The sequence below is a fragment of the Reticulibacter mediterranei genome, assembly GCF_016587455.1.
Map to the genome: position 1 here is coordinate 7,779,819 of NZ_BNJK01000001.1, position 115,343 is coordinate 7,895,161.

The following is a 115,343-nucleotide window of genomic DNA, read 5'->3' on the forward strand; positions in this document are numbered from 1 at the left end:
CAGGAAGTGCCTGTTGGTCCGTTGGGTTTGCGTAAAGGGTATCCGAGGATTCCCCGTTCATTCGTACTGTCCCCTGTTCATCAGGAACTGCATACGTAATGTCGTCCTGGTTAGAATCCTTTTTCCGTGCTGACAAAATATGTTGTACAAATTTCATAAATTTCTCCACTGCTCATTTTGTCTTTTTCTAACCATCATTGTTCTAAAGATGATCAATATATATCTATCCATGCCAAGTATACAATGAAAAAGAAGTATAGAGGTGAGCACAGGTGGGCGAGCTTTATCGGCAAAAAGCTGCAATGTGGGCAAGTAGTGGGCGAGCTTTATCGGCAAAAAGCTGCAATGTGGGCAAGTAGTGGGCGAGCTTATAGGTGAGTAGCAAAAAAGTGATTGCTATGTTATCTACTATGGAAAAATTTAAACATACAGAGTATACTTATTTCAGTTCACCGTGTATTTAGCAATGATAGTTGCTAAATGTATTTTGTTATATAAATGTGATTCAATCTGGTTATTTGAAAAAACGTTATAGCTAAATGTCAGACACTATTTCAAAGCTCTACAATTGTGGAATAAATGATTCACTATATTTTTAATTACATCTAACCATGTGTGATATATAGAGCATGTCTGGAGGTTATTCATCGATGAATAAAAAAGATGTCCCTACCAAAAAGGTTATGCCTAACACCAAACTAAGGAAAGCTCGGGAATCTCATGGATGGACACAGAAGGATGTTGCGACACGTATTGACCTTGCCGACATACGTACGGTGAGTCGTTGGGAGCGTGGAGTCTCTTTCCCCTCTGCATTTTATCGCCAAAAATTATCTACTGTCTTTAAATTGAGTCTAGAAGAGTTGGGGCTCGCTTCCTCTGCACAAGATCAGATTGAATTGCCTGTTGTTGCGGTGGAGGATAATCAGCGTAGCGAAATGCTTTCCAGAATTCCTCATTTTCTTACTTCATTTATTGGGCGTGAGCAAGAAGTTGAAAGGCTCTGCGGCTTATTAAAACAATCCAATAAACATATTATTACGCTTTTTGGTGCTGGTGGGGTAGGCAAGACACGTCTAGGTTTACAGGTTGTTACGCAAGTAAGCGATGATTTTTCTGATGGAGTGGGTTTTATTTCGCTTGAATCGATTAGCGACCCTAACCTGGTACTTTCAACCATTGCGCAGGAACTTGGCATTCGTGAACATGAATCAATACCACTTATTAAGCGAGTACAATACTTTTTGCATGATAAAGAGTTTCTCTTGTTCCTCGACAATTTTGAGCATGTGTTAGAAGCTGCACCTCTTATAGAGGATCTCATTGACCCTTGTCCGCGCTTAAAGGTCCTGATCACCAGTCGTGTTGCACTTCATTTATATGATGAAGATACTTTTATGGTCTCTCCTTTGCCATTACCAAAAAGCACCCAGTCACTAAATCCAGAAGATTTTATGCGTTATGACTCTATTGCTCTTTTTGTACAACGTGCAAAGGCTGTCCAGCCAACCTTTGCCATGACACGAGAGAATGTCGATACGATTGTGGAGCTATGCGCACATTTAGATGGGCTTCCACTCGCTATTGAACTGGCAGCATCTCGTATTAAGTGGCTTGCTCCTGAAGCGCTCTTAGCACGTATCCGCATCCCAGAACGCTTGCGTATCTTAAGGAATGATGTCACAACGGTTCCTGAGCGCCAACGAACATTGTATAACACAGTAAAGTGGAGTTACGATTTACTGGATCAACAGGATAAATGGCTCTTCCGCCATCTTTCTGTTTTTACTGGCAGCGTTTCATTGGATACCATAGAAGCCTTCTTTGATACTGGAGAACACTCAGAATTAGATATTGTGAATAGAGTTATTGTCCTTCTAGAGAATAGTTTGTTGCAATGTACGGATTGGGGAAGTGTGAATCCACGTTTTGCGATGCTGGAAACCATACGTAAATACGGGCTGGAATGTCTGCGGAAAGATGGAGAGCTAGAGGAAAGCCAGAGGTCGCATGCTATTTTTTACCTGCATATTGCAGAAAAAGCAGCTTCTTATCTTACAGGACCACAGCAAGACATTTGGCTGCAACAATTGGAGCAGGATCAAACAAATCTACGGGCCGCGTTAGAATGGTTGGTCACGCATAAAGAAACTGGACTTGCGTTGCGTTTCTGCGAAGCCTTCGGTAAATTTTGTGGCTTACGCGGCTACTGGACCGAAGAACAACAATGGCTCAGAGCCACACTAGCTCTGCCACAAACTTCAGAGAGCAAAGCGATACGCGCTAAGGTATTGCGCCGTGCAGGACATCTTGCTTACCGCTTTAGAGACCTTACCACAGCACGCACATTGCAAGAAGAAAGTGTAGCTATTTCTCGTGACCTGGCTGATAAGCAAAACTTAGCCGGGGCATTAAGTGGCCTGGGGTGGGTCTTATACCGGCAAAACGAAATAACCGCAGCGGGACACTTACTTAAAGAGAGTGTGGAAGTTGCCCGTGAAACAGGCGATGCTTGGACGCTGGCTAACGCATTAGAAAGTTTTGGACGTTACATGCATTATCAGGGAGATACGAAAAAAGCATATGCATCTCTGAAAGAAAGTCTGGCCCTTTCACAGAAATTATTAGATAAAGAAACCACAGCACGTATTCTAACAACACTTGTGACAATAGAATTAAGCCAGGGGAATATTATTCAAGCACGTGGGTTTGCCGAAGAAAGTTTTAAACTTGCCCAAGAGTTGGGTACTAAACCTCTAATTGCATTAACACTAAGTTATTTAGGAGATGTAGCGCTATCACAAAAAGCCTATGACCAGGCGAAGCAACTCTTTACAGAAAGCATTGTCATAGCCCGTGATTTAGGTGATGAGCCGGCTATGGTTAAACGACAACTCAAATTGGTAGATGTTGCACTCTCACAAGACAATCTTGAGACGGTTGACGCAATCATTCGAGAGATCTTAACACATTTTCATGATTGGCAGAATATGCCTGAGGTAGCTGCTATATTGCAACGTTACCAACATTATGCAGGAGAAAAGAAAAAATGGCCTTGATAAACTCAAGTTTTCAGATTTATCACTTAGAAAATTAAACAACTGAGACCAAGAACCCTTTTTCTTTATACCATGATGGCTTTGGGGAGCCTTCTACCTGTCTTTATTGGGAAACCCGGGCAGCAACCGGGGCAGCAACGCCCATAGACATCAGCAGATTTTCTTGCTCTTCCATAGGCGTTGCCTTGGTATTTTATGCTCGAAATGGACTTCGGTAGACTGGAATAGATGAGAGAAAACGTTTTAGTAAAACGCTTTACAAGGATTTTACCCAATCTCTTCTTCTTTGAGCGGTTTTCGCCCCGTTGGCAGCAACCAGCTCGCACACATTTAGCCGCGATTCGCCAGCAGATCGTCCAGGCGGTTGATTGCCTCCTCATGGAGCGTCGGGAGCAGGTGGGCGTAGGTATCGTGCGAAGGGCCATACGGTGAGGCGTTCATCGCCTGCCCATTGAGTGACCCCTCCTGGGTCTTCGGCCAACAATGCCGTTAGCTCTCCTTGCTGCTTTGTCAGCGAGGGACACAGCACATGGTGCCGAAGGCGATCAGGATCAGGAATGCTGCCAGGAGAAACTGTCATGGAGTGCCAAAAGTTCACTTTGCCGCAGCAGGACCACTTTTGAGAGACCCTGCTCGGAGAGCGTTTGCTGAAACTGTTGGCTTCGTATCTGGACAAAACTGGCAATGATAGCTACACCCAGGGGGCCGCAGCAGCGCGCAACACAGAAAGCAGCGTCGAAGCATTCGCAATCGCCTGTTCTTCTTCCCTCTTCATCTGTGATAAGGCGGACACTCCGACTTGATTGGTCATGGCGTTGGCAGCACCTAAGAAGAGAAACAGGCAGACCAGCATCCAGATCGGAGTATCTAACGCCAGCATCATCAGCGCCGCAAGAGCGCATGCCAGCAGGAGCAAGCCTGGAATGACAGCGGTGCGTGGACCGAGACGATCAGCAACCCATCCTCCAAAGGGCAAAACTATCAGTGTCGCCAGCGAAATGGCTCCCTGGATGATTCCTGCCTGCTGGGGCGTTTGCTGATGCAGGGTTTGGAGGTAAATAGGAAGGAGAAAGAGCACTCCAAACCAGACAAAAAAGACCAGAATCTGAGTGAGGACGCTAAACGTAAAGGTACGATCGGAGAAACGACGAAGATCCAGTAAGGGCATCTGGCCCTGTCGGATACGTCGTCGTTCAAGAGCTACAAAAAGCGTCAGGAAGATGAAACTGCCCACAAGCAAGAACGTATTGCTGGTGGTGAGTCCGTTGGCGAGCATGTCTGGAGCTGCATACAGAAGCAGTGCCGTCCCACAAGCAGAGGTGAGAAAACCGCTTCTATCAAAGCGTATTCCAGCTTGCCCTTGCATGGGCTTCAAGATTCGTTGAGCTAAGGCAACCGCAACCGCTCCGAGGGGAACATTGATAAAAAAGGCCCATTGCCAGCCAAAGGAACCAACCAGATAGCCGCCCAGAAACGGGCCAAGCGTAGGGGCGACCATCAAGGCCAGGCCCATGACGCTCCCTGCTCGTCCGCGCTCGTCGTAGGGGAACGCTTGCATTTGCAGAATCATCACCATCGGCAACAAGACACCGCCTCCAATTCCCTGCAAGCAACGAAAAACGATGAGGGAAGGAAGATTCCAGGCACATCCACAGAGCACAGATCCCAGTAAGAAGGCACATAATGCCCACACATACGCTCGTTTTCCTCCCAGAAGTGCGGTGAGGGAGGGAGCCAGGGGAATAACCATCGCCTGTGTGATCATGTAGATGGTGATAATCCATTGGATATCATGAAGATTGGCCGCGAAAGCTCGTTGCATCTGAGGAATGGCAATGTTGACGATGGTTGAATCCATCAGACTCATGAGCATGCCCAGGGCAACAGTCAGCGCAACCTGCCACTTGTAAGCGAGCCGGAAACGAGAGAGCGCGTGCATGGAAAACTCCTCTTTTGTACTTACACGTATAAGTGAAAGGAGCCTGAAATAGAAGCCTTGACTTATACGTGTAAGCTCATTATAATCGAGAGCAAAGAAACGGGTCAAGGAACAGGGCGATTCTCATGGAAAAGGCATCGAGGCCGCACCGGATTACCAGTGCTGATGTTGCGCGAGCCTGTGGCGTTTCGCGAGCGACGGTCAGTTATGTGTTAAATAATGATCCACGCCAGACGATTCCGCTAGAGACGCGAGAGCGTGTTCTCCAGGCTGCCCGGGAGCTTGGCTATAGTCCTTTTGCTCCAGCACGTCTCCTGCGCTCGGGTCGGAGCCAGTTGGTGTTGGCGGTCTTGCCCTTTGAACAGGTTGATCCGGCACTCTCCCGCTCTCTGAAGGAGCTTGAGCAGAGGCTGGCACTGCATGATTTAACACTGCTTTCCTATGTGGGGGTCCATCCCCAAATGGGAACGATGCACCCATCAGCCCATATCACCCCCAGCGTTCTGCTTTCTTACGCCGACCAGACCGATCCGCTGGTTGCTGATTTTCTCCAGCCATTTCATGCACCGATTCTTCATCTCTTAGGAGATGCTCGGATAGAAGAACAGGTCGGGAACATGCAGGCGCAATATCTGATCCAGTCTGGCAAACGTTCCTTGCTCTTTCTTGCCTCTGAGCGCAAGGATGTGCAAAGACTTTCTCACTATCGTTTTCTCGGGGTACAGCAAGCCTGCCTGCAAGGGGAATGTGTGGAACCAGTGCTTTGTGTGCTCCCTTCTTCACGTGAGGAAGCACGAGCGGTGTTACAGGACACGCTCACTAAAAGCCCCTCACCGTGGGGTATTTGTTGTTATAATGATGAGGTTGCCTTTGCTGCTCTTGCGGCGTTGGCCGATGAGAACATCGCTGTCCCTCTCACGGCTGCAGTGGTGGGATGTGATAATATTCCGCTTGCCCAATGGAGCCTTCCCGCCTTGACGACCATTGCATTCCACAATGAACCCGGGCTTGATTCACTCATCGAAGCCATTGTTGCTCTGAGTCGTGGAGAATCCGTTTCCTGGAAGGCACAAAAGACGCTGACGCTTATCACACGTGCGTCTGCATAACATTCTCACCGTACTGGAAATCAGCCGTTTTTGTGAGGTCGGACTCAGGCAGGGTGGCTCAAGATGTTCGAAGCAGCTTAACGGCGACGAATATCTTCTTGCGGCTGTGTCGAGGAAGAAAGCAAATGTCCGTCTGTTACGTGCAAGATAACAACCCTCTCTCCTAGTGGAACCAACAATAGTTCATCTTGCACGACTGGAGTCTCCAGCTTTTCCCACTGAGCTGGCACGACGAAATGTTGTTGCCAGAGCAATTCACGCTTGCCTGCACTTATAGCCGTCACTTCATAGAAAGACGACCCGATCTGCTGGCGCGTGAGCACGTAGACCACATCCCCTCTGGAAGAGAAGGCTGGAGGCGAGATCTCTGCTTCTTCTTTGGCATATTCCCATAGGATGGTTCCAGTTTGTGGATCAAGTCGCACCAGACGCTGCGCGTCCGTCTCGACATAGAGGCGGCCTTCCTTCCAAAAAAGCATGAACGGCAATCATGTCTGGAGCAAGCGAGCTTCGATGGCAGTCAAGAAACCGTAAAAAGGATATGAAGATAGGGAAATGTATGATATGGTAGAATAGAAATGGATGTGAAAAGCAAAAGACCCGTTTCTTTCCCAAGCCTGAGAGGAGATGCAGGATGGCTCGCTCACAACGCTCTATGAAAGGCTTCTCCGAGGTGCTCTTAACTCCGCTGACCTCTCTGTGTCCGGCTTGCGGGACCACAGCCCACGTCGCCTACCATACCCATCGTGCGATCACGAAGTTGGACGGTGGATATTGTTTGCACCTGGTTGTGCGGCGTTGTCAGAGACGCACCTGCCCCCGGTATCATCAGCCCTATCGCCCGGAAATGGAGGGAAGCTGGGCCTTGCCACATGGTGAGTTTGGTCTGGACGTGATTGCATTGATAGGGGCATTGCGTTTTCGTGATCACCGCAGCGTCCCGGAAATCCACCAGCACCTGCTGAGTCGGGGCCTGCGGATCGCCGAACGAACTGTTCTGAATTTGCTGCAACGCTATGAGGAACTAGTCGCCGTTCGTCTAGCGGACGCGAAGCGACTTACCCAGTTGCTTGAGCAACAAGGAAGTGTCATTCTTGCCATTGACGGGTTACAACCCGATGTCGGTCATGAAGTCTTGTGGATCATTCGCGATTGTTTGTCAGAAGAAATTCTGTTGGCTCGCCCGCTTCTCAGTAGTACAGGCGGCGATATCGTTATGTTGCTGCGAGAGGTAGAGAACCAGCTCCCGGTGCCGGTGCGTGCAATCATCTCCGATGGGCAGGAAACCATTCGTGAGGCGGTGGCATTCGTCTTTCCCGACATTGCCCATCAACTCTGTCAGTTCCACTACTTGCGCGATGCAGCCATGCCGATCTTTGAGGCGGACCGTCACGCCAAAACCGTCTTGAAGAAACACGTGCGCGGCATTCGTCCCATTGAACGGGCACTGGAAGCACGCACTGACGGTGAAGCTGAAGCGATTCGCGATTACTGTCTGGCGGTGCGTAGTGCCCTCACCGATGATGGACATCCTCCCTTGTGTGCTGATGGCCTTCGATTACACGACCGATTGCAACAGATCCACGACTCCATCCAACGGGTCGAGGAAAAAAAGGGGCTTTACCACCTTCACTTCATGAACTGTATCGACTGCTGAAGCGAGGGTTGCAGAAAACGGAGGTTCTGTGGGCACCTATTGAACAAGCCTACCACTGGGTCCATCGGGCCGTTCATATCTTGAACAACCATGAGAACGGGTCTGCTACGCAGGTACGTGTTCAATATGATGCACTCCTGCAAGAGATGGCTGATCACAAAGCGACCGTGGGGTCTCTAGCCTCCGCTATCGAGCAATTCCTCAAAGTGACGGCGAGCTTCGCACCTGGCCTCTTTCACTGTTACGATCTAGCAGATCTGCCACGCACCAATAACGACTTAGAGCAATGTTTCGGGGCTGTGCGGCATCACGAGCGACGGGCAACAGGACGGCGCGGAGCCATCCCGGGCCTGGTGGTACGCGGCTCCGTTCGCGTTGTTGCTGCTCTTGCCACACGTCTGCATCACTACACCGCTGAAGAGTTATGTCTGTGGGACTATCATCTGTGGCGTCAGGTCCGCGAGCGCTTGACCTATCGGGAAGAGGCGCGGCGGCGACAATTCCGCTTCCGCAAAGACCCGCTCGTTTACCTGGCTCAGATCGAAGCTCGCTTGCTCCAGACATGATTGCCGTTCATGAAAAAAGCGAGGTGGCAATCTGCTCTTGAGTAAAAAATGCGGCGACGAGGGGGATGTGACGTTGCCAGAGGATCTTGCCCGTCTCTTTATCAAGCGCATAAACGGGGCCAGCGGCGATATAGAGGCGGTCTTCAATCAGGAGCGTCGAGGGGAAAGAGGAATTGAAGCCTGGCAGGGTGCGCTGCCAGAGCTTGCGCCCTCCCTCAAAGGCAAAAACTGTCTTGCCTGACAACAGATAGTGTTTTATCGCATGTGTTTGTAGTGGGTGCAAGATGAGGAGGGTGCCACTCCCTATGGCTAACAGAAGCACAAAGAGCGTCAATCGTAGCCAGGGGATCTTTTTCCTGTCATGAGGATTATTTTGTAGAAGCATAGTGCTTATTCTGGTGAGTCTCGTCTCTATAGAACGAGGCCCGATTCCTTTCTTTATATTCTGATCAGTAACTCGATTCGATTTTGATGACGGATCGATGAAGGAGGCATTTGGACAAAGAGCCTTCCTTTAGAGATCGAGTAGGCTTACCCGTCGAGTGGCCTCTCTCTTTGGTAAGAGAGGCAACCAGATCGGAGCCAGCACTCCCGCGTCCTGTATACGTTCAATCGTCGTCACTCTCAGATGGTAGCCAGCCAGTGCTGCCTGCCCTTTGTCAACGACGCGTGCCAGGCGGTGTTCCTGGGCTGGACCAGACACCAGATAACACAACGCTGGCAAAGGGCGTTGCTCCGACATCCAGACCTTTGAGCGCAGATAGGCGGCATAGGAGGAGAGCGTCCGTGTGAAATCCCTCACTGATGGATCGCCTCCGGCATATTCTAGCCAGAAGCGCTGGACCTGTCCTTCTCTTCCCACTTCAGCAGTTGCATCAGGATGGAAGAGATAGGTGGCTCCGTTCCATTGATAGCGACGTATTCCCTGCTCCAGGCTCCACCAGTGCAAACGGAGATCGGATTGAGCACTGGCTGCACATGCGAGCTGGGCAAAAAAGGTGTAGAGACCGATCTGATGATGCCAGCGTTGCCCCCGAACGAGTGCTGCAACCCGACGTGGAACCCATTCCTCCCGGCCTGCTGACAGTGAGAGCATGACCGTCTGGGGTTTGACGGGGAGATGGAAGATTCGTGCCAGCGCATAGATACCTTGCTTCGAGAGGATATACCGCTGTTTCCGCCGTTCAACTGAAGCAGGAAGGAGATCATTTGCTGAACGGACCCACCCTTTCTGGGCCATTTGGGAAAGTGTCCGTGCCACAGACGAAGGAAGCAGTTCTTCCCAGGCTGCTAGCTCTTCTGGACTCGCCGCAGGGGCGCGTTCAAGCTGAAGAAGCAGGCTCACTTCTCGGTTTGTGAGGCTCAAGCAAGCGAGTGAGAGAGGAAGGGCATGCACCTGTTGTGTATGGATTGCCTTTGCTACACGTTGCATAAATTGTCCGCGCACAACTGGCACCAGCCGTCCCCGCATTGGAGTGCGAGAGACAGGCTGCCGGGACGGAAGGGCTTGCGTGCGGGTCTGTTCTTGCCTGCTTTCTAACGCAGCGAGGGCGTCAGGAGGGAGACGCTCGGCGGCACTGGGTATCAGGAGATCTTGAAGATGACAGGGTGCTTGCGTTCCCAGTCGTTGCCAGGGCCAGCGCCAGACATCTTTCTGCACAGAAGACAGAGGTATGTCATGTGCCACGACAGCCAGCGCTGCCTGTAATTGTGGGAATGCTTCGGTCTCCAGTAGCCGTCTCATTCCTGCATGCCAGAGCGTGAGACGTTCAGGAGCAGCGACCAGGATGAGGATTGGAGGAAACGTGAAGGAGAGCGCTGCTGCACGAGCCAGACACAGTGCTTTGAGCTTGCTCTGAATCGCACGTGTATCGAGGAGTGGCGCGTCAAGCAGGATGTGCAGACTATACCAGATCTCCTTGCTTCTTGCTTGCGGCCCAGCCGCTTCTTCGCGGAAGGCATCAGGATAGTGGGGAACCATCGGACGCATACGCAAGACCAACAGCAGAGAAATGGTGCAAGGAAAAGAGTGCTCCTGATGGTGGATGTGATAGGTATAGTCACGTGTCCAATGCCAGGCAATAGCGCTCCGTTGACCCTGGTAGGTGAGGTGGTCAGGGGCCGAGAAACAGAGATCCCAGAGAAAGGTCTGAAGCAGCATCAAAGAGCGAAGGCGCGGCAGGAGACGTAAGAGTCCTCGTTCGTCGGCTCCTGACTTTCCTGCTACTTGAGCGGGATCAACTCCCAGCTTGTCTGCAACGAGATGGAGTCCTTGATTACTCAGGTAGTAGAAGGCGCATGATTGCTGTCCCAGTGCCACTGGTGTCACTGCTTCTATCCATCCTCGTTGTTTCAGATGGGCAAGACTTCGATACAGGCTGGCCCGGCTCCTCTTGTTGCAGAGAAATACAAGATCAGCGAGCCGTAAAAATGGATAATGGAGGAGCCACCGCAGAAGCTCATACTCCTGCTGAGTGAGCTGTTCTTCCTGTCTCTTTTCCCTCTGCACCATTTCCAGATGTGTTTCACTTTGGAGTGCAGGCATCGTGTTCCCTTTCGTTCTGAGCTATCACGGTCCGTTCGACTGTCTGGCGTAGTTGAAGGGAGGCCTGTTGGAGCCGCTCCATCTGCTCTTCGATCTGGGCGAGCTTGCTCCAATCCCCTTCTTCAAAGTGATAGGCATCCAGTGGAGTGGGCCACTGGATAAGCAGGCGTGAGATGGCCTGCAACGCTTCTTCGGCGTTTGTGCGCCACTGCAAACGCATATGCCTTCCCCGGGTTGCTTCTTCATCCTGATGGATGGCTGCTTCCCTCGCCTGTGCTCCTAGCACCTCTGCTTGTTTGGAGAGCGCGTCACGTTGTTGGGTCAGGGTTGTCACCTTCTGTTGCAGCGCCTCTACTTGGGCCTGGATAGCTGGTGGCACGACCTCTTTGGTTTGTATCTGTGCTTCTACACGTTGCTTCATTGCCGTGTGCAAGGTATCTATCTGCTTCTGGAGATCGGTTTGTTCCTGTTGAGCGCGAGCGCGCATCGCTTCCAGTTCCTCTTGCCACAATGAGGCCGTGCGCCGCTCTTGCTCTGCCTCCGCTTTTGCCAGCCGTTCTGCTTCACGCGCTGCCCGAATTGCTTCCAGATTGGGGGGAAGGACGCCATTCTCTACCTGTTGGATGATCGTTTCTGAGGTTGAGGGTTGAGCCAGGAGATATAGAACCTTGCTCGGCAAAGTTAGAACGGTTCTAACTTTGCCGCCGAATCGTTCAGCTACCCGAATACAGTTGAGCGCAGTATGATAGCTCATCCCAAACTCGGCCTGAAGCCAGGCCATAAAATGGCCGTGACCTAGACGTTGTTTGACCGCTAGTAAATTCTGCCCGACCTGAACAATGTCTTCAGCAGTACGTTTCAGGTAGGTATGTGTTTCTTCAGCTTTTTGTTGGACAAATGCACGTGTCTCGCCATCAAGAGTTGCGTAATCAAAGGTGGCCTGGGGCTGGTCTTGTGCCTGCCAGAGGTCCAGGGTCTCCTCCTGCATCATTGCGCTGTCTCCTCTGGTAATCCCATTTGTTCTTGCTCGCCTTTCGGCAACAATGCCAGAGGTGGATGCATACCCTCTGGGAGCGCAGGGAGGGGTTGGGGAGCCAGATGCGGACGTGTCATTTCAGCCGCGTGAACGAGATAGAGATGTTCAAGCAGACGTGGAGCCTCTTCTTTTGGCTCTTTCACAATATGATGAATAGCTTTTGCAACCTCGGTAGCGAGTGTCCCCAATGCTTCGAGCGCTTCCATCTCCTGGGCCACCCAGGGATCGACAAATGCAGAATGCTGTGCTTTGGCCTCCATGATGTGCCAGATAACGGCAAGGCGTGTCACGTGATGAAACCAGGTAAGGTGCGCTGGCTGAACCAGATTCTTGTAGCGCTGAGTATAGGAGGTGAGGAGCCAGGATCGGTAGCGGCGAGTAATGGTCTCGGTCCCCTCTACCAGCGAACAGAGTTGCGGCGTTGCGAGTGTGGCAGCGGTTAAAAATTTGCGCCAGGTTCCCTCGTTACAGATATCTTTGCCATGTAATATCAGAGGTTGTCCGCGTCGGTTCAAGAGCGTGATATCAGGCGCGAGGTGTTGTTGCAGCAAGCTCTGGGTAAAATTCGTGGCCCGTCGCACTGAGAGAGCAATCCGTTCAGCATAGCATTCGAGGAGTTTCTGCTCAAATGGAGCTATGTGTGATACTGCTGGGATACTCTCTGTGAGATGGGTGAGCGGCTGGTTAGATGTGTTCTGTTGCTCTAAACATAGTTCTTGCATACTGATCTCCTTTGTGTACTATGGCAGCAATGGCGATGGTGTTTCGTTCTGCCGCGCCTGGTCTTCCTCATGAGCCTGGAGTAAGGATTGGCTGCTTCCTGTCTGGATCTGGTTTGTTCCTGGCTCTGGCTTCTTGCGTGTGCGAACTTTCTTACCAGGCATCATGCTGGCTGCTGATTGAGATGGTGAAGGAGGGGATGCCGATTGGTTGCTAGGCATCCCTTTGTGTAGAGTGTTTCCGTGTTGTTGCCTGGAGGTGTTGGGATAGTGTTGTTGATACGCTCGCTGGATCGCTGCATCAATGTGGGCTTCCGGGCGACCGTAGCGTTGTTGGCTGCGCGAACGGATCAAGGTAGCGGTTCTTTCATCTCCAGGAAAAGGGCGAGCCAGTTGAAAGGAGAAAATCGGCAGACGCTTGCCGTAGCGTGACCATTTCGCGTAACACGTGTAGTCAGGTAACGCAACTACGTCTTCCGGGCGTACTGCTATCTCGTGACGCAGCAGAAAAGCATCCTCCCCGGAGAGCGTGAAGTAGAAGTGATGGTCGGCATTGCCCATCACCAGAGGACGCAGTGTGGGATCGAAGGCATCCAATTGTGCGAGCGATTGGGCCGCCAGGACCAGGGAGAGGCCAGCTTTGCGCAGTTCCGTGAGACCGTATCCGTAGTCTACAGGATAATTGCGAAACTCATCGACAAAGACAAGGAAACGGCGGCGATCTGCCTCTGCAATACCTAACTGCTCGGCCAGCGCCATATGAAAGAGGCTGAGGACGGTCGCTCCGAGTAAGCTGGAGATCTCGCGGCCTACCACCCCTGATGCTGTATTCATGAGCAGGGTCTCTCCATGAGCGACCAGCCCCGCCAGATCCAGCGTCGAACATGGTTGCCCAATGATACGGCGAACCAGTGGCGAACTGGCGTAGGCTGAGATCTTGGTGACAACAGGCGTGATCAAATCCTGTTGATGCAGGGTATCGAGGCGTTCATAATACGTACGCCACCATTCCAGGACATAGGGATCAGAGACCAGCGAAAGAACCTGTCGTCGAAACGCTTGCAGGTTTAAGAGCGGCACGATATCAAGCAGTGTATATTGCTGCTCAGCTCCTGTTCCCTGGTTTTGCTGAATCTGGGTCATATTGGCTTCCAGAAGGGCTTTGAGACTATAGCGCAGGACATTTTCAATGCGTGATCCCCAACTGTTCGCCCAAATCCCTCGTAACGTGGTCAGGATGGCACTGACCAGCGCTTCCATACGTACATCGTCGCTACTGGTCTTGTGTGTGAATGCACGAGCATCTAGCATATTAAGACCAATAGGGGCCGTTTGTTGAGAGAGGTCAATGAGTGTCACCTCGTCGCAGCGGTCTGCTGGAATAGCTTGTAAGATTGCGTTGGTAAGATCACCATGCGGCTCAATCACACAGAGTCCTGGTTGGGGGCGAGAGGGATGGTGGAGTTGAGCGAGGGCCAGATGCTCAAAAAGCGTGCTTTTGCCCTTGCCAGTTCGTCCGGCGATAAAGATATGACGGCTCAACTCTTCAAAGGGGAAAAACACGTCGGCCTGCTTCCCTGCATGCTCAGAGACACCCAACTTCCAACCATCCCCAGCGGCGACGATGCCAGGGGCCAGAATGGTGCGCTCCTGTCGTTGTTCGAGACCGACCGTCTCGACAAGGGCTGTTCCGCTCATGGGATGCCACAAAAGCGCGGCTTCTTCGCCTGTGAGGTACAGGGATGCCTGTCGCATGCCTCTTGTCCATCCAGAAGCTTCTTGTAGCCATCGATGGGCTTGCCATCCATAGGGGCGACACGTGCGGAAATAGGCCGTAGCAGTTTGATATTGCTGATAAGCCGCCACCAGTTCAGCCTGTAAGGTGTGGTGTAGTTGTCTTCGCTGTAGGGCAGCCCGGAGGCGTTGAACCAGTGCAAGAGTCTCCAAGAAGGAAGTGGAAACTAGACCACGCGGGTTGAGATGACGTAACACAAGAGCGCAGCATCGGAAGAGCCGCTGAACCCATCTCGTCTTTTGTCCACCTGCCCATCGGTTGATCCAGGACATGAATTGTTGATTGACGTGCGCAAGTGGCGAGATTGTTTGCATGTTCGGAGAAAGAGTAGGTCTGGTTTCGATGACATAGAGGCGCAAGCGAGCGCGGTAGGCGCTTTTGCTCAATTTCTCGGCAACCTTGCGCTGATCGTAGAGTCGGGGCGATCCATGCAGCAGACGAGAGCTGAGATGGCTCATTCCTATAACGCTGATAAGCACGCCCAGAAGTAGAAGCCCCGCTAACTCCGCCTCGGAGCGTTGTTGGTTCGTGAGCAGAGGGAGTCGCCCATGCACTACCTCTCCTAACGCACCAGGTATCCAGGCAGGCAGCATGTGGGCAAGTGGGCCATACCTCCATGCCGTCAGGAGGATCACGAGCAAGCCGAGAGCGATGATGGCTCCCCAGCCCGGATCGCGGCGACGACGATCCTGGGCAAGCGCTTCACGCCGCCGGATGCGTTCCTGCTCTAGCGGGTGTTCAAGTGCCAGTCGTGTATACTTGTGGGTCCATCCGGCGGACACAGGTTGGAGCGCCAACTGTGCTACCAGGCGAAAATGAGGAGGTAGGGATGCTCCTACTGCTAACAGCGAGAGCATCGGATCAGAGCCTGGGGACTGGAGATCTCGACTGCTCCAGGAACGCAAGCTCTCATAGGCAGCCCCACCTGAGCAAAGTTCTACAGCGCTCACCTCCTCGTTCTCACCAAGTCGCAACGGATCGTCTTCGGAAGCAAGAGGGCGTAGTGTTGCCTGGGGAAAACGAGCCTGCAAGTGCCGCATCACTTGCTGCAACGTGGCCGCACTGGTCGTACGCACCAGAAAGTGCGGCCCCTGGGAGGTATGAGCGATTTCCAGGCCAATGACTCCCCCAGTGACAGCTATGGTCTGGATGAGGGTTTCCAATGTATGCAGTCCTTGAACCTCTCCTCCTGGGTGCGGAATAATGTGTACTGCGAGCGGAGGCGCAGGGAGTGGTGAAGGCTGTTTCATACGTTCTTATCTCCCGTTCGTTCTGCTGTGCTATCCGCATCTGTTGCTGGAGAACTACTGCTGTCCGGGTCTTGTGGTGCAGCGACAGAACGGGTGGCGTTGCGCTTTCCTCTCGTGCGGGGAGTGCGTGTCGATATAGCCTGGGATGTTGCTGGTTCAGCCTGGACGCTAAGTGATGGTGGTTGTGTTCCAGGGTCAGTATGTGCCAGGATATATTCTTCCGGGCTGGCAGTGATTTCAACGATCAGCCGCTTGGACCCGATCAAGAAGAGAGCTTTCTTCTGGTCGAGGGTGGTGAGGCGCTGCTCCTCCGTCTGGGATAGGCCAAAGGCAGTGCGTGCTGCTCGTGAGCCAATGGTATCGAGCCGTTTTAAGACTTTGGTATACGCATTTTGCGCAATCACGCTGCCATGCGGATCAGTCACAAATTGTTCGGGATTCTGGGTAATGGTCACAACGCTTACCGCGTGCTTGCGAAATTCGCGGGCCATGCGCTCTAAAAACACGCCTCCTTCCTGATGGCGAATCAAGGACCAGGCTTCATCGATATAACAGCGGCGTGGCTTGGGGTGATAGAGAGCCTGTGTCCAGAGGAATTCTGAGATCAGGAAGATCCCCGCTGGCTTGATTTCGCTGCCTCCACGCATCTCGCGTAAATCAAAGGTGAGCAGAGGGACATCGAGTGCAACGTTGGTTGGACGGCTAAAGAGACCGGCCATACTCCCGGTGATAAAACGCTGTAACCGATCTGCCAGGCGGAGGGCATCCTTGTTCTTCTTGTCTTGGCGTAGAACCAGAGCAACATCTTGCAAGAGTGGTGCAGGCCGCCCGTGTGTCCAGGGATCGGCGGTAATACCTGCACGTGCGTAGACCTCGTAGAGGACTTTGTCGAGCAGCGATTTTTCCTCAGATTTGAGCGTTCCAGGTGTTGGCGTATAGTCGGCGAGCAGGATATCCAGGAAACTATGGAGATTCTGGATTTTCTCAGCCAGGCGATCTCCCTGTTGCAGTTGAACATAGCGCGAGAGATCCAGACCTGGCGGAACCAGATCGAAGGGATTAATGCTCTGAGCTGAGCCGGGAGCGATGCGAATACTGTGCCCTCCCATTGCCTCCGTCATGTTCTGGTATTCACCAGCTGGATCGATCACCACGACTTGTAAATCTGGGTGAACGAGTAATTCATGCATGATGCGTAACTTAATTGCAAAAGATTTTCCGGCTCCTGAGATGCCTCCCCAGAATTCATGAGGATTGTCCATGCCTGGCCCCCAGGGATCAAGGAGGATTGGCTCCCCTCCTGGCGTGACTCCCAGGAAGACACCCGATGGCATGGAAACGGCTTCGCTCAAGAAGGGCATAAGCGCGGCGAGCGCAGTGCTCGTCGTGGTGATCGTGCGTCCGAGTGGGTCTTGTCCTGTAGGCTGCAAGGCCTGAAAGGTTTCCAGATGTTCAAGCGTGGTGGGATGGGCCGACAGTAAGCTGTTGTGCAGGGTTGAGAGGATTCGCTGACTGTGAGCCTGTACTTCCTCGGCTGAACGAGCGCGTGCAGCAACATAGAAACCAACATCGATGAGTCGTTCCTGTCCGCTAGCAAGCGCTGGAAGCAGGCGCTCAGCATCAGCCTGGGCCACTGTCAAATCAGGGTCCTGGTTGCTTCCCCGGCGCTCATTGATCCGTTGGGTGCTGCGATACTGTGCTTGTTCGCGCAGCAAGCGCCGCAAGAGAGCTGGGGTTGGTTGTGGGTGAAGATGCCAGGTGATCTCCATAATTTCATCCAGATGGAGTAAATTGGAGAGCGCTCCATCAACAATCTCTCGTGGTAATCCGACCACGGCGATGCCGCGCACATACTCCTCGCCAACCCGTACGTGATCTGGAACCACCATCAAGCATGAAGGGGCCAGCAGATCATGTAGGGAAAGGTTCTTGATGCGATCTTCACCATGCGCTTCCTCCTCCATTTCATCCATCTCCTCCCACTCATCATCATCGTCCAGGTCATCAGAGCGTCCTGAAGCAGGATTCTCTTGCGAGAGGGCCGGCTGCCTGGTGTTTCCCTTGTCTTCTTCATTGCCATTGATTGCTGACAAGGCGGGTTCAGTGGCTTGCTCGAAAAGAGATTCGGAGAGGGGGAAGCGTAAAGCTGCTTCTCCCCTCATGCTTTGATCAAGGAGATCAGCAAGCGCCTTGCCTGAGAGACGCCGGGATGCCAGTCCTATCCCGCTGAGATGCTCGGTAAGTGCCATGACTCGTTGGTCTAACTCACGCTGAGCCTGGGAAAGTTGCTCTTGTCTGTGTGTTTTGGTAAGGACGGAGCCAATGAGAGGGAGCATCCCATACCAGGGGAGATGCAGCTCTTCGCTTGCCCGCACAACGAGGTAGAAGCGACGGTCCAGCAACGTGCGCTGTTGTTGTAAGGTGACGATGGCGTGGCGATGTGCTGCGGCTAAGGTCGTTCGGTCAGGAAAATGTCCTTGTTGTTTTGGGAGAACCTGTTTGTCTTCTGAAGCTGATGGAGGAGATCCCTGCTGTTCAATAGCTGAAGCTGGCTGGTTGACAGCATCGGTGAGACGTTGCACATATGGTGTGAGATCCATCCTTTGTGAACGTACCAGAATTTGTATTGGAAAGCGCAATGCAAGCAGGAAGGAGCGATAGCCATCAATAAGCCGTTGTTGCTCTTCGGGAGAAAGCAAGACATAATTGGTGGATTGTACTTCTAGCACGGCGGTATAGAGACGTGTGCTGGGCTGGGAATCCAGTGTAGAGGGGGCCAGGCATGCAACATCATGGAAAATATCACGCAGTGGGACGAGGCGTTGCACACTGGCATGTTTAGATGATTTCCCTGACTGGGAAGAGGAGGCGAGACGACGCCACACGGCGGTTTTAGGGAGCAAGAGATAGCAAAGCCCAACCAGCGCCCAGAGTTCCAGAGGGCGATTATGCAGAGTGACGAATGCCACCAGGAAACTGAGAAGAACAGGAGGCAGCGCACTGATCAGACGCACCAGGAGCCAGGAAGGGGGCAAGAACACCCCTAACCGTAGCCAGAATGAATAGCTCAGGGAGCCACCCAGTAAGAGCAAGAGCAGTTGGCGGGCGGTGAGGCCAAAGAGCAACTTATCAGGGAGACCAAGATGTGTTGGTGTTGTATGCCGACGCGGAAAAATGGATGAATCGTCCATGATACGTTCCTTCTTCTTTTCTATACATCGCGGTGAGCAGAGATTTCATTCTCGTTCCAACGCAAGGACGAGATGAAGCTCCCGATCATGTGTGACTACCGAGTGGTAGGTGAGATGGTTGGTGTGCCTCCAGCAGCCGTCTGAAGGATGCTGATAATCGTTGTCGTGAGCAGCGCTAGTGCCACCGAACCTAAAATCATATAGAGGTTGGCTTTCGCATTTTGTTGCTGTCGTTCGCCAGGCAACATCAGGCCGATACAGCCCAACGCAAAAAAGAAGGCAGCAATGGCATAAAGAGCGGGAGCAAGGCCGTCGTTGAACAGGTTGATAAAGAACTGGGCTATGGAAACGGTTGCTCCTAGTACATATCTCATTTTTTCTCCGTTCCTTTTTCTTATATCCATAAGATTTTCTGTAGATAGAGCCGGGTCTCCATAGGCAGGCATTGATACCAGGGACGCTGCTGTGTGCAACAGATGGCAATGGCTTGCGAGACTCCACCAGACCCGGCGTTATAAGCAGCTAACGCTTTGGCGTAGTCTCCCTGGTAACTTTTTACATAGCTTGCCATGAGCCGTGCCGCGCCTGTGAGGGCGTCCTGTGGGTTCCAGGGGTTGATACCGATTCCGGCGGCAGTAGTAGGTAAAAACTGGGCGATACCTACAGCCCCAGCAGGAGAGACGGCTGTTGGATTGAAGCCGCTCTCGACCTGAATCTGTCTTACAAAGAGGTCCGGGGGAAGTCCTGCTTTGCTGGCAGCCAGGCGTGCTATTGGAACGTAAGGGCTTTCCTGCTCTGATATCGGTTGACTGGCACCAGAAGGCTGTTCTCCTATTGGCTGCCCTTCCATGCTCAATGCACGGTTTCCACTGACCGTGACGAGCACACAAAAACTCATCAGGAGAATGGCCGCAAGAGGCAGCCCTCCGATGGCAATCCATTTACCCATGTGTTCAGGTCTCCTTTCCTGGGGTATTAGAGTGTGCGGGCAAAACGACCGCCGATAGCACTGATAGCATGGGCAGTGGTTTCTCCAGCGGCAACAGTTGGCGAGAGGATGTATTCATGAAGAGTATGTGGAATGCGCAAGACGAGAAAAAAGAGTGCATTACTCACGAACAGTGAGATCACAAGCTGATCGGAGAAGCCAGCAAAGACTTTCCCTGCAAAAAAGCCTGCGAGCATCCCTCCGAGCGCGAGGGCCGAGACCTGTAAGAACTGGACAAGGACCGCTGCGACAAACGCACTGGCCCAGCGACGTAACCATGCCTCGCTCAAGAATGCCAGCGGGGAGAGACTGGTCAGTAAGACAACGGTTGCCAATCGTACCAACATCTGCCAGGCGAGAAAGAGCACTTGCCCTGCCAGAAAAAGGGAGAGAGCAAAGAGCAGCAGGAGATTGATTGTGCCTTCAGGTGAGCCACGCAGTAGCGCCTGGATAGCCAGTTGCAACAGAGAGAGTTGGAAAAGGCCATCAACTGCCGAACAGAGCGCATTATTGAAGTCGATGAGCCACTGGCAAATCAGTAAACTGTTATGAGCAACAATGACCAGCAGTGCCAGCCGGGGCAAGGCTTCCATAACTGAGAGCGCTGGGAGGCCAATGGAACGACCTACCATAATCCGATACGCAATCAGCAGCACGCGTACAGCAAGCGCCGCATCAACGACTGTGATACCGAACGAGACAAAGCGTTGCACCACCTCATTCTTGTAGGTGGCAGCTTCGGGTGTGCGTGTCACAAAATTAAGCGGGTTTTGATTGAGCCAGATGAGAAAGGGCCTGATCGCCTCAAAGACGCGAGTGGTAATGGTGGTACCCACTTGACCGAGCAGACAATCAATATATCCGCTATCCCACAAAGAGCAGGCAATTGGAGGTGGAGCTACTACGGTCGAGATGACGTCAGCACGAGCAGCGGCACGAACGTCTACATTTTGAGGTGAACGCATGAGAGCATAGCTAGGAGTTGTTTGCCCTTGTGACAAGAACTCCTTCTGCATAGGTGCAGGATGTAGGATGCATAGCCCCACAGGTGTTAAGAGCAATAATCGTAGGAGAGCATAGCCTCTCCACTGTTTCCGGATAGGTGTGTGCCATAGGGATACTAGAAGGGTGAAAAAGCGTTTACTGTTCTTCATCGCTATCTTCTTTCTAGCAAGCAATATCTCTGAGAAGAGCGCTCAATTGCTGGCTCTGATAATGGCTCAGATCTGCCTTTAGTGTAGAGCAAACAGTGCTGTTATGAGAATGGGCAAACCGACCAAAACTTGAGGAGGATGGCTGACCGGAGAAAAATGTTTTTCACTCTTCACGCTGTTGGAGAGTTCGAACTGTAAATTTTTGAAATAGCTGGTGATTTCTTTATAATTACCCTGATGGAGTCTCTTGAATGTAGCGCTACAATGTTGGGCGAGAGATTCCCAAGGCAGTGCAGATTTCGTAAATGGAATGGCTCTGAGCATCGAACATTCGTCGGGCCAGAGCCACTTTCCCGTTTATTTTGAGCTTTCGTGATCGCCCAAGTGCGTCAATCTGTAATGCCTCGTTTTGTCCCTGTTTGGAAACACGAACATGGCCAATTTTCATAACACTCTCCCTTGTGTCTCAGGTTTCCCATCAGCACGCCGAGGTTATGAGACTTTGATTATGAGATAAGTTTTGAGATTTGCAAGAGGAGATTCCGCGGTTGCAGTGCCAATGCTACCGGAGGCAGAAAAGGAAGAGCTAATCGTCGCAAGAAACGGACGGTTTTGAAACCCATTTAACGACCGATTTCGGGGCAGCACAGGAGAACTATGACGAGGAAACTATTCCTGTAAAATCGCCACGATTAGAAGTCTATGAACCACGAACTTAGTTCTTGTATTTGCTCCCAAAGAAATGAATGAGTCCATTCATGCTCTTCACAGTAAGTATTTAGCATTTTTATCATCGAATGCGATTTGTCTTGAGGAAGCTCCAGAAGAACGTCGGTCAATCTGTGAATGGCTATTAGGTGTTTATCATAGTTATGATGTAGCATATATTCGCATTCATGCAGATAATGATGTAACGCTTCCTCATAGCACCCAGCCTCATAGTCCATATCTCCCCTGAGTTGGGCAGCACGTCCTAAAAGATAAAAATACTTCCCCTCAGAAATTTGCTCTACCTCTTGTAAGATTTGCTGTGTCCGTTGCTGTAGCCCTCTCTTCTTGAAGGTCACAGCAAGATATATCAGACTTTCTGCGCGTCGGTCATTATAATGAGATTGAGTAGCAATCTCCATTGTTTCTTCAAAGATGGCGGCAGCTTCAGCCCAACGTTCTTGTAATGTAAGTAGATGCCCTTGGTTATTGAGGCTATCTATATATAGCCCTCTATTAACATTCAATGAATCCTTCTGTGCGTCCTCAAACCAGTTTTTAGCTTCTTGCAATTGATCTCTCGCCATAGCGATTTTACCAAAGCAATTCTTTATGTTGGCGATAGCCTTTCTGTGTCCAGGTCTAACACGCTTGTAAATCTCGTAGGCTCTTTTAAAGTATTCATCAGCTTCATACAAGATCCCTTGATCAAGATACATCAGACCTATTGCATTCAGCGTCAAGCCAATAGCAATTTCACTAATTTTACCTGTCTCAAATAAGTTCTGACGAATGGATAGTGCTGTTCTCAAATACCACTGGGCCTCTTCAAAGCGGCCCCAAAGTATGTAGATAATGCCGTGGCTGTGAAGCGCATTCGCATACATTGATAGATTACCTGACAGCCGGGCTAGATTGAGTCTTTCCTCATAGAACTTTACTACATGACTCAAGTTTCCCGCTTGACTCAAGTTTCCCAACTGTAGACTCGCAGACGCCAGCCGATCTGCATAGTGCGCCAGCCGATTTATATCGTACTGATTCTGACGGACAATTTCTATACATTGTAAAAAACTATCTATAGCTTCAGAGATATGGCCCTGTTCCAAATAACAATGTCCTTTTCCTTCAAAAATTTCTAAAAGATGCATAGTTTTCTGTCGTTGCGAGATGTGGGCCGATCTCAACCGTTGGTCACATTGCTCATAGATGGGAAGCGCTCGATCAGGCATATCCATAGAGCGAACGAAATGAGCTCCTGTAAGTATTGGCAACTTCTCTTGCTCCATCAGCTCGGCACAAGTCCGTGCATGTGGTAGATATTGCTCATATACATTATCTGGTAGATATTGCTCATATTCTTCTTCCATTTCCTCGTCCTCAAGGGGGAAACGATTCCAATGAAACGTCCAGCTAACGGCTAATATAGCTCTTTTAGCCCATAACCGGTATATTCGCTTATCCATCGCATCTTTGAGTACTGCCTGTACTAGTCGATGGATCGAGAGTATCTTGTCAAAGGGCCTGCGATGAATGAGTGAGTAAGCCTGTAGAGCACTGAATGCCTCATCCAAAGCCAGCGAATCACGAGCAACTCTTTGTAAGAGTGATCCAAGATGTTCTGCTCCAATAGTCAAGAATTCTTCAGGAATGGCGTCAGGATGTAGAAATGCACAGAAATACAGCAATTCAGAGGCGGCAGGACTCCGCTGTTTCACCTTCTCGAAGGAGAGTGACCACGTCGTAGCAACTGATTCTGGGTAATCATTTACCAGACCACCACGCCTCTTTAGTAACTCTGCTCTCCGAGTATGATAGAGATTCTGATAATCGGCGAGGCTGCATCCCGTTTCTTCAATGTAGGCTCCAGCTTGGTCAAGAGCCAAAGGCAATCCACCAAGTTCTTCCGTGATCTCTCCAGCCACCGAGATGTCAGTGGGTGAGGCAACCCTCAATAGCGCATCATGAGCCAATAGTCCCGCACGTCGCAGAAGAAACAGTCTTCCTATATCCTGGTCCATCGTACTTACGTCGATACGTATTGCCAAACGGCCCATCGCCTGTGCACGCGTGGTCAATAGAATGTGTCCACTTGGGGCGGGGGGAAGAAACTCGCGTACAATCGCCAACTCATCGGCATTATCAAGGATGAGTAGCCAATCGGCGTGAGTTGTAAACCACTGCTGGACAGCAGAGACAATGAGGGTTCTATCCTGCTCATCTTTCTCTTGCAGGTTTAACAGACTCGCGATGGCGATATACCCTGAGAGAAGAGACTCACTGGTATCAGCCAGCACCCAGAAGACCGCCCGGTAATTCTGGCGGTGCCTGTAAGCATATTCTACGGCAACCTGTGTTTTCCCTATGCCACCTAGTCCACTGATGGCTAGCGGTTGCGGCGGCACTGCTGCTTGACCTACCTTGAGTGCGTTTGCTAGATCTGTTAGAATCTCCTCGCGCCCAGTGAATACGGGATTGGGGGAATATGGGATATTCCAGATATGTGGGAGTGGGGCAGCAGGGGCACTCACCTTCAGATAGTGGATATTTTGTAAAGCAGTTCTGATTTCTTGGGCAACATTAGCAAAGGCGGCATCCCGGTTCCTCCATATTGTGATAGATACTCCATTGCTTGGGAGCGGGCGAAGTTTCCTAAATGGAGCACTTGCCCAGTCTACAGGCCGCAGCAAAATAGGGAATATGAGGGTCTCCCCTAAGTCATATCGCTCCATCGCTCTCTGCATTTCTGTGCCATAGCAATAGTCCGAGTTAACAAAATCGGAACTAACGAGCAACAGAATGATCGAAGCGGTATTAAGGTGTTGATCAAGAGTCTTTGCCCAGTCTGTGCCAGCAATACTCTTCCCCCTGTACCAAGTGGTGATAAGGCCATCACGCTGCAACTGGCGTAGATGCCTGTCCAGTTCGTGGCATAGGGCTTCATCGACATCGGCATAGGAGTAGAACACCTCAATTGGTATAGACTGGGTGCCCATATTTCTCATTCCTCCCTCAATCTATTGCAGGCTACTGAGGTCAACTACTTTCTACATTCTTAGCACTTTATCTCAAGAAACGAACGGTTTTGCGACGAACCAGGGGTGCGAGTGGAAATGCGCCATGTGTATTCATTCGCCCCTCGCTACTTACTCGCCAGATGAGTGTTCTAGACAGAACCGCTCGCTTTGAACTGTTCATACGCAACAACAATACTCCGAAGCGTGTCAGAATCAGTGGGGATGGTGACAGACATCTTCTCTCCCTGGCTGGTTCGTGGAGTGATCCAAAGTGCATTGTGGGAAGGTATCACATCTATCGCTGCAACATGGCGGAAATTGACCGCAGAAATCCATCCCGGCCCTGTGTTCCCGTGCACAAATCCATCTGGGAGGAGAGCCAGAAACTTCTCCTCGCGCCTGACCCATCCCACTATGCTTCCAAACGCAACCCCAATAGCCCCTAGATGTATCCATATCCATACGGGCCAGTCAGGGAGAGTATATCTGGCAATGCCTATCTTCACGAAAAAACCATCATGGATGGAGGGAATAACATCAGCAATATCAACAACGTTTATGGACAGACATGAGAGAAGAACGGACCCGACAAGACCTACCAGACCCCAACCACAGCCATACCCGATGAGAGGCCATGCGAAATCGGAGAGAGAGGAGAGAGAAATGACTCGCCAGTGAGATGGGGCAGTGTTCCAACGCACTCTTTTCTGGACATCTTTCCCGTCCAGCCCCTGCGACACTGCCCGCCAGAGACGGGGTTGCAACGCTGCCTGCCAGAGAGAGGTGTGCGCCTGGTATCCTGTCTGCAACGTTGTCTCTTTCTTGAGAGGAGCAGACGAGACAGATGGGTGAGCCTGTACATCTCTCGTTCTGGGTTTCTGTGTGGGGAAAGCAGATGGGCTTTCCTCTGCGGATCGCTTCTCCTGCGACAAAAGGATGAGAACTAAACCACCAACCAAAATGGCGAGGACGATCCAAGCAGGACCGAATGGAGTAAGGGTTCCACCAGCTACGATGCTTGTTAGAAGAGGAATGATGGCTATTTCTAGTATAGTCGTCAGAACAAATTTTGTTCGCCGTCTGAACAAGGTTCCTTCTCCATGAGACTCGTCATCCCTGATGGCTCTCCTCCACTCTTCATGTACGAGGGAGAACGCGAGAGCGCTTGCGCTCGTTGCTCCTCTGAAGGCGCTGTGAGTGGGATCGCGGATTCGGCCATGATACCTCTCTTCCATGAGTTGAGGCAACAACACCATCTTCCCTAAGTATATCTGATTACCAAAGAAATTGTAAAGAGATCGCTGCCTTCATTCCAACGTTGATACAAACTTGTGCGATCTATCAGAAACGTGGAATAGAATAAGCATGGGAGGGCGAAAAGGACGCCTGTAATCGTAGAATGACTCTACAGTCAACGTAGAAAAAGGACGCCAGAAATGAGTTAGCGTGGAAAAAGTATGCTGCACGTCCTGGCGTCTTATAAAAGTTGTTTGCCAGGTCTGCTTGTTGATTTGAGATTGGCTTCAATCACTTCAGATGATTGCTCCCAAAAAGCTTATGCATAATATATTTATGTGTGGTTCATGGAGAAAATAACTTGCTTTTGCCAAGTGCTGTTTGTGAATGGAACCTATCCTTTCTCAGGGGATTGATCCTGTAGTTGCTCGATAGGATCAGGTAAATACTGAGCGGCAGCTTGCCGTTTGAAGGCTTGCATAATCAGGTTGGGGGTAAGCCCAAAGACCGCTGCAATAAACCAGTTGAGGGGCTGAAGCTGGAAGATATTCGCCAAGGTTGTAGGCACAGGAGCCATCTTCCCTGAAAGGACGGGAAGCATGGCAGTGAGCAGAATTCCCGCCACACCAGCTAATCCGGAGAAGAAAGGGGTGGCAACGAGGCGGGTGAGGGAGAGGCCATAATCGCTGCTCTCCTCTTTGCCATGCACCGAGATATGATCAGCCTCGCCGTAAAAGCGACCAAACAGGCCAGCAAGAGCGCCAACCAAGTAGAAAGCGATGATGCTTCCCAGGTCTTCTGGACGGCTGTTACCGATAATGGCCAGGCAGAGCAGCAGATAGGTGGCATTGTTCGCAAGAATAGTTGCAATCAACAGTTTATTGCGTAAAGCCAGCAGGGCTCCCTGGCTGCTATCTTTCAATTCATTATAGGCGTGCTTAACCTCTCGGAGCACAATACAAGCTTGTCTATAGTCTGGTGAATCTATGGAGGGACTGTTTTGGGAGGGAGGGTCAGGCAATTGGTTCTCTTTGTTAGATTGGTTGTCTTTCCCCAAGTAGGAACGGGCTGCTGGGGCAATCTTGTTCACCACCTGAAAGAGTCTGCCAAGCAGTTCTTCGCGATTGGATATTAGTAGCTGCTGAATGTGCAAGTAATCGTGTAGTGTCTCTCGGAACAGAGCATCGGACGCTTCCGTTTCAAGGAGCACTTCTTCGGCGTGATGAAAGTCTCTCCACAGGCTGAGATATCCTGTCCCCCAGAGCCATTGCAGACCGGGATGACGCTCGTTAATAAGTGTGTTCGAGATATGTTTTCGACAGAAAAGTGCATCCTGTAATGCTTCTTGTGCTTCATCAACACGAGACAATTTTATCTTGCCCTGTACTTTGTAATCCAAATGAGCGTTCAAGGTTTCCAACCGACCGATGAGCTGATCGTATTGGCAAGTATCGGCATGGTCAACCGTTGTGTAGGAAGACGCGAAAAACGCCAGGATGAGCCAAATCACGAATGTGCTGATCCCTCCCCCAGCGATAGCATACCATGCAAGTGGGATATCAGAGGTAAAAGGGAGGCGGGGTAAGAAGTACAACCCTCCTGTCATCACCGCCGCAAATATTGGTACGGCTGCTAATGTGGCTTCAAGTGCCACCAAGTATTTGCTGTAAAAAGAGGGAGGTTTTACAGAGTCTTTCTCTAGTAGCGCATCAGTTGACAGTGGTGTTTGCATAACGGCTGCTTCTTTCTGTATATAATCCATACATGATTACTTAATTCATCGATATAGAGAAAGATTAGTGTGGATATATCACAAAACGCACACATAGAGAATATAGGCTAACACATTTTTATCACAGAACGTACAATATCAGAACCAATTCTTCCCGCCACTTAGCTGAAAAAGAGAACAGGACACACACGTAGCCTTCTATGATTACTGGAGACAAACCTCTTCTCATATACGTACTTTTTCCATGCTTACAAGGTATCTCCTTTGTTCTTCCTATAAATAGATGGCACAAAACTGGCAAGGTACTTGCGCTTCTCGCCACTGTTTTCTACGCTGATAAGTAAAGAGACCCTCCGCTTTCAAACGAGACCCTCCGTCAATCGCACGATGGCGAAACCTATCAAGTGGACGCACATGGGCATCGTTTGATCGTTGAAAGATCTCTGTACAGTGGGACAGAGGTTCCTGGGTAAGCCGCTCCCCCATCGAGTATACTGTTTCTACAGCGTTGTAAATTGTGTCCTTCGTTGAGGGGTGGATTGACTAGTGAAACGCTCCATATGCCGCTGATGCCGGGAGAAATTTGCTGATTGCGCCTGTTGTTGATTGCTCTCATAACGGTGCGTCGAGAAAAGGCTCTCAGGCACATTCCGTTGAGTAATCCAGGAGGTCGCATGATGAATGAAGCCATGTCACTGAGGCCCTCTACTGTCGAGGATGCTAGCGCAATCCGTTCTCTGATACGGGAAGCCTATTCCAAATGGGTCCCAGTTATTGGACGTGAACCCTTGCCAATGACAGCTGACTATGAGGAAGCTGTGAAGAAGCATCGCATCGACCTCTTGTATCTTGATGGGAAGCTCGTGGCCCTCATCGAGATGCTTCCGAAGGCCGACCATCTTCTCATCGAGAACGTCGCCGTGTCTCCGGTTTTTCAGGGGAGAGGCCTGGGCCGAAAGCTTCTGACCCATGCCGAGCAGGTAGCCGCGTCACTGGGACTCTCTGTCATTAAGCTCTACACCAACAAGCTCTTCACTGAGAATCTGAGGCTCTATCAGAAGCTTGGGTATGCGGTTGACCAAGAGGAGGAGTTCAGAGGTGGGTTTGTCGTCCACATGAGCAAGCCTGTTAAGGTATGAGGCCAAAACTCTCGGTCCGCTCCCTCCCCTTTGGCAACCTTTGTCTGTAAGAATACGGCCAATCGGAAGTCGAACATGTCGTCGTTCACTTTTTGATTCTGCGGTTTTGCCTGATCGTGGAGTAACTTCCGCCTCCATGTACTAGAAGAAAGACCCTCTTGTATCGTGTATCTCGCCTATAACACATGGCCCCTGACTGCATAATCAGCATGGAAATACTGGGCGCACTGGCGTAAAGCAACCTGGACCTTGCCTGAAAATTTAGGCCGCTCACAGACAGCAGCCTGAGTTTTTGGGAAGCAAGAAGGAAAGCGAAGAAACATCACAAAGGATTTACTTTCACTCTTCGGTGATTGAAATGCAGAATGCTTTCCGCTACGATGCCCTTTCCCACAAGTAATAGCCAAACCATGTTTCACAAGAAATGATCCAATGAGACGGTAACTTCTTTTTGAGGCGACTGATATGCCTTTGCAATGGGGCAGGAGAACCACCTGCTTGCTCAGATGCGAATGGAAATAATTCCTGAAATGGTATTACTTCTCTAGGCGGGGCATGTAAAAGGCGCGTCAAAATAAGAAATTCATTGGGGGTCGTGTTGATGTGAAAGAGAGTCTCATGGGCTGGATCGTAGATGAAGAGCGTATGTGCTGCTTCAAGCAAGAACACCTCGTAGCTCTTCCAGGAAGTCCGTTGCAGCGTTTCTTGAAGAGTAGCATTCTCTAGAAACATTTGGAGACCGTTCCTCATAGGAATATCCTTTCATGAACACGTGAGGGACATCTTTAGCCTGCTTGCAGTGATGAGGGCGATGCAATGGTTTTTTGTGGCTCTTTAAGTGGGGCTACCATTTGCAATCGATATCCGGCACCAGGTTTGCAAACAAGCCTCCAGACAGGGGGCAACTTTTTTCTCAAACGGTTCATATGGCGCTGAAGCCCTGGATAAGGTGCTACGAGAGATACCTTTTTGCGGGAACTGGCAGGTAAGAGCGCCTCAAATGGGACGATCTCACCTGCTGGTTCTTGTACCAGGCGCAAGAGGATTGTATATTCTGATGGAGTCAAGGCGAGATAATAAATCATGGTGGTCGTATGGTCATAGACAAAGGCCAGATGGATCGATTCGAGAGCAAGAATTTCGTAGCGACCATAGAAAATCTGCGTGAAAGAAGAGGAGAAAGATGGATCTGTTGATTGGAGCTTCATAAGCGCTTGAGTCAATCCTTTCTTCTTACTAGCATTATAGGATGTCTTCTCGTCCTGTAATGCTACTTACAGAGAAGCATTCATAAACTGATTTCAAATAGAAGCAGAAGTTCAGAAAAGGACATTGTTGCTACTAATAGCGTTCTTACTGCTTTTTATTGTTGAAGAGTGTATCCATGTGTTTCCTAAGACTCATGCCTGTTCCACATGAGAATTCTACCAGAAGAGTAGTTGGCTAGAAAAGTAGTTGTTCCTGAATTTTGCTTCCAACAAGTTGTGCAATTTTTTCCAGAATTGGGAGAGACAAGATGCTCGATAGAAATTGCAGGAATGTATCTTTACTTTTGCTGGCGAGGAAAAAAGTGCATGAAGAGGCGGAATGCAAGATAACTTGTTTCCGCCTCTTCATGAGCCACAAGGTAGACAGAGAATGTACTATGACAGCGCAAACATTCATTCTTAAGGGAAGCACTCAAGAACAGGAAGTATTATTGCTCAGGCAGAGATCCGTCTGGGTCATAGAAGGAGTGGGCCTGTTGTGTCCTCTGTGACGGGGAACCGTGCTAGCTAGTGGTCCCAGAAGATAGCCCTGAGTTCGTACGGAATTAATATCCAGGTGGAACGGCTTGAGCTTCTGGCGAATACTTCTGATTCCATCATAGAGGGGAGCAAGCTCGTCTTTGAGGGATTTCCCTTGCCGTTTGATTTCTTGTAGGTGCTTTGCGCATTCCTGGATTGACCAGCTAGACACGCTGGCATACAGTTCTTCAAAAGAAGCGCTGTAGGGGTAGGCCGAGAGTAAGGTAGAAAATAATTGCCATTCTTTGTAGCTGAATTTGCACATTTTTGGCTTTTGTGCTGGAAGGACAATAAAGAAAGCCGTTTCATCAGGGTCGAGAAAAAAGGTTCCGTGAGGAAATTGGCTGTGGAGTAACTCGCATAAGCTCTTTGTGAGTTCGTTGGTATTCTTCAACATGCTGCATTCCTTCTTGATTTTTAGCGGTTCATAAAGCGCTGCATTAGGTCTCTTTCTTCTGTTGAGCAAGAGAAGTGATGGGCGTGCTGCTCTGGCTCCATTTATTATTTTTGGGACAAATGGAAGAATATACATCTCTTTTGCATTGTCAGATCTCTGAGCCATTTAAACATACTATGCCTTGCCCAATGCTATGACGCTCCTTTTCAGTATGTCCGTTTTCCCTCCTTTTGAGAAGATACAGAACCTACACAGTACACCTATACAATAGCGATACGGGCCAATATTCGGACAATAAAGTGATAATATACAAAAATTAATGAGCATTTATTTGCGATATTTGTATTGTATAATATGAAAGATATCAAACACGATTACGGTAAAGAAGTATGATGCGGCGTGAGCTGTATCATTGACAGTGGTGGTGATCCAAGTACAGAGAGCTTTCCAGAACTTTTTGCAATTCAGATCTTGATAAAGCTGTTATTTGGAACGTGTCATATTTGCGATGTGTACATTCCCCGAGCAAATACAGTTAGAGCTAGGAGAGATGCAAGGATGTGTAGGCCGTATGTTATAGTCTACACATCCTGGTGCTACGTGTTACTTTATAGGCAATGGGGAGCAATGATGGAGATAGTTTCTCATAGAAATATTACTATTTTTGACAAATCATCCTTTTCTAGAACGTGAAAAAAGTACTTTTAAGAGTATCATTGGATGAAGGAGAGCGGCAGGCCCTTTTACTAAATGCATAACTTCCAGAAAAGCAAGCAAGACATGTGCATCATAGGGAAGCAAAGCAATCACACCCTCAATGTACCAGTGCGCAAACCCCTTCTTGCTGGTATTTTCTTCGGACAAAAAACGCGCGTCTGCTGAAGTAGCGAGTCGCCACGGAAAAGCAATTGTGCTTGCCACTTTTTTCTGAACCATCTGAGCAAGTCTCCTCTGCCTCTGCCTCCTGTGGTGTAGGCATTGTTCCAGCGCCAATGCTTGCAGAACCGCAACAGTCATGCCTTGTCCATAGATAGGATTGAAGGTACAAACAGCGTCTCCGAGAATCAGAAAATTCTCTGGCTGGTCTTCAAGCTGTTCAAAATGTCGCCAGCGATTCTCTGTCCTTCGATAGCCGTGAATGGGAGAAATGGGTTGAGCCTCTTTAATCGCCTCATAGAGTTCCTGATCTGGCAAGCTACGAGCAAATTCCAGAAATTTTGTTTCATCAGTGGGAGGATAATCTTTCACCATTCCTGAGAGTACCGCCATCCAGCGTTTTCCTTCAATTTCCATAAGGACACCACCACGTTGCTGCTGTGATGTTGCTTGAATTGCAATTCCTTTCCATTTTGCCTGAAAGGTGGCCGGGATCTTGTAGGTTCTAGTGGCATATCCCATGAATGCGTTGACCACCGTTTCCTGTGGAGAAGAGGTTCCTCTTGTTTCGAGCCATTGTGGGGCGTGAGAGAATGCCCCGCTGGTATCAACAATAAAATCTCCTTTTATCTCCTGAAATTCGTTCCTAAGAGGATCACGTGTTCGCATCTGGACGCCCCTGACAGTTGGTTCATATTGCTCGCAAAGTAGATTCGTGACTTCATATCCCTCATAAATATTGAGGTGAGAAAAACGTTGTATTTCCTGATAGAGCGTCCACTCAAGTAGCAGGCGCGAACAATTCCATCCATGAAGGACGGGAGGAATTTTTGGACAAAGAGCGCCGTAGTAGAAATGAGTCTCATTGCCATAATCGCGCTCCACTGCCCCATGTGCCAGAAGCTTCTTTTTCAGACCAGGGAACAATCTTTCCAACTCTTGTTGCCCACGCAATTGCATGGTATGTACCTGGCGTCCCTCAAGGACGCCAGGACGAAAGACCGGCTCTGTTGGATAGTGGTCTCGCTCAATGAGTGACACCTTTTCAAAATATTTGACGAGAACTCGTGCCACAACGAGACCGGCGATACCTCCGCCGATGACGATGGCGTGGGTTCTCTTCTGCGGTTCATACGATTTGTTCATATACGACTTTCATATTGATGCTATTTTATATTACGATGTAGAGAGGTCAGCAAAATACTCAAGAAGCGTCCGGTGAGAAAAATGTATCCCCCCCCGACCCTTCTGAGCAGTATACGTTCGACGGCATGGTCAAGGAATTTGATGTAGTTCCAGGGAAGATGACCAGCACGCCAGAGGTAATACCGAAGGAGATAATGTTTGGCAAATGCTATTCCTCCATGAAATGTCAGGAACTGGACAAAAAAGATGACCCCAAAAACGAAGGCTAACCCAATTCCCAACGTCATCCAGCCGGTAATGCCTGCCAGAGCGAAAGCAAAACCACTCATAAGCCCACTAGCAAGGCCTCCAATGAGGCCAAAGAGACCACCGGCAATCAGCCCATTGCGAAAAGACCGGCGTACCCCTTCATTGGGCCGGAGAAAGTGGCGTTCAGCGAGCGAGGTGCTGGACCATCCGCTGGTTAAGGTGGCGGTCAGCATCCCAGCCATCATGGTCACAAAGCCAACAATGGCTCCATAGACTATTCCAAATGGCAGACCATACCCTATTCCTTGATAGATACTGGTGAGGCTGGCAAGCATGAGTGCCATACTTATCATGACATAACTCCCTAAAAGTGCGCTCTTTCTTAGGTTGTCCGCTAGATGTTGTCCCACCGTACTCCAGGACCAGAGGATGATTTCCGCCGGTCTGATTTCTTCTCCTAAACCAGGAATGAGATTAGTTCCATTTGCCAGGCCAAAGACGAGGCCATAAAAAAGCCCAACAATCGAGGCATAACTGATCACGAATTGATTCAGTGTGCCATACTGCCAGAGATAGATACATCCAGAGCCTATAGCCCCGCAAGCGCTGAAGAGTAGAAAGTTTAGAAGTCGGAGAGAAAGATTTTTAGGAAGATATGGCCGTTTGAGTAGTGATTGCAATGGTTCTTTGGGAGTAGCTGAGGCGGGTAGTGGATGGAGTAGGAAAATGAGAGTGCTGATAAATGTCATGAAGAAACCGCTATAGAGTCCCGTTCCTATCGCACGGTAAACCGCATTGCCAATGTTCCCAGTGAGCGGAAAGAAAAGGAAACCAGCAATGATGCTGACGGCCACTCCGAGGGTGAGGCCTAGACGCAGACCTGCGCCTAATCTCTGCAACAAAGAGGAAAAAGAGAATGTAGGAATGTGCCCTTTTCCTGCTATGAGTACTGTTACGAGCATGACGAGAGCTACAATGATTTCGAGGCTCGAAAACCCCCGAAAGCCTCCTCCAAGTCCTGGTGTCATCCATCCAAGTATATTACTTCCCAGCCCTATGTCTCCCCAAGAAAATAAACCTGGTTGTGTTGGCGTTGCATCACTACGAAATAAGCCAAGTATTGCGGCAAAGATAAGAATTTCCCCACCAAAAAGCATGCGAACAACAGTACGATGAAATCGATGCATGGAAGTTTCAGGCAACCAGTTGGGTTGTAGGCGTTCGACAAAAAATTCTGTCTGCCCATGACGAAGCAGTTGTTGTCCTAACCATGTCAGGTAGTGAGTAGTTTGCTGCGGTGTATAGGTTGTTGTGGGACCGCGACGTTGCAACACTCGTTCGACATAGTTTTTGAGGATGGTATGACGGCGCTCAGTAACGGAAGCCTGCGAAAGGATCTCGGTAATTGACATTCCATGATAGGTGAATGCAAGTGTACTGAGCATCAATGGCGTAGAAGCCATTTCTTGGAGGACAGGATCATCCTGGAGAGCAGCTCGCACTGCCGCTAGTCCTTTCCCCGCTTTAAAAAGATAGGCGTCGATTTGTTCGGAGGTAAGCGGTTGGACTTCAATAGCTGTATTCAATAAGATACGAGTAGGTTGAGCAAAATAATCCTCTTTGCGACTGCACACTATAATGGGGATCATACCATGTTCCTGGCGATAGTTATTGATGATTTCGATACAAGCTGTCTGCTGCGTTTCTTCCACCTCGTCTAATCCATCAAGCAAGGGCAAGATTTGGTGGTTTGCCACCCACTCATTCCCAAGTGAACGAGGAACTTGATATTTGCTCTGCAATTCCTCTACAAACCATTCAGTCAGGGAGAGGCGTTTCTCTGTCCATGAGGAAAGATTGAAGACAGTTGGGATCAAGTGCGTTTCATCAAATGAGGCACGTTCCAGGAGATCCTTCGCGAGATCAAGCAATAAGGTTGTTTTTCCTGCTCCAGGCTCGCCCAGAATGAGCAAAGCTCCACCATAAGTGTCGTAGACCTCGGTGAGCCGGGTGCCCACTGGCAAAAGGCGCGAGGGGAGATGCGACTCCTGAACCGTCAGCCTCCAAGGATTTTCCACTGCATCGGGTTGTTCTCGCAATCCCAGCGTGATCAGCGTGGCAAGGTAGAGGGAGTTGTTGAGTACTCCCTCAATCCACCGAGATCGTATTCTACTAAGCATGCGATGACGATTGTCCTCTATTGTTGGAGATGGATGAAGAGGCGGCGCATGATTATGTGGAGGGACAATGACCCCCTGACCGGGTAGGGGAGATTTAGGCTGGAACCCCAGTTGTTCAGAAGTCAAATCAAAGAAGCGGCTAAGCTTCTTTTGGGTTTCAACTCCAGGTGTACGGATACCACGCTCCCAGCTTCGTACCGTTTGCTCTTCTACACCGAGAAGCTGTGCAAGAGCAGCTTGGGTCAGACCTCTAGCTTGTCGAGCACTTTTGAGTTGTTTATTGGTACTTATGATTTTTCCCCTTCTATTGAAGAATGAAATACATGATGAACGTATACCTTTTTCGTCTAACTAAATTTAGGGTCAAGCGGAGCGATTTCAGCCCATAGAAACAAAAAATACAAAACATGTATAATGTATATTTTTTATGCTAAGAATGAAATCATGTGGTAAAAGCAGAACAATAGAGGAATAAAAAATAGGAGAGTGACTTGCAGTGGTTTTTATATAGATTCGGCACGCTGTTGTGATCCTTCCTGTGATGATGGCAGATGTTTGGAATGCTAGTTCGTGGTTAGCCATGCGAATTAGGAAGACGCATCTTCTTTCGTTGCTAGACGAACCTGAAGTTATGCTTGATAACAGAAATATTATGATAAAGCACTTCAAAAAACTCTCTACAGGAATTCGCCTGTCAGATAACACATAGAGATGACAATATCTATTGTGCTTTTTCACTCTCAAACATATGTCTGTTCGAGAAAAGCATACCCTTTTCCAAAGCAGGAATTAGTGCTTTCTTGTACTATAACATGAGGAAGGAATATTGTCTACAATTATGATGATATCTGTCTTCTCTAAATAAGAATATCTAGTACAAAACAATATAATAAATACAGAAAAAATGTTGTATAACATTGTTATGACTTTCTACAACAATGTCTGACTGATTGTATGCAAGAAATGAGAGGTATCATGTTGTTAGGGTAATTGAGAAAGTTTCTTCTGATCTCCTCATTCGAGAGACTTTCCAAGACATACGCAGGTGTGTGCCGTGGTTTCACAAGCATTCACGTCCTGTCCCGTCTCAGAGGAACGTATAAGAGGGATAGTCAACAAATTGCTTGGTGGCGTTTCCTCCGAGCATCTCGATATCATCGATGATCTGGCTCTTCCGCTGCCCGTCTGAGTGATTACTGACATGCTGGGGATACCAGAAGCAGATCGTCTCCAGTGGTGAAGCGGTCCAAAGCGTTTGTCAGCGCAACAGGCAAAGAGGTGCAGATGGAAACTGGCTGCTATTTTCTGGAGCTGATCTCTCAACAACGGTAAGCAACCAGGGATCATCGGCACGTTGCTCTCGACGAAGCTCGATGGTGAAGCTTTATCGATGAGAGAGGTCGTGACTAATAGCATCTCCTGCTGGTTGCAGGCAATGAAACCACGACGAATTTAATTGGCAACGCGATGCTTTGCTTTGAAGAGTATCCAGACGCGCTCCAGACGTTGCGGGATGATCCAATGCTGATCCCAAACGCATTATTAAAGAGTGCTTCACAATTACCAAAACTAAGCTTAACAGCTTGCTCAGCAGCTTCCAATGCTTCTTGGTATTTTTGCAAACCACTAAGAGCAATGCTTTGCTATGTGAATGCAAAGCTATCATTAGGATCAAGCTAGAAATTTACTTAAAATGCAGGAGAGTCGTAAGCTTGGTGTGAGTTGTAGGTAACTCCGTTAGCGGTGCTAACCCTCATAATAGGGCAACTGTAGTCATTACTTCTCATAATTGCCCTACGAACATCAAAATTCTCTGAGCAGAATATAAGTGAAATACGCTATAATTGAGGGGCGCTATATATCTTTGTATTGTGTGTTGTAGATAGTGTGAGTAGTTAATATAAAAAGAAATTTTAGCGCTATAAATCTTTGACCATATTCAGCAAATCTAGGCTATATCATAACTGCTTTGAAGAAAGTACCATATGAAAACCAGAATGAAGACCCAATAGCACTGAATGAAATAGAATGGCGTATCCTTAAATTGTATGTACTCGCAGTTATTTATTTAAGACTATGATCATAAATTAGTGCAATGGTAAAGAATTGCTTTTTCTGGATAGTCATCTTTCCAGCTAATAACAATGGTAATCTTTTAATACATTGTGTATGATTTTTGATATATTTAGCTGTATTGAAACTTAGCTGGTGATTGAAATTGGCAATCAATTACAAAAACTAATGTGAAAGCTCAATAAAAATTACTATTAGTTAGATCGAGATGGTATCAATCCCGATTAAGAGCGTGATCAAAAAGGTTTCAGAGGTATATTAGTAACCGTAAATGAGAGGGAGGAAGCTACAACACCGATGAAAATGCGATCGACAAAGAGGCTATAATTGAACACGTAGTGAGGTTCCTCAACCATGTCCAACTCAATGAATGCTACAGCTTTGCCAGGGACGGGGAAGCGAATCGCTTTAGTAGTCGGCGTTAACAACGTGCCTAATTCCATTTTGCCTTCGTTAAGTTATGCTATAGCTGATGCTGAGTCAATGGCAGACGTTCTCAAACATCACTGCGATTTTGAGCTGTTAGTTCCTCCCTTGCTTGGGGAGCATGCTACGAGTGCTAATGTCAAGAGGGCTGTACTCAATCTAGCCCGAGATCGCATTGATGGAGATTTTCTCTTACTCTACTTTAGCGGCCATGGACAGCAGATGATAGTTGAATCGAACTCGAATATCCCCTCAGCATACCTTGGTACCGCCGACTTCGATGATAGAGATGTAGATGATGATCACTCGCTTCATGTTTCTATGCATTGGTTACGAGATAAACTCTTCAAAGGCACACAGGCTGGTTGTGTGCTAATCATTCTCGATTGCTGCTACGCAGAAGATATTAGAACAGGATCTGACCACTCTCTCGATACATTACGGCGGCAAATCGCTTACTACTTTGAGATCCCAGGTGCAGAGGTCGATATGCGACGAAGTGGATTGAAGGTGGCCCTCGCCGCCTCGGGGTATGATAAGGCTGCGGGAGAGGTGGACGGGCATGGGAAAATGACAAAGCTTTTATTGCAGGCATTACGGGGAGAGGTGGATGGGCTCTTGGGAAACGAAGGTCATATCATGTTAGACGATCTGCTAGCATATATAAAAACCGAGATACCACTTGAGCAAAAGCCAGTTATATCAATTGCTGATTCAACAGGGAAAGAATGTATTCTCGCAAGCTATCCTAAAAGCGCGGCATTGCTACATGATAAAAAAGCTCGAGTTTCAAGAAAGGCTCCTAGGAACTATATTCCTTTTCCAAGAAACCCCTTATTTCAAGCTCGCCCTGGCGAGTTTGAGCGACTAGAAAGTATACTCTTTGGAAAAAGGGTCGAACAGAAACCGGTGCGTTTAGGATTAGTTGGCCTTGTAGGGCTTGGTGGTATAGGTAAAACACAATTGGCCATCCAACTTGCTTACCGATATGAGGCGCATTTTCCGTCTGGCATCTATTGGATGCTGGCAAAGGGAACTACTCTCTTTGAATGGCAACACCAGTTAGCAGAACTCGCTGCTAATACAGAGTACTTACCATTTGAAGATGATGTATCTCATCCAGAGAACGAAGTGCGGCGAGCGCGCCACTTTTGTCGTTACCTTGCTGATCATGCAGATGCTCTTCTAATTCTAGATCACGTCGAAGATCCTACCTTGGAAATGTCCATTCTCTCTGCCTTGGCAGGGGGGGAAGTCGCATGTACCATCCTTTATACTTCACGAATAACATACACACCGCCTGGTGTGATGATCCATTTTGTTGAAGAGCTACCGGAAGAAGGAGCCGTAAGGCTCCTTCTGGAAACTACGAGACCATCGCTCCTCTCTAAGATATTGGTGGGTAGTCAGGACTCTGAAGCAAATGCCGCACGTGCTGTATGTCGTGGAGTAGGATATTTGCCTTTAGCACTAGTACATCTTAGATCATTATTGGTCCGGGACCACCAAGTGACACTTGTTCGCTTATTCGAAGTGCTTAGACAACGAGGTATATTGGAGATTACTAAGACACAGTTTGCTGATGCAGCTCCACTTTTTGCAACCTTTTGGCTAAGCTGGGAAAAAGTGCGTGATGAGCGGGCACAACGTCTATTCAAGTTAGCTGCCTACTTCCCAGAAGCCGTTCCCATTCCACTTTGGCTGCTTGGACTAGCTGCTGGCTTGGGTGATAGTGGGGATATCTTCGAGCCATTAGGGATGGCTCGTATGCAATTGCTAGAATTAAGCCTTTTAGAAGAATTGTCGGGAGATCAGGTGCGATTACACCCTCTTGTGAGAGAATTCGGGCGACTATTAGTGATCGAAGATATTCAAATGGGAAGCAGTATTTTAGTACAAGCAGGGGAACGACTCATTGCCGAGTTTACAGATCTAAATAGACTAGAACGTCGTGCTTTGCGTGAAGGATATTGGCGATGCTTAGAACAAACGCGCGCAACTCGCGAATATGCTGAACTCTTGGCGACGGGGCATGCAGATCGAATTGGTCAAATAGAGCGATGGTTAGACCGCGAAAGCTACCTCTTAGGGAATGGAAGGTGGTGGCCTACAATTCTTCCAGGATTACTATATCAGCAGCTTTCCAATCGATCTCTGGAGGAAGGACAAACCTTGTTAAAGGGCGAATCGCCTTCTCAATGGCTGCGGCAATTGGGCCAAGTAGGCGCAGAGGATCGATCATTACTCAGAATATTTCCGAGTCATGTTGGAGTGGTAACAAGTGTGGCATTTTCCCCTGATGGGGAACTGGTGCTCACAGGCTCATCTGATTTTAAAGCGCGCATATGGGAAACAGTGAGTGGTAAGTTACTTATCACATTAGAAGGTCATTCAGGGAGAATTAGAAGCGTAGCATTTTCCCCCGATGGGTCTCAAGTGCTTACCGGCTCATCCGATCGAACAGCGCGATTGTGGGAAACGTCAACGGGTAAGCCGCTTATTCTTTTAGAAGGGCATACCGATTATGTAACAAGCGTAGCATTTTCCCCCGACGGGTCCCAAGTGCTTACCGGTTCTCAAGATGGGACAGCACGGTTATGGGAAACTATGAATGGACATATGTTGGTGGCAGAAGAACACAATGATGAGGTGAGAAGTGTGGCATTTTCCCCGGATGGAAAGGAAGCGTTAATAGGCTCATCTGATGGAACAGCAAGGATATGGGAAATAGCAACAAGAAAATTGTTGATGACGTTGGAGGGTCACTCTGATGGCGTGTGGAGCGTAACATTCTCCCCAGATGGGAAATTGGTGCTCACAGGCTCATCTGATGGGACAGCACGGTTATGGGAAAAAACTACTGGGCAGTCTCTAACCACTTTCGAAGGGTATACGAATGTTGTAGAGAGTGTAGCGTTCTCCCCAGATGGGGAATTGGTGCTCACAGGCTCATCTGACGGGACAGCTCGGCTGTGGGAGGCAACAACGGGCAAATTGCTAGCGACGTTGGAGGGTCACACTGACGTTGTAGAGAGCGTAGCGTTCTCTCCTGACGGTACGCATATACTAACAGGTTCCTGGGATAAGACCGCTCGGCTATGGAAGACAGCAAGTAAGCAAGTACTAGCAACATTAGAAGGTCATACTGGCTGGGTGAGGAGTGTAGCGTTCTCTCCTGACGGTACGCATATACTAACGGGTTCCTGGGATAAGACCGCTCGGCTATGGGAGACAGCAAGTAAGCAAGTACTAGCAACATTAGAAGGTCATACTGGTTGGGTGAGGAGCGTAGTGTTCTCTCCTGACGGAAAACAGATACTTACTGGCTCATCTGACCGCACAGCCCGACTGTGGGAGGCAGCAACGGGCAAATTGCTAGCGACGTTAAAAGGCCATATAGGCGAGGTGGGGAGCGTAGTGTTCTCTCCTGACGGAAAACAGATACTTACTGGTTCTCAGGATGAGACGGCTCGAGTGTGGGAGGCAACAACGGGCAAATTGCTAGCGACGTTAAAAGGCCATACAGGTGAAGTGAGGAGCATAGCGTTCTCTCCTGACGGGCGTCTCATGATAACTTGTGACCAGCATGGACAAGTATTCGTGTGGAACGTGGATGGGGTCGAAAGAGAGAACCTTCTTGGAGGATATGTAACTACCTACGAGGTAGGGGCTATTTATTGGCTAGATAAATCTCATGTAATATTGGTCGATATGGGAGGGACTAGATTTCGACCCCATTTTTACCAATTGAAGCTAGAAGGTATGGAATGAAAAGTAAGTGTATTTTTCGCTATAAAAACCTGGTTGAGTGCCTTAACTGTTTAGACCCAGTTGGTCCACTAGCAGGCTTGCGCTGAGGAGGGCATGTTCGCGTTGAATCACAGATAGCGATGAATACTGAAGAGTATTCACAGCATTGTAGAGCAAGGCGATATAATATTCGCTCATATCATCATCTGGTTTCTGTGCTACTAATTTACTAGCCAAAGTTCGGAGAAAAACAACAGTAGCATAAGCTTTAGCAAGAGCTTGATTCGCTGTAGTAAAGTTATTTTCCAAATGCTTTACTTGGTTGAAACGCGCAATACTGCTAAGAACTTCCTCCATTTGAAGGCGTTCGTCCAATACAGCTTCTTCCGCTGCAAGCAACTGAAAACGGACCACGGAATCAAGCATGGCAATATCGCGCAAGATATGGCCTTGGCCAGTACCCTGATAGTCAATTAGCCATACATGTCCAGCGCTATCCACTAGTAAGTTATGCTGATTGAAGTCGCCATGTGTGATACAGATGTAAGTTGGGCGCACTAGATGCGAACCAGCTATCGCAAACAAAGGGTTTGTAAAGGTATGATTGCTGCTTAAGTTTCTAAAGTAAAGTTGCTTTTCGACCTGCACATTTATGAACTGTTCAGAAAGCATTTTCTCGAGTTTTTCAGGCGTGTCTTCAAGCAGACTTTGATAATCGGCGGTCAAGTCAAGAGGTTGTAAAAGACTATGATTAGCATACCAGGCACCACATGTATCTCTAAAAAGGCGATTTAATGTATCCTTTATTTGAGAGGTATTAGCATGACTATAAAAATCACTAAAGTCCATCAATTGATCGTTGGTTGTACCTAGCATTGAGTAAATGATGCCAGCAAGATGTGGTGTGCGTCGTAATCCGAGAACAGTTGTACTTCGTCCGCCCCCAATAAATGGTTGAACATATTCTTTAAAGTTTTGATACTCTTCCTCAATCAAACGGAAGTCACCAAATTTGACAATTACTTCATTTCCGGCTCCTTTAGCACTGTAAAAAGGTTGTACTCGCAGTACTCCTGTATCTCTCGGACTTGGCATCAATGGCGATACCAGAATGCTTTCGGCCTGATAGAACAAGCGACAAAGCAAATCTTCCAATTCTAAAACTAACTGATTTTTTAAAGAGGTTCCAGATTTTACACTATTTCCCTCTACTTCGAGATTAAGTACAGCTAGATCTGGTCCACTTTCATGTTTCCAGAGAATGTCGAGTTCTAAATTAATGTTAACTGTTTGAGAAAATACCTGTCGCATGTTATCTAGAAATTGCCGGTTATTGAACTCAGCTTTAGAAAGGAAATCCGCAACTTTGTGCTCTCTAAAAGCTGTGCGCATATTTTCCATCGTACCGTAAGCAGAAAGCATGATAACTTTCGTTGCATCGCTTAGTCCTCGTTTTTCCAATTCCCTCAGGAGAGTTAAACCATCTACACTACTTGGATCAGAATCGTCTATCCTAATATCAAGCACGATAACATGATAAATAGTCTCTTTTAAGCGTTCTAATGCCTCTGCGGCGGTAGATGCAGAGTCTGCTCGGAAACCTCCACGTTGTAACGTCTCGACTAATTCCTCACGCCACTGCTCCAAATCATCCACAATTAGCACCCGTCCTTGCTTTTTCATAGCTCACCATCTCCTTTTCCTCTTTGATTAATCGCGAAGGACAATACTATACTATCCAAAAAGAGAGTATTATTTAACTACAGGCATTTCCTTCTCAATTTTAGGCAAGAGCAGTGTAAAGGTTGTGCCCTGCCCTAGCTCGCTTTTTACCGTCAAATCTCCATCATTTCTGAAAGCATTGCGACGAGCACTCCAGAGACCAAAACCAGAACTTCCCTTTGTAGAATAGAATAAGTCAAAGATTTTAGATAAGTTTTGATGAGAAATGCCAGTACCTGTATCGATCACCTCCAGCGCGACAAAACGAGCGATGTTACGAGCTCTCAGTTTAATTTTACCGCCATGGGGCATAGCATCGATAGCGTTGACAACAAGGTTGTGTAGGATATCCGCAACTAAGCTGGGAATAACCCGAACATTAGCCACTTCATCCTCAACCTCCATGTATATCTGAATGTTAGATGGCAATATTAGAATATCCTGAGCTTCTTCGAGTAGCGCTCTAGGTTGCATGATAACTGGTTCGCCTGCAATCGCTTCTCCTGACTTGACTAACACTTGTTTAAGTTCCTTGCTTAAGTTCAAGACTCTTCGTGTAGCTCGCACTATGTTGTCCAATTTCTTGGAGACAACAGTGTTAGCTACTGCTTGGGCATCTAATTCCAATTGAATGTCAATAACATATGACTCTACGAGCCCAAGATCATTGTCCAACCGGTGTGTCACTTCGAAGGCTAACTGACCAATTGAGCTCATTTCCTCAGCAGATTTAGCTCTTTGCTCAAACTCTTGACGTGCTTGTGCAGTTTCCAATCTATATATTGTAGCCGCTAGCTGTTGTGCTAATCCTTCGTAGAAATTGGCATCAGTACCTGAAAAGTAGCTAAGATCTTTATCTTTGAGCTCTAAGTTGCCATAGTATCGATCCTTAAATAAGATAGGTGCAATAATCAATGAATGTGTTGAAGAGTCTGATAAATTCGGAATATCCATGACCACTAGAGGATTGTTGGTATCTTGAATACCAGTAGTACTCTGCTCCTCTGTTACCTGCTGATTGACAATATCATCTGATTTTGTTCGATGAGGCGAAGAGTGCTGGGACCCAGATGTTCTTATCAATTTTAGTTCTTGGGTCTCATCATCATAGCGACTAATAACAATAAAACCTCGGCTATGTGTCTCTGCAATTCGTAGAATGACATCATATGGCTGTTCGAGCTGTGTCAAATCGCTTAATTTACCAAGTTCTTCTCCTGCTTGGTACAACAGTTGAAATTGTTGTGATTCCCTCTCAGCTTTCTCATACCGCTCAGCATTCTGCAACGCAATAACAGCTAAATCTGCCAGTCCTTGCAACAGGCGTTCATCACGTTCATTAAGCTTCTTCGAAGAAGGACTATCAACACTTAGAACTCCACGTATATCGCTGCCTGCTAACATCGGTACTGCTAATTCAGAGTGCATTTCATTCGTATCGTCTGTATATGTCTCGTTCCAAGGAGGCTGAGACAGGTTTACATTCAGTAACTGTTTTTTACTTGCTGCATGACCAACGACTCCTTGGTCCAAACTGATACGTTGGCCTTTCTTCTTTTTAGTAACGCCGCGTTCAGCAACTATCCACAAATCGTTTCGGTCATGGTCATAGAGCCATAAAGTACCTGTTGTGGAGTGAGTCAACTCCAGAGCTTTCTCTAATATTAGATCAAATACGTGAACGGGATCAAGCTGACTAGTAATTTCTTTACTGATCTGATTAAGAACTAGCCCTTCAGCAGCTAAGCGTTTCTCACGCTCATAGGCTTGGGCTTTCTTGATCGCGAGCACTGCTTGTCCAGCGAGGGTGAGCAAAAAGTCTTGATCTTCTTGAAGGAAAGCACTTTCCCTAACACTTTCAAGATTAAGGACACCGACTACCTCTTCGCCATCGAGCAGCGGTACATCCAATTCTGAGATGACATCAACTGCAACAGGAATATAGAGATCTCTCCATGGTAGATCATGATGCACATTATTCACGCGTACTGGTTTTTTGTTCTCCAATACCCAACGTGTTATGCCTTTAGTTTCCTGTAAAGAGATAACCTGCATTATGCTAGTATCTGCATGTCGGCCAATTGCTGCTGCTGTCTCTAAAACCTGCGAAGACGAGTTAGTGAGTAAAATCGAGGCTTCTTCAGAAGGCACTTGATCATGGGCCTGTCTAAGGAGGGCCTGTAAAACATGTTTCAAGTCCAATGTGCGACTGAGTTCACGATCGATATTTTGTAAAATTTCCAATTCGCGTATGCGACGTTGAGTCAATGTACCAAAAGCTTGTGCATTCTTGATCCCAATGGCTGCATAGTGGGCCAACCCCTCAATAAAAAGCTTTTGGGGAGCATCAAAACGCTGTGGCTGTCTAAAGTTGACAAATAAAACACCAACCGATTCATCACCTACACGTAGTGGTACTACTGCCATCGAACGAATTTTCTCACGTTGTTGAAAACTTTCTTGATGATTGGAGGCGTCACTATGTAGGGCAGAGTAGATAGTTTCACTCTCATTAGCAAAAATAGGTTCTATATGATGTAGAGCCAGTACCACGATATCCTCAGGTTGACTATTGAGCATAGACTGAAAAGAAGATGAATCCAACATGATACCAGATATACGAGGAGGATAGGCAAAGCGATGATGGGTAGTTGGTAAATGTCCTACCATGTGAGCAACTTTTGCCCTCAAACATGAAAGATTGCCCGCAATCTTGAGTATTGAGATGAACGAACCAGGGTAAACCGCTCCACGCCTAGTTTTTTCCATCGATACCTTGTAAATCATCTCAAACTGCCTGAGAAAAAGTGAACAGTGGAAGACACGACAAGGTTTCGTACCTGATGGTGCAGCTATGCCGCATGGTTTCTTGGCATACTTTGGGAAGAGCAGAGAGACAGCAAAGACGCACGCTAGCTGTCACCACATGCAGGGTCGTGGGTATCGGCAGGGGCTGAGGTCTGGTATCTGGCCTCGCTCAACCAGATCTCTGTACCCGGTGGCACATCTTCGGGTCTCAGGTCTCCAGCAATAGTGAGGGTCAATACAGGGTTCGAGGGGTCGCTGGTGGTGTAGAAATCGTTCCCTTCGGCTTTCCAGACTTCCTTGCCGGGACCTCCTTCAGCGGCGTAAAGCTGATCCAAGCTTGCCCAGCCCTCGACGCCGAAGCTGGCTATGGTAGCATGCAGGATACGCCCATCGGGCAGAGAGAGTTCAAGCCCTTCACCTGGCATTGGCATCAGCATATTTGGTTTCCGCTCAATCAGGCCACTGATTGGCACGCGTGGCAGAACATGCAATTGATCGCCGAAGCGCTGCGAACTCTCTACTGTGAGCAAATGGAAACGCATTGGGAAACCTCGACTTCTCTCTTTCTTCTAGAAAGTATATCAGTGCGCGTCTTTGCTGTCTAGATGCTTCTTCTCTCTCTGGAGCTGGAACTTGGTCCATTGAGCTATGATGAGGAACGCAATGTACACGTTTTGGAGAAAGTCTCCCTGATGGGGAGCGGCTTCCCTGGCGAACGTGTGTTTCAGTATTCAAGATTGAGGGCAATCTTTCATGTTTGAGGGCTAGATTGTCTCACTTCGTGGGGCATTTACCAGTAGTGTCATAAGGGTAGAGGATAACAAAATCAGCCTTAATAACATCTCGAATCTTGTCAGCTGTTGCTTGTAGGACTTGTTCTGAGTCGAGTTGTTGCGTTAATAACTGACCGGTCTCATTGAGCCGGCTTAAACTGTCATACAAACGCATATTGTAAATCGCTAGCGCAATATCGTTCGCTAGCAATTGTAAGATAAATAAATCCTCCTGATTATAGACATTTGGCTGAGCATGTTGGATAGAAAGTACACCTAAAGACATGCCACGTAATATTAGAGGTACAAAAATAAGAGATTCTAGCTGTTCAGTGTTCCTAATATCAATAGGCTGAAATGGCAAAGTTTTAGCCTCTTTACTCAATTCCCGTATGAATAAGGTTTCCTGTGTCTCGATGACATAACGGCAAGCTCCTACAAGAGGATCATCAGCTCGGATGGAGGAATGTCCTTTCTCCCCCAAGTATAAATCGAGTCTATTGGTCTGAGGCTGATATACCGCTAACAAAAAGGCATAACGGATATCAAGAATATCAGCCACGTGTCTTTGCAACTTTTGAAAAAGGATTTCGACTGTTGTAAGTGCCTGATTAATCTCTTGTCCAATGCGTGCAATTTCCTGATAGCGCCGCAGCAACCATGCTTCCTGTAGGATATTTGAGGCCTGGTCAGCAAAGAACTGGAAAAGTTCACAATCTTCAGCGCTGAATTTCTGCTGTTGTTTGAAATTTAAATAGAGTACACCTAATGGCTTATGAGTGTGTCTCATACGAAGTGCAAGCGCTCCAAGAGAATGAATGCCTTCTAATTTTATGAACCTATTGTTATGGTCTGGAGTCAGCTCAACATTTTCTATCAGCAATACTCTTTGCGTTAAAACCTCTTGCGCAAATTCTTCTGATCTAGAGTTCTGATAAGAAATGGTATCTTTTTGCAGACTATTCACAGTGTTTATAAATGTAATGAAGCGGCTTGTAATGGGATTTATCGCAAAAATGATACAAGAATCAGCCCTAAAAAAGGTTTGCGCTGTTTGAGCAATATGTTGGAGAGTACTGGTTAGATCTCCAGGCCCCTGGGAAATCGGTTCCAATGCATCAAGCAACTTGCTTATTTTGTGCAACAGTTGAGATTCCACTTTATACCTCTAAAAGAGTGGTACATTTTGTGATGGATTTTGATACATGAACATCCATGAGCTTTATCTTTTCGTATCTTCACAAGGCATATCTTCTAGTTGGCTGTATGAATATGATACAAATCCATGTAAACTTTGTCAACGACTCCATATCAGCATCCTCTTCACTAAGATCAACTTGGATTTAAATATCTTGTACTTGGATTTTTGCGCTTTACGTGCTCGGCTGGTTATTCAATTAAAGTATTTGATCGGAGATCCACTATTAGAGAGATGTTGTAAATGATAATCATGTATATTATACTTTAGCACGGAGAATATGGAAGGGCCATATCTAAAAGAATGTGTTTGTAGTATACTATCTTTGCATCAGTATATCGACAAGAAGAAAGGAATCTGTAAAATCTTATGAAGCCTCAAACAAGGTCAGATAGTTCAAATAATTTCATAATTATGCTCGAAATTCTTTCCGAGGATCCGCAGGAGGCAAATCCTGCAATGGTTGATGCTGTCGGTCGCGATACTGTAGATGTGCTCCGTGACGAGGGGTATATATTTGAACCTGTCTATGCTGGTCAACGCGGAGGTTTTCTCGTTGATGTCATTGTGCCGTTCCTTAACACTCTATGGACACAGAAAGATGTCATCTTGGCTGATAGTAGTGCACTAGTAACCATATTTACTCCTATTGTCTTGATCGGCCGTCAGCTACAAGAGGCATATAAGAAGCGATCAGAGAAAAGTAATGCACAGCAATCGTCTATCAAATTGGTGACAGAGATCGATGGGATACCTTTCTTTATTGAGGCAACTGACCTAGAGGCTGCCGAAGCCGCGATGGAGCTTGCACGGCGCTTCCAAATGCAACATTCTGTAGTCGCAGCAAAGATGACAAATCGGAGCAACGTCAAGGTCAAAGCGAGCATTCCGAAAAGGCAACCGAGGAAGAGACGCTAGAGACCAATATGTAGAGAAGAGATTGTATGATTGCATCAGCCTTCAGTGCAAAAAAGCACGAGAAGGGAAAGCTGCTCGCTCTGGTTTTGAGACTGTATAATAGTTTGTTTGTGTAAATGGTCCAGTTGCAAGAAGTAACAGCAGAATTGGAAGGAGCAAGGGCTGACCACCGCCCTACGCCGGGCTGATAGGTGTACGAGTCGCAGAAGCCATGTTCACTTTCGTTCAAAAAGTTTGTTGCTCGTCCTGACGTGAGCGTGTAAGCACACGCTCACGTCAGGACGAGCAACAAAAAAGACTAGGAAGAGCGCATTCCGCTAAATGCATCCTTGATCTCCTACAACACAGAGAGCAGTACAGCACAAAAAACGCTTTCTCGAAGTTGAGAAAGCGGTCAGCAGATGAGTCTTAGCTACTTCATCTCTTCAACGGTGATCTTCCATTCGATACCGCTATTTACGTCCAAATGGACCTCGCCGCCTTGATGCACCTCTGAATTGCTGGTGGTCTTCTAGCGTTTGCCTTGCAGGAAGTTGAAGCAGCGTGGAAGATCAAGCATGCTCCCATCGGACTTGTAGACACTGATATAGAGCCGTGCATCAATGCCGCCGACGCCTTGATATTTCCAGGAGAAACGCCAGTGATCGCCGACTATGAAGGTTTCAGTCTTCTTCGCGCCGTTGCCAATAAACGTCTGAATTGTGGTCCATTTCTTGGTAGGCGCTTTCGTTATCAAGTGTATACCGTTTGTTTCACAATACCTGCTCGCTCTTCGTGCTTTTTACCAGTATCTCCTGTAGAAACGGACTCTTAAGACGGCAGAAACGTGGGATGCAGATAGCAGGGAAGCCACCTGTTATTTAGCCATAGGAAAGGATGAAGCCATTGTCAAGTCACACTATGTGTTGGCGGAGGTGCTGCTTTGGAGGGAGCTAGGAGTGAAAAATAGGCGTTGCTACATGTAGCAACGCCCACGATTTTCCGCGAAAATTGACGAATTTCAGCAGATAATATCTTGGAATTTGAGCTTGAAATGAACGTCAGCGGGCTTGAGAGGAGGGGTTATGCCGGTGGAGAGATTCGAACCCTGGATACGCTTATGCATTATGAAGCATGAGAGAGATCGATTTCTGTTTCAACCTCTCTCGTGCGATATTCTTCCTGTGTAAAAGAACTTATCTACTGAAGAATATCCTCCTGATATACATCTCTACTGGCCTCCTTACTTTTGTTTCTGCATCTCATTAATCTGAGAACTCTTTCGTCTCGTCTCTCTTGGCCCAGGCATCCGAGTGGGAATATGATCACCAGGACTAAACTTGCGTTTTTGCTCCTGAAGGATCGTATCATTCATATGGATGTAGTTGAGAACGGTCGTGAGATCTTCGTGCCCCAGTAACTCTTGTAGGCTGAAAGGATCGTTGCTCTTGATGAGATAGTTCATGGCAAAGGTGTGCCGGAATATGTGAGGACTAATCCGTTTCCCTGTAATCCCGGCGCGCTCTTTGAGTCGTTTGAAGAGCATCTCCATGCCGTTTTTCGTCAGTGGTTGGCGGGTCTCGGAGAGAAAAATGTGATCTTCCCTGCTACTTCCCCAGTCAGCCAGTTCCTCCTCATCGGGGCGATGTTTGTCCAGGTAGTAGGAGAGGTTGCGCAGACAGTTCTGGCCCAGGGCAATGCGCCGCTCCTTCGATCCCTTTCCCATCACCGTCACGACGCCCTTTTTGCGGTCCAGATCATCCAGGCGCAAGTTGGTGAGTTCGGAAACACGGATGCCAGTATCGTAGAGAAGCCAGAGAATCGCGCGGTTGCGGACCGTTGCTCGTTGGGCGAGAGGGCTGGTCTCGTTGGGTGGGGTACAGGCAAGCAGGAGCTTTTCAAATTCCTCGACGGTGATGGTTTGGATGAGTGGTCGCCCCACTTTGGGAAAAAGAACGTGGTCGAAAGGATTATGCTCAAGGGTTCCACGACGGACGAGCCAATGGAAGAAGGCACGGGCCGAGCGAGCATAGGTTTGCACGGTTCGTTCGGAGCGCACTTTGCCCCGAGCGCCTGGAGTTGCTCGCAGGTGAGCGAACCAGGCGCTCATATCAGCGGCTTCGACCTCATCAATCTGCGTCATGTCCAACTCTTCTTGGAAGAAGAGCCGCATCAGTCCTAAAGCCGTTTTGTGCCATTCCAGGGTTTTCTCGCTGTGGTTGCCACCGATGTGATCCTGGAGGTAGGCTTCGATGAGCGTGTCAATCAGACGCCGTTTCGCCTGGACCTCTTGCCGTCCTGTTTTCTTGTGCTGCGTTACCTGAACAACAGCTTCTTGTTCTTCTTGTCGGTATTGGGTTTCTGTCTGCGCGTCGAGTTTAGCGCGTTGAGCTTTAGCTCGTTCTTGCGTGACACGCGACCCTTTGTTATGCGTTCGCCTGTCTGTACCCTTTGACTGTGCAATGCGTGCAAGAGAGGAACCATTGTTTGTTGCCTTCAACACCATGATTGCTTGCTTCCTTTCGTCGCGCCACCTTGAAGCCTGACGGGATCTCGGTGACGCATCTCTGTAACACATCAATAGACGCAAGCAGTCTTTCAGGCTACCGAGCCCAGAGCGAACTCTTCGTCTTTGCGAAAGAACATGAATCGCCTCAAGTGGCCTCCAGCTTTGCACGGCGAGGAAACTGAGAGGCAGATGTTCGCGTTCTCATGAAGGCAGGTGTTGGCTTTGATGGATAGGCAGATGGTCATGGATGGAAAGTCTTGTGAACACTTTTGTTCGTACGTGGAAAGCGGAGCAGGTGGTTCCCAGAAACTGAAGGCAGATTGTCGTTGAACGCTTTTTGACCCAAAAGAAAACCGTCCTTCTCATCTGTCTTCACTGCTTGCTTTCTATAGATCGGCCCGTGAAGCACCTTGAGAACGACGGTCTAGAATGAAAAGCGGGAGACGGGACTCGAACCCGCGACAGCCTGCTTGGAAGGCAGGAACTCTACCAACTGAGTTACTCCCGCAGAAGTCGGGGTGCGCGGACTCGAACCGCGGACCTCCTGGTCCCAAACCAGGCACGCTACCAACTGCGCCACACCCCGTCAACGCACCTGAACTATAACATGCTTTTAGCGGCTTGTCAAGTACCTTTCTGGAAATTTGCGTTCGCACAAACAAAACTCATGGCCTGTTGCGGCGGCGATAGCGCATTTTGAGCATAAACAAATTCCACTGCGTTTTTATACTACTGAATATATTACGACGCAATGGCGTAATAGTTATGTTCCCATAACGGGTTGGTTGCGGACGAGATCGATTAAAGACAAAATGCGAAAGCGCAACGAGAATCAGGCAGATCAGGCTTATGCTGGCAAGTATACCTGTAACGATATTCGTTTCCTGTAAATATGCGTAACCACCTGCCACTAATGCCGTAATCACAGTCGTGACCAGGAGCCATTCCGTTGTGGAGAGGTGCAGCGACGACGACATAGGATGGCGATTACCTGAACGTCGTACATTTTGTTTGCGACGTTGGCGGTCGCCAAATTTCGGACCCCGACCCGTTTTCGGCTCGGTCTGCTCCAGGTTGCGTAATATTTCTTCGATCTCGCGTTCGTATCTGTTAGGCATAGTTGCACTGCTTCCTTGAACTCGTCAGGACCGCTCTTGCTTGTAATGATACCAACTTTTAAGCAGAGAGACAAGCCTTTTTACCCTCAATTTCTATTGCCCTCGATGGATGGTTCCTGTCCCTCATCCAGGAGAACTTTGACCTTTTCCGCTAATTCTACTGGATGAAATGGTTTTGTCAGATGCAAGGCCGCCCCCAGATCAACGCTGACCCGTTGATAGATATCTTCCGTGTGTGCAGTAATGACTATCACCGGAATGTGCCTGGTCTGCGGATTATGACGCAAATCACTGAAAATACGATAGCCATCCTCCCCGGGCATCATAACATCCAGAATAATTAAATCGGGCAGCGTCGCATGATGCTCAGTAAGCTGTCTTTGCATCTGTTTTCCATTGAATGCAGAAATCACCTCAAAATCATTGTAATGCAGAACAAAAGCAACGATTTCTTGTACCTCTTTATCATCATCAACTACCATGATTCGTTTTGACATTCAATACTCCATATTTTATCATTCAGCTATGAGCATGCATATTTTCTTGTTCTCTATCATACCTATTTTACGATATACATACAACACTTTTTCCTATTTCTGCATAATCTTGCTATACTTCTTCTGCCCTGTAAATATTTTTCTATTCCATTTCTTCAAAAAGAATAGTTTGAGCACCATCCCAGAGGACCGCCTCCCCCAATGCGCGCAAATGCTCCTTACCCTCCACAATCGTCAGAAAGTGGTTGCCCGCTAGTTGTCCAACCTTGCTGGCAAAACAGGTACTTCCATACGGGAAAAGAATCTCCGTTTCACTAAACCCGCCTGGATAGAGCAAGATCTGACCCGGTGCGGGATGGCTCGTATGATTTTCATAGCCGATGCCTATATTGAAGTCACCCAGTGGAATCCAGGCCGCCTCTCCACTCCAGCGAGCCTGGATAATTTTATTACGAAACGGCAACAGTTTACGAAATGCCGCGCAAGTCTGTGGGGCATCTGTTTCCTCCATCTGGGCTGTAAATTCAAATGACCCTGCGACAATATGCAGCTTGCTCATCGTTCATTTCTCCATGTTTTGTGTTGTGAGCGCTTTGAGAACTCTTTCCGGCGTCATCGGTTGTTGGGTAAGCCAGATGCCGGTCGCATCGTAAATGGCGTTGGCAACGGCAGCGGCAAAGGGAACCAGCGGCATCTCCGCAACACCACGTGCCCCGAAGGGGCCGTTAGTATCGGCCAGTTCCAAAACGACTGGAATAATCTCAGCGGGCATATCGCGTACAGTTGGCAGCAGATAGGTGCTGAAATAGGGTGTCAGGATATGCCCGTCCTGTATCTGTAGCTCTTCGAGCAGAGCATAACCCAGCGCTTGAGCAAGACAACCTTCGATCTGCCCGGTCACTTGCTGCATATTGATGGCTTTACCAACATCGTGAACGCTGATGATGCTCGTAACCTGCACCTGGCCAGTGACAGTGTTAACCTCGACTGCAACGGCTTGAGCTGTATAACCATAACAATAATTGGGCGTGCCAGTGTAGGTCTCAGGATCGATGGGGGTTGTTGCTGGTGGACGATATTGGGCCGTTGCCTGCGCCTGATAATCGTCGGTATAACTCCACTTCTCGCGCGCTGCCCGGGCCGCATCGTGGACCGCACGCCCACCCATAAGCGTCATACGCGAGGCTGAGGCACTGCCAGCGTTGGGGGCTTCGTGGCTATCGTCGCAAATCATCGCGACTTTTTCGATGGGAAGCTGTAACGTTTCGGCGGCAATCTGGCGCAGAGCAAGATGTGCTCCCTGTCCCACGTCAGCCGCGCCCACTCGTACTTCTGCTCGCTCCATTTCTGCCTCGCCAAAGACCTCCACAGTGGCTGTCGCTTGTTCTGGATAGCCAAAAGAATAACCCACGTTTTTCATTCCACAGGCAATACCAATACCACGCTTGATGTACGATGATACAGCAGATTTCTGAGGGGGCCAGCGCTGTTGCACTTCTTCTATGCAGCGCTCTAATACGGGAAGCGCACTTACCCCTGGAGGCAACGGTCGGTTGGTTGGCTCGATGCCCCCTTCTCGATATATATTGCGACGGCGCAACTCAACCGGGTCCATGCCTAATGCATGGGCCAGGCGCGTGACCATGCTTTCGCAGGCAAAATGGGCCTGAGGAACGCCGAAGCCACGAAATGCCCCGCTGGGAATATTGTTTGTGTAGACTGCATACCCATCGACCGCGATATGGGTGATCTCGTAGCAGCCTGTGACAAAGAAGACAACATCTTTCAACACTTCTGAACTGGTTGAAGCATACGCACCACCATCAGCAATCGCCTCTGCTTTGACGGCTACAATGCGACCGTCCTTTTGCGCTCCCCAGCGGCAATGGAGAATGACCGGGTGCCGTTTATGGTGCGCAATCATAGACTCTTCACGGCTCCAGACGAGCGCCATTGGTCGCCGCAATTTCCAGGTTGCCAGCGCCAGCAAATGTTGCATTGAGAGATCTTCGCGGCCCCCAAATGCCCCGCCAATAGCAGCGTAACGAATGATGACGCGCTCTTTTGGTATCTGGAGAATACGGGCGATCTGGTGACGATCTTCATGCAGCCATTGTCCAGCCGTTTCGACGACGAGCCGCTCTTGCTCATCAATAAAGGCGATGCCTGCTTCGGGCTGTAGGAAGGCGTGTTCCTGCCAGGTGGTAGTAAATGTCTCTTCAAGCACCACATCAGCATGGACCAGTGCCTCATCCGCATTCCCTTTGCGAATAGGAAAATGAGAGAGCAGGTTGGTGCCGCGCTGCGTATGGACCAGTGGCGCGTTGGGTGCCAGTGCTGCTCGTGGATCAGTGACGGCTGGCAGATCTTCGTATGCTACGTTGACCAGTTTTGCTCCTGCAATAGCTGCCTGTTTGCTTTCTGCTACCACCAGTGCCACTTTATCGCCTTCAAAGCGTACGACATCGTGACAGAGGACCGGTTGATCGTCTTCAACCAGCCCATAGGCATTGTATGGCACATCCTCGGCAGTGAGAACGGCGACCACCCCTGGATACTGCAATGCCGCATTGGTATCAATGTGCAGGATGCGAGCATGTGGGCGATGGGCGAAAACCACCTGGAGATGCAGCATGCCGGGTCGCAGCAAATCAGCGGGATAGGCTGTACTGCCCGTGACCTTTCCGTAGGCGTCGGGACGGGGAAGCGATGCACCAATGAGATCTGTCATGCCTGACCTCCTGCACTTAACATGGCATTGAGAATTTTGCGGTAGCCTGTGCAGCGACAGATATTGCCGCTCAATGCCACCTGTATCTGTTCCATTGTCGGATGTGGATGCTCGTCGAGCAGCTTTGCGCCTGCCATCAACATTCCAGGGATACAGAAGCCGCATTGAACCGCTGCCTGATCAATAAATGCCTGTTGCAGTGGATGGAGTTGTTCGCCCTGTGCCAATCCTTCAATTGTGGTGATGGTACTCTGATGAGCTTGCGCGGCTGGCACCAGACAGGACATCACCGCCTGTCCATTCAGCCAGACGGTGCAGGCTCCACACTCACCCTCCGCACAACCCTCTTTCGTTCCAGTCAGGCCAGCATCTTCTCTGAGCGTGTTGAGCAATGTCTTCTGGTGCGCGTTTGTCAGGCGATAGGAAGCGCCATTGATCGTTGTTTCAATGCTTTCGTGTAATGGGTGTCGTTCATGCAAATCAGATGAGGGAGCTGTTTCTAACGATACGCGTGTCGTTGGATCGTTCGTCCAATGCTCAACATCCTGATTGCTTGCGAGGCGCTGCAATCCCTGAGTGACGAGAGCTGCCAGAGTTGCGCGGCGGTACTCGGCGGTGGCGCGGACATCGCCGATGGGACTGACATCCTGAATTGCCAGCGAACCAGCTTCACGACAGATCTCGTCTTCCAGTTGCTTCCCTTTGAGATATGCCTCAGCTGTTTTCGCATGGACAATTGTTGGGGCCAGACAACCCAGCGTGATACGTGCCTCGGAGACGATATCCTGCTCAAACGTCAGCACGAAAGCGAGATTGATCACGGCGATAGCCTGAGCCTGCCGTAATCCTAGTTTGAGAAATAGGCTGCGCTGATTGCTTGAGAGAGCAGGGATACGAATCTCGCGGAGCAGTTCATCCGGTTCGAGTCTGGTGCGGCGCACGCCCAGATAAAAGTCGTACAGCGAGATACAGCGCTCGCCCGCGCTACTGACCAGCACCACTTCGGCATTGAGCGCCATGAGTGGGGTGATTGTATCGTTTGCGGGCGAGGCGGTAATCAGATTGCCAGCGATAGTGGCGCGAGTCCGAATCTGCGGCGCGCCAACTTCTGCACAGGCCTGGACCAGTGGGAGGGCGTAGCGCTGGCAATCGAGCGAGCGTAAGATATCGTTGTGGGTGGTTAAGGCTCCGACGCTTAGCCAACCCGGCTTGTAGCGAATATATTTCAAATCTTGCACGGCAGTAATATCAATTAAGGTCTGTGTTGGTTTGACGCCCCGCTGTAGCTCGACCAGAATATCCGTGCCACCTGCAATCACACGTGCAGACGCTTTATAGTTTTGGAGAAGATCCAATGTTTCTGCAAGACTTGTTGGTTGTAAATAGGTCTCCCACATAGGCCATCGATCGACTTTCTAAGTGTGTCCTGTAGTTAGTATACACCTGACCATTGATAGGTTTCACCGACCTTGCGCTTTTAATAAGTGACCGGACGGCGTGGCAACGATTTTGCCGTTGAGAAATACTGTATGGCCCCGTACAAGAGTACGTAGCACTCGACCAGAGAGTTTCCGGCCAACGTAGGGACTATGAGCGTGGCGATACAGGAGGTCGCTGGCTTGCAAAGAAAAGCTCTCTTGCAAGTTTACCAGCACCAGATCCGCGTCGCATCCGGGGGCGATACGTCCTTTTTGGGGCGAGACATGGAAGCGTCGAGCAACGTACTCCGCCGTGATCGAGGCGATGAGAGGGAGTGCGAGATGATGCCTGGCATGGCCCTCGGTCAACAGGAGTTGCAAAAGCGACTGACACCCTGAGATACCTCCCCAGACCTGGAAAAAATCGCTGCCAGCTTTCATATCGGCTGGTGCGGGCGAATGATCAGAGGCAACCATCGGAATATTCCCAGAAAGAAGATGTTGCCAGAGTGCTTCCTGTTCCATCTGCGAACGAATGGGCGGCGCGCACTTTGCGACTGCTCCCAACGCTTCCACATCGTCTTCGGTGAGAACAAGATAATGGGGGCAGGTTTCACAGCTCACATCAACGCCACGCGCACGAGCAGCAGCAACCAATCGAACGCCACGACCGCTGCTGACGTGGACGATATGTAACGAGCAGCCGGTCTCTTGAGCGAATAAAATAGCCCGCTCGATTGCTTCCAGTTCGGCAACCACTGGACGCGAGGCGAGATAGTCGCGCACACCGGTTCGTCCCTGCTCCTGAGCGCGGCGGGCGAGCGCACTGGTGATCTGGTTGTTTTCCGCATGTACCGCCACAATCAGGCCAAGCTGTGCGGCTCGCTGCATGCCCTCATAGAGCGTCATATCGTCTACGGCCTGGAAATCATCGATGCCGCTGTTGCTCATAAATGCCTTCAGGCCAATGACGCCACATTCAGCCAACTCTTCCAGCCGGTCAAGATTGCCCGGAACCAGGCCGCCCCAGAGCGCGAAATCGACATAGGCGCTGGCCTGGGCCGCCTGCTGCTTGAGACGGAAACTGGCCGCGTCCAGCGTGGGAGGCGTGGAGTTGAGCGGCATATCGAAAAAGGCAGTGGTGCCGCCTGCTGCCAGCGCGCGCGTTCCCGTTGCAAAGCCCTCCCAATGGGTGCGTCCAGGCTCATTGAAGTGAACGTGGGCATCGATCACGCCGGGGAAAATATGCAGGCCGCTAACATCGATTTCCTCGCTGGCGCTCCCTGCAAGCTCTGATGCAATGGCGACGATCCGTTCATCAGCGATGGCGAGGTCGGCCTGACTGACGCCCGCTGCTGTCACCAGCGTACCGTGCCGGAGAAGAAGATCATATTGAGCCATATGTGCCTCGCTTTCAAGCTAAGAGCGATAGGAAGCGTTCCACTACCCGCATCGCAATAGCAACATCTTCGACTTTGACCGATTCGGCGGGATGATGACTGATGCCGCCGCGACAACGGATAAACAGCATGGCAACCGGTGTCAACTTGCTGAGTATCACCCCATCGTGTCCAGCCCCACTAGGCAATATGTGGAGTGGATAGCCTTCCTCTTGAATGGCACGTTCCAGCAGTTGAATGAGATGGGGGTTACAGGCGATGCTGGCGTCCTCTTGCAGCTCTTGCCAGTGCAGACGAATGTTGCGTTGCTCGCTCAGCGCTTTGGCCTGTTCGTAGATGCGTTGGCATGCCTGCTCACGGATGGTATCATCCTGGTGGCGCACATCCAGGCTGAGCGTGACCTGTCCAGGGATTACGTTGCTGGCTCCAGGCTGCACGCTCAATTGTCCGATAGTTGCAACGAGACCAGGGGTACCTCTTGCCAGCGTTTCAACGGTCAGAATAAAGACAGCAGCGACACTGAGCGCATCGCGACGCAGTTCCATCGGGACAGTTCCCGCATGCCCCGCCTGTCCCACAAAATCGATCGAGAAGCGATTTTGCCCGCTGATCGCCGAAACAATACCCACCGGAAGATTATGCGCTTCGAGCGTTGGCCCCTGCTCGATATGGACCTCGCAGTATCCTATAAGTTCGTCGGGCTGCCAGTGGGGAGTTTGCAGCAATTGAGGATCAGGAGTGCCACCAGATGTGCGAATCGCTTCACGCATAGAGATACCGTCGGCGTCAATAAAAGAGAGAAGGCGCGGGGGAAAGGTGCCGGTCATGGCTTTGCTACCAAGATAGGCCGTGTGGTAGCGCAGCCCCTCTTCGTCGGCAAAGGCCAGCACTTCCAGCGCGAAGGAAAGGCGGCGTTGCTGCTGATGCAGGCGCTCAACGCAAGCCAGAGCGGTCAGGACACCTAATGGACCATCGTATTTGCCAGCGTCGCGCACCGTGTCGAGGTGAGAGCCGAGCAGGAACGTCTTTGCGCCTGGAACTTCTGCTTCGTAGCGTCCAATGAGGTTGCCAATAGCATCGTATTGGACGCTCATGCCAGCGGCTTGCATCCAGCCTGCAACTGCTTCTTTAGTCTGACTCAGCGCAGGTGAGGCGAAACGGCGAGTCAGGCGATCCGGTTCTTCGCTGTAGTGAGATAGGATCTCGCAGCGTTCCATAATGGTCTGGGCGGCTGTTATAGTTGATTCCATAGTTCAGCTTCCTCGATATGTGCTATAAGCCCAGGGAGAAACAAGCAACGGGACATGGTAGTGAGCGCTCTCGTCGGCGATGCTGAAGCGAAGAGGGACATCGCCGAGGAATGGCGGCTCTGTCATAGGCAGATGTTGAGCCGCAAAATAGGTTTGCACGGCAAAAATAAGCTCATATGTTCCCACTCTAAATTCCTTGCCAGCTAGCAATGGTTCCTCTGGTCGTCCATTTGCGCCTGTGTGAACAGTTTTCAGCAATGAACGCTCTCCCGTTGTATCGAGCCGCCAGACCTGGATCGTCATCTGAGAGGCCGGGATACCTTGAGCGATATCAAGAACATGAGCCGTGAGATAGCCGCCCATCGTTGGTCGCTCCTACTCTTTTTCGCTGTTTCGCATGGTTAGTTTGATGGTGCCATAGGCCGGGAATGGGTCGCTATACACCTTGATTGTGGGATTGGTCTCGGAAACCGCGATCTGATCCCTGGTACGATTTTGTGCTGCGAACGATACCTCAGCCAACTGTGGAAAGCGTGTCAGCAGGCGCAGTGCCATTTCGTGAACGAGATGTTGAATGGATTCGCTGACAAATTCATGAAAGACGACCTGAATCACATCTCGCACCTGTTCTGCCGGAACATATCGGCGGCGTTTGGGCGTCAACAGGTCTGCGCTCTGTGCATACTTCCAGTATACATCCAGATGGATGAAGAGTGGGCGATCAACGCGCTCGGGCAGGGTCGTGTATTCGTCGTGCAGGAAGCGCGTGAAGGCGCTCCCGGTGACTTTGAGCAACTCCAGGCCAACGCGCCCACACTGATGTTCTATGGGCAGATCAGAGGCACGGGTAAATTCGAACGTTGTGAACGTAAAGTCGCTATGTGATCTGCTGAAGAGCACGTTGCTTGGCTGAAAGGTTTCGGCGTTGGGGACGGGAACCGCTGTGAATGGAAGTTCGCGAGCGGTGAGGAGAAGGCGCTCCATCTGTGGATAGGTCTGAAGAAACTGACGACCCAGCATGGCGAGAAACTCTTCCTGCGTGGCACCTGAAAAAATGAGCGCCTGCCGCAAAATAAAGTTTTTCATGCTATCTGTGGCGACCACATTGCTGTTATCTCCCTGCGTATATGCTGGTAGAAAGTTGTTGCCGATCACTTCCACATCTATTTCAAGGGCGAAGAGAATGTTCTCGCGGCCAGTAAATTGCGATTCAGGGATGGAAGCAATGCCTGTGAGAGGAGGAGCGTAGACGCGATAAACAGGCACGTGGAATTTGCCATAACTGACGGTCATAGTGTTGCTGGTCATGGATATCTCCTGGAACTTGTATGACTGCTAAAAAAATCGAGTCGTGCTTGAGCCATAGAGCATATGCAGCAGTACACCCTTTATAAAAATAAAAGGTAACAGATCCTTTCTTATTCTTGAACGAGATCCTGTAAACGCAGGGCGCAAATTTTTGCAACCTCTTGCAATGCAAGCGCGATTTCTTGCTCGCGGGTATTATTCATCCGTGTCGCGAAACCAGACAGGATACCTTGTTTCTTATTTTCACGTACACATATGATGAAAGGGAAATTAAAACGATCCCAGTAAGAGCGGTTCAATTGAGTAAACATCGTGATCTCAGCGGGGTTCAATCTATCAAGGCCAGCCGATGCCTGTTCGCTGGTAGAGGCGGAGGAGAGCCTGCCGGCAAGGGCGGCTCGTCCAACGAGATCTGGATGTGAGCGTAAGAGCGCGATCTGCTTTTCGAGAGGAGCCTGTTGCATGATGGTGCAGAGTGTTGTATATAGTTCGGCGCGTGTCTGGAAAGGGCGCGTATGCCACGCCTCCGCGACAATCCAGGGTGGACCCTCAAAGAGCGGGGTAAGCGCCTGGATAAAATCCTCACGTTTGAGGATGTTGAGATCGTGTAATGAGAATGATTGTGTTATCATGGCATTTCCGTTGAGCTATTTTCTGCCGACGATAAGAAGCAAAGCAACTGGTTGTGCTATTAACAACGCCAGTTGATTCTGAGAAAATTAGTCATAGGAGAATCTGTGCATTGTTCAACATCCTCTCAATATATAGCGGGGATTGAGGTGGGCAGCGCTCTTCCTTGAGAATGCTATTTCCAATGTGGTTAGTATATACAGTAGAGTCTGTATTGTCAAGTGAGCAATGTCCATATCTAGAAGTCTCATATCTGGATTTTATTGTTGTCTCGCGCTACAATGAGATTGCATTTTTTTTAGAAAGACGTGAAACAATGTTTGTTATGTATTGTAGAACTTACAAGGAAGTTCTCTTGAGCGCTTGCAAGTTGATGCAATTTGTATCTGGTGATGACAGGAGGCTACCATGATTTTCACAAATGCAACGATTATTACCATGAATGCTTATCGTGAGATTATTCACAAAGGCGCGATTGCGATACGCGACAATCGAATTATCGCGGTGGATAAAGCCTCAGTCATTCAGGAGCGTTTTGAGGATGATCATATGATCGATGTGGGCGGGAAAGTGATTATCCCTGGCCTGATCGATACTCACGTCCATCTGGCACAGGCGTTGATTCGCGGCTGTGCTGATGATATGTCGTTGATCCAGTGGTTGTGTGATCGCGTCTGGGTCTTGCAGGGTAATTATACCCATGAAGACGCGTATGTCAGCGCTCGATTATGCATGGCCGAGATGTTGCGTTCTGGCACCACGACATTTCTTGAGGCGATGCTGGCTCATCGCTATGGTTTTGATGGCATTGCACAGGCAGTGGAAGAGAGCGGGATTCGCGCCTGTCTTGGCGGGATCGTGATGGATACTGCCTCTTATGCCTCTGAGCGACTTGTGATGTATCCGGGTATGATCGAGACCCGCGAGATGAGCCTGTCTGGTGTGCTGGAGGCGCATGATAAGTGGCACGGCAAAGCGAATGATCGTCTACACGTCTGGTTTGGCGCACGTACGCCCGGTGGGGTTTCCGCTGAATTGTACCGCGAAATGAGCCAGATCGCGCGTGAACGCAATATGCGTATCACGATGCATCTGGGCGAGGTTGAGGCTGATCGTACATTCGTCATGAATGAATATCATCGTTCGCTGATTGATTTTGCGGAAGATGTCGGCCTGCTTGGTCCACAAACTGTGCTGGTGCATATGGTCTGGCTAACCCCTGAAGAGATCGAGAAGGTGGCCGCGACCGGGACGCATGTGTCGCATAATCCCTCCTCAAACTGCAAGCTCGCCTCTGGTATTTGCAATGTGCCATTGATGCAGGCAAAGGGCGTCAATGTCGCTCTGGGCTGTGATGGTGGCCCCAGCAATAATGACTATGATCTGATCCGCGAAATGAAGCTGGCCGCAATCCTGCACAAAGCGGTCTCGCTTGATCCGCTGATTATGCCTGCCGAGACTGTCCTTGAGATGGCTACGATCAATGGAGCGCGTGCCCTGGGGCTGGATCGAGAGATAGGCTCGCTTGAAGTAGGCAAAAAGGCTGATCTGGTCGTGCTTGACTTTAATCATCTGCATACCACGCCTTCGCCCAATCCCGTTTCCACGCTGGTCTATGCCGCGACGGGCAGCGATGTTGATACAGTGGTGGTTGATGGGAGAATGGTTGTTGAGCATGGCAAGCTCTTGACGATGAATGAAGATGAAGTGATTGAGCAGGCGCGCAAGCACGCTCCTGAAGTGTATCGCCGCGCTGGAATCGATGTAAAACCGCGCTGGCCGATTATCGAATAATTCAGGGTTGTTATCAGGGATTGTGCTCGCCTGACTCTGATGGTTGTGTTGCAAAATGCCCAATACCTCGTAACCGTTCTCTTCTCTTCTGTTTGTTCTATCCCATCAGACGAGGTTTCTTTTTGCAACACAACTAATAGGGCCAGAGATGAGCGATGTTATAGGGGACGACTATTACGTGGAAAAGCTTCTATGGGTTGCTGTCTTTGCTCGGGCGAGTAAGATTGTGTTGGGCGTAAGGCGGTCTGGACGTAAGAGCGGCGCAGGAGGCCAGGTACAGGGCGAGCCTCGAAGTCCAGCGGAGTTGTTTCATCGTTGCCATTGGCAACGCCGAAGATATTGAAGACAAACGTGAGCGTCACACAGATGAGCAGATTCACGATCAGTGCGGCGACGGCAGCATATGTGGGAAGTGTGAACCCCCCAAAATGGAAGACATAGACCGACGATTGGAAGTTCTGAGTGACTACCATCCAGGTGCCAACGATCAATCCCCCCAGCAGACCAGCGATAAGGGCGCGGCAATGGAGCCAGTTTGTGTAGAGACCAATAAACACGGCAGGAAGGATCTGGACAACCCAGATATTACTGAGCAATTGGAAATTGATGATCAGGGTTGTCGGCAGGAAGACGATGAAGATGAGCGCGCCTATTTTCACCAGCAGAGAGGCGGTTTTAGCCGTCCTTGATTCCTCGCGCTCTGTGCAGTCGGGGCGGAAATACTCGCGATAGATATTGCGTGTAAAGAGATTGGCTGTGGCAATAGACATAATGGCGGCAGGTGCCAGGGCACCAATAGCGATAGAGGCAAGTGCAAATCCTGAGAACCAGGCGGGAAACTCTTGTGCGAAGAGGGCCGGTATAGAGGAGTTCGAGCCATAAGGAGATGAAACCTGTATACCAGCAGCAATGGCAACAAAGCCTAGCAATCCAATCAAGCCGATCAGAAGAGTATAAACTGGCAGCAGCGCGGCATTGCGCTTAATCGCTGCTCGGCTATTGGTACTCAACATCCCCGTCAGGTTATGTGGATACAGGAACAGCGCCAGGGCAGATCCCAGTGCCAGAGTAGAATAGGCGCTGTATTGCGATGGCGAAAGCAAATCCTGGAACGTGTTGGGATGTTGCAGCGCTTTCTGGTGAACGACGGCAAAAATATTTGCGAAGCCTCCCAGTTTCATAGGGATGTAGATAATCGCGACCAGCACAACTATCCAGATACAGAGATCTTTCACGATCGCAATCAAGGCTGGTGCCCTCAGACCGCCAACATATGTGTATGCGGCCAGAATGGTAAAGGCAATAAAGAGAGAGACTTCCAGAGGGACACCCATTTGAGCCAGGGAAACCTCGATTCCATACATTTGCAGCGCAATATAGGGCATCGTGGCAACAATGCCCGTGATGGCGACGAGCAGCGCGAGCAAACTGCTGCCAAAGCGTTCGCGCACGAAATCAGCTGGTGTGAGATAGCCACGATGCCGGGCGACCGTCCAGAAGCGAGGCAAAATCAGAAACATGAGGGGATAGGCCAGAAGCAGGTAGGGAACTGCGAAAAAGCCGAGCGCCCCTGAGCTGAAAATGAGCGCGGGTACAGCAATAAAAGAGTAGGCCGTATAAATGTCTCCACCGAGCAGAAACCATGAGACTATCGTTCCAAATCGTCGTCCGGCCAACCCCCATTCCTGAAGTCGATTCAAGTCACCTGCGCGCCAACGCGAGGCGAGAAACCCCAGTGCCGTGACGAACAGAAAGACAATACTGAAAACGATAAGCGCTTGCATGTTAATCATGATAGACTCCGACTCTTAAAAACAATGCAATTGATCTCAGATATAAACAGAGCGGTTGAGAATTTGGCATCGCCGTGCGAAAGAATATTAATCTTTTACCCAATAAAGGGCGGCCATAATCAGAGAAACTATGATCACCCAGAGAAACTGAAACCAGTAAAAGAAGGGAATACCGATGAATGCTGGCTGCTCATAGTTGTAGAAAGATGGAAAAAGCAGGAACACAAAAGGGATTCCCAGGAGGATCAGCCACCAGGATTTTTTAGGATTTTGTGTGTAAGGCCGCATACGTTTTCCTTTCTGCCTCATGTTTATTGCGCGCCGTTCCAGAAAAAGTTGGTTGCCAGACCAGTCAGGCCAAGATGCTGTGCTGTCAATTCGTCGATTCTTGCGGTTGAAAGAGATGCCATATCTATTTCCATAAAGTCGGACATAGAGACCTGTATCCCTTGCAGGTTCGCATAGGCAACGGAGACATTGGTGAGACGTGTACCGAAGAGGAGTGCCCGCTGAAGGTTCGCGCCTGTACAATTAGCGTTGCGCAGGTAGGCAGCGCTGAGGTTAGCGTCGCTGAGGTTCGCCCGGCTCAAGTTTGCCCGGCTTAAATCGGCTCCGCTGAGATTCGCCCCTTTCAAATTGGCCTGGCGGAAATCGGTCCCAATAAGGTCAGACTGGCTCAAGTCTGCTTGAGAGATATACGCTCCGTTTAGATGCGCTTTGCTGAAGTTCGTCTGGCTGAGATTGGCTTCGACAAGGTTGGCACCTCGTAGGTTGGCCTGACAGAGGTATGCGTTTGCTAGATTTGCTTTGCTCAATGTAGCAAAGGTGAGGTGTGCTTTCATCAAATTGGATTTGCTGAGATTGGATCTGCTAAGATTCGCGCTATGCAGACGTGCCTCATCGAAGATAGCTTTCTCGCAATTGGCACCGTTCAAGAGCGCGTTTTGCAAATTGGCCTGGCTGAGGTCTGCGGCACTGAGGTTGGCGTTACTGAGGTTGGCACCACGCAGGTTAGCGCCACGCAGATCCGCCCGGCGCAGATCCACCCCGATCAGGTTGGCCTCGATCAAATAAGCACCGCTTAGATCAGCGCCACTCAGATCGACTCCGCCAAGGTCGGTGGCTCGTAGATCGGTATGGCGTAAATTCGCCCCCCGCAGCTGGGCACCAACCAGATTGACATCGATCAGCACTGCCATGCTGAGATTAGCCATACTTAAATTCGCCCCGGAAAGATTAGCATTGCGAAGATAGGCACCGCAAAGATAGGCACCACCTAGATTGGCATCGGACAGATCGGCATCGCGGATATCTCCACCACTCAGATCAGCCAGGCGCAGATCAGCCAGGCGCAGATCTGCATGATCGAGCATTGGTACACGTCCCTCCCGTTCTGCTGCGAGAATTTCTCTCAGCGCTGCATCTCGTTTGCGTGTGGTAACATTGTCAGACATGCTTCCTCCTGATTTTGCTATGATATGGCATGCAACGAAGCTGTTTAGATTGCACCTGATGCTTATATGTTATATGAAGGCGGTTTATCTGAGATGCGAATAACCGTCGCCTGCACTAAGTCTTGTAAAAGTGCGTGAACATCTTCTTCGCTTCTGCCCATCAGACGTACTAAATCGGGAATGGATCGGCGTCCATTGATCAGTAAAAGGAGGCGTCGATGAGTGCGGGAGAGTCCCAGTTGTTCAATCCTCTGTAGCGCAGTCTTCGGCTGGCTGATAGGATACGGCACCCCGGGAGCAGATGGGGTGTTGAGACGGTCCGTATTGATAGCTCTTCCAAGAGGGTCCGTTTGTGGCAGGGAAGCGCTATTTGAGGTACGGAGAGGCGCATGTGTTATAAGCTTTTCTTCGGATAAAATACGAGAATAAGAGTTGCTAGAACTGGTTGCAGATCGCACAAACTGGCAGACACAGTTTTCCCAGTTGCTTAGTTTGTTGAGTGCTTCTGCACCGCTACGTCGCCCTAGCCGGACTTCAGTGATCTTTCCACGTACGAAAACAACGAGACCTTCTTCTGTTGCGGACCCATTCCCAGGTCTCGCTATTAAATGGCCCGTTTCGTACCGTGATTGCAGCTTTTGAATAATGTCAACCAGTCTGCTGACGACTTCTTGTTGTTGCCACATGAAATTGCCTCCACCGATGAAATGCCATAGAATCAGTTCCGATGGATAGTCTCACCGAGATATTATGGTTTGTTTCAACTCCTTTCTTTTTCCTGCCAGATGTGAGCTATCCCTGCTCATGGAATGTACCTGAAGATGTACATTCAACCGAAGCGGCTTTCGGCACACATTAAGGAACAACGACAATGCATGATAGACTTCCCTGTAACGACATCAGATAAATAATGAGCTAAATAGATCCTTAGACATTTTACAGCACGATTTAGGTGGCAGAAACTTTTCAATCAACTAACAGTACCATAGTACTGTGTATCGAGTAAGTAGAGAAGAAAACGTTATAGAACATTCATCATGACATCATGAAATAAAGAGGAGAGTACGCATAACAGTTAAATAAAAAAAGAATTCGTAACAATTTGAAATGCTCACCCTGGAACTCACATGCATGGCATGTTATGATACTCCCACCGTTTATCCTTGTGCGATAAACGAGCTATCACATTGGAATTATCACTAGAGGAAAGAAGAGAACACGAGACGTATGCATGAAAATGGACATGCCCGTGCCGGCGTTGCTGTGGACGAGCGTATACTGACGGCACTTCATGCCACTCATGGCGTAACTTTATTACGAGGCATCTTTGACAATTCCACCGGAAAATCTGTATTGCACTTATTGCACACGTTGACGCAGGCAGAACCCGATCCGGTGCAGACGGCCACTGCTTATAGTCATGCTTTTCAATCATTGGTGCAGGCAGCTCAAAACGGGGAGATTGCGTCGTTGTCTGATGCCTGGCAGGGATTTCTTGTCAATCGCTTGCTTGACTACGACAATCCCTGGAGTCGATATATTGAGCGTTATGGTTCTGCTACCGTTGCGCCGTCTTTGCGCCAGCAGGCGGAGCGTGATCTCAGCACTCTTCAGCGCCTCTTTCAAATACCAGCAGAGACCTTCTTGCGTTTGACCCTGGATGTTGTGACGCCATCCATGCCAGTACTGCAAGATGCCTGGGTTCCCTGGTGCCATCTTGTTGGGGCTGTTGATGAGGATGCAGCTTCTCCGCGTGCTACATTAATACAGCGAATCGTTGAATGCGAGGATTGGAGAGAGCTGATCGACCCGTTGGAGCAGCATTGGAAAGTGTACGGGACCGGCCTGCTGGCGCGCTATCATGCCTTGCGCTGGTTGGGGTCCAATGAGGGGCTGCAAGGGATCGCGCATCCAGATCTGGTTCAATTGACAGGCTTAATCGGCTATGTGCGCGAGCAGAATCGGATCAAGGCGAATACTGAGCGCTTTCTTGCCGGTTTACCTGCCCATGATGTATTGCTCTATGGCCCTCCGGGAACTGGCAAATCCTCTACGGTCAAGGCGCTCGTCAACGCCTATGCCGATCAAGGGTTACGCTTGGTTGAGGTGCGCAAAGAGCATCTAGGCGATCTCCCTCGCATAGTTGCGCAGTTGCGCAATCGAGCACCGCGCTTTCTGTTGTTCATCGACGATCTTTCGTTTGAAGAGCACGAAACCGAGTACAAAGTGCTGAAAATGTTGCTGGAGGGAACGGCCGAGGCTCGTCCTGCTAATGTGCTGATCTATGCGACGACCAATCGTTTGAATCTGGTGCGCGAATACTTTTCGGATCGTGGCAAGCCGACCGAGGATGTTAACTGGCGCGACACAATGGACGAGAAGCAATCGCTGGCTCATCGTTTCGGATTGCGTATCACCTTTATGGCTCCCGATCAGGAGCGCTATGTGCATATTGCGTCGGGACTTGCCCGTCAGCGTGGGATAACTCTTTCCGATGAGGCGCTGCGGGAGCGAGCGTTGCAATGGGAGCGTCAACACGTTGGGCGTTCTGGCCGTGTCGCTCGTCAGTTTGTGGACGAGTTGGAGGCCGAGTTAAAGCGAGAACAACTCTAGGCTCCCAATGCCTGCTTTTCCGAAAAATTCCAGCGCGAGCAGAAACTTTTCCTGGGCAATCGTCGTGATCCATAGCGATGAGAGACTTGTGTAGAGAAAATTGATCTATAGATAGATTGATACAGCTATGAACACAGCACATAAATGGAACGAGCAGGTATACCAGGTGCCTCTGGAGGGGACGATGACCCTTGAAGGCAATTTGAATATCCCGGCCCAGGCACAGGGTGTGATTCTGTTCGCGCATGGCAGTGGGAGCAGCAGGCATAGTCCGCGCAATCAATTTGTTGCCCACGTCCTCTACGACGCCGGTTTTGCCACGCTGCTCATCGATCTCCTGACTTTGCAGGAAGAGGCCAAAGATCGCTCTACGGGATATCTGCGTTTTAACATAGACCTGCTGAGCAAGCGGGTCATCGCGGTTACAAACTGGCTGACACAGCATGAAGCGACGAGAACATTCAAGGTGGCCTACTTTGGCGCGAGTACTGGTGCTGCTGCGGCGCTGGTGGCCGCAGCTGAAATGCCGCAAGTCATTGGCGCAGTTGTCTCGCGCGGTGGACGCCCCGATCTGGCTCACACTTCCTTACCCCTTGTGCAGGCTCCTACTCTGTTAATCGTTGGTTCTCTGGATCGGGAAGTTCTGAAACTAAACAATATTGCGGCCGCAATATTGCAATGTGAGAAGCGCGTCGAAGTTGTCGGAGGAGCCACGCACCTCTTTGAAGAGCCGGGCGCGCTGGAACAGGTCGCACAACTTGCCAGCGAGTGGTTTACCCGCTACCTTTCTACTGGCGGCCCTCGGGAATAGTTGCAAGTTACCAGTCACTAAAAGTTTATCTCAAATAGATTAGATTGAGAGATGAACGATGGAAGAAACACGCTATCGGGATCGCAGCCAGGCAGGATGCATGCTGGCAAGCAAATTGGCTCTGTATGCAGGGCAGTCGAATGTCCTGGTGTTGGCATTGCCTCGCGGAGGAGTGCCGGTTGCCTTTGAGGTTGCAAAAGCGTTGCATGCGCCGCTGGATGTCTTTCTCGTGCGGAAACTGGGAGTGCCGGGTCAGGAAGAACTGGCGATGGGAGCGATTGCCAGTGGTGGCATCCAGGTCATCAACGAGGATGTGGTGCGGATGCTGCATATTCCATTGCCAGTCATTGAGGATGTAGCAAGCAGGGAGCTACTTGAACTGAAGCGGCGCGAGCGGCTCTATCGCGATGATCGCCCGCTGCCGACCATCCAGAACCGCGTCGTTATTCTGATCGATGATGGTCTGGCGACGGGAGCGACGATGCGCGCTGCTGCTCATGCACTGCGCCTGCAACATCCTGCCCGTCTGGTGGTTGCGGTTCCGGTGGCTGCACTCCAGAGCTGCGATGCGTTACGTGCTGAAGTTGATGAGGTGATCATTCCCCTGACCCCGGAATTTTTTCGTGGCGTTGGTTGGTGGTACGAGGACTTTTCGCAGGTCTCCGACGAAGAAGTGCATGATTTGCTGGCGCTGGCAGAGCATGAGCACCACTCGGTCGCCTGAGGTTGTGCTAGCCCCGTTAGAAATATGAGATATCTCCCTTCGCTGTGGCGGATCTCCTGTCCCGAGACGTATCTGCCATGCTGGTATGAAGCGTGTTAGAGAGAGAACGACGAACGAACAAGGAGGCACATCTTTTAGAATATGGGCCGAAGGAGAGGGATATCATGGTGTTAGCACGTTTGCTTCCTAATGATAAGCGTTTTTTTGATTACTTTCGCAAAGATGTCGATAACGCTCTAGAGGTCGCCCAGTGCCTGCACGATTTGCTGGAGAACTACACTGAGGTCGAGCGCAAGACACGGCGAGTGCGCGATCTTGAACATCAGGGCGATGAGATTACGCATCAGATTTTTGATGCGCTCAACCGAACCTTTGTCACGCCGTTTGACCGCGATGATATTACTATATTGGCTGGGCGGCTTGATGATTTTGTCGATGCAATTGAAGAGGCGACGCGTCGCATCTGGTTGTACCGCATAGATGAGCCAACGCAGGGTGCGCGCGTCCTGGCACGTATTATCAGCGATCAGGCATCACTGTTTGCTTGCTCTGTGCCGCTGTTGGAGCATAAAAAAGAGTGGAAGCGTCTGCTCCGTTGCACGATTGATATTAACCGATTGGAGAACGAGGCCGACGAGATACTCGGGCGGGCACTCTCCGGGATGTTTGATGGGGCTGAGGATGTGCGCGGAATTATCAAAGGGATTCGTTGGGGCGAGATCTATCAACATTTAGAAGACGCGACCGACAGGGCAGAGAATGTGGCGAACACATTGGAGAGGATTGTGGTGAAGAATGTTTAGTGTTCCATTGTTGGTGCTGGTTCTGATCATTGCCATTGCGCTCGTTTTCGACTTCATCAACGGGTTTCACGATACTGCCAATGCCATCGCCACCTCAGTTGCAACCAGAGTTCTGACCCCTGGCGTGGCCGTGCTGATGGCGGGTATTCTTAATGTGGTTGGCGCATTGACAGGGACCGCCGTTGCCACAACGGTTGGACGCGGGATTGTGGCCCCGGAAAACTCGACACAGCTATTGGTGGTGGCGGCGCTGGTGTCCGCTATTATTTGGGGATTGATTACATGGTGGTTTGGCATTCCGTCTAGCTCCAGCCATGCTTTGATCTTCTCTATTGTCGGGGCAGGGGTGGCGGCGGCAGGCTGGCAGGCGATCCAATTTGGTGGCCTGGCGAAGACGTTTCAGGGTCTCATTTTCTCTCCATTGCTTGGCTTTATTGGTGCCTTCTTCGTGATGATTGGATTGCTCTGGATCTTTGCCCGTGCGCATCCTGGTCTGGTGAGCCGCCTTTTCGGACGGTTGCAGATCGTTTCGGCGGCCTGGATGGCATTCAGTCATGGCAGCAACGATGCGCAAAAAACGATGGGGATCATTACAATGGCTTTGGCAAGTTATTATGGATGGACGGGCGGCGAATGGCAGGTTCCGCTCTGGGTCATTCTGATGTCCGCAACCTCGATGGGGCTTGGCACGTCTATTGGTGGCTGGCGCATCATACGAACGATTGGTTTGAAGGTTGTTGATCTACGCCCGATCAATGGTTTCGCTGCTGAGACCGCCGCCGCTGCGATTATAGAGACGGCCAGCCGCCTCGGTATCCCGGTCTCCACAACGCACGTCATCTCGACGGCTATTATGGGTGTGGGAGCAACCAAGCGCGTGTCGGCAGTGCGTTGGGGCATTGCCGGACGGATCGTGACGGCATGGATCGTTACTATTCCTTCGTGTATTCTTATGGGCTGGATTTTTTACGTTTTGTTACATCTGCTGACTGGCTTGAAATAACGGGGCGAACATGCAAATGCTCTCCATGCGGCGAGAAAAATACCAGTTTTTTGAAATTCGTTGACAACATCCCTGGAAATTCGATATTATCGCCGTAAAGAAATGTGTCCCATCTTTTATAGTCTTTGTTCTATGTAATCTTTTGCGACTCATCTTTATAGTCGTATACAAGATATGTGTGCTGTTTATTGCTGATGCTTGAACAGCAGGAAATGTGAGTGTGTAACGTTCGTATGGAGAGAGATCAGAACATGCTATTTGGCCAACGACGGAAGATGGGTGTTGGCTTTCACAATATAGGGAGTGGATTGTTGCGTGCCTCTCATGCAGAGACGGTGCGCAAAGTGGAGCGCCATTATGGAGAGCGGTGCGGTCATCTCCCGCTGAATGCGCAAGCATTGAGAGCGCTTGTCGCCGAAAATACAGAGGCTATTCGGACGCAAATGGCGTATCTGAGCAGCTTAATGGGAAGAACTTTACTGCCCCTTACCGCTGATGAACTGCTACAGGGACAGCAAGAGACGGCAGAGCGCCCATTGGTGGTGCCCTATATCAATGTGCCGGAAACGGAAGCCTATGTGCAGCAAGAACTGGGAGCAGATGTCTGGGGCTTGCCAGGTCGGATGACGCATATTCTCAAAAATAAAGCGAGTTTTTACAAATTAGTTGACGAGATAGGGTTGCCCGATTTTCAGACGCCCGACTATCGCGTTACCAGCGTCTATGACCTTATTGCCGCTGCACGCGACTTTCTGGCAGTGGTTGAGGAGACCTATCACGACGCGGATATGATTCATGAATATCCGTTAGGTGTGATGTTGCGCGCCGCCGAGTCGGACGGCAACTATGGATGCTGTCTCCTCTATGAGCAGGCGGGCTGCGTCGTCATGGTGCCAAATGGAGATGCTGGCAATACGCTGTCTTATCGGATGTGGTCTGAAGCGCTGATGGCGGCCCAGCAACATTTGATTTCCACAATGGACGTGCAAAAAGAGACGCGCGTCGTCATCAGCCGGTATATTGATTTCGTCGATTCCCCTGGCCTGTCGGTTGTGTTGCTGGATGGAGAGGTTGCCTCGCTGCGCTGGAATGGTCAGCTCCAATTAAAGGGCAGTAAAGCCTGTGTAGGAACCAGTTCTTACAATCCCAGCAGCGCTGCTCTTCTGCATCTCCAGCAGCTCTATGAAGAGCCGACGGCAACCTTTTTTGAGGCGTTGTTGCGTCAAACGGCGGAGCGCTGCCAGATCGATTTTGCCAGCATACGTGCCGTTGCGAACCTGGATATCATGCTTCCCGGCCCACTGGAGGCGCGATTGCAACAGCGCAGGAAAGCACCACGAGTAAATTATCTGGCCGAATGTAATCCGCGCTGGACCAACTATACCGATGCAATTCTTGCCGTGTCAGGCATAACAGGGCGCGAACCAACGGTTGCGAATATGCGAGCGGTGATTCGGGAAGGCATCTCGACGGTAGATAAATATCCTCTGCCCGAGCATCTCGATCCAGCCATCGTGCGGGAGTGGATTTTTGAGCGCGATGCGTTGTTGAAGCGTGACGGAACCAGGATCATCTGTCGGATGGCGCAAAAGCCGATGGGGTTGATCTTCGCGGGCGATGTGCAGCTAGCTCAGCGCGAATTTGAGCAAATTGTAGCAATTTTGGCCACTAAAGTGGCATCATAGCGCTATCAGGATCAGGGTTGACCGCATTGAGGTGTATACTTGCTCGTGGTTGTTGTGAAAGCGTTTGCGAAGAGAGGAGTTACGATGAACATGAGCAGAGATACAGCTCTGGTGGTTATTGATGTCCAGGTCGGTATGTTTGAGGAGTCGGACCCGGTCTATCAGGGTAAGCAGTTGCTTGCACGTATTCATAGTCTATTGGAGAAAGCACGAGGCGCGGATATTCCTATCATCTATGTGCAGCACGGCAGCGAACGGGCAGACCATCCTCTGAAGATAGGCGCGGCGGGATGGCACATTCATCCCGCCATTGCCCCCCAACAAGGAGACCGGATCGTACAGAAGCGCATGCCAGATGCTTTTTATGAAACCGATTTGCAGCAGGTATTGCACCAGCTTGACGTGAAAAAGCTGGTGCTTGCTGGCATCCAGACAGATTTGTGCGTCGATACAACCTGCCGGCGTGCCTGTAGCCTGGACTATGACGTGACGCTGGTTGCAGATGCACATAGCACCTGGGATAGGGCACCATTGACGGCAGAGCAAATTATTGCCCATCATAATGCGCTTTTAGGCGATTGGTTTGCAACGGTAAAAACTGAGCAAGATATTACATTCAATTGACGGTAGGTTACTGTCGTGCATAGCTGTCCACCAGTTGCGTGAGACGTGACCTCTCTGCGTCAGAAATATATGGTGCATAATGATCGGAGAGGTCGCGTAGTACCAGGTTGGAGGCGGCATAGCCATTCTGCTCCTGAATGGCCTGTAGAATGTGGTCGTGTCGCTCCCAGGTTTCTTGCATAAAGTCAGCCTTCCATTGTTTCTCTCCAGATCCATCTTTCAGCACATCTTCCACCACATTCAAGACCACATGATGGCAGAGACGGAATAATTCATTCTGTGCGCTATCGGCAATCAATTGATGAAACATCGTATCAGCCTGTTGGAATGCCTCTGCCATCCCAGTAGTAATGAGCGTTTTCATATCGTTATGAATCGTGAGCAGTTGCTCTAATTGTTCTTTCGTATGAAACATGGCAACAAGATAGGTTGTAGTGCTTTCGATGACGAGACGGAATTGTAATAATTCTATCAGGCTGATTTTGTGAGTGCGTGAGAAAAGCGAAACCAGCGCTTTTTGCAAGAGGTCCGTTGAAAATTCTTGTACGACCGCTCCCCCAACGGAGGAGCCGTGATGTGATTTAATAAAGCCAGCATTTTCCAGTACCCGGAGCGCCTCGCGTATCGTTGCACGGCTGACGTGAAATTGGCGCATGAGATCTTTTTCTGAAGGAAGGTGCTGACCCGGCAAAAAATCTCCTCGATAGATGGCTTCTTCCACCTGGCGAACGATGGCTTCATAGGCTCGTACTGGCCGGACGGGTTGAAATTGAGGATTCATATATATTTTTCTGTCTTCGCGCCTGGTAGCTCTTACAACGAAGATACACCCTCGCTCCAGGCTAAAATAGTGTAATATGTAATAGTGTCTGCTTTCCGCTGTTGTCGGAAAAACCCCATTACTAGAATGATGATGGCTCCAAAGGAAGTTGGTGTCAGTCTATCACATCAAGGCTGTTTTGCAAAGATACAACCTTCTCTGCCCCCTTGCTTTTTGTGAAGGTATCGATTACACTATACGCAAGGTACAGAGTATACTGGTCTGACCAAAATGACTGATACCCGCAACCGAATTACAGCTATTCTATGCACAGCTTTCGGTTTTGCTTTTGCTTGCGAATTTCCTCTTCTCATAGGAAGGAACGATAATGAAGCAGGCGAAGCAACATATGTAGCCTGAAAGTTTCATTGCTTTTCACATTCTGTTGCACACTTCCTTATTGGTCTTCACCCTCTACTCTTGTTCGGGGGATATCAACCGTTTTCATTGGTTTTCATAAGCCTTATAGCTTCAGCGTTTCCCCTTATGAAAACTACTGAATACGCCTTACTTTTTTCTGATGCTTTACAAACTCCGAACAATGTTATACAATGTATGTGTAATGTTAATCGATGTAAACATTTGACGAGACGTTACTTATTCCAACATCCGTTGAGGAAACAAATTTAGGGAACTGAAAGTTCCCAATGAGGAGGAGAGATATCCATGAATAGCGATCTGTTAACCGTTTCTGAAGTTGCTCGTATTTTGCGTGTTGATGACACAACTGTTCGCCGCTGGGTGAAACAGGGTGCGCTCGAAGCTGTTGTGCTGCCCCATGTAAATGCACGGCAGGCCTATCGCATCAAACGCGCGACCCTCGATAGAGTGCTCGGCTCTATCAACGTTCAGTAGGTCTTAGCTCATAGGCTAAACACCAGAGAACAAGTTGACGGGAGGTTCTACCCTCTCGTCAATTTTTTGTTTGTTTGGGACCAGGGTCATGCCTCGGTCGCTGTCTTGCATAAACATGTGCTTTCAAAAATAATATACAATGAGGAGCGGGTAAGCGTTTTCTGGCTGCCTCCATTTCAATGTAATATTTTTTCGACGGAAAGGCATAGTGCTATGCAAACAATGACTGGCGTTGTGTTGCCAGGCAATCGACAGCTTGAGTTGCGCGAATTCTCTGTTCCTGAGCCTGGCTATGGGCAGGTGCTTGTACGGATGAAGGCCTCATCGCTGTGTGGCAGCGATTTGCGCGCGATCTATCGACCAACCAACCAGGGGACCGGCCCGGAAGCGTATCAGGGAGTGGTCGCCGGTCATGAGCCATGCGGCATTATTGAGCGCGTTGGTCCTGGGGTGCGCCGTTTTAAGGCCGGGGATAGAGTTATTGTCTATCATATTGCTGGTTGTGGCCTCTGTTCTGAGTGTCGGAGCGGCTGGATGATTAGCTGTTCGCAACCGGGACGTGGCGCGTATGGCTGGCAGAGACCTGGTGGACATGAAGATTTTATGGTTGCTGACGAGGCGACACTGGTAACTCTTCCCGATGAATTGAGCTATCTCGATGGAGCAATGGTTGCTTGCGGTATCGGCACCGCATATGCCGCCTGTTTGCGCGCAGGTGTTTCGGGGCGTGATCGCGTTCTGATTACTGGTCTGGGGCCAGTTGGCCTGGGTGCGGCCCTGCTATGTCGCGCGATGGGAGCCGAAGTGGTTGGCGTGGAGTTTATTGCAGAGCGCCGCCAGCTGGCGCAACAATTGGGATTTGCCAGCATCGTCTCGCCCGAAGACGGCGATATGCTGACTGCATTGCTCCAGCAAACAGGCGGTCACGGCTTTGAGGTGGCGATCGATTGTTCCGGCAATGCCAATGCGCGCCATCTCTGTCTGGAAGCTGCGCGTGAGTGGGGGCGCGTGGTATTTGTGGGTGAGGGCGGGACCGTTTCGTTTGAACCCAGCCCTTTGCTCATTCACAAACAACTCACGCTCTATGGTTCCTGGGTCTGTAGCCTGCCGCAAATGGAGGAACTGACCGAACGATTGGTGCGCTGGCAATTGCATCCCGATGTCCTGGTGACTCATCGCTTCACGCTCGCTCAGGCGAAAGAGGCGTATGAACTATTTGATACAGGCCGTACGGGAAAGGTTGCGTTTGTCTGGGAATAGCTAACTGCAAGTTGGCCTGGTTGCTATGGGAAAGTACCCATAGCAACCAGGATTACATCTTATCTGTGCGAGAGAAGCGGTTGTTTGCTGGAGGGCAACAATTCGACGGCGTTTAGATTGCCAAGCATACGGTTTTGGGGGCGCAGTGCCCACGAAGCGACGACGAGCAGAACTATAGCGCCAGTAGCAAAGAGATGATACGCGCCATCACCGACGACGGCATGGGAGATAAAAGCGCCTGTCATATTGAGGAACATGCCTGCGTACGCCCATTCCTTGAGGCGAGGAAAGCCAGGCACAATAAGGGCTATGGAACCAAGTATCTTCCATGTCCCGATCACTGTCAAAAGGTAGACTGGATAGCCAAGAACTGTATGCGTTTCGAGGGTTCCCCATTGATGGGTTAACTCTCCGAGCGCGCCTGATAGCATCACGAACAGGACAATTGCTGTGGTTGACCAATAAGCAATCGTTTTCGTTTTCATAGTTATGCCTTCTTTCTTTCTGTGCATCCTTTTCGGCCATATTACAAGGCAGAAGAAGCTGATATCTGTCGATTTTGGTTCTCTACCACCCTGACGGAGAATGAAGAGGAAACGTGACCGATAAATGGTTATGATTGGCAGGCAGAATTATTTGCAGTTACACAGACTCACCGGATGGATATCTTTTCGTCACGAACTATTCACTTTTTCCCATGAAGTTGGTTGCTGATTGCTTTTGGTGTTGCATCGATATATGCTGATACTGATAGAGACCAGCACGGATCGCGTGTGCTGATCTTATTACCAGTGAAAGGAACACTATGGTAGGATTACTCGTTCAGCGTAAGAACGCGTGGCGTCGGAGAGCCGCTTCTATCCTGGCAATAAGTGTGCTAATCATGATGACATCATGTATTCTTGGGCAGATAAGCATATCTTCTGCTAAAGCGGCTGGTACTGGTTACTGGCATACGAACGGCAATCAGATCCTTGATTCTAATAGCCAGCCTGTGCGTATTGCCGGGATTAACTGGTTTGGCTTTGAGACGGCAAATTATGTTGTGCATGGCCTATGGACGCGCAAATATCAGGATGTCCTCGATCAGATTAAGAGTCTGGGCTATAATACAATTCGTTTGCCATATTCGAATCAGCTTTTTGATGCGGCCAGCACTCCGAATAGCATCGACTACGCTAAAAACCCTGATTTACAGGGGCTAACCGGCATTCAGATCATGGATAAGATCATCAATTATTCCGGCCAGGTTGGATTGCGCATTATCCTTGATCGCCATCGTCCCGATTCCGGTTCGCAATCCGCCCTCTGGTATACCTCTGCCTATTCCGAAGCGCGCTGGATCTCAGACTGGCAAATGCTGGCAAATCGTTATAAGGGCAATTCAACCGTCGTTGGCGCTGATTTGCATAACGAGCCGCATGCTCCTGCCTGCTGGGGCTGCGGCGATACGACGGTAGATTGGCGTCTGGCGGCTGAGCGAGCGGGAAATGCCATTTTGTCGGTCAACCCAAACTGGCTTATTTTCGTGGAGGGCGTTGATTGTTACGGCACTGGTGGAGCAGCCAGCGGCGATTGCTACTGGTGGGGCGGCAATCTGGAAGGTGCTGCATCGGCACCTGTGCGGCTCAACGTCGCGAACCGGCTGGTCTATTCCGCTCATGACTATCCGTCTTCGGTCTACCCACAAACCTGGTTTAGCGATGCGAACTATCCCAATAACCTGCCATCCGTCTGGGATACGCATTGGGGCTATCTTTACAAGAACAACGTTGCGCCGATCTGGGTTGGTGAGTTTGGCACGACGTTACAATCAACCTCAGATAAACAGTGGCTTTCGGCGCTGGTGAGCTATATGGGCAAGGGTGCAACGGGCATGAACTGGACGTTCTGGTGCTTGAATCCGAATTCGGGCGATACAGGCGGTATTTTGAATGACGATTGGACAACGGTCAACCAGGCGAAGCAGAGTTATCTTAATCCGATTGAGTTCCCGCTTGATGGCTCCTCTTCGGGAGGTGGTACGCCAACGCCGACTGTGGGATCGACTCCCACTACAGGATCGACGACACCAACGCCAACGGTGGGATCAAATACTCCCACGCCAACCTCGACTCCGGGTGCATCTGCCTCTCTTCAGATTAACTATAAAGTCGGCGATCCGTCCGGGGCCAGCGATAACGCCGTGAAGCCACTGTTGCAGGTGGTCAATACCGGGGGTTCAGCCATTAATCTGAGCAACGTGACGATTCGCTACTGGTATACTAGCGACGGCAGTCAATCTCAGCAATACTGGTGCGATTATGCGATGGTCGGGTGTAGCAACGTAAAGGGGAACTTTGTCGCGGTTTCTCCAGCGCGCGCCAATGCCGATTACTACCTGGAGATCAGCTTTACTTCTGGGGCTGGAACGCTGGCTCCGGGGGCTAATAGCGGCGATATCCAGAATCGTTTCAGCAAAAGCGACTGGTCGAACTACAACGAGACCAACGACTATTCGTATAATGCGACCATGACAAACTATGCTGCCTGGACGAAGGTTACGGCGTACTATCAGGGCGCGCTTGTATGGGGAACTGAGCCATAGTTTTGTGCTAACAAGCAAAAGGGGTGACTTTTCGATAAGGTCGTCCCTTTTGCTTGTTATGCACTCTGATTTGCAGCCAGCGTCCAGCCGGTCTTTTCTTCAAAGATGGCCTGTGCAGCGGCCAGAATGCTTGCTTTGATCTGCCCTCGATAGGTAACGAGAACACTTTTATCGACCGGGGCAAGGTCGATCCGCTCGATCTGTGCTTTCCCGGTTGGGAGAACGGCACGGACCTCTGTTTTCAGTGCCTCTTCGTTTACCCCGTCGAGCAAGCTGATGGGCCAGCCGGTTTGCTCTTCCAGATTGGCGAACTGTTCGGTATATGATTGACGGGCCATATCGGGAAATTTGAATTTCAACTGGATTGTTCCCTGCTCGATTGCGATGTGTTGCAGCCCTTCGGCCTCTTGCAACGTCGTTCGTACCAGGGCCAGCACTTTGCTCTTCTCCATGCGCTGCTCGTCAGCCGCATGGTTCTCTTCTGCCGTTTTCACGAGGTAGAGCGACCAGCCCGTTTCGGCGCGAAATTGTTGTTGTGCCTGTTCCTGCTCTTCTGTGCTGATAGGGCCGGAGCAGTTCAGACGGACATAGTGACCATCTTGAAACACATTCGCTTTACCATCGACGTTCACACCAGCCGGGAGGACGCGGTGAGCCATCTCGATCAGAGCTTTCTTATGCGTATCGGGGTTCAGGTTGACGCGCCAGCCGGTTTGTGCCTCCAATGTCGCAAGCTGTTCGGCATAGCGCTTCCTGGTGGTTTCCGGGAAATGGAAGTGGAGCCAGAGGGTTTTGCGCACCTCGTCGGTGCCGACGCGATAGAGGTCGCCACCCGTGCTGAAGAGGGCTGATGCTTGGGCAATAGCTTCTCCAGCTGGTATCTGGCGCTTGTCCTGTTCCTCCATCAAAGACGGCACCATTAGCTCAAGGTGCCACCCTGTCTCTTCGTGGAAGCGCTGCTCAGCCTCTCGTACTGCTTCAAGTGTGGTATCGCCTGTGCAGTGGAGGCAAACCGTGCTTTGATCGTGATAGAGCGAGGGTGTATTGTGGCAGGTCAAACCTGTTGGCAGCAGGCGGCGAGCGGTGGCAATCAGCGCCTCCTGATGGACCGATGGATGGAGGCGCACCTGCCAGCCGGTCTCTTTGGCCAGTTGTACGAACAGATCAGCATAGCGGCGTTGGGCGGCAGCAGGAAAGTAGAAGCGCGCAACCAGCGTCGTTGAGGCAATCTCTGCGCCCACACGATGATATCCAGGCAAGCCGCTGAGCATGTTTTGCGCGATCTGTACTGCCTGATGTTGCGGGACGGCAACCGGCAGGACGTGATGGGACGTGTCTTGCATCACATGAAATGTTTTTGGGGCTGGAGTGGTCGCTTCACCTATTTGCAGCAACCAGCCCGTCATCGCGTGGAAGCGCTCCTGAGCGGCGGCGATTGCCTCTGGCGTTGCCTTGCCGTCACAAACGAACTGGATGGTCGAGTGGTCTGGATAGAGAGAGGGCAGGCCACGCGGGGTTAAGCCCTCTGGTAATAACTCTTGCGCCACTCTGGTTAGCTCGCCCTGATGGGTGTGTCTGGCAATCGAGATGCTTACTCCAGTCTCTTCCTCGGCGGCGCTAAGCGTTTCGGCATATTGCTCTCGTGCGATCTCAGGAAAGTGGAAGGAGAGGGTGACGTTTCCACTGGTCGGGTCAACGCTGCGACGATACAGATCTGGTGGGGAGCCGAGATATTGCTCGATGACGCTGAGAATCCAGTTCTGATCAGGACGACCGCGCTCTTCGGGTTCTTGTAGGGCTTCTCGCCATTCCGGGGCCAGCGTGTAGAGCGTGAGTCCTTCGCCTTCCAGCAGGGAGCGTTGTTGCGCGAAAAGCAATGGGTGCTTATCCAGCAATTTTGCCACTGCCAGCCGGTCTTCTAAGTTTTGCGGCGATACGCCTGCCATGATGCAAAGATCGCCCAGCGTATAGGATGCCTCTTCGCGGCACTGCTGGACCAGTTCATGAGCGGAGAGGCGACGGCGCAGGCGACGCGCTTTTTTCATCAGATCATCGAGGTATTCCGCGATGGCGGCGTTGGAGATGCCTGCTTCTTTCGGCAATGGCCCGAGTATTTCCAGAGCGGCTGAGAGGGGATAGCGGGTGCGCTCCGAGATGCCTTTGGGAAACTGGACGCGGATGGAGGCGACCGGCTCAAGAGCGCGGCAGAAGGCAGGTTTGGCGCTTTCAAGGCTGCGTTGCACCAGCAGGATGTTTCCCGGCAGATCGCCCAGGAAGTCGCCCGGGTTATCCTCGCGCTGTCCACGCACGCGATAGGCTTCATCCAGGCTGTGTTGCCGCACAAAGTAGCGCTGTTCGTAGTCCTCTGCCAGCACCTCCATAATGTGCTGCGTTGTCTCTTCTAGCGCCTCACCATACCAGACCACCGCCAGTTCGCGCGCAGTTACAACTCGCATTGTAGGGAGTTGCCGGATGCAGTGCCAGAGCTGCTCGATGCTTTCCGCCGTCAATTCACGCCCTTCGCCGATGCCGATGGGCAGCGTGGGAAGTTGCGTGACCTGTTCCGTGTCTGTTTTTCTTATAGTACTTTTCTTCTCTATAGTCAGGGCGGCTCCGTTTTTCGGCAGCAGCACCTCGGTTTCCTGGAGCAGATCGCGCAGGGCGGAGCGGGCCTCGTCGTCTCCATGTACCAGGGCTATCCGGCGCGGATGGAGGGCAGAGGCGAAGTTCGCAAGCTCGTGGCCATCGGCATGCCCGGAGAGGCTGTAGCGGGCAACGTGGCAGCGTACCTCCACCTGTTGTCCATTGAGATCCAGCGTGCTGCTTTTCTGATCAGCCAGATCGAGCAGCTTTTTGCCGGGCGCTTCCTCATCCTGATAGCCAGTAATGAGAATCGACGCGCGTGGGTCGGAGGCCAGATGCGCAGCATATTTCACGCTTGGTCCACCTGTGAGCATGCCGCTGCTGGAGAGAAAGCAGGCGGGAGGTCCAGCCAGGAAGCGGTCGCGATCTCGATCACTGCCGACAAACGTGACGTTCTGGCCTGTGAAGGGCATATAGCCTTTGCGAATTTGCCTCTGTAAGCGAGGCGTGAGCGCTTCAGGCATGAGTAGATAGGTGGAACAGATGCGCCTTACCAGTCCATCGACATAGATTGGGAAAAGCGGGATCTGACCCTTCTCCTGAGCGTCTTGCAGGATCAGGAGAATTTCCTGTCCTCTGCCCAATCCAAAGCAGGGGATGAGGACGTGTCCGCCGCGTTCCAGCCCCTCGGCAACTGCTTGAGCGAGGCGGCCCTCTTCTGCCTGACGATTTGGATGGAGCCGCGCGCCATAGGTCGATTCCATTACCAGGAGATCGCAGCGTTCTACCGGCGGTTGTGCGGCTCCCAGGACGGTGCGCTGGGCCGTCAAGCTGAGATCGCCCGAAACCACCAGCGTTCCATCAGGTGCGACAAAGCTGAGGCTGACCGCACCAGCGATATGTCCGGCGCGGCTGGCGTGAATGGTAACGCCGGGGAGCATGGGCAGCGTGAACGGCTCTCCTACTGGCAGGGGGCGCACACAATTGAGCATGCTGGCTACCAGTTGTTGTGGGTAGAGCGGCAGCTCCATCTCTTCGGCAGCCCGTTTCGTCATAACCTTGACGGCATCGGCCAGCATGACCTCCATTAGCAGTCCAGTGGCGCGCGAAGCGAAGATGGGAACGGTAGGAAAGGCGCGGTGAACAAGCGGGAGCGCTCCAATATGATCGGCGTGAGCATGGGTGACAAAGATGGCGCGGATATCTTTTCCTTCCAGTAGAGAGAGATCAGGGAGCGGGTCCATTGTGCGCTCAACGCGTACGCCTGCATCAACGATAATCCACTGGTTTGCGAGTTCGATAGCAAGGCAGCTTGCGCCAACACCACTTGCTCCACCAACAAAGATCACTTGCATCTGTTTTCTGTCTCTCCTACTTTCTGTCGAGATGGTTGCTCAATCGCCTATAGTTCTTCTCATTGGTAAATAGAGAGAAAGGGCGTGTCAGAGCATAGTGTAACACAAAAGTAGGAATTTGGCCCGTCGAGATGGGGATTTATGGTATAACAATATGCTCAAAGAGCTATGCTGCAATGAGGAAGAATGTGGGGAGTTGCAAGAAACACAGGGAGGGGAGTGATGCACAGCTTTAAGTGCGTCACTCCCTGTTCGTTCACTTCTGCGCTGATCCACTGCTAAGCAGCGCATCCAGCGTACTTTTTTTCACTCTATATCCCTGCCGTTTGCCCTTATGCGGCAACATGATAGCGTCCATCGCGCCGGCTTTAATCCAGCGGCGGACCGTCGTATCGTCAACGCGTAAGTGATTTGCGACTTCATGTACCGTCAGCAGGTCTCCTACCCGATCAGTTCTTTCCATACAAATTTCTCCAAACTCTGTATCTGTTCTAATAAACGTACTACTAACATTCTATCCAGTACTATAAAATTGAGCGCTTGTTTTATCATCACACAGAGGAGTGATTTTATCGCTCCCTCTTTGTGATGACGCTTACTCACTCAAAAGGCAGGAATTACAACCAATAATTGCACAACATACCGAACAAGGGAAGAGTGAATAGGTTGCTTTTCTGCAAAGCTATTAGATATGCTGGCTGCCTGAATCAGAGGTTTCCCAGCCTAGACGCATGGCGTACAGTGCGGCCTGAGTGCGGCTTTGCACGCCCAGCTTTGATAAGATATGGCGGACATGCGATTTGACCGTATCTTCTACCACGTGGAGGTGGCGTGCGATATCTTTGTTTGAATGCCCTTGAGCAAGGAGGCGCAGGACATCGCTCTCGCGCTCAGTCAGATTTTTAGAGATTGAGGTTTCGGGAAGCTGTACTTCGCGCATGAGATGGGCCGAGACCTGGGGAGAAAGCTGGACCTGTCCCGAGACTACCTCTTTAATGGCGCGACAAAGCTCGTCCGCCTGAATATCTTTGAGCAGGTAGCCGCTGGCACCTGCTTTCACGGAGCGTACGATGCTGCTATGCTCCAGAACATTCGTGAGGACAATAATCTTTATGGCGGGCATCTCTTGTAGAATGGTCGCTGTCGCGCTGATGCCGTCCATGATTGGCATGAGGATATCCATCAATATAACATCTGGATGAAGTTGCCGCGCTGCGTCTACAGCTTCAGTTCCATCAGTTGCTTCTGCAATGATTTCCAGTTCGGGATCGCGCCCTAGAAAGAGGCGCAGCCCTTCACGTACCATGCCGTGATCGTCTGCAAGGAGCACGTGGATCGTCATATCTTCACCTCCTATAAGCATGTAATGATGATGCTGCATATCAGGATCACTATTTTTGCTGCTAACAGGCTACTATTTCCAGTTCACACTATTGAGATGGCAGATAAACAAAAAGTGGGTATATTTCTTTCGTCCTAAGGTGGAATCTGGCGGTGTGAAGAGGGCAAGCGAAGACACAATTAGCTAAATGATGCAATGTAGGATAGTGATTCTCTGTCGAAACGTGAAATGTAGGAGCGTATTAATTGCCCGCAATGGTGCGCATGCGAGACGAGCCGCGAATACGGAGCGTTGGCGTGAGAATAATCTCCTGGCGCGTCATGGCAGTAGGATGGTGCAGGCGTTGGAAGAGGCGTAAAGCGGCTGTACTGCCTAATTCGTAGACCGGTTGGGTAACGGTGGTCAGTGAGATCGGACTGAGGGCGGCCCAGGGCATCTCATCAAAGCCAACAATGGCGATATCATCGGGGATGCGCTGCTGTCTCTGATGCAGCCCTTCCAGTGCTCCCAACGTCATCAGGTTGTTGGTCACGAAGAGCGCGTCCATTTGCACCCCTCTTTCCAGCAGGTCATAGACGCATTGGATACCGCTCTCGGCTTTAAATGAGCCATAGCATTCCAACTGTGGATCGCGCGGAATACCAGCATCCTGCAATGCCTGGCGATAGCCTTCGAGCCGTTCTTTCCCAGTGGTTGTCGTGCGCGGACCGGTAATGATGCCGATGCGACGATAGCCATTCTCGATCAGATGGGTGGTGGCTTCATATGAGCCACGCCGATTATCGATGAGCACCACGTCGATATCGCGATCCCGTACACGCCTATCCACTGCAACAACCGTGATATTGTGTTCTTTGAAGAGTTCCAGCCCTGGTGGGGTTTCACGCGTTGGAACTATAATCGCACCCGCCACTCGTTCGGCGCATAATACTTCGATATATTGTCGTTCTTTTTGTGGATCTTCATCTGAATTGCAGAGGATGACACTATACCCATTGCTGTGCGCGACATCCTCTATACCTCGAATGAGCGTCGTAAAGAAGGGATTCTGGATATCACTGATCAGTAGTCCGATGATGGTCGATTTCTTGGCGCGCAACGATTGTGCCGCTTTGTTGGGTTGATAGCGAAGCTGTTGGGCAGCTGCCAGCACCCGTGCCGCGACCTCTGGATTGACCCGGGCTGTGCCGTTAAAAACGCGCGAGACCGTTGAAATAGAAACGCCCGCCAATCGTGCTACATCTTGAATGTTTGCCATCGCTTGTACACTATCCCCTCTTGATCTCTGGCCCCCTTGAAAACATTTCCTCTGCCATTTTACACATGCCAGGGTTAGCAAGAGTATAACAGCAATGAACGCCTCTTTGTCAAGCGCTGACGCGAAGTATGAAAATTTTTCCCATGTTCTAGCGTCTCGTGTGCCTGTATTGTCTGTCTTGAGTATTTTCGCTGAAGTAAATGCACACGTGTTTACGTACAAAGTAGCGCAATGTCCACTGAGATCCTTGGTTGGGCAGTGAAAGGGTTGACATTGGCACTTTTCGATGGAATAATTGAGAGTAACGAGTGAACACGTGTAAACAATTGTTGGAGGTTTGCTATGGTGACGAGCGAGCAGGTGGCCCGTGCTGCTGGAGTTTCGCGTACTACTGTTTCACGCGTTCTCAATGGCTCGCCACGTATTAGCCCTGCAATGAGACAACGCGTTCACGAGGCAATTGCGTCACTTGGCTATGAACCCGATGTGGTTGCGCAAAGTCTGGTGCGGCAGCGTTCGCGGGTGATCGCGCTTGGCCTGTTTCCCCAGGAAGCGGGATTATCTCTTTCCGAACTGGGGCAGACGAGGCACTATTTTTACCTCGATCTCCTCAAGCATATCGAGCAGGCGGCAGCATCGGCCTTTTATGACCTGTTGATGCCCTCGCGTCCACAAAACGCCTCGCCTGAGCAGTATATTCGCAGTTTGCACACGCGACGCGTGGCGGGGACAGTGATGCTTGGGCTTGGTCCTGGTGATTCGCGGACGCAGGCGTTAATTCAAGCCGATATTCCAACGATCTTTATCGATAGCATGGGTCAGGGAAAGCGCGCAACGTATGTCAAAAGCGACAATGCTGATGGTGCCCGACAGGTCGTTGAGCATTTGCTCACGCTTGGGCATCGTCGCATTGCCTTTATCATCGGGCAGACGATGGATCTGCCAGGGATGGAGCGCCTGTTTGGTTCGCAACAAGCGCTGGCCCAGGCAGGATTGACGATGGACCCGACGCTGGTGCGCGCCTGTGGATGGGATACCGATAACGCGTATGAGGCAGCTCGGACGTTGCTAGCTGAACGGCGCGACTTCACGGCGATTGTGGCAGGCAGTGATCTCATGGCGGTAGGGATCTTACGAGCCTTATATGAGCATGGCTTACGGGTGCCGGGTGATATTTCTGTGACAGGTTTTGACGATGTGGATCTGTGCCGCTACACGTATCCGCCCTTGACGACGGTGCGGCAGGATCGACGCGCAATGGGCGAGGGTGCGGTGCAGCGGCTGCTCTCGATGATTGATGATGAGGAAGAGGAAAGGGAGCCATCGCCGCTGATTGTGCCAACCAGCCTGGTTGCGCGCCACTCGACCGGCCCCGTTGCGACGTGAGGAGATGATAGTTTCGGCTCGCGATCAGGAGTGTACTGCTTCTCACCTGTTGCGGTCGTTTGTTGAGCAAATGAGAGGCAGAGCGAACAAGCAATCATGCGAAGAGGAGTTTCGACGACGATGCCAAAGATTACCTTCCTGGGTGCTGGAAGCGCTGTATTTGCCCGCCAGCTTGTGACGGATATTCTTCAGGTTGAAAGCCTGGAAGAGGGAACGATAGCTCTGGTGGATATCGATCCGGTCCGCTTAGATTTGGCGCGCCAGATTACAGAGAAGCTGGTTGAGCGCAGTGGCAAGCATTGGAGCGTGCAGGCGTCAACCGAGCGGCGTGAAGTGCTGGGTGGCAGCGATTTTCTGATTAACACAATTGAGGTGGCGGGTCTGGCGAATGTGCGCCACGACTTCGATATCCCGATGAAATATGGCATTAATCAGTGTATTGGCGATACCATCGGTCCTGGTGGAATCTTCAAGGCATTGCGTACCGGTCCGGCCTGGCTTGATATCTTGCACGATGCGGAAGAACTTTGTCCCGCCGCCTGGGTACTCAACTACACCAACCCGATGTCGATCCTGACATTTGCCGCGTTGACTGGCACGAAGATGCGCACTGTTGGCCTCTGTCATAGCGTGCAGGGCAGTTCGCGCCAGCTGGCTGATTATCTGCAAGTGCCTTACGAAGAGCTGGAGTGGCGATGTGCCGGCATCAACCATAACGCCTGGTTCACGGTTTTGCGCCATAATGGAGAGGACATGTATCCCCGCTTGCTGGAGCGGATGAAGTTGCCAGAAGTTTACGAGCGCGATCCCGTGCGTCTGGAGATGGCGCGTTACTTTGGTGCGTTTGTGACGGAGAGTAGCGGTCACTTCTCAGAATACGTTCCCTATTTCCGCAAACGGCCTGAGTTGATCGAGCGCTATGCTCGCGACGGCTATCTGGGTGGAACCGGCTTCTATGCCAATAACTGGCCGACGTGGAGAGAGAAGAACGACGCCTCTATTCACGAGATGCTCGAAGGGAAGAAAGAGATCCCCTTCCATCGCAGCCACGAGTACGGCTCATACATCATTGAGGCGATAGAGACGCATCAGCCCACCGTCATTTACGGCAACGTGCGCAACACGGGACTGATCGACAATCTGCCTGATGGCTGTGTTGAAGTAGCCTGTCTGGTGGACCGCAACGGCGTGCAGCCGACGCATTTCGGGCCGCTCCCTGAGCAACTGGCGGCGCTCAATCGCAGTCATATGGCGGTGCATACGCTGATGTGCGAGGCGCTGCTTACGCACAACAAAGAGGCAGCGCGTTACGCTCTGTTGCTTGATCCGCTAACCGCAGCTGTCTGCTCGCCAGCTGAGATCAGCGACCTCTTCGACGAGATGTGGGAGGCCGAGAAGGACTATCTGCGCCCCTTTGAAAAGGCGTGATTTGTAAGAATTTCTCCGCAATAATTTTCCGTGTGATATGGGGAGAGGTGTGCTGGATACCAGCTCCGGCATGCCTCTCTTTTTCTGTTTTGCCTCTTATCTCATAAAAATCCTCTGTAATATAGAAATATCTCCAGCATTCAGTTTGCTGCAACTCTTTCCGATTAAGAAGAGATAGATGTCCCACGAAAAATGAAAGCATAAAGCGTTCATCTTCTTGAATGTTCCTTTACATTGTGCTGCTCGGTTATAAATAACAAACTCGATTTAGATCAGTCTATTGTTTTTAAAAAAATAGTGCGTATCTAACGGCAAATCTTCTTTTCACTGAAGACTGTTGACCTGAAAGTGAGATGAGCAACATGATCCTGGACGCAACTCAATTGATAAAGATGTCTCAGTCCCAATTAGATGAACTCTTTCGCACGAGTCCAGCGGGTGATGTGCCCAGAGGAGAAGGAGACGGGACGGCGATCATTGATCCTGGGACAGAACTGGCCGATATCGCAGCAAAATTTGTACATATTTTTGCCTGGAAGGGAAAGGTTTTTGATCCAGAAACAGGCCAATTGCGCAACGAAATCTCCCCTCTGGGTATTCGAGCCATCGTTGCCAATGTCTATAAAGGCAAGAGCTGGTTCGACGGCGAAGAGTGCATTGTCCTCGATTACTCTCAAACATCGTTAGTAGCCCATTGGATCAGGGATGAGATTCGTATGGTGGCACCGGGATTGTATCTGGGCATTGTGTTTTGGGACAAAGCAAAACTGCTCAACTTTGCGCTGGCTTTTCCGCAGTAAGCAAGAGAATTGGCAGAGATACCAGATGATAAAGATTGCCTGGACACGTAGTGCGGGAGAGAGATAAAGGTAGATATCACTCTTCTCATGCTGTAAGGAGAGTATCATCTATGGCACATCAGGTTGCACTAACAGTTATTGCCAGGATCAAGCCAGATGAGACCGAGGCGCTCAAACAATTGCTCAAGGCGATGAACGTGAACGCTGCGCAAAATGATCTCATTCCCTTTGGCACCTTCTCAACCATTCATTTCGCACGCCTGCTGGTATTGGATCAAGCGATCGATTTGGACGGTGGGCTAATCGCTCCCGAACTTGTGTTGATCGGCGAGTGTGATGCTCCGCTGGATCGTGTTCTCAAGCAACTGGTGAACGAAGCTGGCGAGGGGTTGGACAGGATCTATCAGCATTGTGAAGGATATTCGACCGGCAGTAAGATCACACCTGCCCAGCGGCTCGCCTATCTGCGAGCAAACATGGTCAGATCGCAGGCATTCTATGTGAATACCGTTGGTCGCACCGTGCAACAGATTCATCAGGAAGCGCAACTCAGGGAAGCGATACAATGTTTCCTGGATCGTTCGGATTGGTCTCATAGCTCTGCATTAGAAGTGCGCACAAAGATCCTGGCCTATGTGCGCGGTGATAGCACGCTGAACTGGGCCATTCATCCACCAGCGCCGCCGAGCATATTGTTTCGGTTCAAAGAGACGCTCCATCTGGTAGTAGTGCCGCTTCTTCTCCTCATTCTGCTACCTCTCCTCATCCCGCTGTTTGTTGTCTGGTTGGTGCTGCTGCGCATTCATGAGCTAAGCGATGCCGCGCCAGATGTGAAGCCGGATGATGTGCATGTGCAAGAACTGGCTGCCCTTGAGGATTATGGCACGCAGAACCAATTCAGCGCTATTGGCTCTATAAAGCCGGGCTGGTTTCGTCATACAACCGTGCTGATGCTGCTGATGGCGGTGGATTATGCGGCACGTCATGTGTTTAATAAGGAAGATCTGGCAGGGGTCAAGACGATTCACTTTGCTCGCTGGGTGGTGCTTGACGGGCAGCGGCGCGTACTCTTTGCAAGCAACTATGATGGCAGCCTGGAAAGCTATATGGATGATTTTATCGACAAGGTTGCCTGGGGATTAAATGCTGTGTTTAGTAATGGCGTTGGCTATCCTAAGACAAACTGGCTGATTTTTGATGGGGCCAAAGATGAGCAGGCATTTAAGAACTACATTCGCGTCCATCAGCTTCCTACACAGGTCTGGTATTCAGCTTACGATCATCTGACCGCTTTAAATATTGCGAGTAATGCCAGAATCCGTAGTGGACTCACTGGCGATATGAGCGCGTCCGAAGCAGAAGAGTGGCTGCGTCTCTTATGAGAGAAGGATTGATATGATTGATACGCTCGATCTTCAAGATATCCAGGGACTTATCATACGTGGGTATGGCAATCTGAAGGCTGCCTGCTACATTTTGCTGGCGATTGATGATCCACGCGCTGCTAAATCGTGGCTGAAGACGTTGAGCAGCTCAATTACAACAGGGCAAGCCAGACCCCAGGAACACGCGCTTAATCTTGCATTGACGTATACTGGCATCCAAAAGCTTGGGCTGGCACCATCGGCATTGGCAATGTTCTCCAACGAGTTTACTGCCGGCATGACAACCCCTCATCGTAGCCTGCTGCTAGGAGACGCAGAGGAGAGTGTCCCCTCGCGCTGGCTCTGGGGCGGACCTGCAACAATACCGGTTGATGCAGTACTGCTATTGTTTGCTCAGGATGACCACATGTTGTCTACTAACCATACAGTCTATGCGCAGGCATTTGCGACAAATGGGATACGAGAGATCTTGAAACTAGATACCGTCGATCTTGGCGGTAAGGAGCATTTTGGTTTTCAGGATGGTATCTCACAGCCCGTTATAGAGGGATCTTCGCGTAAGGCAATGCCTATAGATATGATCAAGGCAGGAGAATTTTTGCTGGGATATCCCAACGAGTATAGTCTGTATACCGATAGACCCTTGCTCGCGCCTGCGCTAGACCCGGACGGTCATCTCCCCCGCGATAGTGGAGGGAGCGGTAACGTGGATTTTGGGCGCAATGGCAGCTATCTCGTTTTTCGGCAATTGCGCCAGGATGTGCGCGGCTTCTGGCAGTTTTTGTATGCAGCAACCAGGAAACCCGATGGGAGCAGTGATCGGGCCGCGAGTATACAGCTTGCCGCGCAGATGGTTGGACGCTGGCCCGGTGGTGCGCCACTTGTGCAAGCGCCAGTGCAGGACGACCCACAATTAGCGCATGCGAACGACTTTACCTACTATAGAACAGACCCTTACGGCTTCAACTGTCCTATGGGCGCTCATATTCGGCGTGCCAATCCGCGTGATACGCTCGATCCTCAGCCTGGCTCGGAGCAATCTATCGCTGTTGGCAAGCGGCATCGTATTCTGCGCCGAGGACGAGAGTATGGCCTTCCAATTGATGTCGATGGTGAGCAGGAAGGAGTGGATGAGCAGGATCGTGGACTGCATTTCCTCTGTTTCAACGCGAACATCGCGCGCCAGTTTGAGTTCATTCAGCATACGTGGGTCAACAATCCACATTTTAATGGCCTCTATGAGGACGCCGATCCGCTGATAGGGATGCGTCGGCCTGATGGCGGCACCTTTACCGTACAAGCGAGGCCGGTGCGCAAGCGGTTCATCGATCTTCCCCACTTTGTATCAGTTGTGGGAGGAGCGTACTTTTTCATGCCGGGTATCAACGCCATTAACTACCTGACCAGCCTTTGACCTGATGTAAGGAGATAGAAATGACCAGTAAACTTGAGAACGTTCATGATTATGCGCGTGTCCTGCTTGCCGGGATCAGGATTGTGAATGGGACTGCCGCGCTATTTGCCCCTGCACTGTTGGCGCGACGATTTGGAGATAATCCAAACTCCGCCGTAATTTATGCACTACGCATGTTCGGAATTCGCACCATCGTAATGGGTATCGAGCTACTGGTGCCGGACGAAAAGTGGAGGGAGCGTTCCCTACGCTATGCCATTCCTATTCATGCTTCTGATACGGCCTCGGCTGCGCTGGCGGGTATTCAGGGACAACTCCCTTCACGCGTATCTATCCTGCTCACTGCGCTGTCCGGTTTCAATACAATTCTGGCCATCTTAGCGCAACCGCGCAAAAGCGAAAGGTGAAAGACGATGAAATTACTCAAGCGTTTGATGTGGTTAGCGGTGGGTACGCTTGCCGCTGGTATTGCTGCGGCTCTGGTGCTGCGTGAGCGTCCTACCACTGAACAACAATCGGTTCTCAAAAAAACACCTGCACCCAACTACCGACAAACGACGTTCTGGCGTCTCTATGATCGGGCAGCGGAGATACTTGACCGTGCAGTTGGCTGGGATAAAGTGCCGACCCCGCTAGGATTGCTGATGTTGATTGGCCTGCGTAACATCTTGCGGCAACAGAACTTGCATGATACGACCGATGAGCCAGCCATCAATCAACCCCCGATTGAACCAATGCAGTCACATCAACTCGTCAATCGCACGATTGACGGGAGCTACAATGACCTGGAGCATCCAATGATGGGGATGGCCGGCTCGCGTTTTGGTCGCAATTTGCCTCTGGAGTATACATTCCCCGAAGCGAAACCTGCTATCCTCAATCCCAATCCACGTACCGTCAGCCTGGAGTTGTTGACGCGTGAGAAGTTCCAGCCTGCAACGACGGTTAACATTCTGGCAGCAGCCTGGATTCAGTTCATGGTGCGCGACTGGTTCAGTCATGGCACGAGTCCAAAGGATAATCCGTGGGTGATCGAATTGAAAGACGATGATCCCTGGCCGGAGCATCCAATGAAGATTTTGCGGGTGCCGGATGATTCGACGAGATCAGCCAGTTCCGCGAAGTTGCCTCCAACCTATATCAATACCGAGACGCACTGGTGGGATGCTTCCCAGATTTACGGCGTTGACAAAAAGATTGCAGCTTTCAGGCGTTCCGGGAAAGATGGCAAATTGATCATTGGCGGTGATGGTCGGTTGATCCTGCCCTCTGATCCAGCTCTTAATCCTGCCCTGGTGCCCGGCTGGTGGCTGGGTATGGAGATGATGCAGACGTTGTTTACGCTGGAACACAATTCCATTTGTGACCGCCTGCGTAGCGAGTATCCTGACTGGTCCGATGATGATGTTTTCGAGCGAGCGCGCATCGTGAACGCGGCCCTGATTGCGAAGATTCACACCGTAGAATGGACCCCGGCGATCATCAGCCATCCAACATCGCAATATGCTTTACGCGCGAACTGGTGGGGGCTGGAAATGGAGCGTCTGCAAAAGCTGTTTGGCCGTCTCAGTGATAGCGAGGTGATTAGCGGCATTCCCGGTTCTGAGACCAACCATTATGGCATCCCTTATAGTTTGACCGAGGAATTTACGATTGTCTATCGTATGCATCCACTCATTCCCGACGATTACACCTTCCGCGCAATCGAGAGTGATGAGACCTTGCTGGATTGTACCTTCCGCGAACTGGCTGGACCTCACTCCGAAGAGATGTTGCAGCACATCTCGCTGACCGATGCTTTCTATTCGTTTGGTTCCGCAAACCCTGGCGCGATTATCCTGAATAATTTCCCCCGCTTCCTGCAAAATTTCGAGCGGCCCGACGGGTATATGATGGACCTGGCGGCAACGGATATTATGCGCACGCGAGAACTGGGGGTGCCGCGCTACAACCAGTTTCGTCGCTTGCTCCATCTGCCCCCGGCGAGCAGTTTTGAGGAACTGACTGGCGATGCAACGCTGGCCGAGAAAGTACGACGTGTCTACAATAACGATCTGGAACGCGTGGATTTGATCGTCGGCATGTTTGCTGAGAAACGGCCCGCAGGTTTTGCTTTCAGCGAGACCGCTTTCCGCATCTTCATTTTAATGGCATCGCGGCGCTTGAACAGCGACCGCTTCTTCACGAAGGATTTTACCCCGCAGGTCTACACGCAGGCTGGTATGGATTGGATCAGGGATAACTCGATGTCAACGGTCCTGCTACGACACTATCCTCATCTGGCATCGGCCTTGCGTGGTGTTGATAATGCCTTTACGCCCTGGCCCAGGGTCGTTTGAGATGGCTGAAGTTAAGGAGGAAGAGCAATGATGCTGCTCACGAAAGATCACTATATCCAATTGAAAGACGGCGTCTTTGATGAGACCTCGAAGCAAGATCTGGACCATCTCTTCGAGGCGCTTGCCGCCGATCCGCATCAGGACCATATTGTGCTGAACTTTCATGGCGGGCTTGTGAGCGTGGAGCATGCCAGGGAGACTGCTGAGAATCTCATGCAACGCTTCCAGAATGTTAATACCTACCAGATATTTGTTATCTGGGAGACAAGCGTTCCAGAGGTCATTGATCAGGAAGGGGGTGTGTTTAGTTTTGTGGAAGCACAATTGTTGCAGATTGCGAAAGAGGGCATCTTTCAGCAATTGCTCATGCAGGTGCTTCAGTTTGCCAGAGCAAAAGTTGCGAGTGTCCAGGCTGGTGGCGTGCGCGCAGTAGGTGGAGGGCTGGATCTCCCAGATGAAGATGATGTCTGGCAGGAAATGCATACACCAGAAGATGGTCGTGAGCCATTTGCAAACGTTCAGCCTGCTCTTCCCGCTCATGAGCAACTGCAAGATGAGGAAAGAGAGCAGTTTTTTCAAACCCTGACTACTAATCCGGACCTTCAGGATGAAGTGCAAAAGGTCGTGAATGGATATCGTCAGGCAGGGCAGGCGGATGCATCTTCTCCTCAAGGTATGGCGCGTGGAATAGAGGGCGGCGAGAGTGGAGAGACGGCTCCGACGCTTATCTCTCCTGATGTCATGGAGCAGATGACCCAGCAGGAGGATCAGGCGTCGCGTGGTATTGGTGGGTCAGCAATTGAGTTCGTGGCTGGCAAGGCTATTGAGGTGTTGTCGCATGTCATTGACCGCTTCGCACAGAAAACCGATCATGGTCTCTATCCAACTGTTGTCGAAGAAATTCTGCGAGCGTTTTATCTGGCGAGCATCGGGAAGCATGTCTGGGATCATATCAAGCAGGAAGTGACGGATGCTTTTAATCAGCCAGATCACGGCGGCTCACTGTTTCTAAAGAAACTCCAGGCGTATTATCAAGACGGCCATCATCCCCAGATTACACTTGTTGGACATAGCGCGGGAGCGATTTATGTCTGTCAGCTTTTGCAGCAAATAAAAAAGATATTACCAGAGGACGTAACTTTTAATGTGGTATCCCTTGCGCCTGCTTGCACATACAAATTGTTTGCTGATACGTTGAAAGCATGTCAAGAAAGAATAGCTGCGATTCGCATTTTCGCAATGGACGATCAGAGAGAGCAGGCTGACGTGATCGTGCCGAACATTTACACCCGCTCGTTGCTCTACCTCGTATCCGGTGTGTTTGAAGAGGTGGCTGATACGCCTATTCTGGGGATGGAACGCTTTTTCAAAACACAGGCTCTTGTCAACCGCTGGTCAGAGATTCCGCAGATACTCGAATACTTGAACACCTCTCAACGTAATAACGTCTGGTCTATTGTGGATGGGGGAGATGGCCTTTCGTCGCACGCAGAGCATCATGGAGATTTCTATCGTGAAACCTTCACTTTGACAAGCCTGGAGTATATCCTGACGAATGGACTGGGGTAATGGGACAGAATGATTATGCGATAGTCGTTGGTATTGCCCATTACCCGCTGTTTCACTCTGATCTTAGTGGGCCAGTCAACGATGCCCGGCATTTTGCGGAGTGGCTGGCCGCATCGGAGGATCAAAGCGGAGGTGGCGTACCACAAGAGAATATTGAGGTTGTTCTGGTTCCCGTACCTGATCCAGCGCATCTGGAAGTCAATGATGATCGGCTGTCGAGTGTGGAAGATATTCTCGCTGCGTTTGAGCAATTGCGAGAGAAAGTACAAAACCTGCATCATCAGGGTAGGTCAGAGAAGCGGCTCTACATTTATCTGGCCGGACATGGTTTTTCTGTAGATACTGAGCAGCTTGGTATTGAGGAGTCGGTATTGCTCATGGCGAATGCCCAACAGGGCTTCTGGCCGCATTTTGCCGGTCATTATTGTGCTGAATGGTTTGTCAAATCTGGTCTTTTTCAGGAAGTTGTCCTCTTTATGGACTGTTGTCGCAACGAGCCGCTCATCAACTTTCCGCTCTCTTTACCTGCCTGGGGCGTGAGTACAAGCAGGAACCGGGCGAAGAAGTTTTATGGCTTTGCTACGAAGTGGGGGCGGCTATCGCGCGAACGGATGATCGATGGCATGGCGCAAGGAGTGTTTACCTGGTCTCTGCTCAAAGCGCTGAGAGGCGATGTGACTGATGAGCAGGGATGTGTAACGGAACAGGAGTTAAAAGGTTCTGTTTATCATTCTGTGCGAGAGCTATTGGCTGATAGTCAGGCGCAGGGAGGTGGGGAATTTCAAGATCCTGATTTCGACGGTGACGATGATTGGATTTTCTCACAAAATGCGGCGAAGCACCCTCCTCAAGCGACAGTACAGATTGATGTTGGGCAGCTCGATCCTGCAATGAGCGTCACACTTATGGACGCCTCGCATACCGTTATTGGAACCCATATGGGCAAAGACGGGGCATGGCAGATACAGTTGTCGCCGGGTTTCTATCAGCTTCAGGTATCAGCAACCGGACAGAAAAAGTTCTTTGATGTGACGGGAAGCAATGCGCTGACAATATCGTTGGATGGAATAGCAGCAGAGCAGCACGATGCCATCACTGAGAAGGTTCGTCTTGTCGTGGATGCAGAAAATGCAGCAACGGAAATCTTTATCATCGATAATCACTTCCAGCGTGTAACAGAAGGAATTACTGGTGGACATGGACAGCTTGAGGTTGATCTTGAACCTGGCATCTATAAAGTAAAATTTGTTGCAGGTTTTCTCATGCAGGAGCGATATGTAGAGCTGCAAGCAGGTAGCTCACCTGTGTTGGTTTCGGCTCCTGAATTATCCTTCTCGACCTCAGTTCCTCTCAAAGAGACGCGTACAACACAGGATTATCATGAAGAGAGCGCAAATCAAGCGAGCAAACGAATCCATTATGAGGTCGGTATTGGTAGCCAGTTGTTTGTTTTTGTACGTGATCTGGCGAAGCAGGGGTGCAATGATTCGGCCACTGGTCTCACACTGCATGATCTTGCAGGCAACCTGCTGGTTGATTTTACGCGCCAGGGTGAGCGGGATATTGATAATCCAGAGACGGACCATTGGGTTGGCTGCAATGTTCAGGTTGATCCAGGTGCCTATCGCCTGCGGGTGCAACTGCCTGGAGATGCTGACAACGTTGAAATTCTGGAACAGATCGTTGTGACGTGCGAGGGATGGCAAACACAGCTATTCCTTTTGCGCAGGTTTTTTGGGGATCTGGATGATTGCCAGATGTTGCGCGCCGATGTGAATGCAGCCTCAATATTCATGGTGCCAATTGGGACAGGTTTTCAGCCGGAGCGTACAGGCTTCAGGGAGGCGGAGTTGGCGCGTCAAGGACTGCTCAGAGGGCGTGTTGTTTTGGATGCTGATGAACTGGGCAAAATGATCTGGAGGGATCACAGAAATCCAATGCTTGGTCTCTATGGAGCGCATCAACTTTTGTTGGCAGAGAAGCCTGATCTGGATCTGTTGCGTAATGTAACGGATATTCTGTATCATATGATAGGTTCGCATCCTGATGTTATTGCTCTTGATATCTACCTCCGTAATCTCTTAACAAATGATCCTGTATATCGTTATCCTGACTACCACACGACCTATCAGGCACCGCCGATGTTGCGTAGTAGCTGGAATATACTTGTGCGCGCAAGTATTATGCAGCAAGAAATTATTCGTAGCGGCTCGCTCGCCAGCTTTGTTGCTGATAGTCTCTGGGGTGATGGCACCTGGCTCACCTGGAGGCGTGCTTTGAACGCTCTTCAAGTGCCATCAGGGGAGCCTCTTGATCTATCTGTGCTGCGTTTTGTCTATCCTCAGATCATGGCGCTGGCTGACAGCTTTGGTCATCAGCGGATGGTCGATTTTGTTAAAGAGCATAATCTGAGCAATCTCGAACGCTTTTTGCTTGAGTATATCGCTCTGTCACGATTATCTCTGGCATCGGAGTCTGCCGCTACCGATGAGCAAGCGCAGGACTGGGTGAGGGAGAATCTGACTATTGCTAAGCTTGTGCAGGCGCTCCATGCACCTTCTGCCTCCATTGGCGAGGCAACAGCGGGTCTGGTGCAGAAATTGAAGCTGAAGATGTTTTGAAAAGATCAATAAGGGAAGGTAGGCATGTTTACTCTCACGAAAAATCAGGCTCTTACGATGCTTATTGGCGCACGCTTTGTTATAGGAATAACCAGTTGGCTTTTACCAGGAGTAACGACCAGGGCTATGTTGATTGATGTCGGAGCGAATCCTGCATTTCCGTATCCTCTGCGACTCTTTGGCGTCCGTGACGTGCTTATGGGTGTATTGCTTCTATCATCTGATGGCATTGTGTTGCATCGGCACCTGCAAATGAGTGCTGCGATTGATCTGATAGATGCTATTGCGGCGGCCATAGCAGGCTTCACCGGTCAGATATCAAAACGAGCAGCCATTTTTTGTTGTGGAGCCTCACTGATCGGAGCTGCGTTAGGGATGGCGTCTCTTGGCAAAGGGCCATTGTCCAGAAATACAAAGACATGTTGAGCGTAAATATGCCTTAGCAAATGGGGTAAAAGCTTATGCGCATCAAAAAACTGATCAACGATCTGTTCCTGGCGCTCTTCTATTTTGAGCGCCGGATCGATCCCTATTATCGAGCAACCCTGGATAAGATTTTTCGCAAACCGATCTCAACGCTAGTCCAGGCTCTCATCAATATAAAGCGTAAAGATGAACATTTGCGTATAGGAGAAGAGAGGTTGCTGCCCAATGAGCAAGCAATTACGGAGGGGATTATAGAGCAAATGTCGCTGTTTCTGAAGAAGCATTATGAGCATAGCTTTGTTCTACGCGCAGGGAACACAAAAACGTATGGCGTTGTGAGAGGCGAATTCGAGGTGTTGCCCGATCTTGCGGACCATTTGCGGCAAGGTGTTTTTAAATATCCCAGAACATACCCGGCATGGGTACGTTTTGCCGGTCCCGGTCCTTTAGCGCCTCCCGATATCAAAGATAACGGGGTATTGAGTATTGGTATCAAGCTGATGGGGATAGAAGGGGAGAAGTTGCTCGAAGATGAAAAATGGACGCAGGATTTCACGGGCATCAGCGCGCCAACCTTCACTACGCCCAATATTGTCGAGAATCTCAAACTACAGAAAGAATCGTTGGCCGGCACTCCACTCTTCTATTTCATCAATCCCTTTGACTCTCATTTTTTAGATGCAATTATGCAGGGTTTGTATGCGAAGACGCAGAGCAACCCGTTAGAGGCGCAATATTATAGTTGTGTGGCATATCTGTTTGGTGATGGACAGGCGGTTCACTATACAATGAAACCCGGTTCTCATGAGACGACGAAGATTCCCAGAAATCCTTCGGCCAATTATCTGAGGGAGGCAATGGCGAACACGTTGTGTACACATGAGGTCTGTTTTGATTTTATGATCCAGTTCCAGACGGATGCTTTCAGGATGCCCATTGAAGACGCGTCCGTCGAGTGGCCTGAACGACTCTCTCCATTTATCCCGGTTGCAAGGTTACGATTGCCAGTTCAGCGCTTTGATTCTGCGAGCCAGCTTGTTTTTGCGGAGAACTTATCGTATAACCCCTGGCATTGTATTGCGGAACATCGCCCATTAGGGAATCAGAATCGGGCCAGAAGAGCCATTTATTATCAATTGTCGGGGCTGCGCATGAAGATGAACAAAGAAACGAGGATCGAGCCAGATGGGACGGAGGTGTTTGACGACGAATAGGGGTCGTAATAAACATTGGTTGGTGCATCCACGAAATCATGGCAGGGGCGACGGCCTGTCCTCGCCCTGTCTCACAATATAAACAATAGGGGCAAAACGGGCGAGGACAAGCCGTCGCCCCTGCCATATTCGGATGGCGCTTGCTGCACTCCTTCGCATGCCTGAATCATAGAGTGGGCCAGATGGTTTCTGCAACAACTTTGATTGCTTCTTGCTCCCCTAACAATTCTGATAGTTCATGATAGGAACGCCCCATGTTATCCATACGAGTAGCGATGAACTCATGACGAGAGATGATCGCCGGTCCCTCTAAGCCCCTGCGTGCGGCAGCGTATTCTTCGGCGATTTGTTGGCGAATGCGAGCGACCTCGCTGAGATTATCCCTCATGAACTCGTGGTTCCCTTCCTTTTGTGGTGTGGATGCAAGATTGACAATAGATACGATATAATGACATACTTGAAATCGAGGGATTGAAGATAGACATAAGTATACCATCTGTAATAGGCGTAAACTTGAGAACACTGCTACAATGTAAAGTTGTAGGTTTACTTTTATAGATTACAAGGCTGTTTCTGTCGAGTGATATCCGCTATACTTAAACGAGTACAACAGTTACCAGGCAAAGGAGTAGCTGATGTCAGGACTGTACTACTGGGGCGATCAAGGACAGTTCGGACCATTTAGCGAAGGCAACGATGGGTATCCACATAGTGGTGAAGTTGTACGGCATTATCGTGTAGTCGTGAACAGAATAAGTGCAACGCGGTTCGGTAAGTTGTATGGGCAAGCACTGGGTGAAAAACCCAAAACGAGAATCTGGGTATTACAAATGGAAAGAACCAATGCTGTTCCACTGGATATCACGCGACGACGCATCATTGCTCAGATTTTGAGTATCCCCCCCCTCCTTTTAGGGTTGAGTGATGGGTTGGCAAAGGTGCCACTGGCTATGATGGATACGCCTCAGATGGCGACGCGGCTATCAAAACAGACCACCCTTCAGAAGCATGTCCTTGATGAGTATCAGCAATCCCTGACGCAGTACTTTGCCGGGTATTATCATCGGCATGGGCAGGCCGCACTTGATGAGGTCGGCTTCGCAACTCAGGAATTGGCGACGCTGCTGTCGTATGCACGCGAGCAGCACCGGATCATGGGCATCACCCTTATTTCGCGCTATCATCAATTCGCGGTCAATATCGCCCGTGAGCAGCGCAACTACGAGCTGGCCATTGCCCATGCGCAAAAGGCGATCAAGCGAGCCGAAGAGGTGCATGTGAGCAGCGCCAATAGCGACTTGATGACGATTGCGTTCTTGAGGCGTGGTCTTACCGGGTTTGAGCAGAACATAACCTCGTCCGGGCAAGAGAACCTCTCTACTATCGTGCCATATGTTGACGTAGCCCTCTCTCACGCCGAGCGTGCAATCCCGCTGATGAATGGCTTTGCCTCGCTCGAATGGGGACTGGTGCATGCATATACGGCACGCAGCGAGACGGAGAGGACGCAGGTTATGCAGCGATTGGATCAGGGCTATAAATATGTCTCGCATTATCGCGCTGAGGATGACGAAAACTTCCTCAAATTTAGCCCCGGCTGGTATCATCTGACGCGTGCCGAGGCGCTGATTGCGCTGAAGATGTATGTGGACGCGTTGGGCGATCTGGAACTGGCGGAGGAGGCCACACCGGTTACTTTGCCGCGCCGCTTTGCCTATATCGATGCGCTCAGATCTAAGGCGTACATTGGCTTGCGAGAATATCCGATGGCGTTAAGCTTTGCGGAGGATTCCTTGAAGGGATCGCTGGCCGTGAAGTCCGAATTCAACATTGCGCGCATCATCCAGATTGTGCGGCAGCTTGAAGAGAGCAGTTATGGCTGTTCGAGCGATGTGGCGCAACTGGGACGTAAGCTGAAGAAATCGCATGGACATCTCTTTGTTCCCAACGTCTCATGAGGCAGCATGCAGCATGCCTATCTTGTTGCTTCCGGCTTCAGTACACCAGATCGTTTGATCTTTCCCGATGACGAGACCAAAAGGGAAGGCATCTGCGCTGGGCAACGGATACGTGGTGAAGCGCGTGCTGGTGGGATCGAAGCTGGCAAGGGCGTTATGAGCCGGGACGGTTATCCACACCGTCCCAGCAGGGTCAACTGCAATGCCGTAGATGCCCCCGGGTTTGTTGCCGGGAACATGATAGGAGGTCAACTTCCCCTGAGTGTTGAGCCGGACAAGCAGGCCGTTGGTAAAGCCGGTCGCCCAGATATTGCCATGTTGATCGTGCGTCACCTCCATTAAGACATCACTCTTATCCTGCGTTGTGAAGAAGCGCATCGTGCTGCTTGTTGGGTCAAGGCGACCGAGGCGGTTAGAGGTCGCTTCGGTGAACCAGACCGCGCCCTGTGGATCAACGGTGATGCCGTAGGGAGTGATGGTCTGTACCGTTTTTTTGGCTCCGATCTGATACTGTTTGATGGCTCCAGTTTTGCTATCAAGCATGCCTATCGAGTCGCTATTGAGTTCGGTGAACCAGACATTGTCGTGTGCATCCAGCGCGATATCGTTGGGGGCGGATGGCAGCATTTGTTGTCCATTTTTGACTGTTGGCAGATTGTAGGTTTGCCAGCTCTGCTTGTCGGGAAAGTAGTGGCCGATGTAGTTGGCGTACTGTTCTGCCACCCAGATTGTGTTGTCCGGGGCAACAGCGATGCCCATGATGCCAGCCTTCCCATGTGGTGGAGTGATGTGTTGGAATGTTTGGGCTTGTGGATCGAAGGAGGTCAGCAGGTTATGTCCCATCTCGCCAAACCAGAGACGGCCCCGCTGATCGATGGTCGGGCGCATCAGGCCACTGTTCGCTTGAGGTAGTGTGTATTCTTGAAAAGTGCCTTGCGCCGATGGCGTAGCCGGTGGGGACGACGAGGTCTGGACCGTCAGATTCCCACAGGCCGCGAGCAGGAAGAGAATGAGTAGCAAGCAGAGAGATAACATGCGTTTCATGCTTATTCGACGTACTCGCCGTGAACCCCATCATCGACAAGGTGCGTGAGTCTGGCATTGACAACCGCGTGTTGCCAGTTCTGCTTGTGTTCGGGGAGGTCGTGAAGCTCGACGCGCAGGTAATTGTCGGTCAGCCCTTCCCAGCAACCGTGCTTGTACTGTTCGATCAGCACCGGGATTGTCTCGCCGAGAAATTGCTGGCGGAAATTGCAGCTATGTTCTTCGTTGAGATCGAGCAAACGCTGGCTGCGCGCCTTCTTCACTTCATCCTTGATCTGACCACGCATCCTGGCTGCTGCTGTGCCCTGGCGCGGGGAGAAGCGGAAGACGTGGGTCTTCGCAAATTCCAGTTCTTTTGCCAGTTGATAGGTTTGCTCAAAGTCCTCGTCGGTCTCGCCGGGGAAGCCAGTGATAATGTCGGTGCTGATGGCGACGCCGGGGATCATCTGCTTTGCGGTGGTTACGATGGTCTGGTAGCGATCGCTGAGATAGCGGCGTGCCATGCGGCGCAGAATAGTATCGGAGCCGCTCTGCATTGGCAGGTGGAAGTGGCGGCACATACGGGGATCTTCCCACAGGCTCAACCATTCCAGACGGAAATCTTCCGGTTCCAGCGAGGAGACGCGGATGCGTGCGATCTCGGTTTCTCGTAGCAACGCGGCGATCAGGTCGCCCAGGTCGCGCCGCTCATCATCTTCGGGATGATAATCGCCCAGATGAATGCCGGTCAGTACGATTTCCTGAAAGCCTGCCCGTGCCTTACGCTGAACATGCTCAACGACGGAGGAGATGCTGCGGCTGCGTGACTTGCCGCGTACAGTGGGAACGATACAATAGGTGCAGCGATTGTCGCACCCGTCCTGTACCTTCATCTGCACGCGAGTACGCGAGAAGAGGCTTGCGCTCGCTTGTCCTGCGGCAGAAATGTGATCAGTGAGCGATGCATGCTGTGTTGGATTATCGGGTTGCGGCTCTGGCTCGGCTGGCAGGAAGGCGAGCGTGCCATCACTGCCGATATGTTGTGTATCGAGAGGGAGGACCGGGAGCGCGATACCCTGGGGACGCGTGGGAGCAACTGCTGCTTGAGGCGTCTCTTCCTGTGTTTGCAAGCGTTGCTGGATCGTATCAACCAGCGAGTCTTTCGCGCTATTGCCGATTACCAGATTGACCCCTGGCAGCGCGGAAACTGCCTGGGGATTGAGTTCGGCATAGCAGCCAGTGACAACCAGCAAGGCATCGGGGTGGCGACGGTGCGCCTGGGCGATCATCTGGCGCGAACTGCGATCTCCAAGATGGGTAACGGTACAGGTATTGACGATATAGACATCGGCAGCCTCCTGGAAATCGCGCTGCTCGAACCCGGCGGCGCTCATCTGCTCACCAATGGCCTCGCTATCAGCTTGATTGACCTTGCAGCCTAGAGTGGTAACAGCGAATGTTGTTCCCTTCGATACTTGATCAGACATATGTTTCTATCTTCTGGCTTTCTTTTACCATCATATTCCACAGTACGCCTGATTATAGCCTATTTTAGCGCTTCTGGGTAGATGGTCTGGGCAGTGTCATGTAATGGGATGGAGGGGGAGTCTCCAACAGGCTTTTCTGCATCAGGGGCAGCGCGAACCAGACGTTGCCGACGCCAAAGAGGGTGCCAGTGATAACGCGTAGTATCCAGGTGCTTTCGCGCCAGCCGAACATTTGTGTAATGCCATCCCATGCGATGGGGAGCATCATCAGTATCCATACCCACCAGGGGATGCCAGGCAGCCGCTTTTTGCTCAGCACAAAGACGAGACTTCCCAGGAACATGGAGGTATAGATGGAGAAATTGCGTTCGCAAAGGCCGAGCTGATGCCCGAAGATATAGAACGAATGTGATGGCACCTGCGCACAGACATAGTGGAGCGAATAGAAGAGCTGTTTTGAGAGATCTTCCAACCCAAAGAACGACAGGAAAGGAATCGCTATGGCGGTGAATACAAGCAGTCCCAGCCCCCATGTAATGATGGTAGCCCAGTGTTCCGTTAAGAACTCGCCAGCATGATAGGTAAAACGTTCAAATCCCCGCTTGCTCTGTGCGGCCTGTGCTGGCAAGATCTGTTGTTGATCGGATGGATGTAATTCCTGTGTCGCCATATGTCTTTTCCTTTGCTAGATATGAAACGCATTCGCCAGGTCGCTATAGTCTATACGACCTTCGGCTACAATGGTTTCGTTGAGAACGACGACGGGGATGCGATAGCGATATTGTTCAAAGAGCGTGAGATCTTTGCGAATATCTATCTCCGTTAGCTCGAAAGATTTCTGAGCCGCGATATCATCGAGCATATCTCTGGCATCATCACAGAGATGACAGCCTGCTTTGGTATAGAAAGTGACTTTATCTGACATCGTTGATCTCTTGCAATTATAGACGTAAACACGCCCTGTTTCATGACAGGGCGTCATTTTTCAAACAATGACTCCACCCGGGCTAGTAGCTCTATCTTACAACTTTTTTGTGTCTCTTGCTAGGTGAGCATGACCGCCGGGGGATACTTTTCTGTGGGAATAGTTAACAGTCAAATGGTGGTGGTGGACAGAATTTAGGGTGTTGATAGGGCATAATGATGCCCGTATGAGCAGGATATTGGATGGCGAAAGCGTTTCCACGTTCATCATATTTGATGAGAATACTATTGAAGAGGGTGCTAAGGATGAAGACCAACACAATGAGAAAGGCTGCCTTCTGTCGTGATACTGCCATGATTCGTGTACTCCTTCTTGAAGCTGTGAAAGCTGGTTAAGGGTGGGAACAATAGCCCATCTAAGTTAAGAGGTGTGCAATGTTCTGCCAAAACTTGCAAAAATTGAGGCGATTTTGGGAGGGAGAAACCATATCGTCATATAGGTTAGGAACAGAAAGTTCCAAAGGCTGCATAAGGACGTATATAAAGACGAGATATGGAGCTACAGGAAGCGGAAGATTACAGTATGAGTACACAACACGACGACTTCCAGGCTAGATGTCATGCTCTTGCAGAGAGGGCGATTTATTTATACGCGCAGGATCTATTGAGCGCAGAGGTATTGGCCGAGAGGATGGTTGTCGAATGGGAACGGTTGGGAGCGCAGGATGCGCAGGGAGTACAACCCTCACATGCTGTGCTGACACGAATAGCTCTGCGTATTTGCAGTCGTGAGCTATGCGGAGCCTGGCGTTCAGCGAATCGTGATCTGCGCAATTGTGCATTTGCCAATCTGAGACGCTACCTGGAACGATCCTTATTGCATACGCGCTATGCTGAGGTACTACAACACCGTACCCATGCGCTTGAAGATGTGTTGCATCAAACATTGGAGCAATTGCATCTCAGCAGCTTGCGTGAAGAGGCTGGACCGGATGATCCCGCCTCATTTCTAAAATGGACCCAGGTTATTTTACTGCGTCAGGCGCGTGCTTTTCTGCTCAAGTGGCAACAGGAGGGAAACGTCTCACTTGATGATATGACGGAACTTTTCGGTGAACAATTCGTAGATACCAGTAACGATCCATTGCGGCATTTGTTGATAATTGAGTTGCAGCAGAAGCTCACGGAGGTTATTCTGGGCATGCGTAATCGACGTTATCGGCAAGTGCTGCTCTATACGTATATTGCTGAGATTGATGAAAAGGAACTGGCAAGGCGGCTTGAGGTGCAGGTGCAGGATATTTATCTCTGGCGACATCGTGCATTGAAAGTGTTGCGGAACCAGCCAGAAGTGATGAAAACCTTGCGCTTACTTGTGGAATAGTGTACAGTTGTAATCATAGGCATAGCACAAAGTAACACTATCTTTTCGATTAAAGAAGCACGATGAGATGTGAAAAGCTGCTCCACCTTTTAAATATCGATGGATGGGAGAACGGGAAAGCTTCAGTCGCCAGAAGCACTCTCTCCGCTCATATTCATATGTGTCCTCTTTGTCAGGAAAAAGTGGCGCAACTTGCCGAAGCGCTGGCTATGCAAGCTGATCTCACCTGCGATTTGTGTTCTCGTCGTCTACCTGCTTATTACGAAGCCATGCGCCCTGAATATCCACTGGTTGAGCTATCAGAGGTTGAGATAATGGAGGTCTCTGACCATTTAAGCGGCTGTTCGTCGTGTCGAGATGTCTATGATGAACTGGTGCTGCTCTCCGAGCTTGAGGAGCGTGACGAGATGACTGAGCCATGAAGGGTTTAAAACAATAAAACACGGGATGTCGCGTAATTACGACATCCCGTGTTTTATTGTTGCGATGGTTAATCCTGTTCGCGCATGCGGGCGCGTTCGTGCTGTGTCAGGTAGCGCTTGCGCAGGCGAATATTTTGTGGCGTGACCTCTACCAGTTCGTCGTTGTTGATAAAGTCGAGCGACTGCTCCAGGCTCATCAGAATGGCGGGAGTCAGGCGAACGGCGATATCTGACGTAGACGAGCGGACATTCGTTTTCTGCTTTTCTTTACAGATGTTCACGGTCATATCCGCCGGGCGGCTATTCAAACCAACGATCATGCCCTCGTAGACGGCTGTTCCTGGCTCAATAAAGGTGTCGCCGCGCTGCTGCGCATTGTTGAGGCCATAGGTAACAGCGGTGCCGGTTTCCGAAGCGATCAGGGCACCCATGCGGTTTGTGCCGATCTTGCCCAGCCAGGGACGGAACTCGATCAGCATGCTGCTCATCGCCCCGTTACCTTTGGTCAAGGTCAGGAAGGCGTTGCGGAAACCGATCAAGCCACGCGTCGGAATAGTATATTCCAGGCGGACGTTGCCGAGTCCGTCGCTCGTCATATTGGCAAGTTGAGCTTTGCGCGTGGCGAGCGTCTCGGTCAGGACGCCGATGTAGGTATCTTTGGTATCGATGACCAGATGCTCGATCGGTTCAAGCACATGTCCCTGCTCGTCCAGGCGTGTGATGACCTCTGGACGAGAGACCTGAAGCTCGTACCCTTCGCGGCGCATGGTTTCGATCAGGACGGAGAGGTGCAGTTCTCCGCGCCCCGAGACGATGAACTCGTCGGGCGTGTTACCATCCTCAACGCGCAGGCTCACGTTGGTTTCCAGTTCACGATAGAGCCGGGAGCGGAGCTGGCGCGATGTGGGGAACTTGCCCTCACGACCCGCAAACGGGCTGGTATTGACGCCAAAGGTCATTTTGAGCGTTGGCTCTGAAATGGCGATAGCGGGCAGCGCTTCGGGATAATCAACATCGGCGATCGTCTCGCCGATGTTGGCATCGGCAATGCCGGTCAGCGCGACGATGTCACCTGCCAGTGCTTCGTCAACTTCGGTCCGTTGTAGCCCTTTATAGGCCATCACCAGATTGACTTTCTGGCGCGAGACCTCACCATCGCGATTGATGCGTGCGACGGGGCTGTTCGGCGTGATGCGTCCGCGCACGATACGGCCAATAGCGTACTTGCCCTTGTAATCGTCGTAGTCGAGCGCAGCCACCAGCAATTGCAGCGGTGCCTCAACATCGACTTTCGGGGCCGGGATCGTCTTGATGATGGTATCGAACAGCGGTTGCAGGTCGCGCCGCTCGTCTTCGGGATGATACATAGCGACCCCCTCGCGACCGATGGCGTAGAGGACCGGGAAGTCGAGATGGCTATCCGAGGTTGCCAATTCTAGAAAGAGATCTTGCGTCCACTCAAGCACCTGATCGATGCGTGCGTCGCGGCGATCAATCTTATTGATGACGACGATTGGTTGCAAGTCGAGTTGCAGCGCTTTTTGCAGCACGAAGCGCGTTTGGGGCATCGGACCTTCGACCGCATCAACGAGCAGGATGCAGCCATCGGCCATGTTGAGCACGCGCTCGACCTCGCCGCCAAAGTCAGCATGTCCGGGTGTATCGATAATATTAATTTTGATACCACGATAGTTAATAGCAGTATTTTTGGCGAGAATAGTAATGCCGCGCTCACGTTCCTGATCGTTGGAGTCCATAATCAGCTCGCCGACCTGCTGGTTTTCGCGGAAGATATGGCTTTGTTTAAGCAAGCCATCAACCAGCGTCGTTTTACCATGATCGACGTGAGCGATAATTGCAACATTCCTGATATCTGTTCTTTCCACCACTTTTGATTCCGTTTGGAGAGCCTGTTCAGCCTGTGTCATTGTGTAGTGTAATCTCCTTATTGACCATCTCTGACGGCCATTTACATTGCAGTGCTTTTGTTCTTTTCTTCATTTGGCCGGTATATTGCCAGCGCATTCCATTTTTGTCCTCCCTGATAGAATGGCACAATCTACCTGCCGGGAGCGTACTGCCCCTGCTTATTTTGCGGCGTACAGGGATGATGCACGGTGCAAGGAGGAATAACAACAACGATGTCGTAGACCATTTCAATGCATATGAAACAAGCCAGCATCCTTGAGGATGCTGGTAAATTAATCCTCCACCATTGTACGACAAAAAGCGTGTTTCGTCGAGAGGTTCACCCAATGGTGTTAAATTTGAAAAGAGCGACAAAAAGCGTGTTTCGTCGAGAGTGATGACCTCAATGGCTTAGATTATGAAAAGAGTGATAAAAAGCGCATCTCGTCTCTAGCGCTTACCACTGCCCAAGATTGGTCAGAGTATCCGCAGGCCGTGACTTGTTCAATGCTTGATCGATATTGTAGCAGGCCGTGATGAGCGAGAGATGGGTGAACGCCTGGGGATAGTTACCCAGCGCCTCACCTGTCAGGCCAATCTCTTCGGCGTATAGACCAACATGGTTGCCATAGGTCAGCATTTTTTCCAGCATTAAACGAGCATCTTCCAGACGACCGGCGCGCGCCAGGCTCTCCGCTAGCCAGAAGCTACACGGGCTGAATGTTCCCTCGAAGCTACCCAGACCATCATCGGCGGCTGTGGTGGGATTGTAGCGGTGAACGAGCGAATCGGTGGACAGTTCTTGCTGAATCCGATCAATCGTTTGCAGTGTACGTGGATCGGTTGGACCGGCGAAACGCGTAATCACCATGAGCAGGGTACTCGCATCAACGGCATCGCTGCCATAATATTGCACAAAGCTGTGCTTCTCGTTACTCCATCCCTGCTCCATAATCTGCTCGTAGATGTCGGCGCTGGTCTGTGTCCATCTGGCAACCGGCGCAGGCAGGCCGCGATGTCGTGACAGGCGCAGGGCGCGATCAAACGCGACCCAACTCATCAGGCGCGAATGGACGAATTGCTTGGGGCCGCCGCGAACTTCCCAGATCCCCTCATCCGGTTCCTGCCAGTGATCGTTGAGCCAGTCCAGCAAATGGCGGAGATTTTGCCAGAGATCATAGGATATGGCGTCGTAGCGATTGTAGATGTAGATGGCATCCATCAGTTCGCCGTAGATGTCAAGCTGCTTCTGGCGATAAGCTCCATTGCCAATGCGAACTGGCCCGCTCTGACGATAGCCTTCGAGGTGATCGAGCGTAATTTCGGTCAGATCATGCTTGCCATCAATGGTGTACATGGGTTGAAGCGTACCGTTTGCTTTCAGTTCGTGGCAGCGCGCATCGAGCCAGCCCATGAACGCTTCGGCCTCCTGCGTAAAGCCGAGGATGAGCAAGCTGTACAACGTGAAGGCAGCATCGCGGAGCCAGGTATAGCGATAATCCCAGTTGCGGTTGCCTCCTATCGTCTCCGGCAGGCTGGTGGTGGGCGCTGCCACGATGGCCCCTGTTGGCGCGTAGGTGAGCAGCTTCAGAACCAGAGCGGAACGTTCCACCATTTCTCGCCAGCGCCCGCGATACTGGCATTGCGACACCCATTTTTGCCAGAAGTGGCGGGTTCTCTGAAATTCCTCGCGATAGTGCCCTTCTGAATGGTCGGACGGGGCGATATTGTGTTCTTTTGCGCTCTCTAGAATAAAGCGCGCAGATTGGCCCTGATGCAGCGTGAAATGGGCACGTACGCCGCCTTCGCCATCGTCTTCGAGGGGAACGGAGGCGACCAATGCGAGACAGAGTTCATCGCTGTGGAAGCGAGCGATCTCGCCAGTGGTCTCGACTGTATGCTCATCGCGCGCATAATTGAAGGCGGGGCGGCAAACCATTTCAAATGAGAGGGAGCCACGTACCACCGAGACAGAGCGAACGATATGATGCTGATGGGTGTAGTTTCTCTCCTGCTTGATGGGCATAAAGTCGGTGACTTCGGCTACTCCATCAACGGTGAGGAAACGTGTAACTAAAATATTTGTTTGCGGAAGATACAATTGTTTTTGTCTCAAGCCAGGAGTATCAGGAGGCGCAATACGAAAAAAGCCGCCTTTTCTGGCATCGAGGAGAGAGCCAAAGACGCTGGGTGAATCGAAGCGTGGCAGGCAACACCAATCGATAGAGCCATTCATTCCCACCAGGGCAACCGTGTGCAGATCACCGATAACTGCATAATTTTCAATAGGCTGGTATCCTCCCCTCAATTGTGAGGAGACGTTTGCTTGATCCTGTACCATCGTTTTCCTCATCTGTTTGCAAGTATTTTGTACCATATCAATTGTAGATACGTTACAGCCCTCTTAATTGACTCTATTATAGAGATGATATTGGCAAATAGAAAGCGCATCCACTCTACTCAAAAAAAGCGGATGCGCTGTCAAGGATTTTCGGCTCTCTAAAGCATGTCGTGTGATGTGCGGAGCGTAGTGATGTGGTTGTGTATCGCCTGGACCTGATGTTTCAGATCGAGGAACAGCGGGGTGTCCTCGCTTGAGAGGCAGCTAAGATCGCCACTCGTCTTGCCCTGAAATGTGACGGTTGTGGTTGAGCCAAACGAGACCGACTTCAGGCACCCGTGATCGGGGATGGTACTTACATCTTTGATTTTGCCCAGCAGTGTAGCTAATTTATTGCTGGCAAACGTTCCCGCCGGAAAGGTCTGGTTGTGGTAGTCGGCAAAACGGGCAGCGCTCTTCCCCTTTTGATAAGCCAGCACTGCGCTGCCGTCCTGGTACACAGTTAACGTCGAGGCCGGAGTGTTGGTTGAGCCGGAATTCGTGATGACTGCCAGCACATTGTCTTTCTGTTGCATAGTACTTCCTGCCATAGCTGATCGATTTATTGCCGTAATTACTAGTAATACGATGCAAACAACGATTGCGCTGACCAGTAATCCACGTCTGATGAGGAATATATGTAGGAAGTTTGATTTGTTGTGTTCTGACATGGTTTTGCTTTCTGTCGCTCTCCTTGTGACTGCCTTCTATAGACATGACGAGGAGAAGAGACCAAAAGTTCCCAATCAGGGAGGATATGGTAAAATGGGGTGCAATAGAACACATTTTTGCGGAGGAGTGCTGTAGTCATGGCTGTACGTATATTGACTGTGGATGTTGGCACCGGGACACAGGATATCTTGCTGTTTGAGAGCGGCAAAGAGATCGAGAACTGTTTTAAGCTGGTGATGCCCTCGCCAACGGTGATTATTGCTGAACGTATCAAACGCGCCACGCAAGAAGGACGCCCGTTGTTGCTGACCGGAGTTACGATGGGTGGTGGTCCTTGTCACTGGGCGGCGCGCGACCATGCGCTGGCGGGTTATCCAGTTGCGGTGACTGCTGAGGCCGGGCGTACCTTCGATGACGATTTGAGTGCGGTAGAGCAGATGGGATTTGAGATTGTCGATGAAGAGGAGGCTCGGCGGCGTTCAGAAGATTCCGCAGTCCTTGCCCTTGAGCTACAGGATTTTGATGCACGCGCTATTATCGCGGCTTTGAAGGCTTTTGACGTTGATGTTCGCGTCGATGCCCTGGCGATTGCCGCCTTCGATCATGGCGCGGCCCCTCCGGGATATAGTGATCGGCGCTTCCGCTTTGATTTTATCGAAGAGACGCTGCGCCGGCATCCGGTTCCCAGCGCCTTTGCCTATCTTGCCCAGGATGTACCTTCATCTCTTACCCGCTTACAGTCGATCACTGGCAGCGCAAAACGCTATTTGCAAGAGAGCAACTCCTCTCTCTCAGCGCCGCTCCTGCTCATGGATACTGGCTCAGCTGCGACAGTGGGAGCGCTGGAAGATCCGAAAGTGCGCCAGCAGCGGGAATGTATCCTCTGCAATATTGGGAATTTTCATACGCTGGCATGTCATCTTGAGGAAGGGCAGATTACGGGTGTTTTCGAGCATCATACTGGGGAGATCAGCAAAGCGCGGCTCGAAGAGTTACTGCTCAAACTGGCGGCGGGCACATTGACCAACGATGAGGTCTTTCATGATAGTGGGCACGGCGCGTTAATGCTGCGGCGACCTGCTGCGAAGGAGCGCGCGTTTCCCTTTTTGTCGGTAACAGGACCACGACGTTCCCTATTGAATGGTTCTGCTCTTCAGCCATATAATGCCACTCCATGTGGGGACATGATGTTAGCGGGTTGCTTTGGCCTGTTGCGTGCACTGGCTGAGCATCTACCCGAACTGGCACCCTCTATT

88 protein-coding genes, 2 tRNA genes and 1 pseudogene (1 of these 91 only partly in view) are annotated in these 115,343 nt (G+C 50.4%); 33 read left to right on the forward strand and 58 right to left on the reverse strand.

The annotated features are described in order from the left end of the window. The first annotated feature begins 650 nt into the window (after positions 1-650). Positions 651-3,059, forward strand: a complete 2,409-nt coding sequence (locus tag K3T83_RS33300; protein ID WP_220207226.1) for a tetratricopeptide repeat protein — start codon at positions 651-653, stop codon at positions 3,057-3,059. A 691-nt stretch (positions 3,060-3,750) separates the two neighbouring features. Here K3T83_RS33300 and K3T83_RS33305 read toward each other — a convergent pair. Continuing rightward, positions 3,751-4,998 (reverse strand): DHA2 family efflux MFS transporter permease subunit, encoded by a 1,248-nt coding sequence (locus K3T83_RS33305; RefSeq protein WP_220207227.1) that lies wholly within the window; start codon positions 4,996-4,998, stop codon positions 3,751-3,753. A 125-nt stretch (positions 4,999-5,123) separates the two neighbouring features. Here K3T83_RS33305 and K3T83_RS33310 point away from each other — a divergent pair, with 125 nt between their 5' ends. Then, positions 5,124-6,107 carry a LacI family DNA-binding transcriptional regulator gene (locus tag K3T83_RS33310; RefSeq protein ID WP_220207228.1) on the forward strand — a complete coding sequence of 328 codons (984 nt, stop codon included), beginning with the start codon at positions 5,124-5,126 and terminating at the stop codon, positions 6,105-6,107. Between the two features lie 77 nt (positions 6,108-6,184). Here the strand turns inward: K3T83_RS33310 and K3T83_RS33315 are convergent, their stop codons facing one another. Continuing rightward, positions 6,185-6,586 carry an outer membrane protein assembly factor BamB family protein gene (locus K3T83_RS33315; protein WP_220207229.1) on the reverse strand — a complete coding sequence of 134 codons (402 nt, stop codon included), beginning with the start codon at positions 6,584-6,586 and terminating at the stop codon, positions 6,185-6,187. 155 nt (positions 6,587-6,741) lie between these two features. Here K3T83_RS33315 and K3T83_RS33320 point away from each other — a divergent pair. After that, positions 6,742-8,330 (forward strand): ISNCY family transposase gene (locus tag K3T83_RS33320; protein ID WP_373324546.1). Its coding sequence is split into 2 segments (ribosomal slippage): positions 6,742-7,713 and positions 7,716-8,330, totalling 1,587 coding nucleotides; the frame shifts between segments, so codons are not numbered across the junction. 7 nt (positions 8,331-8,337) lie between these two features. Here K3T83_RS33320 and K3T83_RS33325 read toward each other — a convergent pair. The 13 genes from K3T83_RS33325 to K3T83_RS33385 all read right to left on the reverse strand — a co-directional run bounded on the left by K3T83_RS33325 (position 8,338) and on the right by K3T83_RS33385 (position 27,701). After that, entirely contained in the window at positions 8,338-8,715 is a 378-nt protein-coding gene (locus K3T83_RS33325) for a PQQ-binding-like beta-propeller repeat protein (RefSeq protein ID WP_220207230.1), read from the reverse strand. A 129-nt stretch (positions 8,716-8,844) separates the two neighbouring features. Beyond that, entirely contained in the window at positions 8,845-10,875 is a 2,031-nt protein-coding gene (locus tag K3T83_RS33330; protein WP_220207231.1) for a MarR family transcriptional regulator, read from the reverse strand. Then, positions 10,856-11,866 (reverse strand): DUF3102 domain-containing protein, encoded by a 1,011-nt coding sequence (locus tag K3T83_RS33335; protein ID WP_220207232.1) that lies wholly within the window; start codon positions 11,864-11,866, stop codon positions 10,856-10,858. Before K3T83_RS33335 ends, K3T83_RS33330 begins: the two co-directional genes overlap by 20 nt. Continuing rightward, the gene (locus tag K3T83_RS33340; RefSeq protein ID WP_236065038.1) at positions 11,863-12,633 is read right to left on the reverse strand and encodes a hypothetical protein; all 771 of its coding nucleotides are present in this window, start codon (positions 12,631-12,633) and stop codon (positions 11,863-11,865) included. Before K3T83_RS33340 ends, K3T83_RS33335 begins: the two co-directional genes overlap by 4 nt. 18 nt (positions 12,634-12,651) lie before the next feature. Next, positions 12,652-15,675 (reverse strand): type IV secretory system conjugative DNA transfer family protein, encoded by a 3,024-nt coding sequence (locus K3T83_RS33345; protein ID WP_220207233.1) that lies wholly within the window; start codon positions 15,673-15,675, stop codon positions 12,652-12,654. Then, positions 15,672-18,866: a PrgI family protein gene (locus K3T83_RS33350; RefSeq protein WP_220207234.1), complete on the reverse strand. Its 3,195-nt coding sequence runs from the start codon at positions 18,864-18,866 to the stop codon at positions 15,672-15,674. Before K3T83_RS33350 ends, K3T83_RS33345 begins: the two co-directional genes overlap by 4 nt. Before the next feature lie 95 nt (positions 18,867-18,961). After that, on the reverse strand, positions 18,962-19,240 hold the full coding sequence (locus K3T83_RS33355; RefSeq protein ID WP_220207235.1) for a hypothetical protein: 279 nt from the start codon (positions 19,238-19,240) through the stop codon (positions 18,962-18,964). A 20-nt stretch (positions 19,241-19,260) separates the two neighbouring features. Further along, complete coding sequence (locus tag K3T83_RS33360) at positions 19,261-19,815, reverse strand: lytic transglycosylase domain-containing protein (protein WP_220207236.1); 555 nt, start codon at positions 19,813-19,815, stop codon at positions 19,261-19,263. A 26-nt stretch (positions 19,816-19,841) separates the two neighbouring features. Further along, positions 19,842-20,855 (reverse strand): hypothetical protein, encoded by a 1,014-nt coding sequence (locus K3T83_RS33365; protein WP_220207237.1) that lies wholly within the window; start codon positions 20,853-20,855, stop codon positions 19,842-19,844. Positions 20,856-21,267: 412 nt separating this feature from the next. After that, on the reverse strand, positions 21,268-21,456 hold the full coding sequence (locus tag K3T83_RS33370; RefSeq protein WP_220207238.1) for a helix-turn-helix domain-containing protein: 189 nt from the start codon (positions 21,454-21,456) through the stop codon (positions 21,268-21,270). Positions 21,457-21,700: 244 nt separating this feature from the next. After that, entirely contained in the window at positions 21,701-24,712 is a 3,012-nt protein-coding gene (locus K3T83_RS33375; RefSeq protein WP_220207239.1) for a DUF7779 domain-containing protein, read from the reverse strand. A 170-nt stretch (positions 24,713-24,882) separates the two neighbouring features. Beyond that, positions 24,883-25,821: a hypothetical protein gene (locus K3T83_RS33380; RefSeq protein ID WP_220207240.1), complete on the reverse strand. Its 939-nt coding sequence runs from the start codon at positions 25,819-25,821 to the stop codon at positions 24,883-24,885. Between the two features lie 542 nt (positions 25,822-26,363). Beyond that, on the reverse strand, positions 26,364-27,701 hold the full coding sequence (locus K3T83_RS33385; RefSeq protein WP_220207241.1) for a hypothetical protein: 1,338 nt from the start codon (positions 27,699-27,701) through the stop codon (positions 26,364-26,366). Between the two features lie 674 nt (positions 27,702-28,375). Between K3T83_RS33385 and K3T83_RS33390 the strand changes: the two genes are divergently transcribed. Then, positions 28,376-28,840, forward strand: a complete 465-nt coding sequence (locus tag K3T83_RS33390) for a GNAT family N-acetyltransferase (RefSeq protein ID WP_220207242.1) — start codon at positions 28,376-28,378, stop codon at positions 28,838-28,840. Between the two features lie 375 nt (positions 28,841-29,215). Here K3T83_RS33390 and K3T83_RS33395 read toward each other — a convergent pair whose 3' ends face one another. The 6 genes and pseudogenes from K3T83_RS33395 to K3T83_RS58070 all read right to left on the reverse strand — a co-directional run. Next, complete coding sequence (locus tag K3T83_RS33395) at positions 29,216-29,590, reverse strand: winged helix-turn-helix domain-containing protein (protein WP_220207243.1); 375 nt, start codon at positions 29,588-29,590, stop codon at positions 29,216-29,218. Between the two features lie 35 nt (positions 29,591-29,625). After that, on the reverse strand, positions 29,626-30,048 hold the full coding sequence (locus K3T83_RS33400) for a helix-turn-helix domain-containing protein (protein ID WP_220207244.1): 423 nt from the start codon (positions 30,046-30,048) through the stop codon (positions 29,626-29,628). 472 nt (positions 30,049-30,520) lie between these two features. Continuing rightward, entirely contained in the window at positions 30,521-31,024 is a 504-nt protein-coding gene (locus tag K3T83_RS33405; protein WP_220207245.1) for a hypothetical protein, read from the reverse strand. A 672-nt stretch (positions 31,025-31,696) separates the two neighbouring features. After that, positions 31,697-33,046: an FAD-dependent oxidoreductase gene (locus K3T83_RS33410; RefSeq protein WP_220207246.1), complete on the reverse strand. Its 1,350-nt coding sequence runs from the start codon at positions 33,044-33,046 to the stop codon at positions 31,697-31,699. A gap of 20 nt (positions 33,047-33,066) precedes the next feature. Beyond that, positions 33,067-35,475, reverse strand: coding sequence for an NACHT domain-containing protein (locus K3T83_RS33415; protein ID WP_220207247.1), 2,409 nt, complete (start codon positions 35,473-35,475; stop codon positions 33,067-33,069). A 126-nt stretch (positions 35,476-35,601) separates the two neighbouring features. Continuing rightward, positions 35,602-35,811, reverse strand: a pseudogene (locus K3T83_RS58070) (helix-turn-helix domain-containing protein); the annotation flags it as partial. Between the two features lie 718 nt (positions 35,812-36,529). Between K3T83_RS58070 and K3T83_RS57375 the strand changes: the two are divergent. Together K3T83_RS57375 and K3T83_RS33425 are read left to right on the forward strand one after the other, a co-directional pair. Next, positions 36,530-36,664, forward strand: coding sequence for a hypothetical protein (locus K3T83_RS57375; RefSeq protein WP_268963498.1), 135 nt, complete (start codon positions 36,530-36,532; stop codon positions 36,662-36,664). A gap of 1,238 nt (positions 36,665-37,902) precedes the next feature. Then, positions 37,903-41,745, forward strand: a complete 3,843-nt coding sequence (locus K3T83_RS33425) for a caspase family protein (RefSeq protein ID WP_220207248.1) — start codon at positions 37,903-37,905, stop codon at positions 41,743-41,745. 42 nt (positions 41,746-41,787) lie between these two features. Here K3T83_RS33425 and K3T83_RS33430 read toward each other — a convergent pair whose 3' ends face one another. From K3T83_RS33430 to K3T83_RS33445, 4 genes are all read right to left on the reverse strand, one after another. Next, the gene (locus K3T83_RS33430; RefSeq protein ID WP_220207249.1) at positions 41,788-43,407 is read right to left on the reverse strand and encodes a response regulator; all 1,620 of its coding nucleotides are present in this window, start codon (positions 43,405-43,407) and stop codon (positions 41,788-41,790) included. 69 nt (positions 43,408-43,476) lie between these two features. Continuing rightward, positions 43,477-46,233: a GAF domain-containing protein gene (locus tag K3T83_RS33435; RefSeq protein ID WP_220207250.1), complete on the reverse strand. Its 2,757-nt coding sequence runs from the start codon at positions 46,231-46,233 to the stop codon at positions 43,477-43,479. Between the two features lie 125 nt (positions 46,234-46,358). Continuing rightward, complete coding sequence (locus tag K3T83_RS33440) at positions 46,359-46,796, reverse strand: hypothetical protein (RefSeq protein ID WP_220207251.1); 438 nt, start codon at positions 46,794-46,796, stop codon at positions 46,359-46,361. A gap of 232 nt (positions 46,797-47,028) precedes the next feature. Next, on the reverse strand, positions 47,029-48,186 hold the full coding sequence (locus K3T83_RS33445) for a GAF domain-containing protein (RefSeq protein ID WP_220207252.1): 1,158 nt from the start codon (positions 48,184-48,186) through the stop codon (positions 47,029-47,031). Positions 48,187-48,594: 408 nt separating this feature from the next. Between K3T83_RS33445 and K3T83_RS33450 the strand changes: the two genes are divergently transcribed. Next, positions 48,595-49,143: a hypothetical protein gene (locus K3T83_RS33450; protein WP_220207253.1), complete on the forward strand. Its 549-nt coding sequence runs from the start codon at positions 48,595-48,597 to the stop codon at positions 49,141-49,143. A gap of 511 nt (positions 49,144-49,654) precedes the next feature. On the opposite strand, the gene K3T83_RS33455 is transcribed toward K3T83_RS33450, so the two are convergent. The 14 genes from K3T83_RS33455 to uraD all read right to left on the reverse strand — a co-directional run bounded on the left by K3T83_RS33455 (position 49,655) and on the right by uraD (position 61,985). Beyond that, on the reverse strand, positions 49,655-49,879 hold the full coding sequence (locus tag K3T83_RS33455; protein WP_220207254.1) for a hypothetical protein: 225 nt from the start codon (positions 49,877-49,879) through the stop codon (positions 49,655-49,657). Between the two features lie 486 nt (positions 49,880-50,365). Continuing rightward, a complete protein-coding gene (locus K3T83_RS33460) occupies positions 50,366-51,628 on the reverse strand; it encodes a tyrosine-type recombinase/integrase (protein ID WP_220207255.1) in 1,263 nt (420 codons plus the stop codon). 438 nt (positions 51,629-52,066) lie between these two features. Continuing rightward, a tRNA-Gly gene (locus K3T83_RS33465) sits at positions 52,067-52,139 on the reverse strand. Positions 52,140-52,144: 5 nt separating this feature from the next. Continuing rightward, positions 52,145-52,217: transfer RNA gene (locus K3T83_RS33470), tRNA-Pro, on the reverse strand. 79 nt (positions 52,218-52,296) lie between these two features. Further along, on the reverse strand, positions 52,297-52,749 hold the full coding sequence (locus K3T83_RS33475; RefSeq protein ID WP_220207256.1) for a hypothetical protein: 453 nt from the start codon (positions 52,747-52,749) through the stop codon (positions 52,297-52,299). A gap of 86 nt (positions 52,750-52,835) precedes the next feature. Further along, on the reverse strand, positions 52,836-53,246 hold the full coding sequence (locus K3T83_RS33480; protein ID WP_220207257.1) for a response regulator transcription factor: 411 nt from the start codon (positions 53,244-53,246) through the stop codon (positions 52,836-52,838). A 142-nt stretch (positions 53,247-53,388) separates the two neighbouring features. Then, entirely contained in the window at positions 53,389-53,805 is a 417-nt protein-coding gene (locus K3T83_RS33485; RefSeq protein ID WP_220207258.1) for a DUF3830 family protein, read from the reverse strand. 3 nt (positions 53,806-53,808) lie between these two features. After that, on the reverse strand, positions 53,809-55,977 hold the full coding sequence (locus K3T83_RS33490) for a xanthine dehydrogenase family protein molybdopterin-binding subunit (protein WP_220207259.1): 2,169 nt from the start codon (positions 55,975-55,977) through the stop codon (positions 53,809-53,811). Beyond that, positions 55,974-57,374: an FAD binding domain-containing protein gene (locus tag K3T83_RS33495; protein WP_220207260.1), complete on the reverse strand. Its 1,401-nt coding sequence runs from the start codon at positions 57,372-57,374 to the stop codon at positions 55,974-55,976. The genes K3T83_RS33490 and K3T83_RS33495 overlap by 4 nt, the downstream gene beginning before the upstream one ends. 63 nt (positions 57,375-57,437) lie before the next feature. Next, the gene (locus tag K3T83_RS33500; RefSeq protein WP_220207261.1) at positions 57,438-58,796 is read right to left on the reverse strand and encodes an allantoinase; all 1,359 of its coding nucleotides are present in this window, start codon (positions 58,794-58,796) and stop codon (positions 57,438-57,440) included. A 13-nt stretch (positions 58,797-58,809) separates the two neighbouring features. Continuing rightward, positions 58,810-60,045: an allantoate amidohydrolase gene (locus tag K3T83_RS33505; protein WP_220207262.1), complete on the reverse strand. Its 1,236-nt coding sequence runs from the start codon at positions 60,043-60,045 to the stop codon at positions 58,810-58,812. Between the two features lie 3 nt (positions 60,046-60,048). Continuing rightward, the gene (uraH, locus tag K3T83_RS33510) at positions 60,049-60,408 is read right to left on the reverse strand and encodes a hydroxyisourate hydrolase (protein ID WP_220207263.1); all 360 of its coding nucleotides are present in this window, start codon (positions 60,406-60,408) and stop codon (positions 60,049-60,051) included. Between the two features lie 12 nt (positions 60,409-60,420). Then, positions 60,421-61,353 carry a factor-independent urate hydroxylase gene (gene pucL / locus K3T83_RS33515; RefSeq protein ID WP_220207264.1) on the reverse strand — a complete coding sequence of 311 codons (933 nt, stop codon included), beginning with the start codon at positions 61,351-61,353 and terminating at the stop codon, positions 60,421-60,423. A gap of 110 nt (positions 61,354-61,463) precedes the next feature. Next, positions 61,464-61,985: a 2-oxo-4-hydroxy-4-carboxy-5-ureidoimidazoline decarboxylase gene (gene uraD / locus K3T83_RS33520; protein WP_220207265.1), complete on the reverse strand. Its 522-nt coding sequence runs from the start codon at positions 61,983-61,985 to the stop codon at positions 61,464-61,466. Between the two features lie 406 nt (positions 61,986-62,391). On the opposite strand from uraD, the gene K3T83_RS33525 reads away from it, so the two are divergent. Further along, positions 62,392-63,777 carry an amidohydrolase family protein gene (locus K3T83_RS33525; RefSeq protein WP_220207266.1) on the forward strand — a complete coding sequence of 462 codons (1,386 nt, stop codon included), beginning with the start codon at positions 62,392-62,394 and terminating at the stop codon, positions 63,775-63,777. A 158-nt stretch (positions 63,778-63,935) separates the two neighbouring features. Here the strand turns inward: K3T83_RS33525 and mctP are convergent, their stop codons facing one another. The 4 genes from mctP to K3T83_RS33545 all read right to left on the reverse strand — a co-directional run bounded on the left by mctP (position 63,936) and on the right by K3T83_RS33545 (position 67,710). Beyond that, complete coding sequence (gene mctP / locus K3T83_RS33530) at positions 63,936-65,567, reverse strand: monocarboxylate uptake permease MctP (protein ID WP_373324627.1); 1,632 nt, start codon at positions 65,565-65,567, stop codon at positions 63,936-63,938. Positions 65,568-65,657: 90 nt separating this feature from the next. After that, positions 65,658-65,858: a DUF3311 domain-containing protein gene (locus K3T83_RS33535; RefSeq protein ID WP_220207268.1), complete on the reverse strand. Its 201-nt coding sequence runs from the start codon at positions 65,856-65,858 to the stop codon at positions 65,658-65,660. 23 nt (positions 65,859-65,881) lie between these two features. Continuing rightward, entirely contained in the window at positions 65,882-67,024 is a 1,143-nt protein-coding gene (locus K3T83_RS33540) for a pentapeptide repeat-containing protein (protein WP_220207269.1), read from the reverse strand. Positions 67,025-67,086: 62 nt separating this feature from the next. Continuing rightward, a complete protein-coding gene (locus K3T83_RS33545) occupies positions 67,087-67,710 on the reverse strand; it encodes a hypothetical protein (RefSeq protein ID WP_220207270.1) in 624 nt (207 codons plus the stop codon). 541 nt (positions 67,711-68,251) lie between these two features. On the opposite strand from K3T83_RS33545, the gene K3T83_RS33550 reads away from it, so the two are divergent. The 7 genes from K3T83_RS33550 to K3T83_RS33580 all read left to right on the forward strand — a co-directional run bounded on the left by K3T83_RS33550 (position 68,252) and on the right by K3T83_RS33580 (position 75,287). Beyond that, the gene (locus tag K3T83_RS33550; protein ID WP_220207271.1) at positions 68,252-69,637 is read left to right on the forward strand and encodes an ATP-binding protein; all 1,386 of its coding nucleotides are present in this window, start codon (positions 68,252-68,254) and stop codon (positions 69,635-69,637) included. A 127-nt stretch (positions 69,638-69,764) separates the two neighbouring features. Further along, on the forward strand, positions 69,765-70,448 hold the full coding sequence (locus K3T83_RS33555; protein WP_220207272.1) for a dienelactone hydrolase family protein: 684 nt from the start codon (positions 69,765-69,767) through the stop codon (positions 70,446-70,448). A 58-nt stretch (positions 70,449-70,506) separates the two neighbouring features. Next, complete coding sequence (locus K3T83_RS33560; protein ID WP_220207273.1) at positions 70,507-71,172, forward strand: phosphoribosyltransferase; 666 nt, start codon at positions 70,507-70,509, stop codon at positions 71,170-71,172. 164 nt (positions 71,173-71,336) lie between these two features. Continuing rightward, complete coding sequence (locus tag K3T83_RS33565) at positions 71,337-71,975, forward strand: DUF47 domain-containing protein (protein WP_220207274.1); 639 nt, start codon at positions 71,337-71,339, stop codon at positions 71,973-71,975. After that, positions 71,968-72,978 (forward strand): inorganic phosphate transporter, encoded by a 1,011-nt coding sequence (locus K3T83_RS33570; RefSeq protein WP_220207275.1) that lies wholly within the window; start codon positions 71,968-71,970, stop codon positions 72,976-72,978. The genes K3T83_RS33565 and K3T83_RS33570 overlap by 8 nt, the downstream gene beginning before the upstream one ends. Positions 72,979-73,229: 251 nt before the next feature. Continuing rightward, positions 73,230-74,663 (forward strand): hypothetical protein, encoded by a 1,434-nt coding sequence (locus tag K3T83_RS33575; protein ID WP_220207276.1) that lies wholly within the window; start codon positions 73,230-73,232, stop codon positions 74,661-74,663. Between the two features lie 90 nt (positions 74,664-74,753). Next, a complete protein-coding gene (locus K3T83_RS33580) occupies positions 74,754-75,287 on the forward strand; it encodes a cysteine hydrolase family protein (RefSeq protein WP_220207277.1) in 534 nt (177 codons plus the stop codon). A gap of 7 nt (positions 75,288-75,294) precedes the next feature. Here the strand turns inward: K3T83_RS33580 and K3T83_RS33585 are convergent, their stop codons facing one another. Further along, the gene (locus K3T83_RS33585; protein WP_220207278.1) at positions 75,295-76,068 is read right to left on the reverse strand and encodes a FadR/GntR family transcriptional regulator; all 774 of its coding nucleotides are present in this window, start codon (positions 76,066-76,068) and stop codon (positions 75,295-75,297) included. 705 nt (positions 76,069-76,773) lie between these two features. Here K3T83_RS33585 and K3T83_RS33590 point away from each other — a divergent pair. Then, complete coding sequence (locus K3T83_RS33590; RefSeq protein WP_220207279.1) at positions 76,774-76,962, forward strand: helix-turn-helix domain-containing protein; 189 nt, start codon at positions 76,774-76,776, stop codon at positions 76,960-76,962. A gap of 222 nt (positions 76,963-77,184) precedes the next feature. Next, positions 77,185-78,222 (forward strand): zinc-dependent alcohol dehydrogenase family protein, encoded by a 1,038-nt coding sequence (locus K3T83_RS33595; RefSeq protein WP_373324629.1) that lies wholly within the window; start codon positions 77,185-77,187, stop codon positions 78,220-78,222. 59 nt (positions 78,223-78,281) lie between these two features. Here the strand turns inward: K3T83_RS33595 and K3T83_RS33600 are convergent, their stop codons facing one another. After that, positions 78,282-78,707, reverse strand: a complete 426-nt coding sequence (locus K3T83_RS33600) for a DoxX family protein (protein WP_220207281.1) — start codon at positions 78,705-78,707, stop codon at positions 78,282-78,284. Positions 78,708-79,027: 320 nt separating this feature from the next. Between K3T83_RS33600 and K3T83_RS33605 the strand changes: the two genes are divergently transcribed. Continuing rightward, a complete protein-coding gene (locus tag K3T83_RS33605; RefSeq protein ID WP_220207282.1) occupies positions 79,028-80,809 on the forward strand; it encodes a cellulase family glycosylhydrolase in 1,782 nt (593 codons plus the stop codon). Between the two features lie 56 nt (positions 80,810-80,865). Here K3T83_RS33605 and K3T83_RS33610 read toward each other — a convergent pair whose 3' ends face one another. The 4 genes from K3T83_RS33610 to K3T83_RS33625 all read right to left on the reverse strand — a co-directional run bounded on the left by K3T83_RS33610 (position 80,866) and on the right by K3T83_RS33625 (position 87,347). Then, positions 80,866-84,747 carry an MBL fold metallo-hydrolase gene (locus K3T83_RS33610; protein WP_220207283.1) on the reverse strand — a complete coding sequence of 1,294 codons (3,882 nt, stop codon included), beginning with the start codon at positions 84,745-84,747 and terminating at the stop codon, positions 80,866-80,868. A gap of 256 nt (positions 84,748-85,003) precedes the next feature. Continuing rightward, positions 85,004-85,210 carry a helix-turn-helix domain-containing protein gene (locus K3T83_RS33615; RefSeq protein WP_220207284.1) on the reverse strand — a complete coding sequence of 69 codons (207 nt, stop codon included), beginning with the start codon at positions 85,208-85,210 and terminating at the stop codon, positions 85,004-85,006. A gap of 222 nt (positions 85,211-85,432) precedes the next feature. Further along, complete coding sequence (locus tag K3T83_RS33620; RefSeq protein ID WP_220207285.1) at positions 85,433-86,089, reverse strand: response regulator; 657 nt, start codon at positions 86,087-86,089, stop codon at positions 85,433-85,435. Between the two features lie 241 nt (positions 86,090-86,330). After that, on the reverse strand, positions 86,331-87,347 hold the full coding sequence (locus tag K3T83_RS33625; RefSeq protein ID WP_220207286.1) for a LacI family DNA-binding transcriptional regulator: 1,017 nt from the start codon (positions 87,345-87,347) through the stop codon (positions 86,331-86,333). Positions 87,348-87,689: 342 nt separating this feature from the next. Between K3T83_RS33625 and K3T83_RS33630 the strand changes: the two genes are divergently transcribed. The 11 genes from K3T83_RS33630 to K3T83_RS33680 all read left to right on the forward strand — a co-directional run bounded on the left by K3T83_RS33630 (position 87,690) and on the right by K3T83_RS33680 (position 101,929). Continuing rightward, positions 87,690-88,733: a LacI family DNA-binding transcriptional regulator gene (locus K3T83_RS33630; protein WP_220207287.1), complete on the forward strand. Its 1,044-nt coding sequence runs from the start codon at positions 87,690-87,692 to the stop codon at positions 88,731-88,733. Positions 88,734-88,853: 120 nt separating this feature from the next. Next, positions 88,854-90,161 carry an alpha-galactosidase gene (gene melA / locus K3T83_RS33635; protein ID WP_236065039.1) on the forward strand — a complete coding sequence of 436 codons (1,308 nt, stop codon included), beginning with the start codon at positions 88,854-88,856 and terminating at the stop codon, positions 90,159-90,161. 353 nt (positions 90,162-90,514) lie between these two features. Beyond that, complete coding sequence (locus tag K3T83_RS33640; RefSeq protein WP_220207289.1) at positions 90,515-90,961, forward strand: hypothetical protein; 447 nt, start codon at positions 90,515-90,517, stop codon at positions 90,959-90,961. 110 nt (positions 90,962-91,071) lie between these two features. Beyond that, positions 91,072-92,343 (forward strand): hypothetical protein, encoded by a 1,272-nt coding sequence (locus K3T83_RS33645; protein ID WP_220207290.1) that lies wholly within the window; start codon positions 91,072-91,074, stop codon positions 92,341-92,343. A gap of 13 nt (positions 92,344-92,356) precedes the next feature. Beyond that, positions 92,357-93,760: a Dyp-type peroxidase gene (locus K3T83_RS33650; RefSeq protein ID WP_220207291.1), complete on the forward strand. Its 1,404-nt coding sequence runs from the start codon at positions 92,357-92,359 to the stop codon at positions 93,758-93,760. A gap of 20 nt (positions 93,761-93,780) precedes the next feature. Further along, positions 93,781-94,167, forward strand: a complete 387-nt coding sequence (locus K3T83_RS33655) for a hypothetical protein (protein ID WP_220207292.1) — start codon at positions 93,781-93,783, stop codon at positions 94,165-94,167. A 6-nt stretch (positions 94,168-94,173) separates the two neighbouring features. After that, positions 94,174-96,099 carry a peroxidase family protein gene (locus tag K3T83_RS33660; protein WP_220207293.1) on the forward strand — a complete coding sequence of 642 codons (1,926 nt, stop codon included), beginning with the start codon at positions 94,174-94,176 and terminating at the stop codon, positions 96,097-96,099. A 27-nt stretch (positions 96,100-96,126) separates the two neighbouring features. Further along, positions 96,127-97,668: a hypothetical protein gene (locus K3T83_RS33665; protein ID WP_220207294.1), complete on the forward strand. Its 1,542-nt coding sequence runs from the start codon at positions 96,127-96,129 to the stop codon at positions 97,666-97,668. Then, positions 97,668-100,289 (forward strand): caspase family protein, encoded by a 2,622-nt coding sequence (locus K3T83_RS33670; RefSeq protein WP_220207295.1) that lies wholly within the window; start codon positions 97,668-97,670, stop codon positions 100,287-100,289. Before K3T83_RS33665 ends, K3T83_RS33670 begins: the two co-directional genes overlap by 1 nt. Positions 100,290-100,313: 24 nt before the next feature. Further along, positions 100,314-100,715, forward strand: a complete 402-nt coding sequence (locus tag K3T83_RS33675; protein ID WP_220207296.1) for a hypothetical protein — start codon at positions 100,314-100,316, stop codon at positions 100,713-100,715. 35 nt (positions 100,716-100,750) lie between these two features. Beyond that, positions 100,751-101,929 (forward strand): catalase family protein, encoded by a 1,179-nt coding sequence (locus K3T83_RS33680; RefSeq protein WP_220207297.1) that lies wholly within the window; start codon positions 100,751-100,753, stop codon positions 101,927-101,929. A 166-nt stretch (positions 101,930-102,095) separates the two neighbouring features. Here the strand turns inward: K3T83_RS33680 and K3T83_RS33685 are convergent, their stop codons facing one another. After that, complete coding sequence (locus K3T83_RS33685) at positions 102,096-102,317, reverse strand: hypothetical protein (RefSeq protein WP_220207298.1); 222 nt, start codon at positions 102,315-102,317, stop codon at positions 102,096-102,098. Positions 102,318-102,564: 247 nt separating this feature from the next. Here K3T83_RS33685 and K3T83_RS33690 point away from each other — a divergent pair, with 247 nt between their 5' ends. Then, positions 102,565-103,887 carry a hypothetical protein gene (locus K3T83_RS33690; RefSeq protein WP_220207299.1) on the forward strand — a complete coding sequence of 441 codons (1,323 nt, stop codon included), beginning with the start codon at positions 102,565-102,567 and terminating at the stop codon, positions 103,885-103,887. On the opposite strand, the gene K3T83_RS33695 is transcribed toward K3T83_RS33690, so the two are convergent. The 5 genes from K3T83_RS33695 to K3T83_RS33715 form a co-directional block, all read right to left on the reverse strand. Beyond that, the gene (locus K3T83_RS33695) at positions 103,882-104,922 is read right to left on the reverse strand and encodes a Vgb family protein (protein ID WP_220207300.1); all 1,041 of its coding nucleotides are present in this window, start codon (positions 104,920-104,922) and stop codon (positions 103,882-103,884) included. The two genes, K3T83_RS33690 and K3T83_RS33695, sit on opposite strands and share 6 nt — an antisense overlap. An 11-nt stretch (positions 104,923-104,933) precedes the next feature. Continuing rightward, positions 104,934-106,397 carry a tRNA (N(6)-L-threonylcarbamoyladenosine(37)-C(2))-methylthiotransferase MtaB gene (mtaB, locus tag K3T83_RS33700; protein WP_220207301.1) on the reverse strand — a complete coding sequence of 488 codons (1,464 nt, stop codon included), beginning with the start codon at positions 106,395-106,397 and terminating at the stop codon, positions 104,934-104,936. 64 nt (positions 106,398-106,461) lie between these two features. Beyond that, complete coding sequence (locus K3T83_RS33705; protein ID WP_220207302.1) at positions 106,462-107,067, reverse strand: DUF2085 domain-containing protein; 606 nt, start codon at positions 107,065-107,067, stop codon at positions 106,462-106,464. A 15-nt stretch (positions 107,068-107,082) separates the two neighbouring features. Then, on the reverse strand, positions 107,083-107,322 hold the full coding sequence (locus K3T83_RS33710; protein WP_220207303.1) for a glutaredoxin family protein: 240 nt from the start codon (positions 107,320-107,322) through the stop codon (positions 107,083-107,085). 163 nt (positions 107,323-107,485) lie between these two features. After that, positions 107,486-107,677 (reverse strand): hypothetical protein, encoded by a 192-nt coding sequence (locus K3T83_RS33715; RefSeq protein ID WP_220207304.1) that lies wholly within the window; start codon positions 107,675-107,677, stop codon positions 107,486-107,488. 227 nt (positions 107,678-107,904) lie between these two features. Here K3T83_RS33715 and K3T83_RS33720 point away from each other — a divergent pair, with 227 nt between their 5' ends. Both K3T83_RS33720 and K3T83_RS33725 read left to right on the forward strand, forming a co-directional pair. Further along, positions 107,905-108,705, forward strand: coding sequence for a sigma-70 RNA polymerase sigma factor region 4 domain-containing protein (locus K3T83_RS33720; RefSeq protein WP_220207305.1), 801 nt, complete (start codon positions 107,905-107,907; stop codon positions 108,703-108,705). 62 nt (positions 108,706-108,767) lie between these two features. Further along, positions 108,768-109,127 (forward strand): hypothetical protein, encoded by a 360-nt coding sequence (locus tag K3T83_RS33725; protein WP_220207306.1) that lies wholly within the window; start codon positions 108,768-108,770, stop codon positions 109,125-109,127. Positions 109,128-109,195: 68 nt separating this feature from the next. On the opposite strand, the gene typA is transcribed toward K3T83_RS33725, so the two are convergent. From typA to K3T83_RS33740, 3 genes are all read right to left on the reverse strand, one after another. Next, positions 109,196-111,055, reverse strand: a complete 1,860-nt coding sequence (typA, locus tag K3T83_RS33730) for a translational GTPase TypA (protein ID WP_268963499.1) — start codon at positions 111,053-111,055, stop codon at positions 109,196-109,198. Between the two features lie 437 nt (positions 111,056-111,492). Then, a complete protein-coding gene (locus K3T83_RS33735) occupies positions 111,493-113,376 on the reverse strand; it encodes a glycoside hydrolase family 15 protein (RefSeq protein ID WP_220207307.1) in 1,884 nt (627 codons plus the stop codon). 158 nt (positions 113,377-113,534) lie between these two features. Beyond that, the gene (locus tag K3T83_RS33740) at positions 113,535-113,951 is read right to left on the reverse strand and encodes a hypothetical protein (RefSeq protein WP_220207308.1); all 417 of its coding nucleotides are present in this window, start codon (positions 113,949-113,951) and stop codon (positions 113,535-113,537) included. A gap of 273 nt (positions 113,952-114,224) precedes the next feature. On the opposite strand from K3T83_RS33740, the gene K3T83_RS33745 reads away from it, so the two are divergent. Next, positions 114,225-115,343 carry the 5' portion of a DUF1786 domain-containing protein gene (locus K3T83_RS33745; protein ID WP_220207309.1) on the forward strand. Its footprint extends 18 nt past the window's final position, so the window shows 1,119 of its 1,137 coding nt (coding positions 1-1,119); the start codon lies at positions 114,225-114,227; its stop codon lies off the right edge, out of view.

Coding starts and splice junctions, on each gene's coding strand:
- K3T83_RS33300 (WP_220207226.1), top strand. CDS start 651: ATGAATAAAAAAGATGTCCCTACCAAAAAGGTTATGCCTAACACCAAA.
- K3T83_RS33305 (WP_220207227.1), bottom strand. CDS start 4,998: ATGCACGCGCTCTCTCGTTTCCGGCTCGCTTACAAGTGGCAGGTTGCG.
- K3T83_RS33310 (WP_220207228.1), top strand. CDS start 5,124: ATGGAAAAGGCATCGAGGCCGCACCGGATTACCAGTGCTGATGTTGCG.
- K3T83_RS33315 (WP_220207229.1), bottom strand. CDS start 6,586: ATGCTTTTTTGGAAGGAAGGCCGCCTCTATGTCGAGACGGACGCGCAG.
- K3T83_RS33325 (WP_220207230.1), bottom strand. CDS start 8,715: ATGCTTCTACAAAATAATCCTCATGACAGGAAAAAGATCCCCTGGCTA.
- K3T83_RS33330 (WP_220207231.1), bottom strand. CDS start 10,875: ATGCCTGCACTCCAAAGTGAAACACATCTGGAAATGGTGCAGAGGGAA.
- K3T83_RS33335 (WP_220207232.1), bottom strand. CDS start 11,866: ATGATGCAGGAGGAGACCCTGGACCTCTGGCAGGCACAAGACCAGCCC.
- K3T83_RS33340 (WP_236065038.1), bottom strand. CDS start 12,633: ATGCAAGAACTATGTTTAGAGCAACAGAACACATCTAACCAGCCGCTC.
- K3T83_RS33345 (WP_220207233.1), bottom strand. CDS start 15,675: ATGAAACAGCCTTCACCACTCCCTGCGCCTCCGCTCGCAGTACACATT.
- K3T83_RS33350 (WP_220207234.1), bottom strand. CDS start 18,866: ATGGACGATTCATCCATTTTTCCGCGTCGGCATACAACACCAACACAT.
- K3T83_RS33355 (WP_220207235.1), bottom strand. CDS start 19,240: ATGAGATATGTACTAGGAGCAACCGTTTCCATAGCCCAGTTCTTTATC.
- K3T83_RS33360 (WP_220207236.1), bottom strand. CDS start 19,815: ATGGGTAAATGGATTGCCATCGGAGGGCTGCCTCTTGCGGCCATTCTC.
- K3T83_RS33370 (WP_220207238.1), bottom strand. CDS start 21,456: ATGAAAATTGGCCATGTTCGTGTTTCCAAACAGGGACAAAACGAGGCA.
- K3T83_RS33375 (WP_220207239.1), bottom strand. CDS start 24,712: ATGGGCACCCAGTCTATACCAATTGAGGTGTTCTACTCCTATGCCGAT.
- K3T83_RS33385 (WP_220207241.1), bottom strand. CDS start 27,701: ATGCAAACACCACTGTCAACTGATGCGCTACTAGAGAAAGACTCTGTA.
- K3T83_RS33390 (WP_220207242.1), top strand. CDS start 28,376: ATGATGAATGAAGCCATGTCACTGAGGCCCTCTACTGTCGAGGATGCT.
- K3T83_RS33395 (WP_220207243.1), bottom strand. CDS start 29,590: ATGAGGAACGGTCTCCAAATGTTTCTAGAGAATGCTACTCTTCAAGAA.
- K3T83_RS33400 (WP_220207244.1), bottom strand. CDS start 30,048: ATGAAGCTCCAATCAACAGATCCATCTTTCTCCTCTTCTTTCACGCAG.
- K3T83_RS33405 (WP_220207245.1), bottom strand. CDS start 31,024: ATGTTGAAGAATACCAACGAACTCACAAAGAGCTTATGCGAGTTACTC.
- K3T83_RS33410 (WP_220207246.1), bottom strand. CDS start 33,046: ATGAACAAATCGTATGAACCGCAGAAGAGAACCCACGCCATCGTCATC.
- K3T83_RS33415 (WP_220207247.1), bottom strand. CDS start 35,475: ATGCTTAGTAGAATACGATCTCGGTGGATTGAGGGAGTACTCAACAAC.
- K3T83_RS33425 (WP_220207248.1), top strand. CDS start 37,903: ATGTCCAACTCAATGAATGCTACAGCTTTGCCAGGGACGGGGAAGCGA.
- K3T83_RS33430 (WP_220207249.1), bottom strand. CDS start 43,407: ATGAAAAAGCAAGGACGGGTGCTAATTGTGGATGATTTGGAGCAGTGG.
- K3T83_RS33435 (WP_220207250.1), bottom strand. CDS start 46,233: ATGATTTACAAGGTATCGATGGAAAAAACTAGGCGTGGAGCGGTTTAC.
- K3T83_RS33440 (WP_220207251.1), bottom strand. CDS start 46,796: ATGCGTTTCCATTTGCTCACAGTAGAGAGTTCGCAGCGCTTCGGCGAT.
- K3T83_RS33450 (WP_220207253.1), top strand. CDS start 48,595: ATGAAGCCTCAAACAAGGTCAGATAGTTCAAATAATTTCATAATTATG.
- K3T83_RS33460 (WP_220207255.1), bottom strand. CDS start 51,628: ATGGTGTTGAAGGCAACAAACAATGGTTCCTCTCTTGCACGCATTGCA.
- K3T83_RS33475 (WP_220207256.1), bottom strand. CDS start 52,749: ATGCCTAACAGATACGAACGCGAGATCGAAGAAATATTACGCAACCTG.
- K3T83_RS33480 (WP_220207257.1), bottom strand. CDS start 53,246: ATGTCAAAACGAATCATGGTAGTTGATGATGATAAAGAGGTACAAGAA.
- K3T83_RS33485 (WP_220207258.1), bottom strand. CDS start 53,805: ATGAGCAAGCTGCATATTGTCGCAGGGTCATTTGAATTTACAGCCCAG.
- K3T83_RS33490 (WP_220207259.1), bottom strand. CDS start 55,977: ATGACAGATCTCATTGGTGCATCGCTTCCCCGTCCCGACGCCTACGGA.
- K3T83_RS33495 (WP_220207260.1), bottom strand. CDS start 57,374: ATGTGGGAGACCTATTTACAACCAACAAGTCTTGCAGAAACATTGGAT.
- K3T83_RS33500 (WP_220207261.1), bottom strand. CDS start 58,796: ATGGCTCAATATGATCTTCTTCTCCGGCACGGTACGCTGGTGACAGCA.
- K3T83_RS33505 (WP_220207262.1), bottom strand. CDS start 60,045: ATGGAATCAACTATAACAGCCGCCCAGACCATTATGGAACGCTGCGAG.
- uraH (WP_220207263.1), bottom strand. CDS start 60,408: ATGGGCGGCTATCTCACGGCTCATGTTCTTGATATCGCTCAAGGTATC.
- pucL (WP_220207264.1), bottom strand. CDS start 61,353: ATGACCAGCAACACTATGACCGTCAGTTATGGCAAATTCCACGTGCCT.
- uraD (WP_220207265.1), bottom strand. CDS start 61,985: ATGATAACACAATCATTCTCATTACACGATCTCAACATCCTCAAACGT.
- K3T83_RS33525 (WP_220207266.1), top strand. CDS start 62,392: ATGATTTTCACAAATGCAACGATTATTACCATGAATGCTTATCGTGAG.
- K3T83_RS33535 (WP_220207268.1), bottom strand. CDS start 65,858: ATGCGGCCTTACACACAAAATCCTAAAAAATCCTGGTGGCTGATCCTC.
- K3T83_RS33540 (WP_220207269.1), bottom strand. CDS start 67,024: ATGTCTGACAATGTTACCACACGCAAACGAGATGCAGCGCTGAGAGAA.
- K3T83_RS33545 (WP_220207270.1), bottom strand. CDS start 67,710: ATGTGGCAACAACAAGAAGTCGTCAGCAGACTGGTTGACATTATTCAA.
- K3T83_RS33550 (WP_220207271.1), top strand. CDS start 68,252: ATGCATGAAAATGGACATGCCCGTGCCGGCGTTGCTGTGGACGAGCGT.
- K3T83_RS33555 (WP_220207272.1), top strand. CDS start 69,765: ATGAACACAGCACATAAATGGAACGAGCAGGTATACCAGGTGCCTCTG.
- K3T83_RS33560 (WP_220207273.1), top strand. CDS start 70,507: ATGGAAGAAACACGCTATCGGGATCGCAGCCAGGCAGGATGCATGCTG.
- K3T83_RS33565 (WP_220207274.1), top strand. CDS start 71,337: ATGGTGTTAGCACGTTTGCTTCCTAATGATAAGCGTTTTTTTGATTAC.
- K3T83_RS33570 (WP_220207275.1), top strand. CDS start 71,968: ATGTTTAGTGTTCCATTGTTGGTGCTGGTTCTGATCATTGCCATTGCG.
- K3T83_RS33575 (WP_220207276.1), top strand. CDS start 73,230: ATGCTATTTGGCCAACGACGGAAGATGGGTGTTGGCTTTCACAATATA.
- K3T83_RS33580 (WP_220207277.1), top strand. CDS start 74,754: ATGAGCAGAGATACAGCTCTGGTGGTTATTGATGTCCAGGTCGGTATG.
- K3T83_RS33585 (WP_220207278.1), bottom strand. CDS start 76,068: ATGAATCCTCAATTTCAACCCGTCCGGCCAGTACGAGCCTATGAAGCC.
- K3T83_RS33590 (WP_220207279.1), top strand. CDS start 76,774: ATGAATAGCGATCTGTTAACCGTTTCTGAAGTTGCTCGTATTTTGCGT.
- K3T83_RS33595 (WP_373324629.1), top strand. CDS start 77,185: ATGACTGGCGTTGTGTTGCCAGGCAATCGACAGCTTGAGTTGCGCGAA.
- K3T83_RS33600 (WP_220207281.1), bottom strand. CDS start 78,707: ATGAAAACGAAAACGATTGCTTATTGGTCAACCACAGCAATTGTCCTG.
- K3T83_RS33605 (WP_220207282.1), top strand. CDS start 79,028: ATGGTAGGATTACTCGTTCAGCGTAAGAACGCGTGGCGTCGGAGAGCC.
- K3T83_RS33610 (WP_220207283.1), bottom strand. CDS start 84,747: ATGCAAGTGATCTTTGTTGGTGGAGCAAGTGGTGTTGGCGCAAGCTGC.
- K3T83_RS33615 (WP_220207284.1), bottom strand. CDS start 85,210: ATGGAAAGAACTGATCGGGTAGGAGACCTGCTGACGGTACATGAAGTC.
- K3T83_RS33620 (WP_220207285.1), bottom strand. CDS start 86,089: ATGACGATCCACGTGCTCCTTGCAGACGATCACGGCATGGTACGTGAA.
- K3T83_RS33625 (WP_220207286.1), bottom strand. CDS start 87,347: ATGGCAAACATTCAAGATGTAGCACGATTGGCGGGCGTTTCTATTTCA.
- K3T83_RS33630 (WP_220207287.1), top strand. CDS start 87,690: ATGGTGACGAGCGAGCAGGTGGCCCGTGCTGCTGGAGTTTCGCGTACT.
- melA (WP_236065039.1), top strand. CDS start 88,854: ATGCCAAAGATTACCTTCCTGGGTGCTGGAAGCGCTGTATTTGCCCGC.
- K3T83_RS33640 (WP_220207289.1), top strand. CDS start 90,515: ATGAGCAACATGATCCTGGACGCAACTCAATTGATAAAGATGTCTCAG.
- K3T83_RS33645 (WP_220207290.1), top strand. CDS start 91,072: ATGGCACATCAGGTTGCACTAACAGTTATTGCCAGGATCAAGCCAGAT.
- K3T83_RS33650 (WP_220207291.1), top strand. CDS start 92,357: ATGATTGATACGCTCGATCTTCAAGATATCCAGGGACTTATCATACGT.
- K3T83_RS33655 (WP_220207292.1), top strand. CDS start 93,781: ATGACCAGTAAACTTGAGAACGTTCATGATTATGCGCGTGTCCTGCTT.
- K3T83_RS33660 (WP_220207293.1), top strand. CDS start 94,174: ATGAAATTACTCAAGCGTTTGATGTGGTTAGCGGTGGGTACGCTTGCC.
- K3T83_RS33665 (WP_220207294.1), top strand. CDS start 96,127: ATGATGCTGCTCACGAAAGATCACTATATCCAATTGAAAGACGGCGTC.
- K3T83_RS33670 (WP_220207295.1), top strand. CDS start 97,668: ATGGGACAGAATGATTATGCGATAGTCGTTGGTATTGCCCATTACCCG.
- K3T83_RS33675 (WP_220207296.1), top strand. CDS start 100,314: ATGTTTACTCTCACGAAAAATCAGGCTCTTACGATGCTTATTGGCGCA.
- K3T83_RS33680 (WP_220207297.1), top strand. CDS start 100,751: ATGCGCATCAAAAAACTGATCAACGATCTGTTCCTGGCGCTCTTCTAT.
- K3T83_RS33685 (WP_220207298.1), bottom strand. CDS start 102,317: ATGAGGGATAATCTCAGCGAGGTCGCTCGCATTCGCCAACAAATCGCC.
- K3T83_RS33690 (WP_220207299.1), top strand. CDS start 102,565: ATGTCAGGACTGTACTACTGGGGCGATCAAGGACAGTTCGGACCATTT.
- K3T83_RS33695 (WP_220207300.1), bottom strand. CDS start 104,922: ATGTTATCTCTCTGCTTGCTACTCATTCTCTTCCTGCTCGCGGCCTGT.
- mtaB (WP_220207301.1), bottom strand. CDS start 106,397: ATGTCTGATCAAGTATCGAAGGGAACAACATTCGCTGTTACCACTCTA.
- K3T83_RS33705 (WP_220207302.1), bottom strand. CDS start 107,067: ATGGCGACACAGGAATTACATCCATCCGATCAACAACAGATCTTGCCA.
- K3T83_RS33710 (WP_220207303.1), bottom strand. CDS start 107,322: ATGTCAGATAAAGTCACTTTCTATACCAAAGCAGGCTGTCATCTCTGT.
- K3T83_RS33715 (WP_220207304.1), bottom strand. CDS start 107,677: ATGGCAGTATCACGACAGAAGGCAGCCTTTCTCATTGTGTTGGTCTTC.
- K3T83_RS33720 (WP_220207305.1), top strand. CDS start 107,905: ATGAGTACACAACACGACGACTTCCAGGCTAGATGTCATGCTCTTGCA.
- K3T83_RS33725 (WP_220207306.1), top strand. CDS start 108,768: ATGAGATGTGAAAAGCTGCTCCACCTTTTAAATATCGATGGATGGGAG.
- typA (WP_268963499.1), bottom strand. CDS start 111,055: ATGACACAGGCTGAACAGGCTCTCCAAACGGAATCAAAAGTGGTGGAA.
- K3T83_RS33735 (WP_220207307.1), bottom strand. CDS start 113,376: ATGGTACAGGATCAAGCAAACGTCTCCTCACAATTGAGGGGAGGATAC.
- K3T83_RS33740 (WP_220207308.1), bottom strand. CDS start 113,951: ATGCAACAGAAAGACAATGTGCTGGCAGTCATCACGAATTCCGGCTCA.